Here is an 89,206-nt window from a genome sequence, read left to right as displayed (position 1 = left end):
CCGCCCTTGGCCGGGGATTCCCGCCGGGCCAGGGCGATCTGCGCGCCGACGCCGGTGCCGAGCTCCGCCGCGGGCATCCCGGCGTCGGCCTGTTCACGGCGCTGCAGCAAATCCAACGTGACGGCGAAGCGGGCCTGCGACGCGGCCGCAGCGGACTTCACATCTTCCATTTCCCGGAGCTGGCGGATCAGTCCGGCACTGTCCCGGGCGGGCCGGACAGCGGCGAGTGCCCGGGCCACGTCCATGACCGTCACCTGTTCTGGCTGAGCCTCGTCGGGCCCCTGATCGCCGTCCATGGAATCACGCTATCGGGCACCTGCGACAAATTCCGGCGCCGCGGCATGCGGGAGAATAGGACCCATGAGCGATGCCGGCGATTTCATGGATCTTGCGCTTCAGCGTGAGTCCTCGTGGAGGCGCGCCGAGGAAGCCGAGGCACGTCACGGCGGCGGCCACCGCTACTACGGGGCCTCGGTCGGGGCCGTGCGGGGAACGGTCCGCGATGCCCTCCGCCGCCACCCGGGAATGACGCACGATGACATCACCGCCCTCAGCTCCGAGTTGTGGGAGGTGCCCGTCTTCGAGCGGCGCCTCGCCGGCGTCGTGCTCCTGCAATCCTGCGTCCGCCTGCTGACGAACACAGACCTGACCCGGATCGAGGGCTTCGTGCGGAGCGCACGGCTGGGCGCCCTCGTCGATCCGCTCGCCATCGACGTCGTTGGCCCGCTGATCGAGGGGCTCGACGTGGTCGGCAGGGTGCGCGCGGACAGTGTCCTGGACCGGTGGGTGCGGGATCCCGACGGCTGGCTGCGCCGCGCTGCCCTGCTGTCCCCGCTCCGCGCGCTGCGTGCCGGCGCGGGCGACTGGCCCCGGTTCGTGCGCCACTCCCGCCTGGTGCTGGAATCGCCGCCCCGGCTGAGCCATGAGGGCGACGGCGACGCCCTCGCCGCCGCTGCGGTCTCCGTCGTGCTCGCCGAGACCGCCAAGCATCGGCCCGAGCTGGAATTCTGAACAGCCGACAACACGGGGCATTGTCTGTTCATTCGGTTGCAACTGTGCGGCGTTCGCCGAGGCTTTTCCATGACAATTTAGGCATCGAATTCTTTTCACGGCCTATTTTCGGGCTCCATTCCCGTCAGCGGCTATTCTTCCTTCTCAGGAAAAGTGGTTCGCGACGTAACGGGTTTAAAGGTGCACAACACCACTAGTTCCGGGGATGACGTCCGCGGTCCGTACCCGGGTATGCACGCCTTTTGGGTTCCGCCGGAGGCGCAGTAAATGTCACGGAAAAGCTTGTCTCGTGGCCGGATTAATCCACCTAAGTTCCTGCTTAGACGTCGAGCTGCGTGGCAATGTTGCCGTTCGCCGCTTATGCCGTGGCCGTCCCCTATATGCTGTACGCTTCATTTCTCCGTGGCGTCATCGAAACGACGTTTGCAATGAGTCAAAGTTCCGTCGGTGATTCGGCAGCGGACGGTCACCCGGGACCGCTGTCGGATTGGGATCGGGCTTAGTTTCCAGGCCGGCGTTCCACCACGGCATAGGCTCTTTCGTCGAAGAACTCCCAGTCGGTGATAACCATGAAACCGAGGGCGTCCACGCGGTCGTTCAGGACATGCACGTCGAAGCCCCCGTCGCGGGGCTCAGCGTCCCAGGTGAGGACATGGACTTCCCCGTTTTCCAGCACCAGCAGTTCGGTGTTGACATTGAAGTCCTCCGGCGGCTGACTGCTTAGCTGGCAGATGGCGACACAGTGCCTGGGGACGTCGGGACTGTTCATTTTTGGGCCTCCGCTTCGGGGGAACGGTGATGGCATCATCCTATGCCTGGGTCTGCGTCCCGCCAGCGTTCTGGCCCCGCGTCCGGCCAGCGCCGGGACTGCGGGTGGCGGGCCTTTCGGACGTCGGCAACCAACGTCCGCCGTGACCTCGATGTGACACTCCGTGATCATTCCGTTACCGTTGTTAGGTGCCTGTTGTTTCCGAGACGGGCTCTCCCCAGCCGATTGCCTAACTCTGCCGCGGCCTGGGGATAACTCGCAGCAACGTCCGGCAGAGACGGGGAAACCACATTTGACCCGCTGTTCTCCAGGGGTCTTGGGGTGAAGCCGCACGGCCCGCCATGATCGGGCCAGCGTGCGGCCGGGTGCCTCCCATCCGAATCCGACAGCTCACCTCGCAGGCATTGGGAGAGGCTCCTTTTAATGATTTCCAGCAATACCCGTGCGCCCAAACACGCCGCCATTCGCACCAACCGCCGCACCGTCGGCACCATCGGCCGCCAGGCTGCCGTCCTCGTTGCCGCTTCCGGAATGGTGCTCAGCGGCGCCATGGCCGCCAATGCAGCCGATGCACCGACCGAGCGTGACTCCGCCCCGGCGTCGTCCGTTGACGTCACGGGCCAGGTGTCCGCCCCGGTCCTGGCGGACTCCGCCGTCCAGATCACTTTCGAGCGCCCGGCCGTTGAGACTGCCCCGGCGCCCGTGGTCGAGGTGCCCAAGCCCGTAGCCGCTCCGGTGGCCCCGGCCCCCGCTGCCGCCGCCAAGGCGACAGTGAAGGTCCAGGCAGCACCCGCCCCCGCCGCTGCTCCGGCAGCCGGTGGGGTCAATGCCACCCTGCTGGCCGTCGCGTACGGCCAGATCGGCATCACCCAGGACTGCACCGCCATGGTGGAGAAGGCCCTGAACGCCTCCGGCATCCCGGTGGGCAACATCGGTCCGATGGCCTTCATGAAGTATGGCAAGGTCGTTGCCGCTCCCCAGCCCGGGGACATCATCGTCCAGTCCGGCCACGTCGCCATCTACGCCGGCAACGGCCAGGCAGTCAGCGGCGGCATGAACGGCGTCAACGCCACCATGACCCATCCGCTGTCCTGGCTGACCGCAACCGGTCCCGTGACGTTCGTCCGGGCCGGCTAGCAGTACCGCCACAGCACGTTGAAGGCCGGTCGATCGGTTGCCTTGGGGGCAGCGGATCACCGGCCTTCTGCGTGTCCGGTGTCCGGCTCCACCGAGTACCGAAGCAGCACCACGCCGTTGCTGAAGGTGCGGCTCTCCAGCAGCCGGAGCGGCGTCGTCGCATCCGTCTCACGGAAAAGGAGCTTGCCCCGTCCGATCAGGACCGGGTGCACATAGAGCCGGTACTCGTCGATCAGCCCGAGCCGCCTGAAAGACGCCGCCAGGTCGGCGCCGCCCAGCGCCAGATCACCGCCGGGCTGTTCCTTTAGCCTGGCCACGTCCTCTGCGACCACGTCGTGCACCACTTCGGTATTCCAGCCGGCCGACGACAGGGTCCTGGAATAGACAATTTTTGGCATGCCACGCCAGATCCCCGCGAACTCGCTCATCGCGGCAGGGCTCGACGGATCCTGGTCCGCCGTCGGCCAGAAGTCGGCCATCAGCTCATACGTGACGCGGCCGTCCAGGAAAGCGCCCATGGTCCGGAGCTCGTCGTTGAAGTGGCGGTGCAGTTCGTCGTCGACCCGGTGCCAGCTCAGATCCTGGTCCGGCCCCTCAAAGAATCCGTCCAGGGATACCTGCATCATAAAGATGACCTTGCGCATGACGGGTTCCTTCCCTTCAAATGCCGACAGGAGTCCCAGCGTACGCCGCGCCCTGCCGTCGCGGCAGGGGAAGTATGGCCCGACGCCGAGCGGCAGCATATTGCCGTTCTGTAGGTCCTCCGCCAGCGAAAGGGTCATGGGAAACAGTATCGGCAGTATCTTGCCGAAATCGCGGTTCCACGCCACGATGGGAGGACTGAAGGGCCGCAACCGGCAACATCCTGCCGAACCGAGGAGCGCCATGGGTGATGTGCTGTCGATTGGAACCAGCATCCGGAGCGCCCGCAAGGACGCCGGAATCACGCAGGATGATCTGGCCCACCTGGCCGGGACCTCAGTGCGCACCGTGCGGGCCATCGAAACCGGGACGGGCAACCCCTCGCTCCGGACCGTCGTGGCCGTGAGCGATGTCCTGGGCCTGCAACTGACGGTGCGCTGATGGCAGCCGAGCTGCAAGACCTGAAGTTCGTCCGGGATGCGGACGTTTATAAGGCCGGGATCCTCGCCGGCCACCTCGGCAGGACCGGGTTCGGCGGGGTCCGGTTCAGCTACGCCGCGGAGTACTTGGCCGGTAACGGTCCGGCCGTGGCAGTGTCCCTGCCCCTGAGCGCGGAGGCGGTGGAAACCCCCGGGGGTGCGCTGCCGGCGTTCTTCGCCGGGCTGCTCCCCGAGGGCTACCGGCTCACGGTCCTGAAGAACGCGACCAAGACCAGCTTCGACGATGAGCTGACCCTGCTGCTGGCCGTGGGGGCCGATGTTCCCGGCGACGTGCAGGTGGTCCCGGCCGGCGAGCCCCTGGCGGACCCGCCCGCCCTTGCCGATACCTCGAAGCCGGAGACGCTGGACTTCTCCCTCCTGGTCAACACCGTGGACCTCCACGGTCTGCCGGGAGTGCAGCGCAAAACCAGCGCCTCGATGCTGACCACGCCCCTGGCGGTCAGGGGCCACCGCTACCTGCTCAAACTGGACCCGCCGGAGCATCCCCACCTCGTGGAGAACGAGGCGGCGCACCTGCAAGGTGCCCGGGCGCTGAAGATCCCGGTTGCCAGGTACTCGGTCATCCAAGACCGGAACGGCCTGCGGGGGCTGCTGGTTGAACGGTTCGACCGGGTCAAGGGCCCGGCCGGAACGTGGGTCCGGCTGCCGCTGGAGGACGGCACCCAGGTGCTGGGCCTGCCGCCGGCGTCCAAGTACGGCGTCAGCTCCGAGGAGGTGGCAGCGGCGCTCGCCGCCACGTGTACCGCCCCGCTGCTCGCGATCCGCAACCTGTACTTGCAGTTCGTCTTTGCCTGGCTGACCGGCAACGGGGACCTGCATGCCAAGAACCTCGCGGTCCTGGGCAGCCCGCGCGGATTCGTGATGGCCCCGGTCTTCGATGTCCCGTGCACCCTGCTGTACGGGGACGAGACCCTCGCGCTGCCGGTCTCCGGCAAGACCCGGCACCTCAAGGCCAGGCACTGGGCGGAGCTGGCTGGTTCGCTGGGGCTGCCGGCGCGGGCCGCCGTCGCTGCGAACCGGACCGCGCTCGCCGCGGCTGCCGGGATTAGACTGGAGGAGTTGCCTTTTACGGGGTCTCCGCTGCACGGGGCTCTGCGGGAACTCCGGTTCCGTCGACGGGAGCTGGCCGGCTGATTCGGGGCCCCGCAGGCGTGGCCACTTGCGCAGGGGTACCGCCGGTAGAAGAATGCAGGAAATTTGAAGCCGCGCCGCGGTTCTTTACTTTCGGAGGAAATGCATGCCCACGAGCCTGCCAGTGGCGTCAGCCGATGCCGCGCGCCCGTTGATGTTCCGGGGTTGAGACCCGGTGGCATCCTGGGGACCCGGCCGGCACTACAGCAGCGGCCGGCACACACATGAGTCGGTCCTGCCCACCGGGCCGCGCCTGCTGGGGTTCACCGGCGGGATCCGCCCGAAGTTGCTCATTGCACTGGTTACCGTCCTCGGCCTGATCACGGCCGGGGCTGTCTACGGCACCATCCAGGCCAGGGGACCGGCCGACGCCGGGCCCGTGCCGGTTGCATCCGTGTCCGCCCCCGCAGGTTCCGCCGGAGCAGCCGACCCGCTGTCCGCCTCCGGCGGCGGAACGCCGTCGGCAGCACCCGCGACGCCGACACCCGCCGTCGTCACGCCCCCACCGCCCGTCATCGGCCCGGCACTGGACGCTGAAATCAATGCCGTGATCGCGGCCAACAGCGGCTACCAGGTGGGCGTGGCCCTGATCGATGTGGCTGACGGGGCGGTGCACGAATACGGGGTCAAGACCAAGTTCGTGGCCGCGAGTACGGGGAAAATCCTCGCCGCTGCCGCCTACTACCATCTGGTGGAAACCGGCAAGGCCTCTCTGGGGGCCCCGATGGGGGCATCCACCGCCGGCCAGCAGATCCGGCAGATGGTCCAGCAAAGCAACAACGATTCGTGGGCGCTGATCCTCGCCGCCGTGGGCCACAAAGGGCTGATCAACTATGCGGCCACGATGGGCATTCCCTATGACCGGACCGTGAACACCCTGACGCCGGCAGAGATGGCCAAAATTCTGTCCGAGCTGTACAGCGGCCGGCTGCTGAACGCCGCCAACACCGCCCAGCTGCTGTCCTACATGCAGCAGACCAACTACGAAACGCTGATCCCGGCCGCCGCACCTGCGGGGGTGAGCGTCTTCCACAAGTACGGGTTGCTCTTCGGCAACCTGCACGACGCGAGCATCCTGGTGAAGGGGGACCGGGCGTACGTGTTTGTCGTCTACACGCTGGGCCGGGACGGGGAGGCTGCCCGGTCCCGCGTCTTCCACGAACTCACCAGCACCGTTACCGCCGGACTATTCTGACGACAGCGGCCGTTCCCCGGAAGCACACACAACCGTACGCTGGAGGAGGGAGGTGAATGCCATGAAAGCAGCCCAGGGAGACCGCATCATCATCCGCGGCACGACGGTCGAGTCATCGGACCGGCACGGGGAAATCCTGGAGGTCAAGGGGGCGGACGGGGCCCCGCCGTATCACGTCAGGTTCGACGACGGCCATGAGACCATCCTGTTCCCCGGCGGCGATTTCGTCGTCGAAAGCAGCAAGGGCGCCTGAGGTCCTAGAAACTCGATGAACTGCCGGAGCCGGAGAAGCTTCCGCCGCTGCTGCCGTAGCCGGTGGTGCTGCCGCCGCCGCGGGCGCTGCTGACACTGCTGACACCGCTGGTGAAGCCGGAGTTGAAAGTCGGCACGGAGAGGAAGTAATAAGAGGGGTACACGGTGCCCAGGATGCTGGGCTCGTACGTGCGCCCGTACTTGGCCTTGTTTCCGGCCTGTGCGCTCTCCATCTCCCTGTGCATGAGCCGGGCCTCCTTCTCGTTCTTGGCGAAGCCGGCAATCACAGTATCGGCATGGTTCTTGAGCAGCTCGGAGAGGTGGGTGCGCGCGTCCCGCAGCCGGTCAAGGGCCGTCTCGGGAGTGATGGTTCCGTCCGAGAGTTCCGCGGTCCACCGTTCGATCTCCCGGTGGCTTTCGTCGCGGAAGGAACGCAGGGCCGCGGCCGTTGCGGAGTCGCCCTCGGCGTTGCGCTTACTGAGCATCTGTTCGATCGCGGCCAGGTCGGCGCGGAAGGGGGCCAGCTGCCGGTCCCAGGCGGGAGCCCAGGCGGAGCCCCGGTTGAGCAGGGCGTTGGTGTCGGCGATGACGTCGTCGAGGGCGTCAAGTTCCGCGGCGGCGTCGGCGTAACTGCGGGCCAGCTTCAAGTTTGGCCGCCTGCTGAGGCCCCGGGGGGAGAGTGCATGGACCTGGTTGGCGAGGCCGGTGGCGGTGTTGTACTTGGCCATAAAGGTCCGGTGCTTCTCGAGGACGGTGCTGCCGTAGCGGGAGGTATCCGGGATGGTGCCGGCGTTGAGTTCAGTGACCTGGAGATCCATGCTGACGTTCGAGTAGCTGGCGTCGCCGCGGGCGATTTCCTTGCGGCTGCCCACCCGGGTCCGCCAGCGCACGATCAGCCACGTTCCGGCGCCCGCAACGGCAGCCGCCACGCTGGTCCACGCCACGACGAGGAAGGCCGTGGAGCGGTACCACGGCTGGTTGATCAGTTCGGCGCCGCGCTGGATCCCGGCGATGGTGCCTTCCGTCCACTGGGCATCGCGGAGAAGTTCCTTGGAGGCGTTCTGGATGTCCTCGCGCTGTTCGGGCGAGACCTTCCGGTCCTCACCCATATACGTCCCCACGTGCCGGCCCACCGGGTCCACTGCGAAGATGAACAGCCCGTTCGCCCACTTCTGCCCGTCCTCGCTGATCCACTCCGGGTGCTCGGTACGGGCGAATCGCAGGACTTCCTCGTTGAGGTTGTCCGAGGCCGAACCGTTGTACGTGTAGACGGCCACTTTGGTGGGCTCATAGAACTCGATCGCCTGCACCGCCGGCAGGAGGGTGTTCCGGTCCAGCACCCCGGCCCGGTCCTCCACAACGATCTCCACCGGCGTGACGGCCTGCGCTGCCGGCCCCGTACCCACCAGCCCGATCAGCACCAGGGCGAGGAGGCCCACGACTTTCCGCACGTTTCCCATTTCCCGAGCGTAGTGCCTGCCGCGGGTGGCGTCGACGTGCCCGCGGGCCGCGGACTCCATCTTTCGGCTAGGCTTGCCACGTCCGACGTGGAAGGGGAATGCGGCAGTGTGCGAGGGTCCTGAACGGCCGTGGCAGTCATGACATCCACAACCCCGGTCGACGAGATGGACGGACTGGTCGGTTTCGCCGCGCGTGCCGTTGATGCGCTCGGCGAGTGGGGCGTGGGGCTCTTCACCCTGGCGGAGACGGTCTTCCCGCCGATTCCCAGCGAGGTCATTCTTCCCTTGGCCGGCTTTCTGACTCGGCAGGGGACGATGAACATGGCACTTGTCCTGGTCACCAGCACGCTGGGTGCGTATATAGGCGCGCTGTTGCTCTATTGGCTCGGGGCGCGGCTGGGTCTCGAGCGGTCCATCCGGTGGCTGTCGAGGCTCCCGCTCATGGACCGCGAAGACTTTGAAATGGCCGCTGACTGGTTTAGCCGCCATGGCAGGTCTGCGATCTTCTTCGGCAGGTTGCTCCCGGGCGTGCGCAGCCTGATCTCGCTGCCCGCGGGAGCCGAGCGGATGCAGCTTGGCACGTTCAGCGCGTTCACGGTTGCGGGAAGCGGCATCTGGAACGGGCTCCTGATCGGGCTGGGTGCCCTGCTCGGGACCCAGTACCGGCTCATCGACGAATACTCACGATTCCTCAACTATGCCGTGTGGGCCGCACTGGCCGTCGTCGTCGGCTCGCTCATCGTGAGGGGCTTCCGACGATGGCGAAACAGCAGGTCAGGGCCGAATGGGGCCTAAAGACACCGTGACGACGGGCACTTACTGATACAAACTGACTGCATGAGTCCAGAGGCGAAAGAACCCGAACCCAACCAACCAGGACCGGACGCGCCTGAGGAAGCTGCACCGCCGCCGGCAACGGAACCAGGAACTGGTCCGGCCGCAGGACCGCGCCGGCCGGACCGCACGCTGCTCGCCATCCTTGCCGCGATTGCCGTGATCGTGGTGGTCGCACTGATCGTCGTGTTCACCCGCGGCGAGCCGGCGCCGGTAGACGAGGCCACCCCCGCCGGGGTGGTCCAGCGGTATTCCGCCGCCGTGATCGCCGGGGACGAGACGGCCGCAGCCGCCTACCTGACGGACGCCGCCAAGAACCGATGCAGCACCACCATGGAACGGATGCCGGGGGACAACCTCCGCGTCACCCTCGTCTCAACGACCGAGCGGCCGGCCTCGGCGGACGTCAAGGTGCTGATCACCGTCTCCGAGGGCGGCGGGCCGTTCGGCAGTGCCGAATACCAGATCGAGGACGGCTTCGACCTGGTCAAGACGGGGGACAGATGGCTGATCGACAGGGCTCCCTGGCAGCTCACCGTGTGCCAGAACGCGGCGGTGAAGTGATGACCGCTGACTCCGCCGTGGGCGGAGCCCAGCGGACCGTCCGCCGCCTCATCACCTACCTGCTGCTCTTCGCCCTCGTGGTGATCGCCGCCGTCGGGCTCAGCGGACTGCTGGGGCGGCTCCTCGTCGCGGACACCGTGCTGGCCACAGCGGACGTGGCCGGGCTGGCACGCTCGCTGGCCTTTGCCCTGATCGGCGGACCGCTCGCCGCGCTCCTGTGGTGGGTGGTCTGGCGGCGTCTGGGCGACGAGACAGAGCGGGCGTCCGTCGGCTGGGGCCTTTATGTGACCGCCGCCTACGTGCTCTCCCTGGTGCTGGCGACGAGCAACCTGCTCAGCACTGTGGCCACGCTCATCGGCGGCCAGTCGCTGCAGTGGCGGCCGTCCCTGGCGACCGGGCTGGTGTGGGCCGCCGTCTGGGTCTGGCACCGGTGGATGTGGCGGCATCCCCGCAAGCGGCCGGTGGACATCGCTGACGCCCCCACGGTCCTCAGCAGCTATATCGGACTGGTGATAGGCGTCAGCGGCGCCGTCTCCGCCTTGTCGGTCCTGCTGGATGCCGCACTGCGGGGGGCGCTGGCCGCCGCGATGGTGGGCAAGCCCTGGTGGGTGTCCGCGTTGCAGTCCCTCGTCTGGGCCGTGGGCGGCGGGCTGGTCTGGTGGTGGCACTGGAAGCACGACGGCGGCCGGCGGCTGCGCGGCGATCTCGCCAGCGTCGGCCTCATCGCCGTCGGGGTCCTCGGCGCCGGAGTGCTGACCCTCGGCGGTGCGGGGGTCACGGTGTTCGTCCTGCTGCGGCTCGCCTTCGACCGCACCGAACCGATGAACCAGCTGCTTGAGCCGCTGGCGCCGGCGATCGCCGCCGCACTGATCGGGTCACTGGTCTGGGTCTACCATCGCGGTCTGGCCCGCGAAAGTTCGGAAGCCATCCGGCAGGGTAGCCGGCTGGTGACGTCCGGCGTCGCCCTGGTGGCCGCTGCCTCCGGGATCGGCGTGATCGTGAATGCCGCCCTCGCCATGGCCGCGACGCCGCTTGCAGGCTCCGGGGCACGCGCCCTCCTGCTCGGCGGCATCAGTTCGCTCCTGGTCGGCGGCCTGGTCTGGTGGCTCACGTGGAAGCCCCTGGAGAGGACCTCCGCGGCGTCGCCCGGCCCTGCCGGCAGTTCCGGGAACTGGCAGAACGCCCGCCGGATCTACCTGATTGTGGTGTTCGGCCTCAGCGCCGTGGTCGCCGTTATCACCCTGCTGGTCATCGGCTACCGGATGTTCGAGTACTTCCTGGGCGACATCTCCGGCGGCAGCGTGGTGGACAGGATCCGGGCCCCGCTCGGGTTGCTGGTGGCCACCGGCCTCGTCGCCGGCTACCACTTCGCGGTGTGGCGTCACGAACGCGCCGTCCTCGCGGCCGTGCATCCGGCCCGGAAACGGACCATCGGGCACGTCGTCCTGGTGACCGGCACCGATGCGGCGCCGCTGCACCGGGCCATCGAGGACGCCACCGGGGCGGGCGTGACAGTCTGGAGACGGGCCGACGCCGGGCCCGGGGCCGCTGCTGATGCCGGCCAGCTGGCCGGCCGGCTGGTGGGGCAACTCGAGGGTGTGACCGGAAAACAGGTGCTCGTAACGGTCAGCCCGGACGGCAGGATCGACGTGATTCCGCTACTGGGCTAAGGTGCCGGGGGCCCTGGCACCTATTCCAGCCCGAACGTCCTTTTGTAGCTGCGCACAGCGTTGGTGACGGTGGGGAAGAAGTGGTCCGGGCCGAATCGGCTGCTGACGCCGAACCGGATCAGGCGGTCTTTGATGGGCCCCTTCATTTCGGCGAAGACCAGGCTGACGCCGCGCCTCGCGAGCTCGTCGTCGAGGGCCACGAGGTCGTCCAGGGCGGTGGTGTCGAGGCCGGTGATGGCCTCCGATGCCACGATCACCCACCGGACCGGTTCCGGGGCGTTGGCCACGAGCGTCCGGATGTGTTCGGTGAAGACGCTGCCGTTGGCGAAGAACAGTGGGGCGTCGAAGCGTGCGATCACCAGTCCGGGAACGCGCTGGCCCTCGGGGTGCCGGTTGAGGTCGTGGTAACCGGGCACGTCTCCGACGCTGCCCAGTTCGGTGCGGTAGGGGTCCAGGGCGCGCAGCACAAAAGCGATCAGGGACAGGCCGATCGCGACCACGATGCCTTCGAGCACACCCACGAAGGCGACGCCCAGGAAGGTCGCGACCAGCAAGGCGGCCTCGGTCCGGCTCATCCTCAGCAGCCGGAGGAGCGTTTTCAGGTCGAGGATCGACGCCGCGGCGACCATCACGACCCCGGCCAGCACGCTGGAGGGAAGGAACGTCGTCAGCCCGGGCGCCAGGATCATGAACAGCACCACCAGGGCGGCGGCAACAGCTCCGCTCAGGGGGCTCTTGGCGCCCGCCTCGATGGCGATCGGTGTGCGGGACGTGCTGCCGGAGATCGGGAACCCGCCAAAGAGGCCGCTGGCCACGTTCGCCACGCCGAGGGCCCCCATTTCCTGGTTCCCGTCAATCTGGACGCCGCTCCGGGCCGCGAAGCTCTTGGAGAGCACGGAGGTGTCGGCAAAGGCGATCAGGGCGATGCCGGCCGCCGGGCCGAGCAGGGCGATGACGTCCTCCATGCCGATGCCGCCGAGGGCGGGAGCCGGCAGGCCCTGGGGCAGGGCACCCACGGTGGGGAGCGCCGTCGTCAGGTCCAGGAAGGCCGTCAGCGCCGTGGCTGCCACGACTGCGAGCAGCACACCGGGGAGCTTCCACGGCAGGAAACGGCATCCGACGATGACGGCGATGGTGCCGGCACCGAACAGCAAAGCCAACGGATTGATGCCGCCTCCGGCCACGGCCTGCACAGTCCCGGTGGCGGTGTTGACCAGTGAGCCGCCGCTGACCGACATGCCGAGCAGCTTGGGCAGTTGGCTCAGCATGATGACAATGGCGATTCCGTTGAGGTAGCCAACACGGATGGGTTTGGACAGCAGCCCGGTGACGAACCCCAGTTTGAAGACCTTGCCGGCCAGCAGCAGGCCTCCGATCAGCAGGGCCAGAAGCCCGGCCAGCGCCACCGCCTCGTCCGGATCCTTGCCGGCGAGGGGCAGGATGGCGGCGGCGATCATCGGCGCCAGGCTGGAGTCCGGGCCGATGATCAGGACCCGCGAGGGCCCGAAGACCGCATAGGCCAGCAGGGGGATGATCGACGCGTAGAGGCCCGTGACGGCCGGCAGCCCGGCGGCCTCGGCATACGCCATGCCGGCCGGAATGAGGAACGCGCTGAGCGCGGCGCCGGAGGCCAGGTCAGATTTCAGCCACGGGCGTTCATAGTCCCGCATCATTCTGAGGCCTGGCGGGAGGTTTAGTGCCCTGGCGCCGCGCACGGTCGGCCCTGGCTACGCGGCAGGGGCCGCGGGGTCGCCGGCCGCCGGTGCGTCCTGGCCGTATTCCGCCGAAATGAGGATGGGGAGGTGGTCCGATGCACCGCGCGGCAGGGTTTCGACACTTTCGATGTTGAGTCCCTGGGAGGTGGCGAAGTCGAAGTGGCCCTTGAAGACCTTGTACCGCGTGTACGTCCGACGGTCACTGAGGGTCAGGTCGTAGCCGGCGTCCTTCATCTGGGCCGTGAGTTTCGTGGTGAAGAAGGGGTAGTTGAAGTCGCCCACCATCAAAGACATCAGGCCGCCGCCCATGCTCAGCAGTTCCGCGTGCGCGGCGTGGATCTGGTTCCGCCGCAGCGAGTTCGACGCCGTCAGGGGGGCCGCGTGGAACGAGGCGATGACGAGGTCGTGGTCCGTCTCATTGTCGATCACCCGGGTGCCGATCAGCCGCTCGTGGGCCGGGGAAAGGACGCGGTCGTGCAGCGATTTCTTCAGCGCGAAGGTCTTGGTCTCATACGCCGTGAACCGGTCCATGCGGTAGTAGATTGCCAGGCCCAGCCGGTTGCCCTTGGTGGCGTCGGCCAGGTGCAGGTCTCCAATTGTGTCCGGGAGGTCGTTGGTGTCGCACTCCTGGAGGCACAGGGCATCAATCTTAAAATCGCGGGCCAGATCAACCAGCTCACCGCTGGCATGGTGCTTTCGCAGGTTGTAGCTGATGACTCGAATCAGGGGGCACCTCTTCGGTGGATAGTCGCGGAAAGTCTGATTCCGAGTCTACCCAGTCCAGCGAATCGGGAGGGACCGGCGACCGCGGGTCCCTCCCGATTTCCACGGTGTTCTGGCGTGTCGCCGCGGGGTACTTGTGTGCGTAGCGGCCGCCGGGGCCCCCGTCACTTCCGCGAGACGCGTTGACGCCGTTGTCGGTGGCCGTGACGTCCACCGTGCCCCCGCTGACGGCGATGTGGGCGGCTTCGAGGCCCTCATTGGATTTGTCCGCGGTGGCCGTGCCGCCCGCGCCGGTCAGCCCGCTGAAGGCTTTGACCCCGTCGTCCGCCGCGTTCACGGCCCTGGCTGGAATATGCGTCGCGTTTGTTGCGCCGGCGGTGGCGGGCCGGCCGTCGGCGCGGAAGCGATAGTGTGTTCTGGGATTACCAGCCACGCGAAAGGGCAGACGTTGACTGCTGAACTACCGGTGCTTGCCGAGGGCGATTTCTACTACGAGGTGCTGGGCGGCGGGCGTTTCCGCTCCACCATCCATGCCCAGGGGGCGTGGAACGAGCACGAGCAGCACATGGCTCCCGCCTCCGGCATCATGGCCGACTGCCTGGACCGGCATGAGCCGCGCGAGGACATGCGGATGGCGCGCCTGAGCTACGAGATTCTTGGCCTGATTTCCGGCGGCGAGTTTGAGGTCGTCACCACTACGCTGCGCCCGGGCCGGACGATCGAACTGGTGCAGGCCGAGCTGATCGCCGGCGGCCGCACCGCGATCCGCGCCACGGCGTGGCGGATGATCACCTCCGACACCAGCGCCATTGCGGCGTTTGAGGATCCCCGGATTCCCGTGCCTGAGGACTGCGAACCGTATGACGCGGCGAGCATCTGGCCGGGCGGCTACATAGCGTCGCTGGAAATGCGGATCGCCGACGGGCACCGCGCCGGGTCGGGCACGGTGTGGCTGCACACCGGGCACCCGCTGACGGACCGGAAGGACAGCAGCGACCTCGCCCGGCTGGTCGGCCTGGTGGACACCGCCAACGGTATCGCCGCCCGCGTTCCCCCGGGCAAGGGCAGCTACGCCTTCCCCAACCTGGATCTCCAGATCCACATGTACCGGCGCCCCGAAGGGGAATGGCTGGGGCTGGACAACGAGGTCTCCTTCGGCACGGACGGAATCGGCCTGACCTCCACCGTGCTGCATGACCTCCAGGGCCCGTTCGGCCGCGCCGAGCAGATCCTGACGCTCCGGAAGTCTTAGGGCCGGGACTCCAAAATGGAGGTGCGCATGACCCAAAGAGGGGCATGCGCACCTGGGGGAGCCGGGATCCGGCTCCGTATGTCCGTCGCGGCGGTCAGCCGCGTTGATCAGTCGCGACGGTCGCGACGGTCATCCCGCCGGTCGCCGCGGTCGTCCCGCCGGTCCTCCCGGCGGTCGCCACGACGGTTAATCCCGTGGGCGACGACAATTGCTCCGCCAACGGCGGCGGCGGTCCGGCGCCTGCGTCGTGCTGCGAGTGGCATGTCAGCTTCCTTCCTTCAGTGCTTCGGGCTCGGCTTGGGCGTCCGCTTCGAAAGCGGCGATGACGGCCTGGGTCGGGATCCGGCCGCTGGCCACGAGCTGGCCCCCGGCCTTGCGGATGGCGGAGCCGAACGGGGCCGCCCACAGGTTCTCCCAGACGAGCACTGCGGCGGAGTGGCCGGGCTCAATAGTGGCGGCCAGGTCCATGACGTCCTGCTCCGAGAGCACCATGGCCAGTTCGGCCTCGGCCATGCGCACCTCGCCGAGCTGGCCCTCTTCGAGGTCGGAGATTTCTGCCGTCTCGAGCGTGCCGTCCTCGGTCTTCCTCAGGAACACCATGTCGAGCACTCTGACGAGCTCACGCTTGACCAGGTCATCCAGGAACGGGGCGATCTGGCCGTTGCCGAAGTCCGGCCCTGGGAACTCCACGACGATCCAGTCCACGGGCCCTAGTTCATCCAATGTCTCAGCCATGCTGAAGCCTCCGTTCTTGTTGGGTACAAGGCGATCCGATGGACCGCGGCAGCTCCAGTCTGTGCCTCCGGTGAGGTGCGGTGCATCATCCGCGCCGGGTGACCTCGCCCGGTGAACCGAGCTCGCCTCGATCCGGGCTACGGCCCTGTGTGAAGGACAGTCCCGCCCAGTTTCTTCTGAATGAGTTTCGGGTCAGCGGTTACGACGGTCCAGTTTTTGCCGACATTGATCGAACGTTGCCCAACCGGTCTCCAGAACTCCAGCTGCGACTCCAAGGACGCATCGGTGGAGTAGACAGCCAGGGATAAGTCCTCGCTGCAGTTTCCCGAGGAGGCGGAAAATTTGGAGGGGGGCCTGTCCAGGACCAGCTCCGGGCACCGCAGGCCAGCGGATTCCACTGCTTCCTTCAGGTCGTCAAGCGTTTCGTATGTTCCACCATCCGCCGGCGGCGTGACACCGGGCGAAGAACATGACCCCAAGGAGAGGGCGATGATGGCTGCGGCAGCGCCCAATGTAAATCGGTGCTTCATATCTGGTCCCCAATCAGAAAGCCATTCCGTACCCAAAGCCCCTCCTCCGACATGAGCCGTCTTGGGGGCGGGGTCCCTAGTGGAAGACCAGCCAGCCGACGACGGTGGCCAGGCCCGTCAGCACAGCGCCCCAGGCGATGTCCGCGACCACGATGATAAGCGGCCAGTTCTTGAGGGTTGCGGCGTTGGTGAGGTCATAGGTGGCGTAGGCGAAGGTGCCCAGCGCGGCGCCGTAGCCTAGCGCCGTGAGCCAGCTGCCGCCGTCGAGCGCCGGCTGGAGGGCGAAAAAGACGATCCCCGCGATGTACAGGACATAGAAGGCGACGGCGTACCCTAGATGGGGCTTGTCCGCCATGAGGTGCCCCAGATGGCGCCGGTAGAACTTGCTCATCGACTTGAGCCAGACGGAATCGATGACGGCGAATGCGGCGGCTACGACGAGGAAATGCAAGATGACCATAAGGGAGCATAACAACATGCCGGAGGCCCCAGGCGCGGCGCGGAAGCTGACGATATTCCGGCAGGAGGAATCCCTTGGCGCCGCCGCGGACCTGGACTTCGCCCTGGAGCTGCTGAGGAAGGTCAAAACCGGCGGTGTGGGCCCCATGATCCGGCTCTACCGGCCGGCGCCCACGGTGGCCTTCGGGCAGCGGGACACGCACCTGCCGGGTTTTGACGCCGCCGCGCAGGCCTGCCGCGAACTGGGTTTCGAACCGCTGGTCCGCAAGGCCGGGGGACGCGCCGCGGCGTACCACGAGGGGACCCTCGTGATCGATCACTTGGAGCCGGACACGGACGCGATCGCCGGGGCCAAACGGCGTTTTTCCTTCTTCGGCGAACTGCTCGCCGCCGCCCTGCGGAGCGCCGGCATCGACGCCGCGGTGGGGGAGATCCCGGGCGAGTACTGCCCCGGAGAATTCAGCGTCCACGGCCAGGATCCGGAATTTCCGCAGCACCAGCTCAAGCTGATCGGCACGGCCCAGCGGGTGGTGGCCGGCGGCTGGCTGTTCAGCTCCGTCATCGTGGTGGAGAACTCGGCCCCGATCCGCGCGGTGCTGGAGGCCAGTTACGCCGCCCTCGGCCTGGACTGGGACCCGGCCACGGCGGGCGCCGTCAACGACCTCGTCCCGCACCTGGACGTGGACGCCATCGAGGCGGCCGTGATCGACACCTACGCCCGCTACGCCACCCTGGACTACGGCGACTTCGGCAGCCTCCTCGGCTGAGACCCAAGAGGTGCGGCGTACCCAACTAACTGGCAGCAGGGGCCGTTCTCAGCGCTCAAAGCGTCCCCTGCTGCGAGTCAGTTAGTGGCCCCGGGCGATCCATTCGTCCAGCTGCGGCGCCTCGGCGCCGACCGTCGTCGGATCGCCGTGACCGGTGCGCACCACGGTGTCCGCCGGCAGCGTGAGCAGCCGGTTCCTGATGGACTCGATGATGGTGGGGAAGTCGCTGTAGGAGCGGCCGGTGGCGCCCGGACCGCCCTGAAACAGCGTGTCGCCGCTGAACACGGTGCCCTGGCTCTCGAGGACGAAGCACATGGAGCCGGGGGAATGTCCCGGCGTGTGCAGCGCCACGAGCCGTGCGCCGGCAACCTCGAAGCTGTCCCCGTCCTCGATCGCCTGGTCCGGTTCGGTGCCCGGGAACACCCGGTCCCAAAGCATCCAGTCCTCACGGTTGAGGTAGACCGGGGCGTTGACGCGCCGGCGGACCTCGCCGACGGCGGCGATGTGGTCATCGTGGCCATGCGTGAGCAGGATTGCGGTGACTTTCCGGCCGGCGACGGCTGACTCGACGGCGTCGGGGTCGTGCGCCGGGTCGATCACGACGCATTCCGCATCGTTGCCCACGATCCAGACGTTGTTGTCGACGTCCCAGGTGCCGCCGTCGAGCGAGAAGGTGCCCGAGGTGACCAGCCGGTCGATCCGGACGCCGTTCACGGGGCCGGTCACAGTTCGACCACCGAGCGGAGCACGGAGCCGGAGTGCATCTTGTCGAAGGCCTCCTCGATCTGGTCGATCGTGATCCGCTCCGTGACGAATGCGTCCAGGTCCAGCTTGCCCTGCCGGTAGAGGTCGATCAGCATGGGGAAGTCGCGCGAGGGGAGGCAGTCGCCGTACCACGAGGACTTGAGTGAGCCGCCGCGGCCGAACACGTCCAGGAGCGGCAGTTCGAGGGTCATCTCGGGGCTGGGGACGCCCACCAGCACCACGGTGCCGGCGAGGTCGCGGGCGTAGAACGCCTGCTTGTACGTCTCGGGACGTCCGACTGCGTCGATTACGACGTCGGCTCCGAAGCCGCCGGTCAGTGAGCGGATCGCCTCGACCGGGTCAACGGCGGAGGAGTCCACGGTGTGCGTCGCCCCGAGGTCCTTGGCGCGGTCGAGCTTCTTCGGGTCGATGTCTACGGCGATGACGGTGGTGGCGCCGGCGAGCGCTGCGCCGGCAACGGCCGCCACGCCGACTCCGCCGCAACCGATGACGGCGACGGAATCTCCGCGTTTGACGATTCCGGTGTTGATGGCCGCGCCGATGCCCGCCATCACGCCGCAGCCGAGCAGGCCAATGGCGGCCGGGTCAGCCTCGGGGTCGACCTTGGTGCACTGGCCGGCGGCGACGAGGGTCTTCTCGGCGAAGGCGCCGATGCCGAGGGCCGCGGTGAGTTCGGTGCCGTCCTCGAGCGTCATCTTCTGGGTGGCGTTGTGGGTGTTGAAGCAGTACTGCGGCTGGCCCTTGGCACAGGCACGGCACTCGCCGCAGACGGCGCGCCAGTTGAGCACGACGCGGTCGCCGGGGGCCACCTCGGTGACGTCCGGGCCCACGGCGCTGACGACGCCGGTGGCCTCGTGGCCGAGCAGGAACGGGAAGTCGTCGTTGATGGCGCCCTGCTTGTAGTGCAGGTCGGTGTGGCAGACGCCGCAGGTGAGGATGTCCACGAGGGCCTCGCCGGGGCCGGGATCAGGGACCAGGATGGTCTCCAGGGTGACGGGTGCGCCCTTGGAACGGACTACTGCGCCTTTGACTTTATGGACCATGGAAATTGCTCCTCTGCTCATGTCGCGGTGCTGGCCGCAAAACTCTTTGTCGCAAGACTTGTGTCACAAACAACTTTGCCGCACAACGGGGTGCGGCGCGGCCTTTGGGAGGCCGCGCCGTCGTCGTCAGCGGTTCATCAGGACGGCCTTAGGCCGCGAGGCGGCTCTTGACCTCTGCCGCGGAGGGGTTGGTGGCCGCCGTGCCGTCCGGGAACAGCACGGTGGGAACGGTGCGGTTGCCTCCGTTGAGCTTCTCCACGAGATCCGCGGTGCCGTCCACTTCTTCGATGTTGATCTCGGTGTACCCGATGCCCTGGGCGTCCAGCTGCTTCTTCAGGCGGTTGCAGTAGCCGCACCAGGTGGTCGAAAACATGGTGATGGTGCCGGATTCGGGGGTGAAGTCCACGAAGTTCTCCTCAAAGCTGGTTGACGGCGCGCGGTGGCAGCGCCGTTGCCGACAAAAGTCGTACGTCACTCCCAATAACCGTAACCCGGGGGCCGGTATTCCCGCACAGTATGGCGTCGCTGCGCGGACGCCACCGTCGGACGCGAATTCGCGGGAGCGTTCCAGCGGCTGCGCATGTTTCCGGCGACGCGGCGGGCTCAACCGGGATTCCCTCGGATGACAGGGATTGGGCGCGGTGGCATGCTGGTGCCATGTGTGGACGCTACGTGATGGCCCGGGCCGTCGGAGACCTGCTGGCCGAGTTCGACGCCGGGCTGGAGGAGGAGGTCGCGATTCCGCCGTCGTGGAATGTGGCCCCGACCGCGGATGTGCCGATCCTGCTGGAACGGCTGGTGGACGGGGAACCGGTCCGGCAGCTGCACATTGCGCGCTGGGGACTGGTGCCGTCCTGGGCCAAGGACCCGGGGATCGGCTCGAAGATGATCAATGCCCGCAGCGAGAGTGTGCTGGAGAAGCCGGCGTTCCGGAAGGCAACGCGCGCCCGCCGCTGCGCGGTCCCCGCCGACGGCTACTACGAATGGAAGGGCGAAGGCCGCGGCAAGCAGCCTTATTACGTGCACCCCAGGGACGGCCGCCCGATCGTCTTCGCGGGACTCTACGAATGGTGGAAGGACCAGGCCAAGGCCGAGGGCGACCCCGGGCGCTGGCTGCTCTCGACGTCGATTATGACTACCGACTCGCCGCCGGAGGGCTATGCCGGGGGAATGCTGGCCGAACTCACGGCCCTGCATGACCGGGTGCCGCTGCCGATGGACCGGGTCACGATGCAGGCATGGCTGGACCCGCAGGCCGACGATGCCGCCGGACTGGTGGATCTGGTCCGGGCCGGGGCGCACGACGTCGCGGAGGGCTGGAGAATTGACGCCGTCGGCACCGCCGTCGGGAACGTGAAGAACGACTCCCCGGAACTCATCCAGCCGGTGGGCAGCCTGTTCTAGCTGGGTCATGGGGCCCTTGGCCAGCTGGGCGGCTCCTGCGACGATGGCATGGTGAACAGGCCAATCGGATACTGGGTCAGGCGGCTGGATGCGTCGCTGGACATGACACTCGATTCCACGCTCTCCCGTCTGCGCCTGACCCGAAGGCAGTGGGAAGTGCTCAGCGCGCTGAGTTCGGGTCCCCTCGCGCCGGCGAAGCTGAGGGATGTCCTGCGCCCCTTCACCTCAGCGGACGGCGGCGACGCGCAGGAGCGGGACATGGCCGCGCTGGTTCGAAGAAGGCTTGTGTTCCTCCTGGACGGTCGCCTCACCCTGGCCGAGGCCGGCTTCGCCTTGCACTCCGAGGCATCCGGGCTGGTGGAAACCACCCGCCGCGAGCTGACGGCCGGCATCGGAGCCGATGAGTATGGCATCGCTGTAAGCGTCCTCGAACGCATGTGCCACAACGCGGACCGGCTCACCACACGCTGAGCCAGCCACTGACAGCGCCGCGGCTGATGACCGGCTCATCAAAGCCGGGTGGGCTGTGGACGTGACCGGCCGTGATAGACGCAGGATGCCCCCGGACCTTGCGGAAGCCGGAGCGCGGTTTATCCCGTCTGAACGACGAGACCACACCGCCCTGGCACACGTGACCGGAGACGGCGCCGACCTCCTCGTGGATGCGGTGTGTTTCACGGAGGGCGATGCCCGGCTGCTCATCCCCCATCTGACGGACGTGACCTCAACCGTCATGCTTTCCAGCAAAGCCGTCTATGTCGATGCCGCCGGCAACCACGTCAACTCCGACGTCGCACCCAGCTTTGACGCTCCGATCACCGAAGGCGACCCGACCATGGATCCCGGCGGGGGAGACTACGACTCCCGCGAGGGCTATGGAGCGAACAAAGTTGCTGCCGAGAACGCCCTGTTGGACAGCGGCCATCCAGTGACTGTGATCCGGGCGTCCAAGGTTCACGGGGAAGGAGCCGGGCGTCCCCGGGAATGGATGTTCGTAAAGCGCGTTATCGACAAGCGCCCTGCGGTCTTCCTCGCGCACGCGGGTCAGGGTGGAGATCACACCACAGCCGCGGTGAACACGGCCGCCCTCGTGGAATGCGTTTCGTCCAGGCCGGGTGTGCGCATTCTCAACAGTGCCGACCCGGACGCGCCGAATGCCCGCCAGATCGCGCAGACAATAGCCCGGCATCTCGGTCACCAGTGGGATGAAGTACTGCTCGACGAAACCGCTCCCGAGGGACTTGGCGCCCACCCGTGGGATTTCCGGCCCCCGGTGGTGCTCAGTACGGACGCCTCGCTTGAGCTGGGTTACGAGCCTGTCGGAACGTATGCCGCGACGATCGGGCATCAGATCGACTGGCTCCTGGACACTGCAGCATCCGGGGCGGACCCGGTAGCCCACGATCCGTTCTTCAGTCACTTCCTCGACTACCGGCTGGAAGACAGGCCCCTGAATTCGTGACGTCGGGCCGAATGGACGTCGATTCGTAGGAACTTGGGGTGAGGGCGGACGGCCAGGGTCAGAACTGTGGCGAGCTGCAGAGCACACTCCTGCTTCGCAACTCACCGCACACCGGCTCGAATAGCGTGCCGCCGTGTACTCCAAGTCACGTTAGCTACGCCGATGAACACCCCAATAGGGCCATAGTGCCCTTGGCGAAGGGTGAGGCGGCCCATTCGACCCGAAGCAACCAGGCAGGGGAATCTTGACGTGAGTATCGTTCCAGCAGAAGCCCGCTGAGGCGGACACCCGCCGCAACCAGGCGTTATGCCGCCAGCATGACGGTCAGCCCCCGGCGCTGTCGCCGGCAAGGGACGGAGAACCACTGATTGATCCAAGGATTGCCGGTGGCTTGACAGCCCATTTCAGTGCGGCGACGACGTCTTCAATCGCCGCCGGTGCCGGATGTTCCGGCGCTCGCCGATAGTGGACCGCCAGTACCGCGGCGTTGGCTTCCACGGCAAAGCGGCGACACGTCCGATCATGGGAATCGAGGTCCCCTTGTCCGATATCCACTGCGCCAGCTCGTCGTCGGCGAGTGTCTCGTTCACTCGCCGTTAGAGCGTCACTTTGCCGCCGCCGTCGACTGCCCAGCTGGGATTGAACGCGACCTCCCAGCGGTAGCCGTCGGGGTCAGCGAAGTAGCCGGTGTAACCGCCCCAGGACTGGGTTCTTGGCTCAGCGATGATTTCCGCCCCGGCGGACTCCGCCTCCGCCATCACCCAGTCGACCTCCGCCGTGCTGGCCAGGTTGTGGCTCAGGGTGATGCAGGGACGGCCGGTAGGGGGATCGGTGGCGGCTTCGGCCTGCATCTGCCCGGCGTCCCAGAGCGAGAGGATCAGTCCGTGATTGGCCTGGATGAAGAGGACCTCGCCACGGACTTCCCGGTGCACGGGCCAGCCCAGGCCGTCTACGTAGAAACTGCGGGAGGCGTCGACACTGCGGACACCCAGTGAAATTAAATCGACTCGTGGCTGCATCTTTCGATACTGTCATGGACATGTCCACAAATCACGAAAACGATAAAGCTGCCAAGGCTGACCGGGAACAGCTCGCCGCCGTGAGGGTGGCTGTTGACGAGGTGGACGAGCAGATCGTGTCGCTGATCGGACGCCGCGAGCGCCTGATCCGGATCGCCGGAACCCTCAAGGCCGACAGCGCCGAGGTCCGCGCCCCCGGCCGCGTGGAACGGGTTATTGAACACGTCCGCGCCACGGCGGAACAGAAGGACATCGACGTCGAACTCGTTGAGAAAACCTACCGGGCCATGATCGACGCCTTCATCACCCTCGAACTGGAAGTCTACAAAGCCAGCTCCTAGGCGCGGGAGTTTAGAGGGATTCCTCCACCGGTACATTCGCCTGGTAGTCGCGGCCGTCACAGTCGCTGAAGGCCGTCATGAGGTGGCCCTTGGCCAGTCCCATGATCGTGCTGAGCGGAAAGTACCCGGTAATGGTGCTGCCGGAATGCTCCACACCCTTGAGGTCAAAGTTCTCCTCCGTGCCGTCGTGGCTGAAGCAATAGAAGGACACGGCCTCCCCGTTCATGAACTCGATCCCCATTCGTCGCTGGTGGGAGTGATCCGGGGTTGCTGCCACAAGCCCCACAACGTAGGCGCCCTGACCGGGGATATTTCCGTCTATATCGAACTTCGCCACCAAGGACGTGTCCTCGGCGGCGATGCTTACGTGCTTCAGAAGTGCGTTATGGGAGCTCATGGCTCAATCCTGCTACCTGTGCCTGCGTCCGTCCACCCCTATCTAGGTTTTGCGCCGGCACCGTCGTAGACTGGAGTTATTCGAAGATATATTCGAATAGCTGCCGGCTGTGTTGGTACAGACGGGTGTTGCAGATGGTGTGGTCCGGGAGGCGCGATGGGCATGTTCAGTGAGTCGGTGGACGTCGTCTGCGCGCCCTCCGGCCAGCCCCTGGAGCTCGACTGGGCGGGCCGCCACTACACGGTCTGCGCCGAACCGGTTCGCTGGTACGAGCGACGCCAATGGTGGGCGGAAGAACAGCGTGCTCCCCTGGGCAGCGGCCCCGGACTCGTGGACCACGAAATCTGGCGGGTCCAGGTGCGCCGGGCAGATTCCCCCGACCAGGAAAGCCTCACCCTTGACCTGACCCGGCATGTGGGCAGCGGACGCTGGCGCCTGCTGCGGATCCACGATGCCCTGCCTCCAATCCGTAAGCCCGAATCAGCATGAGCTTCACCCATCTCCATGTCTCCACCGCCTTCAGTGCCCACTATGGGGTCTCCTGGCCGGAGGAGCTGGCCGCCGCCGCGGCCGCGGACGGAGCGACGGCGCTCGCCTGTACGGACCGCGACGGCCTCTACGGGACAATCAAGCACCTGAAGGCCTGCATGGCCGCTGGGCTGGACCCGGTCGTCGGAGTGGACCTTGCGGTCTTTGACGACGACGGCGACCTCCGCACCCAGGTGGGCGGACGCGTCGTCGTGCTGGCCCACGGGCATAACAACGGCGCCGGCTACCGTGCGCTGTGCCGGCTGATCTCCGATGCGCATGCCCGCACGACGGGCAAGGCCGGGGGAGCGGTGCCCGTCGCCGTGACCCGGGCCGAGCTGGCTTCCCGCACCCTGCACCCGGAAACCCTCAAGCCGGTGCTGACCGTGCTGGTCGGCCCGGACTCCGACGTCGGACGTGCCATGGGAGGAAGGCGCTACCTGCGCCCCCGCACCCTGTTCAAACGCTGGCTCGATGCCATGCCGACCGGAACCATCGCCGCCGAGGTGGTCAGCCAGCTCAGCCCGCCCGGGGAGCCGCTCAGCACCGCCCACGCGGTACGGATGCTCAAGCTCGCCGCCGAACACGGGGTTCCGGCCGTGCTGAGCAACGCCGTGCGGTATGTCGCCGAGGACGGAGCGGCCACCGCGGACGTGCTGGATTCCGCCCGCACCCTGAAATCGCTGCCCGAACTCTCCGCCGCCCCGCTGCTCCAGCCCAACGGGCAGGGCTGGCTCAAATCCGCGGCACAGATGCTCCAGCTGGGCAAGGAGATCATGCACGCCGCCGGGTACGGCGCCGCGGACCTCAAGAACCTGATGGCACAGACCGAGGCGCTCGCGGACCGCTGCCGGATCGACCCCGTGGCAGACATGGGATGGAAGCACCCGGTAGTGCCGGAAGCCTCGGTCATCGGAATCGCCGGGGACGCCCTGGTGGAGCTCACCCAGCGCTGCGAGGCAGGCATCAGCAGGCGGTTCCCGGGGATCACCGGCAAACCCGCCGAGGAACTGCGCTCGCGGCTGGGGCACGAGCTGCGGATCATCGACAGCCTGGGCTTCGCCGCCTACTTCCTGACCGTGGCCGAGGTTTCGCGGATGATCCTGGACATGGGAGTCCGGGCGGCGGCCCGCGGCTCTGGCGCATCCAGCCTGGTCAACTACCTGATCGACGTCAGCCAGGTGAACCCGCTGCAGCACGACCTCATCTTCGAACGCTTCCTCTCCCGGGACCGCGCCACCCTGCCCGACATCGACATCGACGTCGAAAGCGCCGAACGGCACAACGTGTACCGGAGGATCTTTGAGCGCTTCGGCTCCGAGCGCGTCACGCTGATGAGCATGCAAAACGGCTACCGCGCTCGCGGTGCCGTGCGCGACGCCGGCCTGGCCCTGGGCATGGAGGAGGGGGAGATCGGGGACATCGCCAAGCAGCTGTGGCGGTTTTCGGCCCGGAACTTCCGCGAAGCCCTCGTGGAGAAGCCCGAGCTGAAGGAATTCGCCGGCCGGGTGGGCCAGCGTGATTTCAGTGAGAACCAGCAGCTGGACCTGCTGGTGGACCTCACGGAGCGGCTGGACCGGCTGCCGCGCCACATCTCCATGCACCCCTGCGGGGTGATCCTGGGGGACGCCACCCTGCTGGACCGTACGCCCGTGCAGCCCAGCGGGCTGGGCCTGCCGATGAGCCAGTTCGACAAGCACGACATGGACCCGATGGGCATGCTCAAGCTCGATGTCCTCGGCGTCCGGATGCAAAGCGCCATGGCCTTCGCCGTCCGCGAGGTGATCCGGCTGCATCCCTCCAAGGCCGAGGTGGTGGCAGCCGGCGCCCACCCGGCGGGGCCGGACGGGACCGGCCCGGACTACATTGCCGCGGACGGCAGGATCGACCTCAACGCCGTGCCGCTCGACGACGAACCCACTTATGAGCTGATCCGCAGCACGCACACCCTGGGCTGCTTCCAGATCGAATCGCCCGGGCAGAGGGAGCTCATCGGCAAACTCGCCCCCCGGGAGTTCAATGACCTCATCATCGACATCTCCCTGTTCCGGCCCGGTCCGATGAAATCGGACATGGTCCGGCCCTTCCTGGAGCACCGGCACGGCTTCGCCCCCGAGGTCTATCCGCACCCGGACCTCAAACCCGTCCTCAAGGAGACGCACGGCGTCACGGTGTTCCATGAACAGATCCTGAAGACCTTTGACGTCATGACCGGCTGCGGGCTGGCGCGGGCCGACGAATTCCGCCGTGCCCTCGGCAACGACGTCCTGGAAGGCAGGGTGGAGGAGTTCTTCCGGAAGGAGGCCCGCTCGCGGGGGTATAGCCCCGAGGTGGTGGACAAGGTCTGGGGGACGCTCAAGGCTTTCGGCAGCTTCGGGTTCTGCAAAGCCCACGGCGCCGCTTTTGCCGTGCCCACCTACCAGTCGGCCTGGCTCAAGACCCACCACCCGGAGGCCTTCCTCGCCGGGCTGTGGGAACACGATCCGGGCATGTATCCCAAACGGCTCCTGGTGGCAGAGGCCCGGCGGCTGGGGATCCCCATCCTGCCCCTGGACATCAACCGCAGCCAGGCCGAGTACCGCGTGGAACGCGTGGCCACCGGCCCGGACCGCGGCAAGCTGGGCATCCGGCTGAGCCTGAACGGCATCTACGGTCTCTCCGGAACCGAGCTGAAAAGGATCGTGGCGGGACAGCCCTATGATTCGCTCGCGGACCTGCGGGCCAGGTCCCGGCTGAGCAAGCCCAGCATCCAGCGGCTGGCCCAGCTGGGAGCCTTCGACTCCCTGCACCGGGCCTCCGGCGGGACGGCCAACCGCGCGGACCTGGTGCAGCATCTGCAGACCCTTCAAAGCAGGCCGCAGCGGAAAGGCATCGACGTGATCGAGGGGCAGCTGTCCTTGCCGCTGGGGGACGTCGAGCTGAAAAACCTCAAGGCCGGCCTGCCCGCGCCCACCCTGGTGGATACCGTCCGGGCCGAGCTGGACCTGATGGCGGTGGATGTCAGCGACCACCTGATGGCCAGCCACCGGCCGCTGCTGGACCGGCTGGGCGTCACAACATCGGACCAGCTGCTGGGACTGCGCAACGGCACCGAGGTGCTGGTCGCCGGGGTCCGCGTCGCCACCCAGACCCCTCCGATGCGGGGAGGGCGCCGCGTGGTGTTCATCAGCATCGACGACGGCACGGGCTGCGTGGACTCCGTCTTCTTCCATGAGGCCCAGGAGCTGGCCGGGCCGCTGCTGTTCGGCACCAGGCTGCTGCTGATCCGTGGAACCACCCGGCGGACCGGGCCGAGGGGGATCAGCATCAGCGCCAGCATGGCCTGGGATCTGAGCCGCACCGGGACCCTGCCGTTCCCGGTCCCGGCGTCCGGGATCCCCGAGCACCGGGAACCGGAGCCGCCCGGCCCGCTGGACGGTATCCACCGAAACCTCGCCATTACCGGGCTGGGAGGCTGAGTGGCGCGTTGGTTGGCCTCTTCAGAAACCGATAGCATGGACGAGGCTGGCTGTGGTCCCCGTACGCCACAAGCTACGAAGCCTTAACTTTGAATAGGAGACACCCGTGTCAGATGCCCAGCAGGTCACCCTTCTCGTCGATGGCGAAGAGACCAAGGTGACTACCGGGACCACCGGCGCGGAACTCTTTTTTGAGCGCCGCGACGTCGTTGTGGCCCGAGTCAACGGCGAGCTGAAGGACCTGGACCAGCCGCTGCCCGAGAATGCCACGGTCGAGGGCGTCACCATCGACTCCCCGGACGGCCTCAACGTCCTGCGCCACTCCGCCGCCCACGTCATGGCCCAGGCCGTGCAGCAGCTGCGTCCCGACGCCAAGCTGGGCATCGGCCCGTACATCACCGACGGCTTCTACTTCGACTTCGCCGTCGAGGAGCCGTTCACCCCGGAAGACCTGAAGACGCTGGAAAAGATGATGCAGAAGATCATCAACCAGAACCAGAAGTTTGTCCGCCGCGTGGTCACCGAGGACGAGGCCCGCGACGCGATGAAGGACGAGCCGTACAAGCTCGAACTGCTGGGCAAGAAGAACAACGCCGCCGAAGCGGGTGAAGGCGTCAACGTCGAGGTCGGCGCCGGCGACATCACCATCTACGACAACGTGGACCGCAAGAGCGGGGACAGCATCTGGTGCGACCTGTGCCGCGGCCCGCACCTGCCCAACACCAAGCTGATCTCCAACGCCTTCGCACTGACACGGTCCTCCGCCGCCTACTGGCTGGGCAACCAGAACAACCAGCAGCTGCAGCGCATCTACGGCACCGCCTGGCCCACCAAGGATGACCTCAAGGCCTACCAGGAGCGCATCGCCGAGGCCGAACGCCGCGACCACCGCAAGCTCGGCGCTGAGCTGGACCTGTTCTCCTTCCCGGATGAGCTGGGCTCCGGCCTGCCGGTGTTCCACCCCAAGGGCGGCATCATCCGCAAGGCCATGGAGGACTACTCCCGCCAGCGCCACGTGGAGGCCGGCTACGACTTCGTCTACACCCCGCATATCACCAAGGGCCACCTCTACGAGGTCTCGGGCCACCTTGACTGGTACAAGGAGGGCATGTTCCCGGCGATGCACATCGACGCGGAACTGAACGAGGACGGCACCGTCCGCAAGCCCGGCCAGGATTACTACCTGAAGCCGATGAACTGCCCCATGCACAACCTGATCTTCCGCTCCCGCGGACGGTCCTACCGCGAACTGCCGCTGCGGCTGTTCGAATTCGGCTCGGTCTACCGCTACGAGAAGTCCGGCGTCGTGCACGGCCTCACCCGGGTGCGAGGCATGACCCAGGACGACGCCCACATCTACTGCACCCGCGAGCAGATGAAGGACGAGCTCACCGCGACCCTGAACTTCGTCCTGGGGCTGCTCAAGGACTACGGCCTGGACGACTTCTACCTGGAACTCTCCACCAAGAACGAAGACAAGTTCGTGGGTGACGACGCCGCCTGGGATGAAGCCACCCGCACCCTGGCGGAAGTGGCCGAAGCCTCCGGCCTGGAGCTCATCCCGGATCCGGGCGGAGCCGCGTTCTACGGCCCCAAGATCTCCGTCCAGGCCAAGGACGCCCTCGGCCGCACCTGGCAGATGTCCACGATCCAGCTGGACTTCAACCTGCCCGAACGCTTCGAACTCGAGTTCCAGGCCGCGGACGGCACCCGCCAGCGCCCGGTGATGATCCACCGTGCCCTGTTCGGTTCCGTGGAACGGTTCATGGGCGTGCTCACCGAACACTACGCCGGCGCCTTCCCGGCCTGGCTCGCTCCCGTCCAGGTGGTCGGCATCCCGGTGGCCGAGACCTTCAACGACTACATGTTCGACGTCGTCGACCAGCTTAAGGCCGCTGGCATCCGCGCCGAGGTGGACATGTCCTCGGACCGTTTCCCGAAGAAGATCCGCACCGCCAGCAAGGACAAGATCCCGTTCGTGCTGATCGCCGGCGGAGACGACGCCGAAGCTGGCGCCGTGTCCTTCCGCTTCCGTGACGGCAGCCAGGACAACGGCGTGCCGGTGGCCGAGGCCGTGCAGCGGATCGTCGACGCTGTCCGCAACCGGACCAGCTAGCGGACAGGGAAGAACCAGGGATGCAGGAAACCACAGGGGCCGCTCCGGAGTATCCGGGGGACGACGGCGTCACCGACGACTTTGGTCTGGCCGGTGTGCCGGACGCGTTCCAGCGCCTGTGGACTCCGCACCGGATGGCGTACATCAAGGGCGGGCAGCACCAGTTCAAGAACGTGGACGACTGCCCGTTCTGCGTGGCGCCGGAACGCGAGGACGACGATTCCCTGATCGTCTACCGGGGGCGGACCAGCTACGTCGTGCTGAACCTCTTCCCGTACAACCCGGGCCACCTGCTGGTCTGCCCGTACCGGCACATTCCCGATTACACGGACCTGACCGTGGAGGAAACGGCCGAATTCGCCGAGCTGACGCAGACGGCCATGCGAGTGCTGCGCAAGGTCGCCAACCCGACCGGTTTCAACCTCGGGATGAACCAGGGCGTGACCGGCGGCGCCGGTATCGCCGGGCACCTGCACCAGCACGTGGTGCCGCGCTGGGGCGGGGACGGGAACTTCTTCCCGATCATCGCCCAGACCAAGGCCATCACCCAGACCCTGGGCGAGGTCCGCCAGCAGGTGGCGGAGGCCTGGCCCCAGGCCAACGACGCGGGGCAGGCGACCGCCGGGGCGACGGATGCTGAATAGGCACGCGCGCGGTTTCTTCACCGCGCTGTTCTCCCCGCTTGCCCGCTGGCTGCTGCGGATCGGGGTTTCCCCGGACGCCGTGACCATCGTCGGGACGCTTGGCGTGGTGGTCGGCGCCCTGGTGTTCTACCCGCTGGGCCAGTTGTGGTGGGGCACGCTCTTCATCACCGCATTCATTTTCTCCGACGTCATCGACGGCATCATGGCACGGATGCAAAAGGGCGGAGGGCGCTGGGGCAACTTCCTGGATTCCACCCTGGACCGTATAGCCGACGGAGCGCTGTTCGCCGGCGTCGCTGTCTGGTTCTTCACCGGAGGTGCGGACACCCCCATCGCCATTGCCGCCATCCTCTGCCTCGTCCTGGGCATGGTGGTCTCCTACGCCCGGGCGAAGGCCGAGTCGCTGGGCTTCCAGGCCAATGTGGGCTTTGCCGAGCGCGCCGAGCGGCTGGTATCCGTCCTGGTGGTCACCGGCTTCACCGGCCTGGGCCTGCCCACCGTGGTTCTTTTCGTGACGCTGTGCCTGCTCGCCGCCGCGAGCCTTGTGACGATCATTCAGCGGATCATCACCGTGCGCCGCCAGTCGCTGGACGAGACCGAAGGCACCGCGACCGGACAGGCCGCCTGAGTGCGCCGCTCCGGTGCGCCCGCGGGTGTAACCGGAATTCAGCCGGGCGCGGCGGGGGACTAGTATTAGCACTACCGGCCAATGGATCCGGTAATCCGGTGTGTGCGAAGCGGCATCTGTGTGCCGTCCGCGCTCCGGCGAGGTCATCTATCTACCCATAGGGGTTTTTGTGTCTACACCTGATGTAAGCAGCGAAGCCGGCGCGTCTGCGAAGAGCGTTACGGGCAGCAACCGCGTCAAGCGCGGCATGGCGGAGATGCTCAAGGGCGGCGTCATCATGGACGTCGTCAACGTCGAGCAGGCCCGCATCGCTGAGGATGCCGGAGCCGTGGCAGTCATGGCGCTGGAACGCGTTCCCGCCGACATCCGCGCCCAGGGCGGCGTGTCCCGCATGTCCGATCCCGACATGATCGAGGCGATCATCGCGGCCGTGTCCATCCCGGTCATGGCGAAGGTCCGGATCGGCCACTTCGTCGAGGCCCAGGTCATTCAGACCCTTGGTGTGGACTACATCGACGAGTCCGAGGTCCTGACCCCGGCCGACTACGCCAACCACATCGACAAGTGGAACTTCACGATTCCCTTCGTCTGCGGCGCCACGAACCTCGGTGAGGCCCTGCGCCGCATCAACGAGGGCGCGGCCATGATCCGTTCCAAGGGTGAAGCCGGCACCGGCGACGTCTCCAACGCCACCACCCACATGCGCCAGATCCGTTCCGAGATCAAGAAGCTCGCCGGCATGGCCGAGGACGAGCTCTACGTCGCCGCCAAGGAACTGCAGGCACCGTACGAACTGGTCAAGGAAGTTGCCGCCACCGGCAAGCTCCCCGTTGTCCTGTTCACCGCCGGCGGCATCGCCACCCCGGCCGACGCCGCGATGATGATGCAGCTCGGCGCCGACGGCGTGTTCGTCGGCTCCGGCATCTTCAAGTCCGGCAACCCGGCCCAGCGTGCCGCCGCCGTCGTGAAGGCCACCACCTTCTTCGACGACCCGGACGAGATCGCCAAGGCCTCCCGCGGCCTGGGCGAGGCCATGGTCGGCATCAACGTGGACGAGATCCCGCAGCCGCACCGCCTCGCCGAGCGCGGCTGGTAATTGCACCAAAGCAGCACCCACGACGGCGGCGCGTCACCTTTCTGGTGACTCGCCGCCGTCGTCGTTTGTTTCCCCATCGATTGCTCCGCAACTGCCCTTATGGGGCTCCAAAAGGGCGGTTACGGAGCAGTCGACGGGAGTGGCGTGCGGGTTAGTCGAGGCCGCGGCGCTTGAGGAGCGGTTCGAGCCCGGCGTCGCGTCCGCGGAAGGCGCGGAAGGAATCCAGCGGGTCGCGGCTGTTGCCCCGGGAGAGCAGCTCGGCGCGGAAGAAGTCCCCGTTGGCGCGGGTGAGGCCGCCATGTTCCTTGAACCATTCCACCGTTTCGGCGTCCAGCACTTCGCTCCAGATGTAGGAGTAGTAGCCCGCGGCGTAGCCGGCGCCGGCGAAGATGTGCTGGAAGTATCCGGTGCGGTAGCGCGGCGGGATCAGGTGGTGCGCCACGCCGGCGGCGGCGAGTGCCTTGGCCTCGAACTCCAGGACGTCCTCGGGGATATCGGTGCCGTCCAGCACATGCCAGGCGAGGTCCAGCAGGGCCGCGCCCAGGTATTCGGTGGTGCCGAAGCCCTCGCCCCAGAGCTGCGCGGCGTCGAGCTTGTCCACAACCTCCTGCGGCAGCGCCTCTCCGGTGGCGTGGTGTCGGGCGTAGTTGGCCAGGACCTCCGGCCACATGATCCACATTTCGTTTACCTGCGAGGGGTACTCCACGAAGTCCCGTGGCACGGCGGTCCCGGAGAACCGTGGGTAGGTGACTGCGGAGAACAGGCCGTGCAGGGCGTGGCCGAACTCGTGGAAGGTGGTGCGGAGCTCGTCCAGGGTCAGGAGCGTGGGTTCCCCGGCCGGCGGCTTGGAAATGTTGAGGTTGTTGATCACCACGGGCCGGGTGTTGAGCAGTCCGGACTGTTCCACGAGGGAGTTCATCCAGGCCCCGCCGCGTTTGGATTCGCGCGTGTAGTAGTCGCCCAGGAACAGGCCCAGCCCGGTTCCGTCGGAGTTGCGGACTTCCCAGACACGCACGTCCGGGTGGTAGCCGGCGAGGTCGGCGCGTTCGTGGAACGTGATGCCGTAGAGCGCGTTGGCGGCGAAGAACACGCCGTCGGTGAGGACGCGGTCCAGCTCGAAGTAGGGGCGCAGGGCCTGCTCGTCCACGGCGTAGCGTTCGCGCTTGACCTTCGCGGAGTAGTAGGCCCAGTCCCAGGCCTCGAGGGGGTGGCCGGCGACTTCAGCCAGCGCCTCGGCCTCGGCGTCGGCATTCCGGACAGCGGCCGGAGCGAGCCGGTTCATCATGGTCTGCACGGCGGCGAAGTCCGGGGCGGTCTGCTGGTCGCCGACGAGTTCGGCGAAGTTGGCGAAGCCCAGCAGCGCCGCCTTCTCGGCGCGGAGCCGGACCATGTCCTTGACCAGGTCCAGGACATCGAGGGCGCTGCCGTCGCTGCCGCGGCCGATGGAGGCCTCGTACAGGCGGCGGCGGACGTCCCGGTTTTCGAGCGACGCGAGGGCGGGCTGGTTACTGGGCTGGATGAGGGTCAGCAGGAACTTGTCCCCGTGCCCGGCGGTGCGGGCGGCTTCGGCCGCGCTGGCAACATCGTCAGCGGGCAGGCCGGCGAGCTCGGCGGCGTCGTCAAGCAGCAGCGAGGCGGATTTCATTCCTTCCTTCACCCGCTGGCCGAACTCGGTTCCGAGCCGGGAGAGCTCGGCGTTGACGGCCTTGAGCCGTTCCTGGCCGGCATCGTCGAGCTGGATGCCGGTCTGGCGGAACTCCTTGAGGTACTCGTCCACGAGGCGCGCTGATTCGGCATCGAGTTGGTCGGTGTTGATGGCGGCGAACCGCTCGAACAGCCCGCGGTTGAGGTAAACGGCGTCCTGGTGGGCCGAGAACCGCGGGGACAGTGTGGTCTCAAGGTCGCGAATGGCGTCCGAGGCGTCGGCCGAGACGAGGGTGAAGAAGGAGGCCGCCGCACGCTGCAGGAGCTGCCCGGACCGCTCCATGGCCAGCGCGGTGTTCTCGAAAGTGGCAGGTTCCGGCGTGTCCACGATCGCCTGGATCTCGGCGAGGTGCTCGGCGAGGCCGGCCTCGACGGCTTCGGCGTAGTGCTCCTCGGCGATGTCCGCGAAGGGCGGCAGGCCGAACGGCATGGGGCTGGGGCTCATCAGTGGATTGGTCATGAAATAACTCTTTCATGTCAGGGGCAGGTTCTCAACGGCCTGCTGCGCGTGTTGTGACCGGCGCCACCGTAGGATTAGCGCCATGCGTACCATCACCCCCAGGCTGCGCGGACGTCTTCTCGCCGCGGCCGCAGCGGTCTCCCTCGCGGCTTCCGTCGCTTCCTGCGGCATCGGCGCCCGTCCGGAAAGCAGCGCGTCGGCTTCCGCAGATGCCGGCGGCACCTCCGCCGGCCCGGCAGCAACCCAGGCGCCGGAATCGACGACGGCGGCACCGACGTCGAGCACTCCGACGCCGACGCCGACGCCGACGCCGGGGAAGGGGCCTGACTGCGCGGCCGACCGCTGCGCCTCGGTCGTGGTCACCGGGGACATGTTGGTCCACGACCAGCTCTGGGAACAGGCCCGCGCGGACGCACTGGCCACCGGCGCCAAGGGCCTGGACTTCGGGCCGCTGCTTGAGGGCCAGCGCAAGTACATCGAGCAGGGTGACCTCGCGATCTGCCACCTGGAAACGCCGGTAGCCGGACCCACCGGGCCCTTCTCGTCGTACCCTTCCTTCAACGTTCCGCCGCAGATCATCACGGCCGCCCAGCAGGTGGGCTACCAGGCCTGCACCACCGCGAGCAACCACACGGTGGACCGTGGCACCGCGGGGCTGGTCCGCACGCTGGACGCCCTCGACGCCGCCGGCGTGCAGCACACCGGCTCCTACCGGACCGAAGCGGACGCCCAGGGCGTTCTGATCCTGCAGACCGCCGCGGCCAAGATCGCCGTGATCAGTGCGACTTACGGGCTGAATGGGCTGCTCCCGGAGGCGCCCTGGCAGGTGGACATGCTCGACCCCGACGTCATGATCGCCAAGGCGAAGAAGGCCCGGGACCTGGGCGCCGACATTGTGCTGGGCGCGATGCACGCCGGCGACGAGTATTCCACTGTCCCCAACACCGAGCAGACGAGCGTCGCGCATGCCCTCGCGGACAGCGGCCAGTTCACCATGATCTACGGCCACCACTCGCATTCGGTCCTGCCGATCGAGAAGTACAAGGGCATCTGGATTGCCTACGGCCTGGGCAACGGGATCACCGAACTCTCGCCGGACTATGTCGTGAACAACGAGGGCCTGCTGCTCCGGGTCCAGTTCAGCCAGGACGCCGCCGGCGCCTGGACCGCCTCCGACCTGGCCTGGGCGCCGTCGGTGATTGTCCGCGGCCCCTACCGCTGGTGTTCCGTTGCCTCGGACGCCCCGCAGGGCTCCTGCGCCGGTGCCGCGGCGGACGCGGCCACCCGCAAGCGCACCCAGACTGCGGTCGAGTCGATGGGGGCCGCAGCTGCGGGCGCCCACGAACTGCTCATCACCAAGGAACCGTAGACGCACGCGGACAGGAGGCTTTCGTGGGCAAAGTATCGAGGGCGGACCGGGAACCCCGGAACGGGACCCTCCCGAACGGCATGGACTACCTGAGCTGGGGCCACGGCCCGAAAACACTCCTCTTCATCCAGGGCGGCCCGGGCAGCACGGTTCCCAAGGGAATGATGCGACAGATGTTCCGGCGGCAGTTCGATGCCTTTCTCCACGCCGGATACGCCGTCTGGATTGTCACCCGGCGACGTGGCATGCCGCCGGAGCACAGCATCGCCGACATGGCGGACGACTACGCGCGGCTGATCGACGAGGAGTTCGGCGGGCGCGTCGACGTCGTCGTGGCTGAATCATTTGGCGGGATGATCGCCCAGTATCTCGCCGCCCGGCATCCCGACTCCTTCGGCCACATCGCCATGGTGGTCACGGCCGCGGAGCTGAGCGACTGGGGCAAGGACGTCGATTCCCGGATGGCCACGGCCCTGGCGGGCGGTGACACGAACGGCGCCGCGACGGTCTTCGCCGAGTATCTGCTGCCGGGCCGGCGGATGATGTTGGTGCGGCGGCTGATCGGGCCCCTTATCAGCCGTCGGCTCCTCAGCGGATCCGACTTCCCCTCCCAGGATGTGCTCACCGAGGTGCGGGGCGAAATGACCTTCAATTCCCGGGCGGTGCTCCCGCACATCCGGCGGCCCGTGCTGCTGATCTGCGGCGGCTCCGACCAGTTCTTCCCCCGCGACGTCGCCCAGGAAACGGCCGGGCTCATCGCGGACTGCACCCTCGTCTGGTACGAGGGGAAGGGCCATCTCCGGACAGCCTCGAGCGGACGCATCGCGCGGGACGTGCTGGCGTTCGCCGGCCGCAGTTGAGGCTCGGCCGGCGGGCAGGACGGACGCTGCCGTGGCGGCCGCGCCGTGGCTGTTCCTGGCGTCCTTCCCGTGCAACGAGCGCATCAGCCAGAAGGAGTCGAAGACCGGCCGGGATGCCATCGTTGCGGCCTGGCAGGACGCCCCGACCGCGGGTCTGACAGGTCGTGCCGGCACTGTCAGCTCGTCGTGGAACCGGCCGGCAATCCTTGTCGGCATCGTCGCCGTCGTGTGGGCGGACCTTTCGGCGTTCGGCCGACCTGAACGCGGACCCGGTCGCCGGAAGCGTGCGGGTCGCCGGAGACGCGCTCGGGTCGCCGGAACGTTCCGGCGACTGTGCCGCTTTCCGGCCATTTGGCGTCCGGTGACGTCAGCGCGGGCGGCGGGCGGCGTGCTCGCGGGCGAGGACGGCGTAGGAATCGTCCGGGGCGCCGGGGGAGAAGCTGCCGTATTTGCGTTCCACGGCGGTCCGGATGAGGAAGTCCGCCAGTGCCGGGTTCTTGGGCAGCAGGGAACCGTGCAGGTAGCTCGCCACGATGTTCCGGTAGCGGGCGCCTTCCTGGCCGTCGTTGCTGTTGTTGCCGGTGCCTTTGGCCGTGGTGCCCAGCGGCGACACGCCGGGACCGAGCGTGGTCTGCCCGCTGTGGTTCTCGTACCCCAGAACCGTGCCGAACTCGGGGGAGGACACCGCCACGTTGCCGATCAGCCGCTCGTCCGTGCCGTGGGCCTCCACGTCCAGGATGCCAATCCCAGGGATGACGGATCCCGTCCGGGTCTTGAAGAACTTCCCGAACAGCTGGTAGAGGCCGCAGATCACCAGCATCGGGGTGCCGGCCTCGGCCAGGCCCTTCAGGACTGACTCGCGCGACAGCAGGTCGTCCTGGATGACGAGCTGGCCGCTGTCCTGTCCGCCGCCGCCGACGATCAGGTCGATGTCCGAGGGAAACGCGTCGCCGACATTATACTCCAGCAGCTCCGGGGTGTAGCCGTGCCAGCGCAGCCGCTGGGCCAGCACCAGGGCGTTGCCCCAGTCGCCGTAGATGTTCATGTCCCGCGGGTACAGCTGCAGAACCCGGATGGTGCCCTTGCTGGGCGCCGGGGATTCCTCCGGCGGAAGCTCGTGCCCGAAGGAGAGGCTGGAGTCGGGCTGGGGGGTCATGAGACCACCTCCACTGTGGTGATTTTGGACAGCTCGCGGCGAATGGCCAGCATCGCTGTGTAGGTGCAGAAGACCCGCTTCGGTTTGTCCCTGGCGCCGCTGATGAAGGACGCCAGTGCGGGGGCAATCTCGGTGTCCACCGCGCCGATCGCGACGTCGTCGTACTGCAGCCGCAGCGCCATGTCGTAGGCGCGGGACCCGCTCAACTGGTCCACGCCGCCCTCGCGGAGGGTGTCGAATTCCACGTCCCAGAGCCAGGACATGTCCCGGCCGTCGGCATAGTTGTCGTTGATCGCGATCATCGTGGCGTACCCCGCGGCCGGGAAGGACTTCAGCCCGAGGCGGAAGCCGCTGGGGTTCTTCACCAGCACCAGGTCCAGCGGCAGGCCGTCGACGACGAGGCTCTCACCTCGCCCGAACGCCGGCGCCACCTCGGACAGGGCCGTCAGCAGGCCCTCGTTGTCCGCCAAAGCGCCGTCCCTAACCGCAATGGCCCTGGCCAGGGTCAGCGCCGCTGCGGCGTTGAAGATGTTGTAGACGCCGCGGAGCTTCATCGCCGTGGTGGCCGTGACGCCGTCGTACTCAAAATCCGCGTCCGCCGCACCGACCCGGCGCAGCACGACGTCGGCGTGCGGCTTCGCGGGGGCCGACGGCACCGGGCTGCCGGGGGCGGCCCGCATCTCGTCGTCGTTCGGGAACGTGCTCAGCAGGGAGTCGTCAAGGCCGAAGTAGAGGACCTCGGGGCCGGAGACGGTGTCCGCGATTCGTGCGACGCGCGGGTCCTCGCGGTTGAGTACCACCGTGCCCGTGGTCTTGGAGGCGATGTGCTGCAGCAGCTGCGCGGTCTTGTCGATCTCGCCGAAGCGGTCCAGCTGGTCCCGCAGTACGTTCAGCAGAAGGCAGTAGCGCGGCGGCACCTGGTTGACGAAGTGCACCGCGTGGGCCTCATCCAGTTCCAGCACGGCGACGTCGGCGTTCAGCCGGCCCCGCCAGTCCACCTCGCCAAGCAGCGCAGCGGCCACGCCGCGGGTGAAGTTGCTGCCGGTGCGGTTCGTGAAAACCTTCAGGCCCTGGCTCTCCAGCAGTTCCACCACCATCTTCGTGGTGGTCGTCTTGCCGTTCGTGCCGCTGACGACGGCGACGCCGTGGGGGAGCGTGGACAGTGTCCTGCGCATGAAGCCGGGGTCGATTTTTTCCACCACGAGCCCGGGAAGGGCAGAGCCTCCGCCCCTGAGCCGGGAGACCCGGCGGACGAGCTTGCCGAGCGGAACGCTGAAGTAAAACATGCTTTGTAATATATCCCAGCGGCGGCATGGAAGCCCGCCGGGAGGCGGCAGCGCTTGCCCGGGTCAGGGGCAGCGAGCATTATGCTGTTCGGATGACCAACCCCTTCTCTGTGCCTCCTTCCCGCGTGGGAACTGGGCTGCGGATCGGCGTCCTGGCACTCCAGGGCGACTTCCGCGAACACCTCCAAGCGGTGGAAGCCGCCGGTGCCACGGGCATCGGCGTCCGCCGGCCGGCCGAACTCGACGGCCTCGACGGACTCATCATTCCCGGCGGCGAATCCACCACCATCGACAAGCTGTCCCGCGCCTTCGGGCTCCGCGACCCGCTGCGCCAACGCATCCACGACGGACTGCCGGTCTACGGTTCCTGCGCCGGGATGATCCTCCTCGCGGATGAGATCACCGACCCCGCGAAGGACCTCGCCGGCAACCCGCAGCAGACGTTCGGCGGACTTGACATCACGGTGCGCCGCAACGCCTTCGGCCGGCAGCGCGAATCATTTGAGACGGATCTGGACTTCAAGGGCCTCGACTTCAGCGCCACCGAAAACGGCGTGGCTCCTGTCCACGCGGTCTTCATCCGCGGACCCTGGGTGGAGCGCGTCGGCGCCGGCGTGGAGGTCCTGGCCACCGTGGAACCTTCCAAGGCGTCCCACCCCGAGGCGCTGGCCGGGACGGCTAGAATTGTTGCTGTGCGTTGCGGCAAGCTGCTGGCAACCTCCTTCCACCCGGAAGTGACGGGCGAGAAGCGTGTGCACGAATTGTTTATCCGAATGATCAGAGGAGAAGCGTAAAGCATGTCAGGCCACTCCAAATGGGCGACGACCAAGCACAAGAAGGCCATCCTCGACAGCCGCCGGGCCAAGTCGTTCGCCAAGCTGATCAAGAACATCGAAGTTGCCGCACGCATGGGCGGCCCGGACCTCGCCGGCAACCCGAGCCTGGAACTCGCCGTCACCAAGGCCAAGAAAACTTCGGTCCCCGCTGACAACATTGACCGCGCCATCAAGCGCGGCGCCGGCCTCACTGGCGAAGTCGTGGACTACACCGAGATCATGTACGAATGCCGCGGACCGCAGGGCTCCGCGCTGCTGATCGAATGCCTCACGGACAACAAGAACCGTGCAGCCTCCGAGGTCCGGCTCGCCATCTCCCGCAACGGAGGCACCATCGCCGACCCCGGTTCCGTCAGCTACCTCTTCTCCCGCAAGGGCGTTGTCTCGCTGCCGAAGAACGGCCTGACCGAGGACGACGTCCTCATGGCCGTCCTCGACGCCGGCGCCGAGGAAGTCAAGGACAACGGCGACAGCTTCGAGATCCACTCCGAGCCGACCGACCTGCAGGCCATCCGCGATGCGCTCAAGGAAGCCGGCATGGAGTACGACACCGACGAGGCCGAGTTTGTGCCGTCCATGGAAGTGCCGCTGGATCTCGACGCCGCCAAGAAGTTCATGAAGCTCGTCGACGCCCTCGAGGAACTCGACGACGTCCAGAACGTCTACAGCAACGCCGACCTCAGCGACGAAGTGCAGGCCGCACTGGAATCCGAGTGACCCTCCGCGTCCTCGGCGTCGATCCGGGCCTCACCCGCTGCGGGATCGGCGTCGTGGACGTCGAAAAGAACCGCCGCGCCACCATGGTGGCGTTCGGCGTCGTCGGAACCTCCCCGGAGGAGAGCCTGGACCAGCGACTGCTGGTCATCGCCACCTCCATCGACGAATGGCTCGACCAGTACGAACCGCACGTCCTCGCCGTCGAACGCGTCTTCTCGCAACTCAACGTCAGCACCGTGATGGGGGTCGCCCAGGCGTCCGGGGTGGTGATCGCCGCCGCCGCACGCCGCGGCATCCCGGTGGCCCTGCACACCCCGTCCGAGGTGAAAGCAGCCGTCACCGGCAGCGGCACCTCGAACAAGGAGGCGGTCACCAAACTGGTCACCAAAATCCTCCGGCTCGACGCCCCGCCCCGGCCGGCCGACGCCGCCGACGCCCTCGCGCTGGCAATCACCCACGCCTGGCGGGCCGGGAGCGGAGCCGCCGTCGCCACCACCGGACCCGGCAGCCTGTCCCTGACCCCGGCCCAGCGCGCCTGGGCCGACGCGGAGGCCAAAGCGCGCCGTGCACGCTGAATGTCCGGGCTGCTTGCTAGGGTATTCGTAGATATGTTCGGATAGCCGGGTCTTCCCGGTTCTATTTTCAGCTGAATTTTCAGGAGCCCGGCTTTGATCAGTTTTCTCCGCGGAACCGTAGCGCACGTCGGCCTGTCCTCCGCCGTGATCGACCTCAACGGCGCCGGCATGAGCGTGAACGCGACCCCGCAGACCCTCAGCAGCCTCCGGGCGGGCGAGGAGGGCAAGCTTTTCACCTCCCTGATCGTCCGGGAGGACTCCCTCACCCTCTTCGGGTTCACCAGCGACGACGAACGCGAGGTGTTCGACATCCTGCTTAGCGTCAGCGGTGTCGGTCCCCGCCTGGCGCTGGCCGTCCTGGCCGTCCACGAGCCCGAAGCGATCCGCGTCGCCGCGCACTCCGGCGACGGCAAGGCCTTCACGAAGGTGCCCGGCATCGGCCCCAAGGTCGCCGGCCGGATCGTGCTGGAACTGGCCGGCAAGCTCGTCCCGCACGGAACCGCCGCCGGCGCCACGGCCCCGGCCCCATCCTCCGAAACGGTGTGGAAGCCGCAGGTCGTTGCCGCCATGACGAGTCTGGGCTGGTCCGAGAAGGACGCCACGTCCAGCATCGACAAATCCCTGGCTGATTCCCCCGAACTGGCCGAGAACGGCAACGTGGCCGAGATCCTGCGCGCCACCCTCCGCTGGCTGGGCCAGGACGGCGCCCGCGCCGGAAACAGGGTAGGCGCCCGTGGCTGAGCCGTCGATTGTCGCCGGGGGAGAGGAACCGGAGGAGCGGGTCATCGAAGCCGCCCTCAGGCCCAAGAACCTGCACGACTTCGTCGGCCAGCACCGGGTCCGCAAGCAGCTCTCCCTCGTCCTGGAGGCCTCGCGCATGCGAGGCCGCAGCGCCGACCACGTCCTGCTCTCCGGACCTCCCGGGCTGGGCAAAACCACGCTCTCCATGATCATCGCGGCCGAGATGAACGCCCCGCTGCGGATCAGCAGCGGCCCCGCCATCCAGCACGCCGGGGACCTGGCAGCCATCCTGTCCTCGCTGTCCGAAGGAGAAGTGCTCTTCCTCGACGAGATCCACCGGATGTCCCGGCCGGCCGAGGAAATGCTCTACATGGCGATGGAGGACTTCCGGGTCGACATCGTCGTCGGCAAGGGTGCCGGCGCCACCGCCATCCCGCTGGAGCTCCCGCCCTTCACCCTCGTGGGCGCCACCACCCGCGCCGGCCTGCTGCCCGGGCCGCTCCGGGACCGCTTCGGCTTCACCGGCCACCTCGAGTTCTACTCCGTGGGCGAACTGGAGCTCGTCCTCCGGCGCTCCGCCGGACTCCTGGACCTCAAGGTCAATTCCGCCGGCTTCAGCGAAATCGCAGGCCGATCCCGCGGCACGCCCCGTATCGCCAACCGGCTCCTGCGCCGGGTCCGAGACTGGGCGCTGGTGCACGGCATCGAGCAGATCGACGCCCGCGCCGCCTCCGCGGCGCTGGACATGTATGAGGTCGACAAGCGCGGCCTGGACCGTCTCGACCGTGCCGTCCTCGAGGCACTCATCCTTAAATTCGGCGGAGGTCCCGTCGGCTTGTCCACCCTGGCCATCGCCGTCGGCGAAGAAACCGAAACGGTGGAGACCGTCGCCGAGCCGTACCTCGTCCGCGAAGGGCTGCTGGGACGCACGCCGCGGGGGCGCATCGCGCTCGCGCCGGCCTGGACGCACCTCGGCTTCGCCGTGCCTCCCGGAATCTTCGCCCAGGACCCGCTTGAGCTCTTCCCGGCCGGGGACGACGGCCCTGACCCGCAGGGCGGGCTGGGCCAGGACGCTGATCCGGAATGGATCCGTAATAGTCAATAGCACCGCTCGTTAACCTTTTCCCTTTAGACTGGTATGACGCTCGGCACGTTCGGGTCTTTGTTTCTGTGCGCGGCCAACACCTGGCCGCCGCCGGCTCGGCATGTTTCCCAGCCAGCCCGGAGCGAAGCGGACGTTGCTGTACAACCAGCTACGCAAGTACAGAACGGAACTATTCCTGTGTTCGGACTTATTTCTGCCCAGACCCAGCCGCAGGCCGGCGGCGGCATCGACATCATGACCATCCTGCTGTTCGCCATGCTCGGCGTCTTCGTCTTCATGATGTTCCGCCGCAACAAGAAGACCCAGCAGCAGCAGGCGCAGCTCCAGTCGAAGTTCGCTCCGGGTGTCGAGGTCATGACGAGCTTCGGCCTGTACGGCCGCATCGTGGAAATCGACGATGAAGAGAACAAGGTCCTGCTGGAACTCTCCCCGGGCAACACCGCCACCGTTCACCGCCAGGCTGTCACCAAGATCGTCGAGCCGGTTGTCGCCGCAGAGGAGCCCACGGTCGTTCCCAACGATGCCTCCTCGCTCACCGTCGACAAGGCCGACAGCGCCGCCCCCGTCAGCGACGCCCCGCGCGACGAGACGCCGGACGAAACCCTGCGCCGCCTCAACGACGAAGGCAAGAAAGACAGCTAGTCTGCCTGTTTGAGCTATCCCGCGAAGTAACGGCTGCGGGCCACCGCCGGAGCGGCCCGACCGGGCCGCCCGGCGGTTTCCTCCGTAAATAATAGAAAGATCGACAATGGCACGAACTGGCCCCAAAAACTCAGCCCTCAGGGTGCTGGTCTGGCTCGGCGTTATCCTCGCCGTCCTGACCGCCGTCCTGGCAGGCGGCACGATGGCCGGCCAGGCGAGCTGGGCTCCCAAGCTCGCCTTGGACCTTGAAGGCGGCACCCAGATGATCCTGGCGCCCAAGGTTGAGGGCGGTTCGGACATCACCGAAGAACAGCTCAACCAGGCCGTGGCGATCATCCGCCAGCGCGTGGACGGCTCCGGCGTCGCGGAAGCTGAAATCAGCACGCAGTCCGGACGCAACGTCGTCGTCAGCCTGCCGGGCACCCCCTCCAAGGAAACCCGGGCGCTGATCCAGGCGTCCGCCGACATGAACTTCCGGCCCGTCCTCCAGGCCGGTCCGGGCGCAGCCGTCCCCGCGGAGTCCCTGACCCCGGACGACCAGCTGCCCCAGCCCACGGCTGAGCCCACCAACGGCAGCGACGTGAACTGGATCACCCCCGAAATTTACAAGAAGTTCGAAACGCTCGACTGTGACAACCCGTCGCAGGACAAGCAGGAACGCTCCGACCCGGCGCAGCCGCTGGTCACCTGTGAACCGGCCTCCGCCAACTCGCCGGCGATCAAGTACATCCTGGGCCCGGTAGAGGTCAAGGGCGCCAACATTGCGGGGTCCACCTTCCAGCTGCAGCGCGGCGCCCAGGGGGCCGTGACCAACGAGTGGGCTGTCAACATCCAGTTCAACGACGAAGGCACCGCCAAGTTCAAGGAAGTCACCGAGCGGCTGTACCAGTTCTACATCGCCGGCGGCGGCCAGGGCGGCTCGGATCCGAAGTCCCAGTTCGCGATCGTCCTCGACGACCAGGTCATCTCCGCTCCGCGGTCCCTCGCGGTCATCACCGACGGCCGTCCGCAGATCACCGGCGGCTTCACCGAGCAGTCCGCGAAGGCCCTCTCCGACCAGCTCCGTTTCGGCGCCCTGCCGATCAGCTTCGAAATCCAGAGCGAACAGCAGATTTCGGCAACGCTCGGTGGCGAGCAGCTCCGGATGGGCTTGCTCGCCGGCCTGATCGGCCTGCTGCTGGTGGTGGTGTACTCCCTCTTCCAGTACCGGGCACTGGGCCTGGTCACCGTCGCCTCGCTCGTGATGGCCGGCGCGCTGACGTTCCTGGCGATCGACATCCTGGGCTGGACCGAAAACTACCGGCTGTCCCTTGCCGGCGTCGCAGGCATCATCGTGGCGATTGGCCAGACCGCGGACTCGTTCATCGTCTACTTCGAACGAATCCGTGATGAGCTCCGGGAAGGCCGTGGCCTCGTCTCGGCCGTCGAAAACGGCTGGAAGCGCGCCAAGCGCACCGTCCTGGCCTCCAAGGCCGTCAACCTGCTGGCCGCCCTGGTGCTGTACTTCGTGGCAGTGGGCAACGTCCGCGGCTTCGCGTTCACCCTCGGCCTGACGGCCATCGCTGACCTCATCGTGGTCTTTATGTTCACGCACCCGACCCTGCAGCTGCTGGCCCGCACCAAGTTCTTCGGTGAAGGCCACCCGCTCTCCGGTCTGGACCCGAAGAGCCTCGGCGCCGTTCCGCTGTACCGGGGGGCGGGCCGGTTCCGCACTCCCGCGGACAAGCCGGCCCAGGTTGCCGCGCTCCGCGCCAAGAACACCGGCGCCACGGCTGAGGCCGAACGCCGGATGACCATTGCAGAACGACGCCTCGCGGAACGACAGGAACAGCTTGCTGGCTCCTCCAAGAGCACGTCCAAGGAGGGCAACTAAATGGCCACCAGCTTCGCCAATTTCGGCAATGAGCTCTACACGGGCAAACGCTCGTACGATTTCGTGGGATCCAAGAAGATCTGGTTCCTGATTGCGGCTGTCCTCGTGGCGCTGTCGATCCTGCTGCCGGTAGTCAAGGGCGGCTTCAACCTCGGCATCGAATTCCGCGGCGGCTCGGAATTCACGGTTTCCAACGTGAAGACCACCGACGCCGCGATCGGCGAGAAGGCCGTCGAGGACGTTGTCGCCGGCAGCATCCCGCGGGTGGCGAACGTCGCCGGCAACACGATGCGGATCCAGACGGACAAGCTCACGGAAGATGAGACGCTCCAGATCAAGGCGGGCCTCACCGAGGCCTACGGCGTGACGGACAACGAGGTGACGTCCACCTTCATCGGACCCACCTGGGGTGCCGACGTCACCAAGCAGGCCCTGCTGGGCCTGGCGATCTTCGTCGGGCTCGCCGCCGTGCTGATGGCGCTGTACTTCCGGACCTGGAAGATGTCGCTCTCGGCGATCGTGGGCATGCTGGTGACGATGTTCATCACCGCCGGCGTCTACGCCCTCAGCGATTTCGAAGTGACCCCGTCGGCCATCATCGGCTTCCTGACGGTGCTGAGCTACTCGCTGTATGACACCGTGGTGGTCTTCGACAAGATCCGTGAGAACACTGCGGACCTGCAGGCCTCCACCCGCCGGACCTTCGGCGAGGAAGTCAACCTGGCCGTCAACCAGACCCTGGTCCGCTCCATCAACACCATGATGGTGGCCATCCTCCCGGTCGGCGCCATCCTCTTCATCGGCGCCGGGCTGCTGGGCGCCGGAACGCTGCGGGACCTCTCGCTGGCACTGTTTGTCGGGATCCTGATCGGCACGGCGGCCACGATCTTCATCGCCGCGCCGCTCTACGCCTGGCTGCGCCACAGCGAACCGGAACTGGTCAAGCAGGCCGAGCGCGTACACCACCGCCGCGCCCAGGCTGCTGCCAAGGCCGACTCCCCGGCGGAGCCGGCCACGGCATAGCCGCCCCGGTCCTGCCGGACCGGTCACCGCAGCCGGACAACCCGCTGGTACCGGACGGGCCGGAGAACGTCATTCGTGACGCTCTCCGGCCCGTCGCCGTATCACCGCCGGTTATCGAAGTATCCTGCTGCGGGAATACACTGGAAGAATTAACGGGTTCGGAGAGGTGCTCCATTGGAAGAACGTTCGACGCCGGTGCCATCAGCGCCGGCGGATAAGGCTCCAGGCCAGGGTACGCAGACTGGTGTGGTGGCTCCCGGACGCGCCGATCCGCCGGTCCCCGTGGACAGCTCGGGCGCACGCCCCACCTTCCCCGGCCGGCGTGAACGCACCCGCTCCCGGCTCGCCCGCCTGACCGGGCGCGGCGCGCCCGCCTATTCCCCGATTCTTGAGCCGCTGCTGCGAACCGTGCGCGCCAACAACCCCAAAGAGGACTTCGACCTCATCCAGCGCGCCTTCGTCGTGGCGGAGCGCTGCCACCGGGGCCAGAAGCGCAAGAGCGGCGATCCCTACATCACGCACCCCGTGGCGGTGGCCACCATCCTGGCGGAGCTGGGGCTCAGCGGAACCACGCTGGCCGCGGCGCTCCTGCATGACACCGTCGAGGACACCTCGTACACCCTGGAGGACCTGAAGGCCGAGTTCGGGCCGGAAGTCGCCATGCTGGTGGACGGTGTCACCAAGCTGGACAAGGTCAGCTTCGGCGAGGCCGCGCAGTCTGAAACCGTGCGCAAGATGGTCGTGGCCATGGCCAAGGACATCCGCGTCCTGATGATCAAGCTGGCGGACCGGCTGCACAACGCCCGGACCTGGCGGTTCGTCTCGGCCGAGTCCTCGGCGCGCAAAGCCCGGGAGACCCTGGAAATCTTCGCCCCGCTGGCGCACCGGCTCGGCATGAACACGATCAAGTGGGAACTCGAGGACCTCTCGTTCGCGGCCCTTTACCCCAAGGTCTACGAGGAAATCGTGCGCATGGTGGGGGACCGGACCCCCGAACGCGAAAAGAACCTCTCGGTCATCCGGAACCAGATCACCGAGGACCTGCGCGAGGCCAAGATCAAGGCCACCATCACGGGCCGGCCGAAGCACTACTACTCGATCTACCAGAAGATGATCGTCCGGGACAAGGATTTCGACGACATCAATGACCTGATGGGCGTCCGCGTCCTGGTCGACTCCGTCCGGGACTGTTACGCCGCCCTGGGCGCCATGCACTCGCGCTGGAACCCACTCCCCGGGCGGTTCAAGGACTACATCGCGATGCCCAAGTTCAACATGTACCAGTCGCTGCACACCACGGTGATCGGCCCGGGCGGCAAACCCGTGGAGATCCAGATCCGCACCCACGAGATGCACCGCCGCGCCGAGTACGGCGTGGCCGCGCACTGGAAGTACAAGGACCAGCCGAACCGGGCCGCGGCCGGGCCCGGAAGTCCGCGCGACGGCGACATGGGCTGGCTCCGATCGCTGGTGGACTGGCAGCAGGAAACCTCCGACCCCGGCGAGTTCCTGGACTCCCTGCGCTTTGAAATCAACGCCCGGGAAGTCTTCGTCTTCACCCCCAAGGGTGAGGTCATGGCCCTGCCCGCCGGCTCCACGCCCGTGGACTTCGCCTACGCCGTCCACACCGAGGTGGGCCACCGGACCATCGGCGCCCGCGTCAACGGCAAGCTGGTCCCGCTCAACAGTGAACTGAACCACGGCGACTGGGTGGAAATCTTCACCTCCAAGGCTGAAGGCGCCGGGCCGAGCCAGGACTGGCAGCACTTCGTCAAGAGCGCCCGGGCCCGCAACAAGATCAGGCAGTGGTTCAGCAAGGAACGCCGCGAAGAGTCGATCGACCGCGGCAAGGAACTGCTGACCAAGGCCATGCGCAAGCAGAACCTCCCGCTGCAGCGCCTGATGACGCATGACGCCCTCGCCGCGGTCGCGGAGGATTTCAAGTACGTCGACATCTCCGGCCTCTACGCAGGGGTGGGTGACGGGCACACCTCTGCCCAGTCCGTCATGGAACGCCTGGTGGAGAGCCTCGGTGGGAATGACACCCCCGAGGACGACCTCACCGAGGTCTCCATTCCTACCCAGGTCACCAAGACCCGGTACTCCGATTCGGGCGTTGTGGTGCGCGGCGTGGACGACGTCTGGGTCAAACTCGCCCGCTGCTGCACCCCGGTGCCGCCGGACCCGATCCTGGGCTTCGTCACCCGCGGCTCCGGCGTCTCCGTGCACCGGACGGACTGCACGAATGTCAGCGGGCTGCTGGAGCAACCCGACCGGATCGTGGAGGTGGAGTGGGCGCCCACACAGTCAAGCGTGTTCCTGGTCGAAATCCAGGTCGAGGCCCTCGACCGCAAGTCGCTGCTCTCGGATGTGACCAGGATCCTGTCGGAAAACCACGTCAACATCCTGGCCGCCAGCGTGCACACGTCCACGGACCGGGTGGCCATCTCCAAGTTCGCCTTCGAGATGGGCGACCCCAAGTACCTGAGCCACGTCCTGAGCGCTGTCCGCCGCATCGACGGCGTCTTCGACGTCTACCGGACCACCGGCAATCGGCGGCGCAGCTAAGGCCGGACGAACGGTCGTGGTCCGGCGCTAAGGCGCCGGGCCGGCCCGCACCTGCTCGAGCTTCGCCAAGGCGGCCTTCCTGTACGGCATGCCCGGGGTGGCTTCGACGGCGTGCATCAGCAGCCGCAGCCTCAGGCCCAGCTCAGGTTTGCCCAGAAGCGCCCGCAGGGCCGGCACAGCCCGCCCGGATTCGACGTGCAAGGCGACGTCCACCGCGGTCCGCAGCGGGCTGGAGACCATCAGTCCGCCGAGGCTCACGACGTCGAACGGGCCCAGGCGCACCTCATGGAAGGTGCAGCCCCGGGTCGACCGGAGACTGGAAATCCGCCGGTTGGCGTCCACCAGCATGGCGAGCCGGTCCGGTTCCGCGGCGCAGCCATAGATCCAAGCTGCCGTCATCCTCCCCGCGACGACCCGCTGGCGGACGGCCGGACCTATCAGGACGGACGCCGCGCGGGCCCGGAGCTGCGGAGTGGGCCGGGTGCCGGGCGGCAGATAGCCGCGCTGGTACAACTGCGTCAGCACGCCGTCGGACGCCATCGCCTGCAGCTCGGGCCAGGAGAACAGCACACCAGGGGAGTACAGCTCGGACGCGGCCAGATTGGCCGGGGCCAGCTCGGACGGGGCCAGGTTGGGCGGTGCTGGCTTGGGCTGGGCCAGGTTGGGCGGTGCTGGCTTGGGCGAGGGCGGGCCGTGAAGAATGACCATTCAGCCATCCTGTCCGCTCCCCGGCAAAGCAAACAGGCCCCGACCCGGTCATGTGGATAACCGGAGCGGGGCCTGCCACGCCTGATTCAAAAGAAGCCGGGTGCTGTGGTGCTTGTTGCTAGGAGAGCTCGCTCGCAGACTTCTCGAGCTGTTCCAGCCAGGCCTCACGGGCCTCGAGGGCTTCCCTGGCGGCCTTGATCTTGCGCTCGTCGCCGGCCCTCTCGGCCTTGGCCAGGTCATCCCGGAGTCCGGCGATGGCCGACTCCAGCTGTGACAGCGCGCTGTTGGTGCGTGCCTTCGTCTCCGGGTTGGAGCGCTTCCAGTTCTCGTCCTCGGCGTGGCGTACGGCGTCTTCGACCTTCCGCAGCCCGGCTTCGACGCGGCCCATGTCGGCGCGGGGAACCTTGCCGGCTTCTTCCCAGCGGTCACGGATGGACTGGAGCGCCTTCTTGGTGGCGGCGAGGTCCTTGATGGGAAGCAGTTCGTTGGCTTCCGCGAGCAGGGCTTCTTTGACCACCAGATTGGCGCCGTATTCCTGGTCGATCTCGTCGTTTGCCGCCTGGCGGTTGGTGAAGAAGACGTCCTGCGCGGCCCGGAATCGTGCCCAGAGGGCGTCGTCGTCCTTGCGGCTGGCGCGCGGCGATGCCTTCCACTCGTCCATCAGACGGCGGTATTCACCGGCGGCAAAGCCCCAGTCGGTCGAGGACGACAGGGCCTCGGCCTCGGTGATCAGCTTCTCCTTGGCGGCCTTGGCGGCCGAGTTGGTGCTGTCCAGCTGGGAGAAGTACGCGCGGCGGTGCCGGTCAAAGACGGTGCGGGCGGCACGGAAACGCTTCCAGAGGGCATCCTCGTTGCTGCGTCCAAGCCGGACGCCGCTCTTCTGCGCGGTCTTCCAGCTCTCGAACAGTTCGTTCATCCGGGCGCTGGAGGTCTTCCACTGGATCTGGGCCGGGTCGTGGCCCGCGATCTCTTCAGCCTCGGCCACGATCGCCTCGCGGGCGGCCAGTTCGGCGGCGCGGACGGCGTCGTGTTCGGCTTTCTCGGCCTTTTCGAGTTCGGAGATCTGCGTGGCAAGGGTGTCCAGGCGGGCCTCGGCGGAGCGAAGGTCGCCCACCATGTTGCGTTCGGCAAGCTGTTCGCGCAGGTGGGTGACGGTCTTCTGCATGTCCGTGGCGGGCGCCTTGGAGCTGACGCGCTGTTCCAGCAGGACAATCTGCGCCACGACGTCGTCGTACTTCCGGGCGAAGTAGCCCAGGGCCTCGTCATCGCTGACGCCGGGGTACTGGCCGACGGGATGCTCCTCGCCGTCGACGGTCAGGAAGACATGGCCGTCGCCCTCGACGCGGCCCCAGCGGGCCGCTTCGGCCAGTGAGGCGGCAGAGGACACGGCGGCCGGTGCGGCGGCCGGAGCGGCGGGGGAGGGCTTTGCCTTCGGCCGGGCGGCGAACGCTGCCGGTGAGGGGGCGGGACGCGGAGCGGCGGGAGTAGCCGGAGCCTCCGGTGCAGCCTCCTCGGCAGGAGCCTCCGCAGCAGTTTCCTCGGCGGGAGCCGGAGCAGCTTCCTCGGCCGGAGCCTCCGGTGCGGCTTCCTCGGCGGGAGCCGGAGCAGCTTCGGGTGCGGCCTCGGCCGTCGTGGCCTTCGCCTCGGGCTCGGCTGCCGACTCCGGCACCGTGCTTGTGGGAGTGTCTGTCGCCTGAACTGTGCCCTGTTCTGTGCTCAGTTCTGCGAACCCAGCCTCAGTTTCGGTCTCGTTGGCAGCTGCTGCTGACACTGTTTCGTCGGATTTCTGACTGTCTGTCACCGCTAGAAGTCTTTCGCTTGGAGGGAAATACCGGGGCCGTGGCCACAAGGGCAACGGCTGGTTACTTCAGAGAGAACGAGTCTATCGTGACTGGTTCGGCAGGGGCGCCGTCTGTGGCGTTATCACCCGGTTTTAGTCCGGCGGCTGCGATATTGGACACCACATCCAGTCCCGAGGTCACCTTCCCCACCACGGTGTAGCCGCCCGCCGCGTCGGCTGGAATGACGGTGTCCTTGTACACAATGAAGAACTGGGTGCCGTTGCCGTAGGCATTCCCGCCGCTCCGGGCGACGGCGATGGTTCCGGCCGGGTAGGTGTTGTCCGGCGGGGTGTTCTCCAGCGGGCCCCAGGTGAAGCTTGGGTCGCTGCTGCCGTCGCCTGCCTTGGAGCCGCACTGCAGCACGCCGAACGTTTCGGCCGTGGTGAGCCGGTGGCAGTTGAGCCCGGCATAGAAGTTCTGGTCCGCGAGGGACTTGAAGACGGCGGCGGCCTGGGGCGCGTTGGTGCCGTCCAGTTCCACGCCGAGTGTGCCGCTGTTGAGCTTGAGTTCCCCGGTGAAGGTCTGGCCGGCTGCCGTTTCAGGCTTCGGGATGTTGTCGGCGTTGCTCGGGGAGGCCGACGGCGTGGCCGAGGGGGTGGTCAGCCCGGCCTGGGCGGCGGCGTACTCGTCCTCGGTGGGATTGGAGGCGAAGACCGTCAGCTGCAGCACGAGGGCAACGACTACCGCGGCCGTTCCCGCGCCAATGGCCAGGACGTTGTCGCGCTTGCGGCGCTTGTCCTGCTCCTTGCGCAGCTCGCGCTTCGCCTCCATTTGCTGGACGCGCCGCTTGGCTTCGCGGGCGCTCCGTGAACTGGCCGCCAAAAGTCCTCCTGGGTGTAGGGCCGAACCCGGCCAGCGCGGGGGCGCCGTCGCGTGTTCAGCGGTAATGCTGCCGGCAGCCCGGGCGTATCCGGCCGCATTAGAAGTTGCGGGCGCAGAACGCATAAACTGACTGCCGCACACAGTTTATGCATGACCGGCCTGTCTGCCGCCCATCTGCTCCCCGTTTCGGACGGCCCGTTTCGGCCGCAGCGCGGCGCAGGGGACCACGGCCGGTTTTACCTGAGGAGAAAATCCACCATGGCACGCACCGCCTCCCTGTCCGGATTCCCCGAGTGGCTTCCCGAGGAGCGGCTGGTGGAGCTGCATGTGCTGGACACGCTGCGCAGGGTCTTCGAACTCCACGGCTTTTCCTCCATTGAAACCCGCGCGGTGGAGACGGTCGGGCAGCTGCTGCGCAAGGGCGAGATCGACAAAGAGGTTTACGGACTGAGCCGGCTCCAGGACGACGACGGCGACAGCGCCACAGGCACCGCAACGGACACTGAAACAGGCGCCGCCAGGTCACACAAGGGCGATCCGCACGCCCTGGCGCTGCACTTCGACCTCACGGTGCCGTTCGCCCGGTACGTCGTCGAGAATGCCGGCTACCTCGCTTTTCCGTTCCGCCGCTACCAGATCCAGAAGGTCTGGCGCGGGGAGCGTCCGCAGGAAGGCCGTGCCCGCGAGTTCACCCAGGCCGATATCGACATCGTGGGCGACGGCGACCTGCCGTTCCGTTACGACGTCGAGATCGCGTTGGTCATCGCCGAGGCCCTGAGCGCCCTGCCGATCCCGGCTTTCCTGCTCCGGATCAACAACCGCAAACTGGCCGAGGGCTTCTACAACGGCGTTGGACTCACCGACACCGCCGGTGTGCTGCGCAGCATCGACAAGCTTGAGAAGATCGGCCCGGCCAAGGTGGCCGAGCTGCTGAAATCCGAGCTCGGCGCCACCGACGAGCAGGCCCAGTCCGCCCTCAAGCTGGCCTCGATCCGCACCGAGGACACGTCGTTCGTGGAGCAGGTCCGCGCTCTTGGGGTCAGCAACGAACTGCTTGAGGAGGGCCTGACCGAACTGGAGCAGGTCATCGCGGCAGCCGTCCAGCGGGCGCCCGGCAAGGTCGTTGCTGACCTCAGCATCGCCCGCGGCCTGGACTACTACACCGGCACCGTGGTGGAGACCGTCCTGGTGGGCCACGAACAGCTCGGCTCGATCTGCTCCGGCGGGCGCTACGACGCCCTCGCCAGCAAGGGGAACCGCAAGTTCCCCGGCGTCGGCCTCTCCATCGGCGTGACCCGGCTGGTCTCCCGGATCCTCAGCCAGGACCTCGCCAAGGCGACACGGTCCGTCCCGACCGCCGTGCTGGTGGCGCTCAACAGCGATGACAGCTGGGGCGCGGCGCAGGACGTTGCCGCGGAGCTGCGGAGCCGCGGAATCGCCACCGAGGTCGCGGCCAAGGCCGAGAAGTTCGGCAAACAGATCAAATTCGCGGACCGCCGCGGCATCCCCTTCGTCTGGTTCACCGACGACGACGGCAAGCACCAGGTCAAGGACATCCGCTCCGGCGAGCAGGTCGACGCCGATCCGGCCACCTGGGCTCCGGCCGCGGAGGACCTGTATGTCCGGGTCCTGAAAGCCTAGGCGGCGGCTTTCCGGAACCGCAGAACGACAAAGCGCCCGGCCACGCCCAGCGCCAGCACGGCCGCCATGCCCAGCACCGAGGCGGGCGGCAGGGTCACGGCCAGGAGCAGGCAGCCAAGGAAACCCAGCGCGTTGAGCCAGCGCGGGGCATGCCAGGGGCGCGCGGGCAACGTGAAGGCGGCGGCATTCGTCACGGAGTAGTACACCAGGACGCCGAAGCTGGAGAAGCCCACGACCGTCAGCACGTTGGTGGTCAGCAGCAGCACGATGACGGCGGCCGCGACGGTCAGTTCGGCGAGGAACGGAACCGTGTGCGGGCCGCCCACCCGGGCGAGCGGGGACGGCAGGTCACGTTCCCGCGCCATCGCCATTGCGGTCCGGCCGACTCCCGTGATCAGTGCCAGCAGCGCGCCGAGGCAGGCAGCCGCGGCGCCGGCCTGAACGAACGGGGCGCCGGCGCTGAGCCGCGAGCTGGCGACGGCGTCGAGCAGCGGCGCCGTCGAGGTGGCCAGCTGCTGCGGCGGCAGGTGCCACTGCAGCAGCAGCGCCAGCCCGAGGTAGATCACGAAGGCCCCGGCCAGCGCGGCCAGGATGGCGCGCGGGATGGTGCGGGTAGGGTCCTTGACCTCTTCGCCCAGCGTCGCGATCCGCGCATAGCCGGCGAAGGCAAAGAACATCAGTCCGGCTGCCGGGAGTACACCCCAGCCGCCGCCTGAGCCGGCGGCACCGTCCGATGGGGGATGCGGCCCCAGGACCGACGCGGCCGCCACGAACGCGAGGGTGGCGAGCACCACGCCCAGCAGGATCCGGGTCAGCAGGGCGGTCCGGGTGATGCCAAGCAGGTTCACTCCAGTCAGGACCACGACGGCGGCCACCGCCAGCGGCGTCGCGAACTCCGGCGCCGCATAGTGGCCGAACGTCAGCGCCATCGCCGCGCAGGAAGCAGTTTTTCCGGTCACGAAGCCCCAGCCCGCGATGAAGCCCGGCCACTCTCCCAGCCGCTTCCGCCCGTAAACGTAGGTGCCGCCGCTGGAGGGGTACTGGGCGGCCAGCTGGGCGGAGGCGACCGCATTGCAGTACGCAATCACACCGGCCAGGGCCACGGCGACGGCGAGCAGCGGACCGGCGAGGGCGGCGGCGGGCGCGAAGACCACAAAAACGCCGGCGCCCAGCATGGAGCCGAGCCCGATCGCGGTCGAATCCACAACGCCAAGGCGGCGCTGCAGCGGCCGGGGGGTGTGCCGGTCAGGGGGTGGCGTGCTCTGGTGCCGGCTTGCCATGGCGGGAGGGGCCTTTCCAACGGGTAAACTCGTACGGGATCGTTCCAGTAGCGATCCTATTGAACATGAGTTTTGATTTCCCTCTGTCTTCTTCAGAAAGGCGTGCTGTGCTGCGCACACATGACCTCGGATCCCTCCGCTCCGAGCACATTGGACAAACCGTAACCCTCGCCGGCTGGGTCGGCCGGCGTCGTGACCACGGTGGTGTCGCCTTCGTTGACCTGCGCGACGCTTCCGGCGTGTCCCAGGTGGTCGTCCGTGAAGAGGAAGTCTTCCACGGGCTGCGCAACGAGTTCGTGCTGCAGATCGTAGGCACCGTTTCCCGGCGCCCCGAGGGCAACGAGAACCCGGCGCTGGCCACCGGCGAGATTGAGGTCATGGCCGAGAAGGTCACCATCCTCAACACCTCCGAGCCGCTGCCGTTCCAGATCGACGAGCACGTCGAAGTCGGCGAGGAAGCCCGCCTCAAGCACCGCTACCTGGACCTGCGCCGCCCCGGCCCGGCCCGCAACCTGCGCCTGCGCTCCGAGGCCAACCGCGTGGCCCGCGAGCTGCTCCACCAGGACGGCTACGTCGAGATCGAAACCCCGACGCTGACGCGCTCGACGCCGGAAGGCGCCCGCGACTTCGTGGTCCCCGCGCGCCTGGCGCCGGGTTCCTGGTATGCGCTGCCGCAGTCCCCGCAGCTTTTCAAGCAGCTTCTGCAGGTGGGTGGCTTCGAAAAGTACTACCAGATCGCCCGCTGCTACCGCGATGAGGACTTCCGCGCGGACCGCCAGCCGGAATTCACCCAGCTCGATATCGAAGCCAGCTTCGTCGAGCAGGACGACATCATCCGTCTCGGCGAAAACATCGTCAAGGCACTGTGGAAGCTGATCGACGTCGAGATCCCGACGCCGATCCAGCGCATCACGTATCACGACGCGATGGCCCGCTACGGCTCGGACAAGCCGGACCTGCGCTTCGGCCAGGAGCTCACCGAGCTGACGGAATTCTTCAAGGACACCAACTTCGGCGTCTTCAAGGCACCCTACGTCGGTGCCGTCGTTATGCCCGGGGGTGCCTCGCAGGCCCGCCGCGCCCTCGACGCCTGGCAGGAATGGGCCAAGCAGCGCGGCGCGAAGGGCCTGGCCTACGTCCTGTACAAGGAAGACGGCGAACTCGCCGGCCCCGTGGCCAAGAACCTCACCGACACCGAGCGTGCGGGCCTCGCCGACGCCGTCGGCGCCAAGCCCGGTGACTGCATCTTCTTCGCTGCCGGCGAGCAGACCCCGTCCCGCGCCCTGCTGGGTGCCGCCCGCGTGGAGATCGGCCACCGTACCGGCCTGATCAACCCCGCTGACTGGGCTTTCTGCTGGGTCGTCGACGCACCGATGTTCGAACCCGCCGCAGCCGCAGTGGCGTCCGGTGACGTCGCCGTCGGTGCCGGCAAATGGACCGCCGTGCACCACGCATTCACCTCACCCAAGCCGGAATTCATGGACAGCTTCGACCAGGATCCCGAGTCGGCCCTGTCCTATGCTTACGACATCGTCTGCAACGGCAACGAAATCGGCGGCGGCTCCATCCGTATCCACGAACGCGACGTCCAGGAACGGGTCTTCGAGCTCATGGGCCTGGACAAGGAAGACGCCCAGACCAAGTTCGGCTTCCTGCTGGAGGGCTTCAAGTTCGGCGCGCCTCCCCACGGCGGCATCGCGTTCGGCTGGGACCGTGTGGTCGCGCTGCTGGCCGGCGTCGAGTCCATCCGCGACGTCATCGCCTTCCCGAAGTCCGGCGGCGGTTTCGACCCGCTGACCCAGGCTCCTGCTCCGATCACGGCGCAGCAGCGCAAGGAAGCCGGCGTGGACTTCAAGCCTGAAGCCAAGAAGGCTGACGGCACCAAGTAGCCTGACGTGATCAACTGCAAAGGCTCTCCGGGCAACCGGGGAGCCTTTGCTGTCGCTGTGCCGGAACTGGACCGGCGATTACTGGAAGATCTGCCGGACGGAAAGGGGCCCGATGGAGCCGGAACCGATGGCCGGGCTTGAGGAGCTGATGGATGCCGCGTGGCCTGCCGCCGAGCGGGAGGAATCCGGCGGCTGGGTGCTCCGCGCCGCCTCCGGCGTGACGCAGCGGGCCAACTCCGTCTGGCCCCGCAAACCCGGGGCCGACCCCCACGCGCTGGTCGCCGCGCTCCGGGAGGCGCGCCTCTGGTACCGGAAACGCAGGCTGCCGCTGATCTTCCAGGTCTTCGAGGACCCGCGCTACGCGCCGCTCCACACCGTCCTGGATGAGGAAGGGTTCACCCGGCAGTCCGAGACCCTGGTGCTGGTCCGCGACGGCGGCACGGAGTCGACGGGCCGCTTTGACAGCGGCATCGAGATCACCGCCGAGCCCTCTCCGGAGTGGTTGCGGCTGTGGTGGAGCGTGGACGGCCGCGGCGACGACACTGCCCTCGCCGTCGCCCGCGGGATCCTCGAGCGCTGCCCCTCGCTGTACGCCCTGGTGCGCGACGACGACGGCCGTCCCGCCGCCGTCGGACGCCTTGCTCTTCCGCCGGGCGGGACAGGCGGGCTGTACTGCATGGTGACGCGCCCGGATGCACGGCGGCGCGGCCATGCCGACCGGATCCTGCACGCCCTGATGCGCGAAGGGGACGCCCTGGGTCTCAGCAGCTACTGGCTGCTGGTGATGGCCTCCAATGCCGGCGCCCGGGAACTCTACACCCGCGCCGGTTTCCAGGAATCCGGCCGATACATCTACCGGCAGGAACGGCCCAAGCGGCACCTGACCGGGTGCTGAGAGCAGCGGCCGCGCGGCGGCGTACTGCCACTCGGACGATTATGTCCCAGTCGCGATGGGTCGGGTCGCATTCGTTTGGTCGGCCTTAGGCTGGGGCAACGCGCAACACCTATCTGATGGGGGACAGATATGAAGCACCGATTTGCGTTGAGCGCTGCAGTTGCCATCGCTCTTACGTTGGCGGCATGTGCGGCAACGCCTGAGAGGGATGCGAACACCGGAGCTTCCTCGCCTTCAGCGCAGCAAGAATTGCCGACCGAGTTACTTCTCAGTGGCGAGGGTAAGAAGGCCATAGTTCACTCCGGTCCGTCATCCGCTCCGCGAGTAGACGCCCAGCTCACGGGAAGCCTGGAAAAGGACGGAGCCGGATGCCTCTTCATCCGGGCGGAAGACGGTGATGACTACACGTTGGTTTTCCCCGAAGGAACGAAGTTCGATGGCGAATCATTGGTTCTGCCCGATAGTTCGGCGCTGTCTGAGGGAAATTCCGTAGCCCTCGATGGCGCCCGTGTTCCGGCCAACGAAAGCTTGAGCATGTGTTTGAACTACGCCAGGCTCTTGTCCGTGGGAAAGGCCACCGTTATCCGTTCGTAGCCACAGAACCAGTAGCCACGGTGCCCAGCCCGGTGCCAGACCCGAGATCCAGGACGGACAGCCGGTGAAGATGCGGGGCGCCCCAAGCATCCAGGAAACCACATCCGCCGACCAGGCAGGGACCGGGCCTTTCAGCACTGGGGACCCTGATCGCTGCGGAGAACAATCGGAGTCAATAAGGGCATGCGCCCCCTTTCGGCCAGGTTGCCGGACCAGCCGTCGACGGCCGCAATTCACGGAGGCACCTCATGAAAGTTGTTATTGCAGAATCCGTAGCGATGATGGCCATCGGTGATGGTGTACTCGGGGTGTTGTTTCCGGTGCAGCACTCGACCCGGTGGGAATTCGGCCCCGAGCCGTGGCGTAAGTGCATGCGTATGTGGGCCGAACATCCCGACTTGACGCGGGCTGTGAGTCTTCTTCAGGTCGTCGGCGGCGTCGTTTGGGCGGCGCGCCTTCCTTCAACCCCGGCGACCAGCTAACCGAGCTGCTGACACTGTTCAAGGCAGCACCGGCGACAGCCGGGTTGCCCGGGACCAGGACTCCGTCTCGAAGTGAACAGCGGACACCGCCTTGGCAGTGCTGCCAAGGACCTGAAGGCCGCGCACCTCAGGGGCGTCGAGCACAATGTGGCCACGCCCTTCAACGCCCTGTCCGCCACCCTGCTCTTCGGCTCCATGGGCCAGCAGAAGCTGGAAGCCCAGCAGCGGAACCGGACGATCCTTGCACGGCGTCCGAGCGCCTTCGACCGGGATCTAAAAGAGTCAGAGGTGCCCACTAGTTTGGGTATATGGAAAGCACGGACTGGAGTGCGGAGGTAAGGGAGGCCCTGGCGGCTGTTGCGGCGTTGAGTGCGGCGCTGGATTCCGTCCCTGGGGGCGGCGCTGACCGCACTGATCGGTCAGGTTCTGATATCGCTGGTCCGTCCGGTTCTGGCCACAGTGGTCCGTCCGGGGCCGGCCCGTTGGGGGATGATCCGTTGCGGGATCTGGCGGATGAGTGCCTGGACGGTCTGGGCGACATGGCCCAGGTGGAGGCGCGGTTTGCTGCGTTGAAGGTGCTGCTGGCGGCGGCCTATGTGCGGGCCACCGATGCCATGGCGGCACCGGCGGTGGCCCTGCAGGACGCCAGGTGCCAGGAGATGGCGGTGACCGCTGAGGTCGCGTGTGTCCTGACGGTGGGAGCGGGGACCGCCGGGGCGTTTCTGGGCGACTGTCTGGCCCTGACGAGCCGTTTGCCGCTGACCCTGGCTGCGCTGGGTGCCGGGACGATCTCCTGGGCGCACGCCCGGGTCATGGTGGATGAAACCGCGAACCTGGACCCGGCCGGGGCCGCCGCGCTGGAGGCGCACTTCCTGGACCCCGACGCCCCGAACCCTGCCCGGGGCTGTCCGGCCGGGGACCTGGTCCCGTACCGGTTCCGCTCGAAAGTGCGCTCGTGGCGCGAACGCCACCACCCGGACAGCATCGAACAACGCCACACCAGAAGCGCGAAAGACCGGCGGGTCGAATTCCGCCCGGACTCTGACGGGATGGCCTGGCTCTCCGCGTACCTGCCGGCAGATACCGCCGCGGGGATCTGGGACCGGACCACCACTGCCGCCCGCGCCCTCCAGGGCCCGGACGAGGCACGCACCCTGACCCAGCTCCGCGCCGACATCGCCGCCACCTTGCTCCTCAACACCGGTACCGACACCGGTACCGACGCCGGTCTTGCCGGGGAGGTGCCGGTCCCGCGCGCACAGGTCCTCATCACCGTCCCCGTACTCTCCCTCCTGGGTGCCACGGAGGAACCGGCGATGCTCGACGGATACGGGCCGATCCCGCCCTCGATGGCCCGCCGCCTGGTCGCCGACGGCGCCGGCTCGTTCTACCGGGTCCTGGTCGATCCCCGGGACGGGGCGCCGCTGGAAATCGGCCGGAACAGCTACCGCCTCACGAAGACCATGCGCCAATGGCTCCGGCTCCGCGACGGCCGGTGCCCGTTTCCCGGGTGCAACAACCCGTCCCTGGACAACGACGCCGACCACCTCCTGGCCTGGGCCGGCGGAGGCACCACCGGGATCGCCAACCTCGGCCAGCCGTGCCGCAAGCACCACCGCCTCAAACACGCCTCGGCCTGGACACCCTCCGGGGCCAGCAAAGACACACCGCCCGGCTGGACCTCACCCTCAGGGCGCTACTACCCCAGCGAGCAGCAGGACTGGGAACCACCCCACTGGCCACCCGGCGTCCTGGAAGCGAACGCGGACCCGAACGGAGACGCGGAAATGGATCCAGCCCCGGACCGCGGCCTGCCTCCGGATCCGGACGTTGATCTGAACTGCGGCCTGCCCCCGGATCCAGCACAGGAACAGGAACAGGAACAGGAACAGGAACAGGAACAGGAACTGCCTGAGGGCCCCTTCCCCGGTTGGCACCTGCTCACGGCCGGGCACGCATTGGCCGCCGCAAATGTGGACGATCCTGGCTGGCAAGAACCCCTCGAAGTTAGCATTCTGGAACACTTCCTGCTTCAATACGCCTCACAGGGCTAAGACAGTGTCTGCCTGTAGCGCCGGCGTTCGGCAGCAGGAAAGCGAAGGGGCCGTCATTCCACCTGCACACTGGGGGATGGAGCGGCGGCCGTTTCTACGACGGCGGATCCGTCACCAGGATCCGCACCGCGCACAGGTCCGCGGCGGCCCTCTTCAGCACCGCGGCGCGCGGGTCCGGGACATCCAAGAACGCCAGCCTCGGGCGGGCGGCGAGCTGCTTGAGTACGGGTTCGGCGAGGACCTGCTCGGCCAGGGTCCGGTCGCCGCCCGGCGCAAGGTATTCGATCCGGTGGTCCGCGAAGATCCGGGCGGCATGCTCCGCCACGGCCTCCACCAGGGCGTCCGCTTGGTTCGCCCGCCGCCGGGCAAAGCGCTGCTGGGACCATCCGCCCGCCGCCGTCCGGGACTGGACGTGGCGCGTCCCGGTCTTGGATGCGAGCACGGCGCCGCCGCTGACCACTGCCACGGAGTAGCCTCCGCGGCGGACCAGCACAGCCCCGATGCTCCGCGGCTGGGATGCCAGGGACGCAAGCCGCGCGACGGCGTCGCTGCCGCGCCCGGGCCGGCCGTCCACCGGCCACGGCGCCTGCAGCAGCGCCACGGCCCCGTCCGCGGCACTCAGCTGCAGGCCGGCGTCGAGCTCCTCCTCGGCTAGCGCGCCATGGCTCGCGGCGAAGCGCTCCACCCAGCCAGGCAGCCGGGCGCCGGAGACGAACGCCACACGGGACTCGGGGCTGGGCATGGCAGGCACTCCATTGCGGGGTAGGTACAGGGGGTAGGACGGTGTCAGCGTGGGCGGCAACTAGAAGTAGCCTATCTATGTGGAAGATCTCTTTGGCGCAGGACGGGACAGCGGCGGCGCTATCGAGGATGACGGCGACGCCGAAGACACGGTCGACGCAGGCTCCGACCGCCGCGCCCCTTCACCGCGCAGCCCGCTCGCCGTCCGGATGCGGCCGCGGACGCTCGATGATGTGGTGGGCCAGCAGCATCTCCTCGGCCAGGGCTCGCCGCTGCGCCAGCTCGCCGCCGGCACGGACGCCACCGGCCCCGCCGGCCCCAGCTCGCTGATCCTCTGGGGGCCGCCCGGCACGGGCAAGACCACGCTCGCCCACGTCATCGCCAAGGGCCCCGGCCGGAAGTTCGTCGAGCTCTCCGCCATCACCGCCGGCGTCAAGGACGTCCGCCGCGTCATGGATGAGGCCCTCACCGCCCGCGACCTCTTCAAAACCACCACCGTGCTGTTCCTGGACGAGATCCACCGCTTCAACAAGGCCCAGCAGGACGCCTTGCTGCCCGGCGTCGAGAACCGCTGGGTGGTCCTGGTCGCCGCGACCACCGAAAACCCCTCTTTCTCCGTCGTCTCGCCGCTGCTCTCGCGGTCGCTGCTGCTGACGCTGAAACCGCTCACCGACGCCGACGTCGAGGGCCTGCTGCTGCGGGCCGCCGCTGACGCCCGCGGCCTCGGCGGCAAAGTGGAACTCAGCGACGAGGCCCTGGCGCACCTGGTCCGGCTCTCCGGCGGGGATGCCCGCCGGGCCCTGACCGCGCTCGAAGCCGCCGCCGGCGTCGCCTTCGGAGACGCGGACGACGCCGACGGGATGGCGGCGGCCGGGGACGCTCCGGTGAAGATCGAACTCAAGCACACGGAACGTGCCCTCGACGTCGCGTCCGTGCGCTATGACCGGGCCGGCGACCAGCACTACGACGTCGCCAGCGCCTTCATCAAGTCCATCCGGGGCTCCGACGTCGACGCCGCCCTGCACTACCTCGCCCGGATGCTCGAGGCGGGGGAGGACCCGAAGTTCGTGGCCCGCCGCATCGTTATCTCCGCGGCCGAGGACGTGGGAATGGCGGACCCGACGGCACTGCAGACCGCCGTCGCCGCCGCCCAGGCCGTCCAGCTGATCGGCATGCCCGAAGGCCGTATCGTCCTGGCGGAGGCCGTGGTCCACCTTGCCACCGCACCCAAATCCAACGCCGCTTACATGGGGATCAACCAGGCCATCGCCGACGTCCGTGCCGGCCTCGGCAACGGCATTCCCGCCCACCTGCGCGATGCCCACTACCCGGGGTCCAAGCAGCTGGGCCACGGGCAGGGCTACAAATACGCCCATGACGCGCCCCACTCGGTGGCCACCCAGCAGTACCCGCCGGACGACCTCGTGGGACGCAACTACTACGAGCCGACCGCCAACGGCGCCGAACGGGACATCTCCACCCGGCTGGAGCGGCTGCGCAGGATCATCCGGGGCAAGTGACCGGCGGGCCCGGAAAGTGCCCGTTGACTTCCCGTCCGCGAGGTCTAACGTGGACTTAAGTCAGCAAGGACCTGCTGAACGTGCGTGCTTGGTCGGGGACAGCAGCACATGGTGCCGGCTCCTCGCTTCCCGGACCTCAGGTTGGCGGCCGGCACATCAATAGTCAGTCTTCATGCAAGGCTTCGTCGCCCAAGTTACTTCGTCGCCCAAGTTGCAAGGTTGTGCCTCCCATGCCCGTCAATTTCGTCACAGCACTGGCCGTTAAGTCCTTTGATCTGCCGGACAAGAAACGGTGCCCGGACAACGCCGAATTCGATCTCGTCACCGTGAACGACTATTCCGTGGCGCGGCTGATCCTTGGTCCGGGCTGGCGGTGGTCCCAGTCCATCAGACCCTTTGAACAGACCGACCTCTGCGAACACCACCATCTGGGATTCTGCATCTCGGGCGTGATGGAAGTGGAATCCTCCGAAGGGCTGCGCTCCACGATCCGCGCCAACGATACCTACGCGATTCCGCCCGGCCATGACGAATGGGTCGCGGGCTCCGCCCCGTTCGTGGCGGTCGAATTCCTGGGCGCGGCATCGTTCGGGCGTCGCGGCGGGCGGGGCGTACACGCCCGGACCTGACGCCGGCCCTGACGGTCCGGCGGCTCCGACGTGCTAGGATTGTTCGTTGTCTGGCAAGGCGCAGACGCACAATCCACCCGATTTCAGCATTTCATGCTGTCCTGATGGATTAGCGCTGTGCCCAGTAGCAAAAGGCAGCGGTTGGCCGATGCTCTCCATCGTGGAGGCCAGTAACACTGACACACCGCAGATATTGGAAGGACACAAGTGGCTAACAACACTCGTGCTCGCCGTACCGCACGCCTCTCGCGTGCCCTCGGCATTGCTCTGACCCCCAAGGCCGCCAAGTACATGGAGCGCCGCCCGTACGGCCCCGGTGAGCATGGCCGTGCCCGCAAGAAGCAGGACTCCGACTACGCCGTACGTCTGCGCGAAAAGCAGCGTCTGCGCGCCCAGTACGGCATCCGCGAAGCCCAGATGACCCGTGCCTTCGAAGAAGCACGCCGCACCAAGGGCCTGACCGGTGAAAACCTGATCGAACTGCTCGAAATGCGTCTCGACGCCCTCGTGCTGCGTGCAGGTTTCGCCCGCACCATCGCCCAGGCCCGCCAGCTGGTTGTCCACCGCCACATCCTGGTCGACGGCATCCGCGTTGACCGCCCGTCTTTCCGCGTCTCCGAGGGCCAGCTGGTCCACGTTCACAGCCGCAGCGAGTCCATGCCTCCGTTCCAGGTCGCAGCAGCCGGCGCCCACCGCGACGTCCTGCCGATGGTTCCGGCCTACCTGGACGTCAAGCTTGACGCCCTGCAGGCACGCCTGGTCCGTCGTCCCAAGCGCTCCGAGGTCCCCGTGACCTGCGAAGAGCAGCTCGTTGTGGAATTCTACGCACGCTAGATCCAACGCGACACCTTACAAAGAAGCCCGTGGCAAGCGCCGCGGGCTTCTTTGTATGTAAGGTACTTGGGGGAGTTCTGCGGTTGCCGGCTGTGTCAGCCGGAGGCGCCCGCAGGGACACGACGCAACAAGGAGATGAACGACTATGACTGGTGGCGATATTGCCGGCCTGATCGCGGCCGGAGTGTTTGCACTGCTGGTCCTGCTGCTCGCCGTGCCGATTCTGAAGCTCGGGGGAGTGTTCGACGAAGTGCGGACCTCGATCCGTTCCATCAGCGACGGTGCGACCCCGCTCATGGACGAAGTCACGGCGACCGTGTCGAGCACCAACGAGCAGCTGAAGAAGGTCGACGGGATCACGAACAACGTCTCCGACGCGTCGGCCAACATCTCGGCGCTGTCCTCGCTCGTGGCCGCCACCGTGGGTTCGCCACTGATCAAGGTCGCCTCCTTCAGCTACGGCGTGCGGGCGGCCTTCTCTGCCCGTAAAAAGCCCGCTACCGGCCGCCGCAGCCGCTAATCCCAGCTGGAGAACCTGACATGAACAGAATCATCTGGATGGGAATCGGCGTCGCCATCGGCGTCATCGCGTTCCGCAAATTCACCGAGGCGCAGTCCACCCTGGGCCCCGAGGGCCTCAACCGGGCCGTGGGCCGGCTCACCGACGGCCTGTACGACTTCGCCGACGCCGTCCGCGAAGGCATGAACGAGCGCGAGACCGAACTCCGCGGCGCCCTGGGCATAGACGCCGGCCTGGAAAAGGCCATCGGCCACGGCACGGCCGGACGGGATGCAGTCCGGCGCTAGCCGGGAGAGAATTGAAAGAGGCCGGCACCCGCATGTGGGCCGCTGGCACGGCCCAAGGCCGGGACCACACCGTTCCCGCGGACCACACGCGCGAACCCCAAACGCAGTGAACAAAAAACACAGTGAACATAAACACAGTGAATATTGAAGGGTATGTAATCAGCTCATGAAGTCGCAGGAGATCACCAAGCGCTGGATCGACTTTTTTGTCAGCAAGGGCCACACGGCGGTTCCCTCCGCGTCCCTGGTCTCCAGCGACCCTTCCCTGCTGTTTACTGTGGCCGGCATGGTCCCGTTCATCCCTTACCTGACCGCCCGGGAGGAAGCCCCCTACAAGCGCGCCACCAGCGTGCAGAAGTGCATCCGGACCGGCGACATTGAGGAAGTCGGCAAGACCGCCCGCCACGGCACCTTCTTCCAGATGTGCGGCAACTTCTCCTTCGGCGATTACTTCAAGGAAGACGCCATCAAGTTCGCGTGGGAACTGCTCACCACGGGCGTGGACGACGGCGGCTACGGCCTGCCGCCCGAGCGCCTCTGGGTCACCGTCTACGAAGAGGACGATGAGGCCGAGCAGCTCTGGCTCAAGAACACCGGAATGCCCGCCGAGCGGATCCAGCGCATGGGCAAGGCCGACAACTACTGGTCCACCGGACAGCCGGGCCCGGCCGGCCCCTGCTCCGAAATCTACTACGACCGCGGCCCCGCCTACGGCGTCGAAGGCGGCCCGATCGCGGACGAGAACCGCTACGTGGAAATCTGGAACCTCGTGTTCATGCAGTACCAGATCGACAACGTGCGCTCCAAGGTGGACTTCGACATCACGGGCGAACTGCCCAAGAAAAACATCGACACCGGCCTGGGCATGGAACGTCTCGCGATGATCCTCCAGGACGTCGAGAACATGTACGAGACCGACCAGGTCCGCCCCGTCATCGACCGGGCCGCGGCGCTCTCCGGCCGCGAATACACGTCGGCGGAGTCCGCCGAGGACCCGCACCACACCGACGACGTCCGGATGCGCGTCGTCGCCGACCACATCCGCTCCTCCCTCATGCTGATCGCCGACGGCGTCACCCCCTCCAACGAAGGCCGTGGCTACGTCCTGCGCCGCCTGATCCGCCGCGCCGTCCGCTCCATGCGCCTGCTCGGCGTCGAAAAGGCCTGCCTGCCGGAACTGCTGCCCGCCTCCCGCGACGCCATGAAGGGCGTCTACCCCATCGTGGAGACGGACTTCGACCGGATCAGCCGGATCGCCTACGCCGAGGAGAAGGCGTTCCTGCGCACCATCGCCTCCGGCACCGCCCGCCTCGAGGACGCCGTCAAGGAGTCCCAGGCCGCCGGCCGCCCGCTGTCCGGCGCCGACGCCTTTGCCCTGCATGACACCTACGGCTTCCCGATCGACCTCACCCTCGAAATGGCTGAAGAGGCCGGACTGAAGGTCGACGAGCCCGAGTTCCGCAAGCTCATGCTCGAACAGCGCCAGCGCGCCCAGGCCGACGCCAAGGGCAAGAAGGGATCCCACGCGGACCTCAGCGCCTTCCAGGAGCTGCTGTCCGCCGGCGAGACCGTCTTCACCGGCTACACCGAGCTCACAGGCGAGTCCAAGGTCCGGGGCATCCTCGCCGCCGGGCGCAAGGTCTCCCAGGCCTCCACGGGCGACGAAATCGAGCTCGTCCTGGCCGAGACCCCGTTCTACGCCGAGGCCGGCGGCCAGGCCGCCGATACCGGACTGATCACCGGCGACGGCTTCGTCGTCGAGGTGCTGGACGTCCAGCGCCCGATCAAGGGCCTGAGCGTGCACAAGGCAATCGTCCGTGAAGGCGAAATCGGCGCCGACTCCCTCGTCCAGGCCGCCGTGGACCGGGAACGCCGGCACGCCGCCGAGCAGGCCCACACCGGCACGCACATCGTGCACGCGGCCCTGCATCAGATCCTCGGCCCGGAAGCGCTGCAGCGCGGCTCCTTCAACAAGGCCGGCTACCTGCGCTTCGACTTCGCCTGGGGCGAGGGCCTGAGCCCGGCCACGCGCTCGGAAATCGAGGAAGTCTCCAACATCGCCATCCGCAACAACTTCCGGGTGGAGACCAAGCTTATGGGCCTCGCCGAGGCCAAGGCCCTCGGCGCCATGGCACTCTTCGGCGAGAACTACGGCAACGAAGTCCGCGTCGTCGAGATCGACGGCGCCTGGTCCCGTGAGCTCTGCGGCGGCACGCACGTGGAAAACACGTCGCTGATCGGCAGCCTCTCCCTGCTCGGGGAACAGTCCGTCGGATCGGGAAACCGCCGCGTCGAGGCCTTCGTCGGCATGGACGCCTTCCGGCACCTCGCCGCCGAACGTGCCCTGGTTACCGAACTCACCGAAATGCTCAAGGTTCCCTCCGGTCTCCTCGCGGACCGGATCGCCACCACCCTCACCAAACTCAAGACTGCCGAGAAGGAACTCGAGCGCCTCCGCAAGGAGCAGCTCACGGCAGCCGCAGCGCAGCTCGTCGGCACGGCCACGGACGCTGCCGGCGTCAAGGTCATCGCGCACGACGCCGGCCAGGTCAGCGGCGCGGATGACCTCCGCGGCCTGGCACTGGACCTGCGGACCCGTCTCGGCTCCGAGCCGGCCGCCGTCGCGGTCGCGGGTGTCAGCAATGACCGCCCCGTGATCCTGATCGCCGCCAACGAAGCTGCCCGGGCAGCCGGTGTCAAGGCTGGTGCCCTGGTGCGCCTCGCCGCCGGAATCCTCGGCGGCGGCGGCGGCGGCAAGGACGACGTCGCCCAGGGCGGCGGCACGGACGCCTCCAAGGTCGGCGCCGCCCTCGCGGCCGTCGTGGACGCCATTACCCGGCGATAAGGACGACCCGTGAACGACGCTGCTGTGCCCGGCGCCTACCCCCAGGGCGTCAAGCTCGGGGTCGACGTCGGCACTGTCAGGGTCGGCGTGGCGGTCTGCGACCGTGAGGGAATCCTGGCGACCCCCTTGCGCACCCTGGAGCGGAACGCGAAGAAGAACACCGACGTGCGGATCCTCGCGGCCCTGGCCTTGGAACTCGGGGCCGTGGAGATCTTTGTCGGCCTGCCGCGGACGATGAAGGGCGAGGAACATGCCTCGGCCCGGATGGCGACGGACTACGCAAAGCTACTGGCGGGTAAACTGGGGGAGTCAGGTGCCGATGTTCCGGTCCGGCTGGTCGATGAGCGCCTGAGCACGGTGTCGGCCCACCGGAACCTCCACGAAGCTGGCATGAGCAGCCGAAATCACCGTAAGGTAGTTGATCAGGTTGCAGCGGCAGGTATCCTGCAACATGCAATTGATATGCAAAAGGCCAGGGGGACGGATGTCGGAAGCCGCGTATTAGCGGCGTCCGCGCCGGGGCCAACCGGGGATGGCGCTCAGGCCGGTCCGGCACAAGACAAGCATTCTGCGCGACGCATTCTGCCCAAAATGGAAGGCTACAGTGAGCCCGGTCAACAGTGACGACCCCTCCGGCGAAGTTTTCGGCGGCGCCGGCCGACCGCTGACCCGTAAAGAGCTCAGGGCCCAACAGAAGGTCCAGGCGACAGAGGGTCACGACGTTATCCCGCCGCAGGCATTCGAGACCGGCGAGTACGTCCAGCCCGCTGCTCCAGGTGCCGGGCACGGTTCCTTCCCCGAGGCCGATGACACGGTCCTGCCGGCCCCGATCCATGCAGCTGACGCGCCGGATCTGCCCGCAGCAGCCCCCACTGTGCACGAAGAGCCTGTTCCCGCAGAGCCCGTTCCCGCAGAGCCCGTTCCCGCAGAGCCCGTGCCGGACGAACCTGCTGACTACGAAACCGTGCACGACGAACCTGTACACGAATACGCGGGCGGTGTCGTCCGTGAGGACGCGGCCCATCACCAAACCGACCCGCATCCCGGTCAGGAAACGCGTCACGAACCCGGTCATGACGCTGAGGCTCACTACGCACACGCCCTCCACCCCGAAGACGCGGACGGCCGCCCTGTCGAATACCACAACGAAGACGGCCATGTTGAATTGGCCGGGGGTGCCGCCATCCGTACGTCCAAAAAACCCTCCAAGAAGGTCCGCCGCCGGCGCCGCTTCCTGGCCCTGCTGCTGACCTTGTCGGTCTTCGTCGTGGCCATCGCCGTCGGGGCACAGTTCCTGAAGCCCCTCCTCGGCGGGGACACGGCGGCCGACTACCCGGGCCCCGGAACTGGCGAGGTCACCATCACCGTGCCGCCGGGAGCCGGTCCGAAGTCTGTGGCGACCGAACTCCAGGACAAGAAAGTGGTGGCCAACGCGGACACCTTCCTCCGGGAATTCATGGCCTCCGGCGGCGCGTTGGCTCCCGGGGATTTCACCATGCGCAACGAAATGAAGAACTCCGACGCCGTCGCCGTGCTTCTGAACAAGGACCAGGGCAAGGTGATGTATTTCGCGCTGAGTGCCGGTCTCAGGATCGGCGAATCGCTGCAGGCCATCTCCGAGGGCACCGGTGTTCCGGTCACGGAACTCAAGGCACTCAGTGAAAAGCCCACCCAGTTCGGCGCGCCCGCCAAGGCCGCGAACCTCGAAGGCTTCCTCGCCCCCGGCGAGTATCGGTTCCCGCTCGGCACCCCTGCCAAGGACGTACTGCAAAAGCTTGTAACCACCACCCTCGATGAACTCACATCCCAAGGCGTCACCGATCCCGCAAAGCAGTACGACGTCGTCACGGTCGCCAGCATTGTGCAGGCGGAGGGGGGCCAGGCGGAGTACGGCGACGTGGCCGGCGCGATCTACAACCGCCTCAAGCCGGACAACGTCGAGACGAACGGATTGATCCAGTCCGATGCGACTGTGACCTACGGGCTCGGCATCAAGAGCTTCCACATTGACGAGGCCCAAAAGGCGGACACATCGAACCTCTACAACACCTACGCCAACCAGGGCCTGCCGGTCGGGCCCATTGGCTCCCCGGGCAAGACGGCGATTGACGCGGCCGCCAGGCCCAAGTCGAACGACTACCTCTACTGGGTGACGATCAACCTGGACACCAAGGAGACCTTGTTCTCCAAGACGCTGGCTGAGCACAACGTCTACGTGGCCCGGTACAACGCCTGGTGCGAGGACAACCCCGGACGCTGCGTATGACCCTCAGGGCCGCCGTGCTCGGGCACCCGATCAGCCATTCGAAGTCGCCGTCGCTGCACCGGGCCGCCTACGCGCATCTTGGCGTTGAGCTGGACTACGAGGCGATCGACGTCACCGAGGAGGCACTCCCGGCCTTTATGTCCCGGGTCCGGGAAGACGTGAGGCAGAAGAACGACTGGCGCGGGCTGTCGGTCACCATGCCGCTGAAGTCCGGCATGGTCCGCGAGGTGGATGAGGTGCGCGGCGTTGCCCGCGACCTCGGCGTCGTGAACACGGTCGCATTCGAGCGCCCCGCGCCGGGAGACAGCGCGGGCGCCACCCGCCTGGTCGGCTACAACACCGACGTCGCCGGCATCGTCAACGCCCTCCGCCACGCGGGGGCCGCGTCCGCGCCCACCGCCGTCGTCCTGGGCGGCGGCGGCACCTCGGCCGCCGCGGTCGCTGCGCTGAAGGAACTGGGCGCGCCGGACGCCGACATCTTCGTCCGCGATGTCACCCGCGCCGCGGAGGCACGGGCCGCCGCGGCCGCGATCGGCCTTCCGATCCGGGTCCTTCCGCTGGCCGGGGCTGCCGCCGCCGTCGCCGGGGCCGACGTCGTCATCTCCACTCTGCCGCCCCGGGCCGCGGACCCGCTCGCCGCGGAACTCGCTGAGCTCTTCGCGCACCGCGCCGGCGGGCCGTCCCCGGAAACCGCAGGGGTCCGGCCCGGCGTGCTGCTGGACGTCGCGTACGACCCGTGGCCCAGCCGGATCGCCTCCGCCTGGCAAGAGGCCGGCGGTACTGTGATCCCCGGCCTGGAGATGCTCATCTACCAGGCCGTGGAACAGGTCCGCCACTTCACCGGCCTTGGTGAGGCCGTGCCCGCTGAAGTCATAGATGTGATGTGTGACGCAGTCGGGGCGCCCCGACGGGTGTTCTAACCGCCTTACATGGCAGGATGGATTTTATGTTGCGTTGGTTGACTGCCGGAGAATCCCATGGCCCGGCACTGGTCGGAATTATCGAAGGCGTGCCCGCCGGTGTGGAACTCACCAGCGCCCAAATCGCCGATTCGCTGGCCCGCCGCCGGCTGGGCTACGGCCGCGGCGCGCGGATGAAGTTTGAGCAGGACGTGGTCACGATCCTCGGCGGCGTCCGGCACGGCACCACCCAGGGAGGCCCCGTCGCCATCCAGGTCGGCAACACCGAATGGCCCAAGTGGGAGCAGATCATGTCTGCCGATCCCGTGGACCCGGAGATCCTCGCCGACCAGGCGCGTAACGCCCCGCTGACCCGCCCCCGGCCCGGCCACGCGGACTTCACCGGCATGCAGAAATACGGCTTCGACGAGGCGCGTCCCGTGCTGGAGCGTGCCAGCGCCCGCGAAACGGCCACCCGCGTCGCTCTCGGCACCGTCGCCTCCGCGTTCCTCAGGCAGCTCGGCATCGAACTCGTCTCCCACACGGTAGCGATTGCAACAACGTCCGTTCCGGAAGGCCGGCCGCTGCCCGTGCCGGACAATGTCCTGGCCCTCGACGCCGACCCCTTGCGCTGCTTCGACCGCGAAACCTCCGACGCCATGGTCGCCGAGGTCGACATCGCGCACAAGGAAGGCGAAACACTCGGGGGTGTCGTCGAGGTCCTCGCCTATGGACTCCCGCCGGGACTCGGCAGCTACGTCCACTGGGACCGCCGCCTCGATTCGAGGCTCGCGGCTGCCCTGATGGGCATCCAGGCCATCAAGGGCGTCGAGGTCGGCGACGGCTTCCTCACCGCGTCCCGCCGCGGCTCCGCCGCCCATGACGAGATCGTCAAGGACGCCGACGGCCGGATCATCCGCACGTCCAACCGCGCCGGCGGCATCGAGGGCGGCATGAGCATCGGCGATGTCCTCCGCGTCCGCGCCGCGATGAAGCCCATCGCCACCGTCCCGCGCGCCCTCAAGACCGTCGACGTCAGCACCGGAGAGGCCGCCAAGGCCCACCACCAGCGCTCCGACGTTTGTGCGGTGCCGGCGGCCGGGGTCGTCGCTGAGGCCATGGTGGCGCTCGTGCTGGCCGAGGCGGTCACGGAAAAGTTCGGCGGCGATTCCGTGCAGGAAACCGCCCGTAACATCAAGGGTTACCTGGACAACATTCCGGCGTCCCTGGACTCGATCGGCCACTAGTGCCGGCCGAAATACCGGCAGTGCCGGCCCGGGCGGCTGCCCGGCCCATCGTGTTGATCGGGCCGATGGCGGTCGGAAAATCGGCCATCGGACACCAGATTGCCCAGCAACTCGGAGCCCCGTTCGTGGACACCGACGTTGTGGTGGTGGCAAACCACGGATCCATCGCGGAGATCTTCGCCAGCCGCGGCGAGCACGCCTTCCGGGAGCTTGAGGCCAGGGCTGTCGCCCGCGCCATCGACGACGCGCGGGGCACCAATACGGTAATCTCCCTGGGCGGCGGCGCCGTGCTGGACTCCGGCACCCAGCAGCTGCTGCAGCACTGCACCGTGGTCTACCTCGAATGTGATGCGGACACCGTGGCGGAACGCATCAGCAGGAATTCCGGCCGGCCGCTGCTGGCCGGCGACGCCATGGAACGATGGAAGACGCTGTTCGCCACCCGGCGGCCGGTCTACGAGCGGCTGGCCGACCTGGTCATCGATGTGCGGAACGGATCAGTTCCTGACATCGCGCACCGGCTTGAAGATGCGCTGCGCGGGTACACGGCGGCGGCAACCGCGGCCGTACCCACGCCAGCGGCGACAAAGGAAGTTGAAAAGTGATCACCGAATCAACCGTCATCAAGGTCACCGGGCAGACACCCGGGGAGAACTACGACGTCGTTGTGGGCCGCGGCCTGCTGGCCAGCCTGCCCGGGCTGCTGGGGGAGCGGGTCAAACGTGTCCTGGTCATCCACCCGCGGGCGCTGCGCCTCACCGGCGACACCGTCCGTGAAGAACTCGCTTCGGCAGGCTTCACGGCGCTGACCGCCGAGATCCCCGACGCGGAAGAAGGCAAGCACATCGAGGTGGCCTCCTTCTGCTGGCAGGTGCTGGGCCAGAATGACTTCACCCGTTCGGACGCCGTCGTCGCCGTCGGCGGCGGGGCCGTGACCGACCTGGCCGGGTTCGTGGCCGCGACCTGGCTGCGCGGCGTCAAGGTCATCCACATGCCCACCAGCCTGCTCGGCATGGTGGACGCCGCCGTGGGCGGCAAGACCGGCATCAACACCGCCGAAGGCAAGAACCTCGTCGGGGCATTCCACCCGCCGGCCGGTGTCCTCGCGGACCTCGACACCCTGGACACGCTGCCCAGGAACGAGATGATCTCCGGCATGGCCGAGGTCATCAAGTGCGGCTTCATCGCCGACCCGACCATCCTCGACCTGATCGAAAAGGATCCGGCGGCCGTTTCCGTCCCCCGCTCCGACGCCGTACGGGAACTTATCGAACGCGCCATCACGGTCAAGGCAAGAGTCGTATCCGAAGACCTCAAGGAAACCGGCCAGCGTGAATTCCTCAACTACGGCCATACCCTGGGCCACGCGATCGAACTGGCCGAGCGCTACTCCTGGCGCCACGGCGCCGCCGTCTCCGTCGGCATGATGTTCGCCGCCGAGCTCTCCCGCAGCGTCGGGCGCCTCAGCGACGCCGACGCCGACCGGCACCGCAGCATCCTGGAAAGCCTGGGGCTGCCGATCACCTACCGGCGCGACCGCTGGCAGGCCCTGCTCGACGGCATGCGGCGGGACAAAAAGTCCCGCGGCGACCTGCTGCGCTTCGTGGTGCTCGACGGCGTGGCCCGCCCCGGTATCCTCGACGTCCCGGATACCTCCCTGCTGTTCGCCGCGTACCAGGAGATCGCCTCCTGATGCCCTTCGTCACAGGTACCAGCGATTGGCCGGATGCAGGCTTTCCCGGGATCAAGATCAACCCGGACAGCCTGGTGCCGCAAATCGTCAATGAGGAGACCTGCGCCGCGGCGCTGGCAGCCTCGACCGACCCCGGTGACCGAATCTTCGTCCGCCTCGTAGAGGGGCACGCCGCCGAGGCCGCCGAGCTGCTCGCCGAGGCACGGTACAGCGACCCCTCCTCGCTGCGGCTGCGCATCTTCGAAGCTGACATCCTGCGGGTTTCCAACCGACTGGACCGGGCTGTTGAACTGTTCCGCCAACTGCTGGCCGAGACCCGCGGCACACCGGACGAAGCGGTCATCCGCCAGCACCTCGGCCGGTCTTACTTTGCCGACGGCAACATTGCCGCCGCCGTCGAATCCTTCACCAAAGCTCTGGACCTGCGTGTTGCCGGGTCCGCGGACGCGGCCCTGATCTACGCGTCCACCGTGGCGGTCCAGCGCGCCCGGGATGCGCTGGACCGGGCTTCCTGAGGCGGTCCAGCCGGGCCTACGCTGAGGTGCCGCGGGGCCCGTCCGGCAGGGGACCGGCAAAACCGGTAGAATGGATCTTGGATTTTTGATAAATACGCGCTGGCGGGCCATTCGGCATGCTTGCCTGGCATAAACCGGCTGGCAGCTAGAAGCAGCTAGAAACGAAACCAGAGGATACAGTGGCAACCACTAACGACATCAAGAACGGAACCGTGCTGAAGCTTGAGGGCCAGCTCTGGAACATCATTGAGTTCCAGCACGTCAAGCCCGGCAAGGGTGGCGCGTTCGTGCGCACCAAGATGCGTAACGTGATGTCCGGCAAGGTCGTCGACAAGACCTTCAACGCCGGACTCAAGATCGAGACCGCCACGGTTGACCGCCGCGACTACCAGTACCTGTACCAGGACGGCGCGGACTTCGTGTTCATGGACACGACCGACTTCGACCAGCTCACGGTTCCCGGCGCGACGGTCGGCGACGCCACCAACTTCATGCTCGAGAACCAGATGGTGAACATCGCCATCCACGAGGGCAACCCGCTCTACATCGAGCTGCCGCCGAGCGTCGTGCTCGAGATCACCTACACGGAGCCGGGCCTGCAGGGCGACCGCTCCTCGGCCGGCACCAAGCCCGCCACCCTCGAAACGGGCTACGAGATCCAGGTGCCGCTGTTCGTTGAGAACAACACCAAGGTCAAGGTCGACACCCGTGACGGCAGCTACCTCGGCCGGGTCAACGACTAGTGAGCGCACGCGGTAAAGCCCGTAACCGGGCTCTCGATGTTCTCTTCGAGGCGGAGCAGCGTTCCGTCTCGGCGTTCGATGTACTGAAGTCCCGCCGGGAGCAGACGGACCAGATCGTCAACCCGTACACCCTTGAAATCGTTGAAGGCGTTGTCTCCCACCAGAGCGCGATCGACGAATTCCTGGAAACCTATTCGCAGGGCTGGACACTGGAGCGGATGCCCTCGGTGGACCGCATCATCCTGCGGATCGGCACCTGGGAGCTGCTCTACAACGAGGACGTTCCCGACGGCGTTGCCGTGAGCGAGGCCGTGGCCCTGGCCAAGACCCTCTCCACGGACGAGTCGCCGCAGTTCATCAACGGCCTGCTGGGCCGGCTGCAGCAGTTGAAGCCTTCGCTGCTCGCCTGACCCGCCATGCTCCACTAAGAACCCCGTCCGGGTCATCCCGGGCGGGTTCTTGCGTTCTCCGTCCAGCTCTTTCACGGCGCTGCGGCGGCGGATATCGTTGGCGGGTGGACACCAACCCCGCGCTCGAGGCGACACTCCGCACCCGGCTGGGGTCCAGGCATCCAAGGTTTGCCGCTGCCGCCATCGTCGGCGGGGAGTCATCGGTGGTGGTCCGCGGAGTCGCCCCGCGGTCCGATTTCGAGATCGGCTCAATCTCCAAGGGGATCACCGGCCTGCTCTACGCGGACGCGTGCGGGCGGGGCGAGATTTCCCCGGCCACGCCGCTCGGGGAACTTCTCCCGCTGGGGAACTGCGCTGCGGCGGGCGCCAGCCTCGGCTCCTTGAGCCGGCATGCCTCCGGGCTGCCCCGGCTGGCGCCGGCAACGCCCGGTTCCGCGTCCACGCTGGGGCGCACGGTGTCACTCTTCCTGCATGGGGAGAATCCGTATGGGGAGAGCCTCGCGGAACTGCTGGAGCAGGCCCGCGCTGTTCGATTGCAGGGGCCCCGGCTGCAGAAGCCCCGGCCAAGGTATTCCAACCTCGGGTTCGAACTCCTCGGCCACGCTATCGCGGCGGGTGCGGGGACGAGCTACCGGGAACTCGTGGCGGCACGCCTCTGCGGGCCACTGGCGCTCGACTCGGTCTACATGCCTGCAACCCCCGGCGAACTGGGCCCGGACGCCCTGGCCGGCACCAGCCGCGGCGGCCGTCCCCGGCAACCCTGGACCGGCGAGGCGCTGGCGCCGGCCGGCGGGATCCGTGCCTCCATCCAGGACCTCGCCCGGCTCGCCCGGGCGCTCCTGGACGGCACCGCCCCGGGCCGGTCCGCCCTTGATCCCGTGGCCAACTTCGCGGGTCCGGCAATGCGCATCGGCGCCGCCTGGCTCACCCTCGACGCCAAGGGGCGCCGGATCACCTGGCACAACGGCGGCACGGGCGGGTTCAGCAGCTGGATCGGCCTGGACCGGGAGGCACGCGCGGCAGTTGTCCTGCTCTCGGCGACGGCAGCACCTGTTGACCGCCAGGGATTCGAGCTGCTGCGGGAAGTCGCAGTGCGGTAAAACGCGCCTAGTGAACGACGGCGGCCCGGAGGGCGGCGATCTCGGCGAGCTGCTGCCGCTCATCGAGCTGGTGCGCCGGCACGTCCCGGCCGCTGAGGATCCGCTGCCGGGTGAAGGCAAGCTGCGTGGCGGCATGGAGCAACGCCTTCATCTGCGGGCCCCGGCCGACGGACGTGGCCCAGCGCAGGGCCGAACGCCGCCCGCCAGGGGTGGCCAGCATCTCCACCTCGGCTCCGGTGAACCAGCCCGCCGCCGCGTATTCCTTCAGCCGCTGGCGGGTGAGCCGGCGCTCCGCAACCCGCAGCAGCACGATGACCAGGACCGCCAGCAGGAAGATCGGCACCTGCACCAGCAGGTACTGGGCCAGGAAGTTCTCGCCCATGCTGTTCCAGGCGCTGTGCAGCAGCATCGCGGGAACGAGCCCGACGGCGAACGCGAGCACGGACAGCCCGTTGTGCCAGCGGCGTGCGGCGAAGCCCATGATCAGCCCCGTGGTGCCGGTGAAAATGGCGTGGGCGAACGGCGACATGACCCCGCGCAGGAAGAACACCACAGCGAGGTCCGCGCCGGGGTCGCTGGACGCGGCGATCGCGCGGCCGAAGTACAGGATGTTCTCGGTAAACGCGAAGCCGGCCGCGATCGTGAACGCGAACACCACCCCGTCGACCGGTCCGTCGAAGTGTTTCCGGGCGAAGAGCAGCAGCAACAGCAGTCCCAGGGACTTGGCGAATTCCTCCACCACCGGCGCCTGGACCGTCACAGCGAACGTTGTGTAGTCCAGGCCCGAGGCCGGTCCCGCCACGAGCGAGAAATAGGGCTGGATCAGCATCGTCACCGCAATCGAAACCACGGCTCCCCAGACAAAGGCGAAGAGCAGGAGCGGCCTGGGCTCCGGCTCCCAGCGGTCGATGAAACGCACCGTCAGCAGCACGGTCCCCAGCGGAATCAGCGAGGCGAAAAAGCCGATGACGAAGCCGGAAATGCCGGTGCTGCCCAGCAGGAACGGCAGGACCAGGAACAGGCTGATAAACGCCAGGAACCCGCCGGCCAGCACGAGCCCCACCACGCCGGCGGAGCGGCGGCCGCCCCGGACCCGCGGCAGGGCGGGCGGGAGCACCGGCTGGACCCGGCCGCGGTTGTTCGCCGGTGCCTGCCGGTAGTACTCCGGCCGGACGTGCCCCAGCCAGGTCGGGTTGGCCTGCTGGGGAAGCGGGCGCTGGCCGCCGGGGGAGTAACCGAGGTGGTCAGGACCCCGCCGCGGATCGTTCGTCGTCATGCACCCGAGCCTATGTCCGTGTGAGCTTAAACGCATGCCGGCGGCGCCGGGGCGCCGGCCCCGCTGTGGTAATTTGGAAACGCAAATAATCCTTTTTTAATTCCGTCCCGTGAGGCGGGGAAAGGGGAGACGAGCGTTGACTTCTGTTCCAGAAGCACCGGTTCCGGCCAAGGTGGTACTCACCCGAGTGGTACTCAACCAGGCGGACATCGACCGTGCACTCACTCGTATCGCCCACGAAATCCTTGAGTCCAACAAGGGCTCCCAGGACCTGGTCCTGCTGGGCATCCCGCGCAGGGGCTACCCCCTCGCCGTCCGGCTCGCCGCCAAGATTGCCGCCGCCGACCCCACCGTGGACCCCGCCGCGATCGTAGGCCAGCTGGACGTCACCATGTTCCGCGACGACCTCTCGCACCAGGGGATGCGCCCGCCGTATCCCACCCAGCTTCCCCGCACCGGCATCGACAACAAGGTTGTGGTGCTCATTGACGACGTCCTGTACTCCGGCCGGACCATCCGCGCCGCCCTCGACGCGATCATCGACCTCGGCCGCCCGCGCATCGTCCGCCTCGCGGTGCTGATCGACCGCGGACACCGGGAACTGCCCATCCGCGCGGACCACGTCGGCAAGAACCTCCCCACCTCCTCTTCCGAAAAGGTCCGCGTCCGGCTCGCCGAAACCGACACGGTCGACGGCGAACCCGTCAACGAAGTGGTTATCGAGGCCACCGCGTGAGGCACCTGCTCTCCACCGAAGACCTGAGCCGGTCCAACGCCATCCGCATCCTCGACACCGCCGAGGAAATGGCGGCCGTGGGGGAGCGCGAGGTCAAAAAGCTTCCCACCCTGCGCGGCCGCACCGTCGTGAACCTGTTCTTCGAGGACTCCACACGCACCCGGATCTCCTTCGAGGCCGCTGCCAAACGGCTTTCCGCGGATGTCATCAACTTCGCCGCGAAGGGCTCCTCCGTCTCCAAGGGCGAATCCCTCAAGGACACGGCCCAGACGCTCTCAGCGATGGGAGCCGACGCCGTCGTCATCCGGCACTGGGCCTCCGGCGCCCCGCACCGGCTCGCCGCCACGGACTGGATCGACGCCGCTGTCATCAATGCCGGCGACGGCACCCACGAACACCCCACCCAGGCGCTGCTGGATGCCTTCACCATGCGCCGGCACTGGTCCAGGCTGGCCGGCACGCCGTCGACGGGCGCCGATCTCACCGGCATGCGGGTCGCGATTGCCGGGGACGTGCTGCACTCCCGGGTGGCCCGTTCCAACGTCTGGCTGCTGCGCACCCTTGGCGCCGAGGTCACCCTGGTCGCCCCGCCGACGCTGCTGCCGATCGGCGTCGAAAAGTGGCCGTGCAGCGTCAGCTACGACCTCGACGAGACCCTTGCCCGGGGCGTCGACGCGATGATGATGCTCCGCGTGCAGGGCGAACGGATGAACGCCTCGTTCTTCCCCACCACCCGCGAATATTCGCGGCGCTGGGGCTTCGACGACAACCGGCTCCGTGCCCTGGACAGCCTGGGCCTCAAGGACACCATCATCATGCACCCCGGGCCGATGAACCGCGGCCTGGAGATCTCCTCCGCCGCCGCCGACTCGCCCCGCTCCACGGTGCTGGCCCAGGTCCGCAACGGCGTGTCCATCCGCATGGCAGCCCTCTACCTGCTGCTCTCCGGCGACAACCGCGAACCGGCGCACCACGCGAACTCCACCCATTCCACCCCCGCAGAGACCACCTCCGCCCACGTCACCAAGGAGAGCCACTAATGGCATCACAGCAACAGGATGCAGGCACCGGCGCCTACCTGATCCGCGGCGCCGCCATCCTCGGCGGAGCCCCTGAAGACCTCCTGATCCGCGGCGGGATCATCGCCGAACGCGGGCAGAACCTGCCGGCCGACGGCGCGACCGTCATCGAGGCCGCCGGGCTCGTGGCCCTGCCCGGCATGGTGGACATCCACACCCACCTGCGCGAACCCGGCCGCGAAGACGCCGAAACGGTCGAGACCGGCACCCGCGCCGCGGCCCTGGGCGGCTACACGGCCGTGCACGCGATGGCGAACAGCACCCCGGTGGCGGACACCGCCGGCGTCGTCGAACAGGTCCTCACCCTCGGCCGCACCGCCGGCTGGGTGGACGTCCGCCCGGTCGGCGCCGTCACCGTCGGCCTCGCGGGCGAGCAGCTTGCCGAGCTCGGCGCGATGGCCGACTCCCGCGCCCGCGTCCGGGTCTTTTCCGACGACGGGATCTGCGTCCACGATCCCGTCCTGATGCGCCGCGCGCTGGAATACGTCAAGGCGTTCGACGGCGTCGTGGCCCAGCACGCGCAGGAACCGCGGCTCACCGCCGGGGCGCAGATGAACGAGGGCGAGGTCTCCGCCGTCCTCGGCCTCACCGGCTGGCCCGCCGTCGCCGAGGAAAGCATCATTGCCCGCGACGTGCTGCTCGCCCAGCACGTGGGCTCGCGCCTGCACGTCTGCCATGTTTCGACGGCCGGATCCGTGGAGATCATCCGCTGGGCCAAGTCCCGCGGCGTCAACGTCACGGCCGAGGTCACCCCGCACCACCTCTGGCTCACGGACGAGCTCGCCCGCAGCTACGACCCGGTCTACAAGGTCAACCCGCCGCTGCGCACCGACGCCGATGTCCAGGCCCTGCGCGCCGCCCTGGCCGACGGCACGATCGACGTCGTGGGCACCGACCACGCCCCGCACCCGAGCGAGCACAAGGAATGCGAGTGGGCCCAGGCCGCCATGGGCATGACCGGGCTGGAAACGGCGCTGTCCGTCGTGCAGCACACCATGATCGAAACCGGGCTGATGGGCTGGGCGGACTTCGCCCGTGTCACCTCCACCGCTCCCGCCGCGATCGGCCGGCTGGAGGACCAGGGACGCCCGCTCGACGCCGGCGAACCCGCCAACGTCACACTCGTGGACCCGGCTGCGCGCTGGACCGTGGACCCTTCTAAGATGGCAACCATGGGCCGTAACTCTCCGTTTGCCGGCCGGGAACTCCCCGGCAAGGTGGTGGCGACGTTCTTCAAGGGCCACCCCACCGTCCTCGACGGCAAACTCAACACCCCGTACCGCTGGCTCCCCGAAACGCCGGCGACCCCCGGCACCGCAGCGGCAGGCAGCAACTGATGGTCAAGGAACTGTCGCTGCTGCTCACCCTGGTTCTGATCGGCGTCGCGCTGGCCCTGATCTGGCTCGGCTGGCGGAACCGGCTGCGCCGCCAGGCCGACGTCGACCCGCTGCCGGAAATCCCGGCGGAACTGGGCGCGGCGGTGGCGGTCGCCGACGGCCAGTACGTGGCCTCGACCACCGCCGGCGACTGGCTGGACCGCATCGCCGTGCACAATCTGGGCATCCGCACCAACGCCGAACTCAGCGTCCACCCGGAGGGTGTGCTGTTCGACCGCTCCGGCGCCGGCCCGGTCTTCATCCCCGCGGCCAGCCTCACCGGTGTGCGGCAGGAAAGCGGCATGGCCGGCAAGTTCGTCGAAAAGGACGGGCTGCTGGTGCTCAGCTGGATGCTCGGCAGCCGCGAATTGGACTCCGGTTTCCGCACCCGGCACGCCGATGACAAAACCTCCCTCCTCAACGCCGTGCAAGATTTGATCCCCGCGGCCCCTCAGGCCAATGCCGATAGTGGAAAGTAACAACGTGACGGACCCCAACCAAATGACATCTTCCGCAGCAGTATCCACCCCGGCAGCCCTCGTGCTCGAGGACGGCCGGATCTTCCGCGGGACCAGCTACGGCGCCACCGGCACCGCCCTCGGCGAGGCCGTGTTCGCGACCGGCATGACCGGCTACCAGGAGACCATCACGGACCCCTCCTACGCCCGCCAGCTGGTGGTCCAGACCGCCCCGCACATCGGCAACACCGGTGTGAACAAGGACGACGCCGAGTCCCGCCGGATCTGGGTGGCCGGCTACATCGTCCGCGACGCCGCCCGCCGGCCCTCCAACTGGCGCTCCGAACGTTCCCTGGACGAGGAACTGGTCGAACAGGGGATCGTCGGGATCCAGGGCGTGGACACCCGCGCCATCACCCGCCACCTGCGCGAACACAAGACCATGCGCGCCGGGATCTTCTCCGGCGACGCCGTCCGCGCCACGGACAAGGAACTCGTGGACACCGTCCTGGCGAGTGCCCCGATGGAAGGCTCACGCCTGGCCGAGGAGGTCAGCGTCGACGAGGCCTACACCGTCGAGCCCAAGGACTGGGGCTGGGACGGCGCGCCGCGGTTCAGCATCGCCGCGATCGACCTCGGCATCAAGCGGATGACCCCGATCCGGTTCGCCGAGCGCGGCGTCCGGGTGCACGTGCTGCCGGCCACCGCCACCCTGGCCGACGTCCAGGCGGTCAACCCCGACGGCTTCTTTATGTCCAACGGCCCGGGCGACCCCGCCACCGCCGACAACCAGGTCAAGCTGCTCCGCTCGGTCCTGGACGAGAAGATCCCGTACTTCGGCATCTGCTTCGGCAACCAGATCCTGGGCCGCGCCCTGGGCTTCGGCACGTACAAACTGCGCTACGGCCACCGCGGCATCAACCAGCCCGTGATGGACCGCCGCACCGGCAAGGTCGAGATCACCTCGCAGAACCACGGCTTCGCCGTCGACGCCCCGCTCGACGGCGCCACACAGGCCCCCGAGGAGCGCTTCGGCCGCGTCGAGGTCAGCCACGTGAGCCTCAACGACGACGTCGTCGAAGGCCTGTCGTGCCTGGACATCCCGGCCTTCTCGGTGCAGTACCACCCCGAGGCCGCCTCCGGGCCGCACGACGCCGCCTACCTCTTCGACCGCTTCATCGAGCTGATGGCGGACACTGCTTCTTCAAAGACAAAGACTGCCACCGACTCCCAGACTGAGGACACGAAGTAATGCCCAAGAGAACTGACCTTAAGAGCGTCCTGGTCATCGGTTCCGGCCCGATCGTGATCGGCCAGGCCGCCGAATTCGACTACTCCGGCACCCAGGCACTGCGCGTCCTCAAGGAGGAAGGCCTCCGCGTCATCCTCGTCAACTCCAACCCGGCCACCATCATGACCGACCCGGAGTTCGCCGACGCCACCTACATCGAGCCGATCACCCCCGAGGTGGTCGAGAAGATCATCGCCAAGGAACGCCCGGACGCGATCCTGCCCACCCTGGGCGGCCAGACCGCACTCAACACCGCCATCGCGCTGGACAAGAACGGCGTGCTGGAGAAGTACAACGTCGAGCTGATCGGCGCCAACATCGCCGCGATCGAGCTGGGCGAGGACCGCGAAAAGTTCAAGGGCGTCGTGGAGCGCTGCGGCGCCGAATCGGCCCGCAGCCACATCATCCACACCATCGACGAGGCCCTCGCCGCCGCCGAGGACCTCGGCTACCCGATGGTGGTCCGGCCCTCCTTCACCATGGGCGGCCTGGGCTCCGGCCTCGCCTACGACGAGAACGACCTCCGCCGGATCGTCGGCCAGGGGCTGCAGTACAGCCCCACGTCCGAGGTGCTGCTCGAAGAGAGCATCCTGGGCTGGAAGGAGTACGAGCTCGAGATGATGCGCGACAAGAACGACAACGTCGTCGTCGTCTGCTCCATCGAGAACTTCGACCCGGTCGGCGTGCACACCGGCGACTCCATCACCGTTGCCCCGGCCCTGACCCTGACGGACCGCGAGTACCAGCGGCTGCGGGACATCTCCATCGCCGTCATCCGCGAAGTCGGCGTCGACACCGGCGGCTGCAACATCCAGTTCGCCGTCGAGCCCGACACCGGCCGCGTCGTCGTGATCGAGATGAACCCGCGCGTCTCCCGCTCCTCCGCCCTGGCCTCCAAGGCCACCGGCTTCGCGATCGCCAAGATCGCCACCAAGCTCTCCCTCGGCTACACCCTCGACGAGATCCCGAACGACATCACCCAGAAGACCCCGGCGTCCTTCGAGCCGACCCTGGACTACGTCGTCGTGAAGGTCCCGCGTTTCGCCTTCGAGAAGTTCCCGGCGGCGGACCCCACCCTGACCACCACCATGAAGTCGGTGGGTGAGGCCATGGCCATGGGCCGGAACTTCACCGAGGCCCTGCAGAAGGCGCTGCGCTCCCTGGAACAGAAGGGTTCCCAGCTGGACTTCAGCCACGTCCCGGAATGGGAAGTCGCGGAGCTGATCGAGAAGTCCAAGCGGCCGACGACGGACCGCCTGCACCAGGTCCAGCGGGCCCTGCTCGGCGGCGCCACCGTGGAGCAGCTCTTCGAGGCAACGAAGATCGACCCCTGGTACTTGGACCAGCTCCAACTGCTGAACGAGATCTCCGTCGAGATCCGCAAGGCCGCCGCCCTGACCCCGGAAATGCTGACCCGTGCCAAGCGCCACGGTTTCTCCGACGAGCAGATCGGCGCCCTGACGCACAACTCCGAGGACGTCGTTCGCGGCGTCCGGCAGGCCCTCGGCATCCGCCCGGTGTACAAGACCGTCGACACCTGTGCCGCCGAGTTCGCCGCGTACACCCCGTACCACTACTCCTCCTACGACGAGGAGGACGAGGTGGCGCTGCACGCCAAACCGTCCATCATCATCCTCGGGTCCGGCCCCAACCGGATCGGGCAGGGCATCGAGTTCGACTACTCCTGCGTGCACGCCTCGATGGCGCTGCGCAAGGCTGGCTACGAGACCGTGATGGTCAACTGCAACCCGGAAACCGTCTCCACCGACTACGACGTCTCCACCCGGCTGTACTTCGAGCCGCTCACGCTGGAGGACGTGCTCGAGGTCATCGCGGCCGAGGAGCGCACCGGCGGCGTGATGGGCGTCTTCGTCCAGCTCGGCGGCCAGACCCCGCTCAAGCTCGCCCAGCAGCTCGCCGACGCCGGCGTGCCGATCCTCGGCACCTCCCCGGAAGCCATCGACCTGGCCGAGCACCGCGGCGCCTTCTCCCGGGTGCTGGACAAGGCCGGGCTCATCTCGCCGAAGAACGGCACCGCGGTGTCCTTCGAGGACGCCAAGAAGATCGCCGACGAGATCGGCTACCCGGTCCTGGTCCGCCCGTCCTACGTGCTCGGCGGCCGCGGCATGGAGATCGTCTACGACGAGCCCAACCTCTCGCGCTACATCGCCAACGCCACGGAGATCACCACCGAGCACCCGGTGCTGATCGACCGCTTCCTCGAGGACGCCGTCGAAATCGACGTCGATGCCCTCTACGACGGCACCGAGATGTACCTCGGCGGCATCATGGAGCACATCGAGGAAGCCGGCATCCACTCCGGCGACTCGGCCTGTGTCCTGCCCCCCATCACCCTGGGCAACAACGTGCTGGAGCGCGTCCGCGCCGCGACGCTGGCGATCGCCGAGGGCGTGGGGGTCCGCGGCCTGATCAACATCCAGTTCGCGCTGGCCTCCGACGTGCTCTACGTCCTGGAAGCCAACCCCCGGGCCTCCCGCACGGTGCCGTTCGTCTCCAAGGCGACCGGCGTGCAGATGGCGAAGGCGGCTGCCCTGATCGGCACCGGCGTCACCGTCAACCAGCTCCGCACCGCCTACAAGATGCTGCCGGCAACCGGCGACGGCTCCACGCTGCCGCTGGACGCCCCGGTCTCGGTCAAGGAAGCCGTGCTGCCGTTCAGCCGCTTCCGCACCCCGGAGGGCAAGGTGGTGGATTCGCTGCTCGGCCCGGAAATGCGGTCCACCGGCGAGGTCATGGGCATCGATAAGCACTTCGACACCGCCTTCGCCAAGAGCCAGGCCGCCGCCAACAACGCGCTGCCCACCGAAGGCAAGATCTTCGTTTCCGTGGCCAACCGGGACAAGCGCTCGGTCATCATGGGCGTCAAACGGCTCTCCGACCTCGGCTTCGAGATCGTCTCCACCGGCGGCACCGCCGATGTGCTGCGCCGCAACGGCATCCAGGCCACCCCGGTCCGGAAGGTCGCCGAGGGCTCCAGCGCCGAGGGGGAGGGCACCATCGCCGACCTCATCATCGCCGGGGAAATCGACATGGTCTTCAACACCCCCTCGGGCGGCGAGGCACGCAGCGACGGCTACGAACTGCGCGCCGCCGCGACGTCGATCGGCATCCCGTGCATCACGACGGTGGCCGAGTTCAACGCCGCCGTCCAGGCCATCGAGGCGCTGCGCACCTACGAGTGGTCTGTCACGAGCCTGCAGGAGCACGCCGCCGCGCTGTTCGCCTCGCACGAACGGGTCGCGCAGGAACGGGTCACGCAGAATGCCGGCTGACGGCACGCCGGGGAACACCACCGGCGGCACGGCCGGCACGGAGTCCTTCGGCTCCCGGCTGGGCCGGGCCATGGCGGACCTCGGTCCGCTGTGCGTCGGGATCGACCCGCACCCGGCGCTGCTGGCCGGCTGGGGACTGAACGACGACGTCGCCGGGCTGGAGCGGTTCTCGCTCACCGTCCTGGAGGCGGTGGGTTCGCTCGCTGCCGCGGTCAAGCCGCAGGTGGCGCTGTATGAGCGGCACGGCTCCGCGGGCATGGCCGTGCTGGAGCGCACCCTCGCGGCGGCGGCGGACGCCTCGGTGCTGACCATCGCGGACGCCAAACGCGGCGACATCGGATCCACCATGGCCGCCTACGCGGACGCCTGGCTGCGGGACGGGTCCGCACTGGCCGCCGACTCGGTCACGCTGAGCCCCTACCTGGGCTTCGAATCGCTCCGGCCGGCCCTGGACCTCGCGGCCCAGACCGGCCGCGGCGTCTTCGTCCTGGCGCTGACGTCCAACCCGGAGGGCGCGTCCGTCCAGCACGTCGGCGGCGCGGACTCCGTGGCCCGCCGGATCGTCCGGGCCGCAGCCGAGGAGAACCGGCGGTACGGCGTTGATCAGGTCGGCGGGGCGCTGGGCTCCACCGGCCTCGTCGTCGGCGCGACGGTCGGCTCCGCCCTCACGGACCTGGACCTGGACCTCGCCGCCGTGCGCGGCCCGATCCTGGCCCCGGGCCTCGGCGCGCAGGGCGCCACGGCCGCGGATTTGCGCCGCACGTTCGGCAGCGCCTACGGCCAGGTGCTCGGAACGTCCAGCCGTGACATCCTCGGCGCCGGCCCGCGGATCCAGGACCTGCGGGACGCGGCCCAGCGGACCCTCGAGGAGCTGCGCGCAGCGTAGCCCACGGACGTCGCGCTGCATTCCCGGCACAGCGGCTCGTCACGGTGCGGCGCGGTACAGCAGGACCCGCCATCACGGGCTTCGGCGCACCGATGTGACGCATGTGGCCGCTATGGTGCCCGGAATGGCGGCCATTCGTGTCAGATGGCCGCCGCCGGCCCGCCGTCGGCTGTCGCGAAGGACCGCGGCGCCGAACTTGTCCATTGATTTCTGCCTGGCCGAGACGGTAGGTTCAGGACAAGTCCGCGGTTCCAGCCGGGGTGCAGTTCGGCCCGTCCGGCCGGACCGTTTTGCGGTCCGGCCGACAATGCAGGGAGGCATTCAGTGAGTTTGCGACCCCTCACTCCGCAGGAGCGTGCCGATGCCTTGGGCAAGGCCGCCGCCGCCAGGACCACGCGGGCCACCGCCAAGGACCGGCTCAAGACCGGGGAGCTGTCCATCTCTGAGTTGCTCAGCGCCGGGGAGACTGACGATGCGATCGCCCGGATGAGGATCGTGGAACTGCTGGAGGCGCTTCCCGGCATCGGAAGGGTGCGTGCCGCGGCGATCATGGAACAGCTCGGCATCGCGGCGTCGCGCCGGGTCCGCGGCCTGGGAATTCACCAGCGCCGGGCGCTGGTAGATTTTATAGACGACAAACAGCCCGGTCCGCCGCGCTGACTCAACCCCGCACGAAGGAATATGTGAGCAACAAACCGGGACTGACAGTCCTCGCCGGCCCGACGGCTGTTGGTAAAGGCACCGTGTCCACCTACATCCGGGACAACTATCCCGGCGTCTGGCTTTCCGTCTCGGCGACCACCCGGCCCCCACGGCCCGGCGAAGTCGACGGCGTGCACTACTTCTTCAAGTCCGCCGAGGAGTTCGATTCCCTGGTCGAGAACGGCGAACTCCTGGAGTGGGCCGTGGTCCACGGGCGCAACCGCTACGGCACCCTCCGCAGCACGGTGGACGCCGCGATCGCCGACGGCCGATCGGTGCTGCTGGAGATCGACCTGCAGGGAGCCCGGCAGGTCAAGCAGGCCGTGCCCGACGCCCAGTTTGTCTTCCTGGCGCCGCCGAGCTGGGACGAAATGGTCCGCCGCCTGGTGGGCCGCGGCACGGAAACAGTGGAAGAACAGCAGCAGAGGCTGGAAACCGCTAAACTAGAACTTGCCGCTGAACCGGAGTTTGACCACACCGTCATCAATGATG

Annotated in this window: 86 protein-coding genes, 1 pseudogene and 1 riboswitch (1 of these 88 cut by a window edge); of the genes and pseudogenes, 62 read left to right on the top strand and 25 right to left on the bottom strand. The window is 67.7% G+C overall.

Translation table 11 applies throughout. The features are described 5' to 3' along the window. Positions 1-245 (bottom strand): annotated as a pseudogene (locus tag ABIC21_RS10780) (HNH endonuclease); the annotation flags it as partial. A 115-nt stretch (positions 246-360) separates the two neighbouring features. Between ABIC21_RS10780 and ABIC21_RS10775 the strand changes: the two are divergent. Then, entirely contained in the window at positions 361-1,011 is a 651-nt protein-coding gene (locus ABIC21_RS10775; RefSeq protein WP_354350386.1) for a DNA alkylation repair protein, read from the top strand. Between the two features lie 499 nt (positions 1,012-1,510). On the opposite strand, the gene ABIC21_RS10770 is transcribed toward ABIC21_RS10775, so the two are convergent. Then, the gene (locus ABIC21_RS10770) at positions 1,511-1,780 is read right to left on the bottom strand and encodes a hypothetical protein (protein ID WP_354350385.1); all 270 of its coding nucleotides are present in this window, start codon (positions 1,778-1,780) and stop codon (positions 1,511-1,513) included. A gap of 250 nt (positions 1,781-2,030) precedes the next feature. Beyond that, positions 2,031-2,198: riboswitch (cyclic di-AMP (ydaO/yuaA leader) on the top strand. Positions 2,199-2,311: 113 nt separating this feature from the next. Between ABIC21_RS10770 and ABIC21_RS10765 the strand changes: the two genes are divergently transcribed. After that, positions 2,312-2,917: a C40 family peptidase gene (locus ABIC21_RS10765; RefSeq protein WP_502935988.1), complete on the top strand. Its 606-nt coding sequence runs from the start codon at positions 2,312-2,314 to the stop codon at positions 2,915-2,917. A gap of 56 nt (positions 2,918-2,973) precedes the next feature. Here the strand turns inward: ABIC21_RS10765 and ABIC21_RS10760 are convergent, their stop codons facing one another. Then, positions 2,974-3,699 carry a dihydrofolate reductase family protein gene (locus ABIC21_RS10760; RefSeq protein ID WP_354350383.1) on the bottom strand — a complete coding sequence of 242 codons (726 nt, stop codon included), beginning with the start codon at positions 3,697-3,699 and terminating at the stop codon, positions 2,974-2,976. 103 nt (positions 3,700-3,802) lie between these two features. On the opposite strand from ABIC21_RS10760, the gene ABIC21_RS10755 reads away from it, so the two are divergent. From ABIC21_RS10755 to ABIC21_RS10740, 4 genes are all read left to right on the top strand, one after another. Then, entirely contained in the window at positions 3,803-4,000 is a 198-nt protein-coding gene (locus tag ABIC21_RS10755; RefSeq protein WP_354350382.1) for a helix-turn-helix transcriptional regulator, read from the top strand. Beyond that, positions 4,000-5,193: a type II toxin-antitoxin system HipA family toxin gene (locus tag ABIC21_RS10750; protein ID WP_354350381.1), complete on the top strand. Its 1,194-nt coding sequence runs from the start codon at positions 4,000-4,002 to the stop codon at positions 5,191-5,193. Before ABIC21_RS10755 ends, ABIC21_RS10750 begins: the two co-directional genes overlap by 1 nt. Before the next feature lie 172 nt (positions 5,194-5,365). After that, the gene (locus ABIC21_RS10745) at positions 5,366-6,385 is read left to right on the top strand and encodes a serine hydrolase (RefSeq protein WP_354350380.1); all 1,020 of its coding nucleotides are present in this window, start codon (positions 5,366-5,368) and stop codon (positions 6,383-6,385) included. A 61-nt stretch (positions 6,386-6,446) separates the two neighbouring features. Further along, on the top strand, positions 6,447-6,638 hold the full coding sequence (locus ABIC21_RS10740; protein WP_354350379.1) for a DUF1918 domain-containing protein: 192 nt from the start codon (positions 6,447-6,449) through the stop codon (positions 6,636-6,638). A gap of 4 nt (positions 6,639-6,642) precedes the next feature. Here the strand turns inward: ABIC21_RS10740 and ABIC21_RS10735 are convergent, their stop codons facing one another. Next, positions 6,643-8,097: a DUF5129 domain-containing protein gene (locus ABIC21_RS10735; RefSeq protein WP_354350378.1), complete on the bottom strand. Its 1,455-nt coding sequence runs from the start codon at positions 8,095-8,097 to the stop codon at positions 6,643-6,645. Between the two features lie 138 nt (positions 8,098-8,235). Here ABIC21_RS10735 and ABIC21_RS10730 point away from each other — a divergent pair, with 138 nt between their 5' ends. The 3 genes from ABIC21_RS10730 to ABIC21_RS10720 are packed head-to-tail and all read left to right on the top strand — an operon-like array spanning position 8,236 to position 11,165. Then, entirely contained in the window at positions 8,236-8,892 is a 657-nt protein-coding gene (locus ABIC21_RS10730; RefSeq protein ID WP_354350377.1) for a DedA family protein, read from the top strand. 42 nt (positions 8,893-8,934) lie between these two features. Next, complete coding sequence (locus tag ABIC21_RS10725) at positions 8,935-9,495, top strand: LpqB family beta-propeller domain-containing protein (protein ID WP_354350376.1); 561 nt, start codon at positions 8,935-8,937, stop codon at positions 9,493-9,495. Further along, positions 9,495-11,165, top strand: a complete 1,671-nt coding sequence (locus ABIC21_RS10720) for a DUF5671 domain-containing protein (protein ID WP_354350375.1) — start codon at positions 9,495-9,497, stop codon at positions 11,163-11,165. The genes ABIC21_RS10725 and ABIC21_RS10720 overlap by 1 nt, the downstream gene beginning before the upstream one ends. Before the next feature lie 20 nt (positions 11,166-11,185). Here ABIC21_RS10720 and ABIC21_RS10715 read toward each other — a convergent pair whose 3' ends face one another. The 3 genes from ABIC21_RS10715 to ABIC21_RS10705 are packed head-to-tail and all read right to left on the bottom strand — an operon-like array spanning position 11,186 to position 13,940. Further along, positions 11,186-12,838, bottom strand: a complete 1,653-nt coding sequence (locus ABIC21_RS10715) for a SulP family inorganic anion transporter (RefSeq protein ID WP_354350374.1) — start codon at positions 12,836-12,838, stop codon at positions 11,186-11,188. A 54-nt stretch (positions 12,839-12,892) separates the two neighbouring features. Next, on the bottom strand, positions 12,893-13,603 hold the full coding sequence (locus ABIC21_RS10710; RefSeq protein ID WP_354350398.1) for an endonuclease/exonuclease/phosphatase family protein: 711 nt from the start codon (positions 13,601-13,603) through the stop codon (positions 12,893-12,895). Then, positions 13,557-13,940, bottom strand: a complete 384-nt coding sequence (locus ABIC21_RS10705) for a hypothetical protein (RefSeq protein WP_354350373.1) — start codon at positions 13,938-13,940, stop codon at positions 13,557-13,559. Before ABIC21_RS10705 ends, ABIC21_RS10710 begins: the two co-directional genes overlap by 47 nt. A 111-nt stretch (positions 13,941-14,051) precedes the next feature. Between ABIC21_RS10705 and ABIC21_RS10700 the strand changes: the two genes are divergently transcribed. Continuing rightward, on the top strand, positions 14,052-14,855 hold the full coding sequence (locus ABIC21_RS10700) for a thioesterase family protein (RefSeq protein ID WP_354350372.1): 804 nt from the start codon (positions 14,052-14,054) through the stop codon (positions 14,853-14,855). Positions 14,856-14,962: 107 nt separating this feature from the next. On the opposite strand, the gene ABIC21_RS10695 is transcribed toward ABIC21_RS10700, so the two are convergent. The 3 genes from ABIC21_RS10695 to ABIC21_RS10685 all read right to left on the bottom strand — a co-directional run bounded on the left by ABIC21_RS10695 (position 14,963) and on the right by ABIC21_RS10685 (position 16,580). Further along, positions 14,963-15,118: a hypothetical protein gene (locus tag ABIC21_RS10695; RefSeq protein ID WP_156367563.1), complete on the bottom strand. Its 156-nt coding sequence runs from the start codon at positions 15,116-15,118 to the stop codon at positions 14,963-14,965. Between the two features lies 1 nt (position 15,119). Then, entirely contained in the window at positions 15,120-15,590 is a 471-nt protein-coding gene (locus tag ABIC21_RS10690; RefSeq protein ID WP_354350371.1) for a DUF6325 family protein, read from the bottom strand. A 606-nt stretch (positions 15,591-16,196) separates the two neighbouring features. Further along, positions 16,197-16,580: a DUF2177 family protein gene (locus ABIC21_RS10685; protein WP_354350370.1), complete on the bottom strand. Its 384-nt coding sequence runs from the start codon at positions 16,578-16,580 to the stop codon at positions 16,197-16,199. A 16-nt stretch (positions 16,581-16,596) separates the two neighbouring features. Here ABIC21_RS10685 and ABIC21_RS10680 point away from each other — a divergent pair, with 16 nt between their 5' ends. Further along, entirely contained in the window at positions 16,597-17,346 is a 750-nt protein-coding gene (locus ABIC21_RS10680) for a lipoate--protein ligase family protein (RefSeq protein WP_354350368.1), read from the top strand. A gap of 81 nt (positions 17,347-17,427) precedes the next feature. Here the strand turns inward: ABIC21_RS10680 and ABIC21_RS10675 are convergent, their stop codons facing one another. The 3 genes from ABIC21_RS10675 to ABIC21_RS10665 all read right to left on the bottom strand — a co-directional run bounded on the left by ABIC21_RS10675 (position 17,428) and on the right by ABIC21_RS10665 (position 19,560). Beyond that, entirely contained in the window at positions 17,428-18,072 is a 645-nt protein-coding gene (locus tag ABIC21_RS10675) for an MBL fold metallo-hydrolase (RefSeq protein ID WP_354350367.1), read from the bottom strand. Next, positions 18,069-19,154 (bottom strand): S-(hydroxymethyl)mycothiol dehydrogenase, encoded by a 1,086-nt coding sequence (locus ABIC21_RS10670; RefSeq protein ID WP_354350397.1) that lies wholly within the window; start codon positions 19,152-19,154, stop codon positions 18,069-18,071. The genes ABIC21_RS10675 and ABIC21_RS10670 overlap by 4 nt, the downstream gene beginning before the upstream one ends. 148 nt (positions 19,155-19,302) lie before the next feature. Continuing rightward, complete coding sequence (locus ABIC21_RS10665; protein ID WP_056429693.1) at positions 19,303-19,560, bottom strand: mycoredoxin; 258 nt, start codon at positions 19,558-19,560, stop codon at positions 19,303-19,305. A gap of 251 nt (positions 19,561-19,811) precedes the next feature. Between ABIC21_RS10665 and ABIC21_RS10660 the strand changes: the two genes are divergently transcribed. The 3 genes from ABIC21_RS10660 to ABIC21_RS10650 all read left to right on the top strand — a co-directional run bounded on the left by ABIC21_RS10660 (position 19,812) and on the right by ABIC21_RS10650 (position 22,020). Continuing rightward, entirely contained in the window at positions 19,812-20,558 is a 747-nt protein-coding gene (locus ABIC21_RS10660) for an SOS response-associated peptidase (protein WP_354350366.1), read from the top strand. A gap of 102 nt (positions 20,559-20,660) precedes the next feature. Continuing rightward, on the top strand, positions 20,661-21,029 hold the full coding sequence (locus ABIC21_RS10655) for a MarR family transcriptional regulator (RefSeq protein ID WP_354350365.1): 369 nt from the start codon (positions 20,661-20,663) through the stop codon (positions 21,027-21,029). 85 nt (positions 21,030-21,114) lie between these two features. Continuing rightward, positions 21,115-22,020: an NAD-dependent epimerase/dehydratase family protein gene (locus tag ABIC21_RS10650; protein WP_354350364.1), complete on the top strand. Its 906-nt coding sequence runs from the start codon at positions 21,115-21,117 to the stop codon at positions 22,018-22,020. A gap of 324 nt (positions 22,021-22,344) precedes the next feature. Here ABIC21_RS10650 and ABIC21_RS10645 read toward each other — a convergent pair whose 3' ends face one another. Both ABIC21_RS10645 and ABIC21_RS10640 read right to left on the bottom strand, forming a co-directional pair. Then, a complete protein-coding gene (locus ABIC21_RS10645) occupies positions 22,345-22,518 on the bottom strand; it encodes an alpha/beta hydrolase fold domain-containing protein (RefSeq protein WP_354350396.1) in 174 nt (57 codons plus the stop codon). A 98-nt stretch (positions 22,519-22,616) separates the two neighbouring features. Further along, complete coding sequence (locus ABIC21_RS10640; RefSeq protein ID WP_354350363.1) at positions 22,617-23,039, bottom strand: VOC family protein; 423 nt, start codon at positions 23,037-23,039, stop codon at positions 22,617-22,619. 14 nt (positions 23,040-23,053) lie between these two features. Between ABIC21_RS10640 and ABIC21_RS10635 the strand changes: the two genes are divergently transcribed. Continuing rightward, a complete protein-coding gene (locus tag ABIC21_RS10635) occupies positions 23,054-23,380 on the top strand; it encodes a chorismate mutase (RefSeq protein ID WP_354350395.1) in 327 nt (108 codons plus the stop codon). 10 nt (positions 23,381-23,390) lie between these two features. Here the strand turns inward: ABIC21_RS10635 and ABIC21_RS10630 are convergent, their stop codons facing one another. Further along, positions 23,391-23,777, bottom strand: a complete 387-nt coding sequence (locus tag ABIC21_RS10630; RefSeq protein WP_354350362.1) for a hypothetical protein — start codon at positions 23,775-23,777, stop codon at positions 23,391-23,393. A 156-nt stretch (positions 23,778-23,933) separates the two neighbouring features. Between ABIC21_RS10630 and ABIC21_RS10625 the strand changes: the two genes are divergently transcribed. The 6 genes from ABIC21_RS10625 (at position 23,934) to pdxS (ending at position 32,247) form a co-directional block, all read left to right on the top strand. Next, the gene (locus tag ABIC21_RS10625; protein ID WP_354350361.1) at positions 23,934-24,266 is read left to right on the top strand and encodes a DUF6504 family protein; all 333 of its coding nucleotides are present in this window, start codon (positions 23,934-23,936) and stop codon (positions 24,264-24,266) included. Next, positions 24,263-27,763, top strand: a complete 3,501-nt coding sequence (locus ABIC21_RS10620) for a DNA polymerase III subunit alpha (protein WP_354350360.1) — start codon at positions 24,263-24,265, stop codon at positions 27,761-27,763. Before ABIC21_RS10625 ends, ABIC21_RS10620 begins: the two co-directional genes overlap by 4 nt. Before the next feature lie 106 nt (positions 27,764-27,869). After that, positions 27,870-29,879, top strand: coding sequence for a threonine--tRNA ligase (gene thrS, locus ABIC21_RS10615; RefSeq protein WP_354350359.1), 2,010 nt, complete (start codon positions 27,870-27,872; stop codon positions 29,877-29,879). 20 nt (positions 29,880-29,899) lie between these two features. Next, positions 29,900-30,523, top strand: a complete 624-nt coding sequence (locus ABIC21_RS10610) for an HIT family protein (RefSeq protein WP_354350358.1) — start codon at positions 29,900-29,902, stop codon at positions 30,521-30,523. Next, on the top strand, positions 30,513-31,151 hold the full coding sequence (gene pgsA, locus ABIC21_RS10605; protein WP_354350357.1) for a phosphatidylinositol phosphate synthase: 639 nt from the start codon (positions 30,513-30,515) through the stop codon (positions 31,149-31,151). Before ABIC21_RS10610 ends, pgsA begins: the two co-directional genes overlap by 11 nt. Positions 31,152-31,320: 169 nt before the next feature. After that, a complete protein-coding gene (gene pdxS, locus ABIC21_RS10600; protein WP_354350356.1) occupies positions 31,321-32,247 on the top strand; it encodes a pyridoxal 5'-phosphate synthase lyase subunit PdxS in 927 nt (308 codons plus the stop codon). 151 nt (positions 32,248-32,398) lie between these two features. Here pdxS and ABIC21_RS10595 read toward each other — a convergent pair whose 3' ends face one another. Next, positions 32,399-34,411, bottom strand: a complete 2,013-nt coding sequence (locus tag ABIC21_RS10595) for a M3 family metallopeptidase (RefSeq protein WP_354350355.1) — start codon at positions 34,409-34,411, stop codon at positions 32,399-32,401. An 82-nt stretch (positions 34,412-34,493) separates the two neighbouring features. On the opposite strand from ABIC21_RS10595, the gene ABIC21_RS10590 reads away from it, so the two are divergent. Together ABIC21_RS10590 and ABIC21_RS10585 are read left to right on the top strand one after the other, a co-directional pair. Further along, a complete protein-coding gene (locus ABIC21_RS10590; protein WP_354350354.1) occupies positions 34,494-35,780 on the top strand; it encodes a CapA family protein in 1,287 nt (428 codons plus the stop codon). Between the two features lie 23 nt (positions 35,781-35,803). Continuing rightward, entirely contained in the window at positions 35,804-36,640 is an 837-nt protein-coding gene (locus ABIC21_RS10585; protein ID WP_354350353.1) for an alpha/beta fold hydrolase, read from the top strand. Positions 36,641-37,007: 367 nt separating this feature from the next. On the opposite strand, the gene ABIC21_RS10580 is transcribed toward ABIC21_RS10585, so the two are convergent. Further along, complete coding sequence (locus ABIC21_RS10580; RefSeq protein ID WP_354350352.1) at positions 37,008-37,796, bottom strand: type 1 glutamine amidotransferase; 789 nt, start codon at positions 37,794-37,796, stop codon at positions 37,008-37,010. Further along, complete coding sequence (locus ABIC21_RS10575) at positions 37,793-39,082, bottom strand: Mur ligase family protein (protein WP_354350351.1); 1,290 nt, start codon at positions 39,080-39,082, stop codon at positions 37,793-37,795. Before ABIC21_RS10575 ends, ABIC21_RS10580 begins: the two co-directional genes overlap by 4 nt. Positions 39,083-39,174: 92 nt before the next feature. Here ABIC21_RS10575 and pdxT point away from each other — a divergent pair, with 92 nt between their 5' ends. The 9 genes from pdxT to ABIC21_RS10530 all read left to right on the top strand — a co-directional run bounded on the left by pdxT (position 39,175) and on the right by ABIC21_RS10530 (position 49,162). Then, positions 39,175-39,876, top strand: coding sequence for a pyridoxal 5'-phosphate synthase glutaminase subunit PdxT (pdxT, locus tag ABIC21_RS10570; protein ID WP_354350350.1), 702 nt, complete (start codon positions 39,175-39,177; stop codon positions 39,874-39,876). A 3-nt stretch (positions 39,877-39,879) separates the two neighbouring features. Further along, positions 39,880-40,635 (top strand): YebC/PmpR family DNA-binding transcriptional regulator, encoded by a 756-nt coding sequence (locus ABIC21_RS10565; protein ID WP_354350349.1) that lies wholly within the window; start codon positions 39,880-39,882, stop codon positions 40,633-40,635. Beyond that, complete coding sequence (gene ruvC / locus ABIC21_RS10560) at positions 40,632-41,210, top strand: crossover junction endodeoxyribonuclease RuvC (RefSeq protein WP_354350348.1); 579 nt, start codon at positions 40,632-40,634, stop codon at positions 41,208-41,210. Before ABIC21_RS10565 ends, ruvC begins: the two co-directional genes overlap by 4 nt. 93 nt (positions 41,211-41,303) lie before the next feature. Beyond that, positions 41,304-41,951: a Holliday junction branch migration protein RuvA gene (gene ruvA, locus ABIC21_RS10555; RefSeq protein ID WP_354350347.1), complete on the top strand. Its 648-nt coding sequence runs from the start codon at positions 41,304-41,306 to the stop codon at positions 41,949-41,951. Then, the gene (ruvB, locus tag ABIC21_RS10550) at positions 41,944-43,056 is read left to right on the top strand and encodes a Holliday junction branch migration DNA helicase RuvB (protein WP_354350346.1); all 1,113 of its coding nucleotides are present in this window, start codon (positions 41,944-41,946) and stop codon (positions 43,054-43,056) included. Before ruvA ends, ruvB begins: the two co-directional genes overlap by 8 nt. A gap of 234 nt (positions 43,057-43,290) precedes the next feature. Further along, complete coding sequence (gene yajC / locus ABIC21_RS10545; RefSeq protein WP_354350394.1) at positions 43,291-43,698, top strand: preprotein translocase subunit YajC; 408 nt, start codon at positions 43,291-43,293, stop codon at positions 43,696-43,698. Positions 43,699-43,804: 106 nt separating this feature from the next. Next, positions 43,805-45,571: a protein translocase subunit SecD gene (gene secD / locus ABIC21_RS10540; RefSeq protein ID WP_354350345.1), complete on the top strand. Its 1,767-nt coding sequence runs from the start codon at positions 43,805-43,807 to the stop codon at positions 45,569-45,571. Beyond that, positions 45,572-46,594 (top strand): protein translocase subunit SecF, encoded by a 1,023-nt coding sequence (gene secF / locus ABIC21_RS10535; RefSeq protein WP_354350344.1) that lies wholly within the window; start codon positions 45,572-45,574, stop codon positions 46,592-46,594. Positions 46,595-46,768: 174 nt separating this feature from the next. Continuing rightward, on the top strand, positions 46,769-49,162 hold the full coding sequence (locus ABIC21_RS10530) for a RelA/SpoT family protein (RefSeq protein WP_502935986.1): 2,394 nt from the start codon (positions 46,769-46,771) through the stop codon (positions 49,160-49,162). Between the two features lie 27 nt (positions 49,163-49,189). Here ABIC21_RS10530 and ABIC21_RS10525 read toward each other — a convergent pair whose 3' ends face one another. From ABIC21_RS10525 to ABIC21_RS10515, 3 genes are all read right to left on the bottom strand, one after another. Continuing rightward, complete coding sequence (locus ABIC21_RS10525) at positions 49,190-49,870, bottom strand: hypothetical protein (protein ID WP_354350342.1); 681 nt, start codon at positions 49,868-49,870, stop codon at positions 49,190-49,192. Between the two features lie 118 nt (positions 49,871-49,988). Continuing rightward, positions 49,989-51,671, bottom strand: a complete 1,683-nt coding sequence (locus tag ABIC21_RS10520) for a DUF349 domain-containing protein (RefSeq protein WP_502935985.1) — start codon at positions 51,669-51,671, stop codon at positions 49,989-49,991. 61 nt (positions 51,672-51,732) lie between these two features. After that, the gene (locus tag ABIC21_RS10515) at positions 51,733-52,533 is read right to left on the bottom strand and encodes a peptidylprolyl isomerase (RefSeq protein ID WP_354350340.1); all 801 of its coding nucleotides are present in this window, start codon (positions 52,531-52,533) and stop codon (positions 51,733-51,735) included. Positions 52,534-52,791: 258 nt separating this feature from the next. Between ABIC21_RS10515 and hisS the strand changes: the two genes are divergently transcribed. After that, positions 52,792-54,174: a histidine--tRNA ligase gene (gene hisS / locus ABIC21_RS10510; protein WP_354350339.1), complete on the top strand. Its 1,383-nt coding sequence runs from the start codon at positions 52,792-52,794 to the stop codon at positions 54,172-54,174. Here hisS and ABIC21_RS10505 read toward each other — a convergent pair. Next, entirely contained in the window at positions 54,171-55,454 is a 1,284-nt protein-coding gene (locus ABIC21_RS10505) for an APC family permease (protein WP_354350338.1), read from the bottom strand. The genes hisS and ABIC21_RS10505 overlap by 4 nt on opposite strands. A gap of 107 nt (positions 55,455-55,561) precedes the next feature. Here ABIC21_RS10505 and aspS point away from each other — a divergent pair, with 107 nt between their 5' ends. The 4 genes from aspS to ABIC21_RS10485 all read left to right on the top strand — a co-directional run bounded on the left by aspS (position 55,562) and on the right by ABIC21_RS10485 (position 61,368). Beyond that, the gene (aspS, locus tag ABIC21_RS10500; protein ID WP_354350337.1) at positions 55,562-57,343 is read left to right on the top strand and encodes an aspartate--tRNA ligase; all 1,782 of its coding nucleotides are present in this window, start codon (positions 55,562-55,564) and stop codon (positions 57,341-57,343) included. A 112-nt stretch (positions 57,344-57,455) separates the two neighbouring features. Next, positions 57,456-58,238, top strand: a complete 783-nt coding sequence (locus tag ABIC21_RS10495; protein WP_354350336.1) for a GNAT family N-acetyltransferase — start codon at positions 57,456-57,458, stop codon at positions 58,236-58,238. 842 nt (positions 58,239-59,080) lie between these two features. Next, positions 59,081-59,314, top strand: coding sequence for a hypothetical protein (locus tag ABIC21_RS10490; RefSeq protein WP_354350335.1), 234 nt, complete (start codon positions 59,081-59,083; stop codon positions 59,312-59,314). Between the two features lie 308 nt (positions 59,315-59,622). Further along, positions 59,623-61,368, top strand: a complete 1,746-nt coding sequence (locus tag ABIC21_RS10485) for an HNH endonuclease signature motif containing protein (RefSeq protein ID WP_354350334.1) — start codon at positions 59,623-59,625, stop codon at positions 61,366-61,368. A gap of 94 nt (positions 61,369-61,462) precedes the next feature. Here ABIC21_RS10485 and ABIC21_RS10480 read toward each other — a convergent pair whose 3' ends face one another. Further along, positions 61,463-62,110, bottom strand: coding sequence for an acVLRF1 family peptidyl-tRNA hydrolase (locus ABIC21_RS10480; protein ID WP_354350333.1), 648 nt, complete (start codon positions 62,108-62,110; stop codon positions 61,463-61,465). 79 nt (positions 62,111-62,189) lie between these two features. Here ABIC21_RS10480 and ABIC21_RS10475 point away from each other — a divergent pair, with 79 nt between their 5' ends. The 16 genes from ABIC21_RS10475 (at position 62,190) to ABIC21_RS10400 (ending at position 77,617) form a co-directional block, all read left to right on the top strand. Next, positions 62,190-63,629 (top strand): replication-associated recombination protein A, encoded by a 1,440-nt coding sequence (locus tag ABIC21_RS10475; RefSeq protein ID WP_354350332.1) that lies wholly within the window; start codon positions 62,190-62,192, stop codon positions 63,627-63,629. Positions 63,630-63,859: 230 nt separating this feature from the next. Beyond that, positions 63,860-64,258 (top strand): cupin domain-containing protein, encoded by a 399-nt coding sequence (locus tag ABIC21_RS10470; protein ID WP_354350331.1) that lies wholly within the window; start codon positions 63,860-63,862, stop codon positions 64,256-64,258. A gap of 207 nt (positions 64,259-64,465) precedes the next feature. Beyond that, positions 64,466-65,092 (top strand): 30S ribosomal protein S4, encoded by a 627-nt coding sequence (rpsD, locus tag ABIC21_RS10465; protein WP_024364981.1) that lies wholly within the window; start codon positions 64,466-64,468, stop codon positions 65,090-65,092. Between the two features lie 145 nt (positions 65,093-65,237). Continuing rightward, positions 65,238-65,612 carry a DUF948 domain-containing protein gene (locus tag ABIC21_RS10460; protein WP_354350330.1) on the top strand — a complete coding sequence of 125 codons (375 nt, stop codon included), beginning with the start codon at positions 65,238-65,240 and terminating at the stop codon, positions 65,610-65,612. A 20-nt stretch (positions 65,613-65,632) separates the two neighbouring features. Continuing rightward, on the top strand, positions 65,633-65,899 hold the full coding sequence (locus ABIC21_RS10455) for a DUF6167 family protein (RefSeq protein WP_354350329.1): 267 nt from the start codon (positions 65,633-65,635) through the stop codon (positions 65,897-65,899). Positions 65,900-66,065: 166 nt separating this feature from the next. Then, a complete protein-coding gene (alaS, locus tag ABIC21_RS10450) occupies positions 66,066-68,744 on the top strand; it encodes an alanine--tRNA ligase (protein ID WP_354350328.1) in 2,679 nt (892 codons plus the stop codon). A 9-nt stretch (positions 68,745-68,753) separates the two neighbouring features. Beyond that, the gene (gene ruvX / locus ABIC21_RS10445) at positions 68,754-69,368 is read left to right on the top strand and encodes a Holliday junction resolvase RuvX (RefSeq protein ID WP_354350327.1); all 615 of its coding nucleotides are present in this window, start codon (positions 68,754-68,756) and stop codon (positions 69,366-69,368) included. Next, entirely contained in the window at positions 69,349-71,010 is a 1,662-nt protein-coding gene (gene mltG, locus ABIC21_RS10440; RefSeq protein WP_354350326.1) for an endolytic transglycosylase MltG, read from the top strand. Before ruvX ends, mltG begins: the two co-directional genes overlap by 20 nt. Next, on the top strand, positions 71,007-71,930 hold the full coding sequence (locus ABIC21_RS10435) for a shikimate dehydrogenase (protein WP_354350325.1): 924 nt from the start codon (positions 71,007-71,009) through the stop codon (positions 71,928-71,930). The genes mltG and ABIC21_RS10435 overlap by 4 nt, the downstream gene beginning before the upstream one ends. Positions 71,931-71,956: 26 nt before the next feature. Then, a complete protein-coding gene (aroC, locus tag ABIC21_RS10430) occupies positions 71,957-73,156 on the top strand; it encodes a chorismate synthase (RefSeq protein ID WP_354350324.1) in 1,200 nt (399 codons plus the stop codon). Between the two features lie 11 nt (positions 73,157-73,167). Beyond that, positions 73,168-73,761 carry a shikimate kinase gene (locus ABIC21_RS10425; protein WP_502935987.1) on the top strand — a complete coding sequence of 198 codons (594 nt, stop codon included), beginning with the start codon at positions 73,168-73,170 and terminating at the stop codon, positions 73,759-73,761. Then, positions 73,758-74,849: a 3-dehydroquinate synthase gene (gene aroB / locus ABIC21_RS10420; protein ID WP_354350322.1), complete on the top strand. Its 1,092-nt coding sequence runs from the start codon at positions 73,758-73,760 to the stop codon at positions 74,847-74,849. The genes ABIC21_RS10425 and aroB overlap by 4 nt, the downstream gene beginning before the upstream one ends. After that, on the top strand, positions 74,849-75,364 hold the full coding sequence (locus ABIC21_RS10415) for a tetratricopeptide repeat protein (RefSeq protein ID WP_354350321.1): 516 nt from the start codon (positions 74,849-74,851) through the stop codon (positions 75,362-75,364). The genes aroB and ABIC21_RS10415 overlap by 1 nt, the downstream gene beginning before the upstream one ends. 179 nt (positions 75,365-75,543) lie before the next feature. Then, positions 75,544-76,107, top strand: a complete 564-nt coding sequence (gene efp, locus ABIC21_RS10410; protein ID WP_056429593.1) for an elongation factor P — start codon at positions 75,544-75,546, stop codon at positions 76,105-76,107. Continuing rightward, on the top strand, positions 76,107-76,517 hold the full coding sequence (nusB, locus tag ABIC21_RS10405; protein WP_354350320.1) for a transcription antitermination factor NusB: 411 nt from the start codon (positions 76,107-76,109) through the stop codon (positions 76,515-76,517). Before efp ends, nusB begins: the two co-directional genes overlap by 1 nt. Positions 76,518-76,621: 104 nt before the next feature. Further along, complete coding sequence (locus ABIC21_RS10400; protein WP_354350319.1) at positions 76,622-77,617, top strand: serine hydrolase domain-containing protein; 996 nt, start codon at positions 76,622-76,624, stop codon at positions 77,615-77,617. Positions 77,618-77,624: 7 nt separating this feature from the next. Here the strand turns inward: ABIC21_RS10400 and ABIC21_RS10395 are convergent, their stop codons facing one another. Then, positions 77,625-78,893, bottom strand: a complete 1,269-nt coding sequence (locus tag ABIC21_RS10395) for a PrsW family intramembrane metalloprotease (RefSeq protein WP_354350318.1) — start codon at positions 78,891-78,893, stop codon at positions 77,625-77,627. A 136-nt stretch (positions 78,894-79,029) separates the two neighbouring features. Here ABIC21_RS10395 and pyrR point away from each other — a divergent pair, with 136 nt between their 5' ends. The 9 genes from pyrR to gmk form a co-directional block, all read left to right on the top strand. Continuing rightward, a complete protein-coding gene (gene pyrR, locus ABIC21_RS10390) occupies positions 79,030-79,629 on the top strand; it encodes a bifunctional pyr operon transcriptional regulator/uracil phosphoribosyltransferase PyrR (protein WP_354350317.1) in 600 nt (199 codons plus the stop codon). Continuing rightward, the gene (locus ABIC21_RS10385) at positions 79,626-80,669 is read left to right on the top strand and encodes an aspartate carbamoyltransferase catalytic subunit (protein WP_354350316.1); all 1,044 of its coding nucleotides are present in this window, start codon (positions 79,626-79,628) and stop codon (positions 80,667-80,669) included. Before pyrR ends, ABIC21_RS10385 begins: the two co-directional genes overlap by 4 nt. Further along, the gene (locus ABIC21_RS10380; RefSeq protein ID WP_354350315.1) at positions 80,669-82,045 is read left to right on the top strand and encodes a dihydroorotase; all 1,377 of its coding nucleotides are present in this window, start codon (positions 80,669-80,671) and stop codon (positions 82,043-82,045) included. Before ABIC21_RS10385 ends, ABIC21_RS10380 begins: the two co-directional genes overlap by 1 nt. Then, on the top strand, positions 82,045-82,563 hold the full coding sequence (locus ABIC21_RS10375; protein ID WP_354350314.1) for a PH-like domain-containing protein: 519 nt from the start codon (positions 82,045-82,047) through the stop codon (positions 82,561-82,563). Before ABIC21_RS10380 ends, ABIC21_RS10375 begins: the two co-directional genes overlap by 1 nt. After that, positions 82,544-83,794 (top strand): glutamine-hydrolyzing carbamoyl-phosphate synthase small subunit, encoded by a 1,251-nt coding sequence (gene carA, locus ABIC21_RS10370; protein ID WP_354350313.1) that lies wholly within the window; start codon positions 82,544-82,546, stop codon positions 83,792-83,794. The genes ABIC21_RS10375 and carA overlap by 20 nt, the downstream gene beginning before the upstream one ends. Further along, a complete protein-coding gene (gene carB / locus ABIC21_RS10365; RefSeq protein WP_354350312.1) occupies positions 83,794-87,126 on the top strand; it encodes a carbamoyl-phosphate synthase large subunit in 3,333 nt (1,110 codons plus the stop codon). The genes carA and carB overlap by 1 nt, the downstream gene beginning before the upstream one ends. Further along, positions 87,116-88,012, top strand: a complete 897-nt coding sequence (gene pyrF, locus ABIC21_RS10360) for an orotidine-5'-phosphate decarboxylase (protein ID WP_354350311.1) — start codon at positions 87,116-87,118, stop codon at positions 88,010-88,012. Before carB ends, pyrF begins: the two co-directional genes overlap by 11 nt. A 324-nt stretch (positions 88,013-88,336) precedes the next feature. Further along, the gene (gene mihF / locus ABIC21_RS10355; protein ID WP_354350310.1) at positions 88,337-88,672 is read left to right on the top strand and encodes an integration host factor, actinobacterial type; all 336 of its coding nucleotides are present in this window, start codon (positions 88,337-88,339) and stop codon (positions 88,670-88,672) included. 23 nt (positions 88,673-88,695) lie between these two features. Continuing rightward, positions 88,696-89,206 carry the 5' portion of a guanylate kinase gene (gmk, locus tag ABIC21_RS10350; protein WP_354350309.1) on the top strand. It continues 62 nt past the right edge of the window, so 511 of the gene's 573 nt are visible here — the first part of the coding sequence; its start codon is at positions 88,696-88,698; the stop codon falls past the right edge of the window.

It is taken from the genome of Pseudarthrobacter sp. PvP090 (assembly GCF_040547365.1).
Classification (GTDB): Bacteria; Actinomycetota; Actinomycetes; order Actinomycetales; family Micrococcaceae; genus Arthrobacter.
Note: the sequence above shows the minus strand (reverse complement) of the source record. Positions and strands in the feature narration are given on the sequence as shown.

Excerpts from the sequence above, each read along its gene's own strand:
- ABIC21_RS10775 (WP_354350386.1), top strand. The coding sequence starts at position 361 with ATGAGCGATGCCGGCGATTTCATGGATCTTGCGCTTCAGCGTGAGTCC.
- ABIC21_RS10770 (WP_354350385.1), bottom strand. The coding sequence starts at position 1,780 with ATGAACAGTCCCGACGTCCCCAGGCACTGTGTCGCCATCTGCCAGCTA.
- ABIC21_RS10765 (WP_502935988.1), top strand. The coding sequence starts at position 2,312 with ATGGTGCTCAGCGGCGCCATGGCCGCCAATGCAGCCGATGCACCGACC.
- ABIC21_RS10760 (WP_354350383.1), bottom strand. The coding sequence starts at position 3,699 with ATGACCCTTTCGCTGGCGGAGGACCTACAGAACGGCAATATGCTGCCG.
- ABIC21_RS10755 (WP_354350382.1), top strand. The coding sequence starts at position 3,803 with ATGGGTGATGTGCTGTCGATTGGAACCAGCATCCGGAGCGCCCGCAAG.
- ABIC21_RS10750 (WP_354350381.1), top strand. The coding sequence starts at position 4,000 with ATGGCAGCCGAGCTGCAAGACCTGAAGTTCGTCCGGGATGCGGACGTT.
- ABIC21_RS10740 (WP_354350379.1), top strand. The coding sequence starts at position 6,447 with ATGAAAGCAGCCCAGGGAGACCGCATCATCATCCGCGGCACGACGGTC.
- ABIC21_RS10735 (WP_354350378.1), bottom strand. The coding sequence starts at position 8,097 with ATGGGAAACGTGCGGAAAGTCGTGGGCCTCCTCGCCCTGGTGCTGATC.
- ABIC21_RS10730 (WP_354350377.1), top strand. The coding sequence starts at position 8,236 with ATGACATCCACAACCCCGGTCGACGAGATGGACGGACTGGTCGGTTTC.
- ABIC21_RS10725 (WP_354350376.1), top strand. The coding sequence starts at position 8,935 with ATGAGTCCAGAGGCGAAAGAACCCGAACCCAACCAACCAGGACCGGAC.
- ABIC21_RS10720 (WP_354350375.1), top strand. The coding sequence starts at position 9,495 with ATGACCGCTGACTCCGCCGTGGGCGGAGCCCAGCGGACCGTCCGCCGC.
- ABIC21_RS10715 (WP_354350374.1), bottom strand. The coding sequence starts at position 12,838 with ATGATGCGGGACTATGAACGCCCGTGGCTGAAATCTGACCTGGCCTCC.
- ABIC21_RS10695 (WP_156367563.1), bottom strand. The coding sequence starts at position 15,118 with ATGCCACTCGCAGCACGACGCAGGCGCCGGACCGCCGCCGCCGTTGGC.
- ABIC21_RS10690 (WP_354350371.1), bottom strand. The coding sequence starts at position 15,590 with ATGGCTGAGACATTGGATGAACTAGGGCCCGTGGACTGGATCGTCGTG.
- ABIC21_RS10685 (WP_354350370.1), bottom strand. The coding sequence starts at position 16,580 with ATGGTCATCTTGCATTTCCTCGTCGTAGCCGCCGCATTCGCCGTCATC.
- ABIC21_RS10680 (WP_354350368.1), top strand. The coding sequence starts at position 16,597 with ATGCCGGAGGCCCCAGGCGCGGCGCGGAAGCTGACGATATTCCGGCAG.
- ABIC21_RS10670 (WP_354350397.1), bottom strand. The coding sequence starts at position 19,154 with ATGGTCCATAAAGTCAAAGGCGCAGTAGTCCGTTCCAAGGGCGCACCC.
- ABIC21_RS10660 (WP_354350366.1), top strand. The coding sequence starts at position 19,812 with ATGTGTGGACGCTACGTGATGGCCCGGGCCGTCGGAGACCTGCTGGCC.
- ABIC21_RS10655 (WP_354350365.1), top strand. The coding sequence starts at position 20,661 with ATGACACTCGATTCCACGCTCTCCCGTCTGCGCCTGACCCGAAGGCAG.
- ABIC21_RS10650 (WP_354350364.1), top strand. The coding sequence starts at position 21,115 with ATGCCCCCGGACCTTGCGGAAGCCGGAGCGCGGTTTATCCCGTCTGAA.
- ABIC21_RS10640 (WP_354350363.1), bottom strand. The coding sequence starts at position 23,039 with ATGCAGCCACGAGTCGATTTAATTTCACTGGGTGTCCGCAGTGTCGAC.
- ABIC21_RS10635 (WP_354350395.1), top strand. The coding sequence starts at position 23,054 with ATGGACATGTCCACAAATCACGAAAACGATAAAGCTGCCAAGGCTGAC.
- ABIC21_RS10630 (WP_354350362.1), bottom strand. The coding sequence starts at position 23,777 with ATGAGCTCCCATAACGCACTTCTGAAGCACGTAAGCATCGCCGCCGAG.
- ABIC21_RS10625 (WP_354350361.1), top strand. The coding sequence starts at position 23,934 with ATGGGCATGTTCAGTGAGTCGGTGGACGTCGTCTGCGCGCCCTCCGGC.
- ABIC21_RS10620 (WP_354350360.1), top strand. The coding sequence starts at position 24,263 with ATGAGCTTCACCCATCTCCATGTCTCCACCGCCTTCAGTGCCCACTAT.
- ABIC21_RS10610 (WP_354350358.1), top strand. The coding sequence starts at position 29,900 with ATGCAGGAAACCACAGGGGCCGCTCCGGAGTATCCGGGGGACGACGGC.
- pgsA (WP_354350357.1), top strand. The coding sequence starts at position 30,513 with ATGCTGAATAGGCACGCGCGCGGTTTCTTCACCGCGCTGTTCTCCCCG.
- ABIC21_RS10595 (WP_354350355.1), bottom strand. The coding sequence starts at position 34,411 with ATGACCAATCCACTGATGAGCCCCAGCCCCATGCCGTTCGGCCTGCCG.
- ABIC21_RS10590 (WP_354350354.1), top strand. The coding sequence starts at position 34,494 with ATGCGTACCATCACCCCCAGGCTGCGCGGACGTCTTCTCGCCGCGGCC.
- ABIC21_RS10580 (WP_354350352.1), bottom strand. The coding sequence starts at position 37,796 with ATGACCCCCCAGCCCGACTCCAGCCTCTCCTTCGGGCACGAGCTTCCG.
- ABIC21_RS10575 (WP_354350351.1), bottom strand. The coding sequence starts at position 39,082 with ATGTTTTACTTCAGCGTTCCGCTCGGCAAGCTCGTCCGCCGGGTCTCC.
- pdxT (WP_354350350.1), top strand. The coding sequence starts at position 39,175 with ATGACCAACCCCTTCTCTGTGCCTCCTTCCCGCGTGGGAACTGGGCTG.
- ABIC21_RS10565 (WP_354350349.1), top strand. The coding sequence starts at position 39,880 with ATGTCAGGCCACTCCAAATGGGCGACGACCAAGCACAAGAAGGCCATC.
- yajC (WP_354350394.1), top strand. The coding sequence starts at position 43,291 with ATGACCATCCTGCTGTTCGCCATGCTCGGCGTCTTCGTCTTCATGATG.
- secD (WP_354350345.1), top strand. The coding sequence starts at position 43,805 with ATGGCACGAACTGGCCCCAAAAACTCAGCCCTCAGGGTGCTGGTCTGG.
- secF (WP_354350344.1), top strand. The coding sequence starts at position 45,572 with ATGGCCACCAGCTTCGCCAATTTCGGCAATGAGCTCTACACGGGCAAA.
- ABIC21_RS10525 (WP_354350342.1), bottom strand. The coding sequence starts at position 49,870 with ATGGTCATTCTTCACGGCCCGCCCTCGCCCAAGCCAGCACCGCCCAAC.
- hisS (WP_354350339.1), top strand. The coding sequence starts at position 52,792 with ATGGCACGCACCGCCTCCCTGTCCGGATTCCCCGAGTGGCTTCCCGAG.
- ABIC21_RS10505 (WP_354350338.1), bottom strand. The coding sequence starts at position 55,454 with ATGGCAAGCCGGCACCAGAGCACGCCACCCCCTGACCGGCACACCCCC.
- ABIC21_RS10495 (WP_354350336.1), top strand. The coding sequence starts at position 57,456 with ATGGAGCCGGAACCGATGGCCGGGCTTGAGGAGCTGATGGATGCCGCG.
- ABIC21_RS10490 (WP_354350335.1), top strand. The coding sequence starts at position 59,081 with ATGAAAGTTGTTATTGCAGAATCCGTAGCGATGATGGCCATCGGTGAT.
- ABIC21_RS10485 (WP_354350334.1), top strand. The coding sequence starts at position 59,623 with ATGGAAAGCACGGACTGGAGTGCGGAGGTAAGGGAGGCCCTGGCGGCT.
- ABIC21_RS10480 (WP_354350333.1), bottom strand. The coding sequence starts at position 62,110 with ATGCCCAGCCCCGAGTCCCGTGTGGCGTTCGTCTCCGGCGCCCGGCTG.
- ABIC21_RS10470 (WP_354350331.1), top strand. The coding sequence starts at position 63,860 with ATGCCCGTCAATTTCGTCACAGCACTGGCCGTTAAGTCCTTTGATCTG.
- ABIC21_RS10460 (WP_354350330.1), top strand. The coding sequence starts at position 65,238 with ATGACTGGTGGCGATATTGCCGGCCTGATCGCGGCCGGAGTGTTTGCA.
- ABIC21_RS10455 (WP_354350329.1), top strand. The coding sequence starts at position 65,633 with ATGAACAGAATCATCTGGATGGGAATCGGCGTCGCCATCGGCGTCATC.
- alaS (WP_354350328.1), top strand. The coding sequence starts at position 66,066 with ATGAAGTCGCAGGAGATCACCAAGCGCTGGATCGACTTTTTTGTCAGC.
- ABIC21_RS10435 (WP_354350325.1), top strand. The coding sequence starts at position 71,007 with ATGACCCTCAGGGCCGCCGTGCTCGGGCACCCGATCAGCCATTCGAAG.
- aroC (WP_354350324.1), top strand. The coding sequence starts at position 71,957 with ATGTTGCGTTGGTTGACTGCCGGAGAATCCCATGGCCCGGCACTGGTC.
- ABIC21_RS10415 (WP_354350321.1), top strand. The coding sequence starts at position 74,849 with ATGCCCTTCGTCACAGGTACCAGCGATTGGCCGGATGCAGGCTTTCCC.
- ABIC21_RS10395 (WP_354350318.1), bottom strand. The coding sequence starts at position 78,893 with ATGACGACGAACGATCCGCGGCGGGGTCCTGACCACCTCGGTTACTCC.
- ABIC21_RS10380 (WP_354350315.1), top strand. The coding sequence starts at position 80,669 with ATGGCATCACAGCAACAGGATGCAGGCACCGGCGCCTACCTGATCCGC.
- ABIC21_RS10375 (WP_354350314.1), top strand. The coding sequence starts at position 82,045 with ATGGTCAAGGAACTGTCGCTGCTGCTCACCCTGGTTCTGATCGGCGTC.
- carA (WP_354350313.1), top strand. The coding sequence starts at position 82,544 with ATGCCGATAGTGGAAAGTAACAACGTGACGGACCCCAACCAAATGACA.
- carB (WP_354350312.1), top strand. The coding sequence starts at position 83,794 with ATGCCCAAGAGAACTGACCTTAAGAGCGTCCTGGTCATCGGTTCCGGC.
- pyrF (WP_354350311.1), top strand. The coding sequence starts at position 87,116 with ATGCCGGCTGACGGCACGCCGGGGAACACCACCGGCGGCACGGCCGGC.